At 63.1% G+C, this 115343-nt stretch carries 106 protein-coding genes, 1 tRNA gene and 1 other RNA gene (1 of these 108 running past the window's edge); 68 read left to right on the top strand and 40 right to left on the bottom strand.

The window, feature by feature from the left end:
- The 4 genes in view from LRQ04_RS09820 to LRQ04_RS09805 are tightly spaced (at most 43 nt apart) and all read left to right on the top strand, a layout consistent with a single transcriptional unit that may run on beyond the window.
- Positions 1 to 234, top strand: partial view of a response regulator transcription factor gene (locus LRQ04_RS09820; protein ID WP_235520110.1) — the 3' end only. Its footprint begins 429 nt before the window's first position; the window shows 234 of its 663 coding nt (coding positions 430–663); its start codon lies off the left edge, out of view; its stop codon occupies positions 232 to 234.
- On the top strand, positions 231 to 1646 hold the full coding sequence (locus LRQ04_RS09815) for a HAMP domain-containing sensor histidine kinase (RefSeq protein ID WP_235519898.1): 1416 nt from the start codon (positions 231 to 233) through the stop codon (positions 1644 to 1646). The genes LRQ04_RS09820 and LRQ04_RS09815 overlap by 4 nt, the downstream gene beginning before the upstream one ends.
- The gene (locus LRQ04_RS09810; protein ID WP_235519897.1) at positions 1639 to 2631 is read left to right on the top strand and encodes a TAXI family TRAP transporter solute-binding subunit; all 993 of its coding nucleotides are present in this window, start codon (positions 1639 to 1641) and stop codon (positions 2629 to 2631) included. Before LRQ04_RS09815 ends, LRQ04_RS09810 begins: the two co-directional genes overlap by 8 nt.
- 43 nt (positions 2632 to 2674) lie before the next feature.
- Complete coding sequence (locus LRQ04_RS09805; protein ID WP_235519895.1) at positions 2675 to 3511, top strand: hydroxymethylpyrimidine/phosphomethylpyrimidine kinase; 837 nt, start codon at positions 2675 to 2677, stop codon at positions 3509 to 3511.
- A gap of 62 nt (positions 3512 to 3573) precedes the next feature.
- Here LRQ04_RS09805 and LRQ04_RS09800 read toward each other — a convergent pair whose 3' ends face one another.
- Entirely contained in the window at positions 3574 to 4503 is a 930-nt protein-coding gene (locus tag LRQ04_RS09800) for a cytochrome b/b6 domain-containing protein (RefSeq protein ID WP_235519894.1), read from the bottom strand.
- Positions 4504 to 4803: 300 nt separating this feature from the next.
- Here LRQ04_RS09800 and LRQ04_RS09795 point away from each other — a divergent pair, with 300 nt between their 5' ends.
- The 3 genes from LRQ04_RS09795 (at position 4804) to LRQ04_RS09785 (ending at position 6823) form a co-directional block, all read left to right on the top strand.
- Positions 4804 to 5418: a TetR/AcrR family transcriptional regulator gene (locus tag LRQ04_RS09795; protein ID WP_235519892.1), complete on the top strand. Its 615-nt coding sequence runs from the start codon at positions 4804 to 4806 to the stop codon at positions 5416 to 5418.
- A gap of 117 nt (positions 5419 to 5535) precedes the next feature.
- Positions 5536 to 6300, top strand: a complete 765-nt coding sequence (locus tag LRQ04_RS09790; protein ID WP_235519890.1) for an amidohydrolase family protein — start codon at positions 5536 to 5538, stop codon at positions 6298 to 6300.
- Positions 6251 to 6823: an amidohydrolase family protein gene (locus LRQ04_RS09785; protein ID WP_235519889.1), complete on the top strand. Its 573-nt coding sequence runs from the start codon at positions 6251 to 6253 to the stop codon at positions 6821 to 6823. The genes LRQ04_RS09790 and LRQ04_RS09785 overlap by 50 nt, the downstream gene beginning before the upstream one ends.
- Before the next feature lie 40 nt (positions 6824 to 6863).
- Here the strand turns inward: LRQ04_RS09785 and LRQ04_RS09780 are convergent, their stop codons facing one another.
- Positions 6864 to 7694, bottom strand: coding sequence for an SAM-dependent methyltransferase (locus LRQ04_RS09780; protein WP_235519887.1), 831 nt, complete (start codon positions 7692 to 7694; stop codon positions 6864 to 6866).
- 124 nt (positions 7695 to 7818) lie between these two features.
- Between LRQ04_RS09780 and LRQ04_RS09775 the strand changes: the two genes are divergently transcribed.
- Complete coding sequence (locus LRQ04_RS09775; protein WP_235519886.1) at positions 7819 to 8307, top strand: MepB family protein; 489 nt, start codon at positions 7819 to 7821, stop codon at positions 8305 to 8307.
- Between the two features lie 118 nt (positions 8308 to 8425).
- Here the strand turns inward: LRQ04_RS09775 and LRQ04_RS09770 are convergent, their stop codons facing one another.
- The gene (locus LRQ04_RS09770; protein ID WP_235519883.1) at positions 8426 to 9940 is read right to left on the bottom strand and encodes an XRE family transcriptional regulator; all 1515 of its coding nucleotides are present in this window, start codon (positions 9938 to 9940) and stop codon (positions 8426 to 8428) included.
- Between the two features lie 145 nt (positions 9941 to 10085).
- On the opposite strand from LRQ04_RS09770, the gene aceA reads away from it, so the two are divergent.
- Complete coding sequence (aceA, locus tag LRQ04_RS09765) at positions 10086 to 11402, top strand: isocitrate lyase (protein ID WP_235519882.1); 1317 nt, start codon at positions 10086 to 10088, stop codon at positions 11400 to 11402.
- Positions 11403 to 11610: 208 nt separating this feature from the next.
- Positions 11611 to 13263 carry a malate synthase A gene (gene aceB / locus LRQ04_RS09760; protein WP_235519881.1) on the top strand — a complete coding sequence of 551 codons (1653 nt, stop codon included), beginning with the start codon at positions 11611 to 11613 and terminating at the stop codon, positions 13261 to 13263.
- Positions 13264 to 13480: 217 nt separating this feature from the next.
- On the opposite strand, the gene LRQ04_RS09755 is transcribed toward aceB, so the two are convergent.
- On the bottom strand, positions 13481 to 14674 hold the full coding sequence (locus LRQ04_RS09755) for a CynX/NimT family MFS transporter (protein WP_235519879.1): 1194 nt from the start codon (positions 14672 to 14674) through the stop codon (positions 13481 to 13483).
- Between the two features lie 82 nt (positions 14675 to 14756).
- Positions 14757 to 15974: an ROK family transcriptional regulator gene (locus LRQ04_RS09750; RefSeq protein WP_235519878.1), complete on the bottom strand. Its 1218-nt coding sequence runs from the start codon at positions 15972 to 15974 to the stop codon at positions 14757 to 14759.
- A 189-nt stretch (positions 15975 to 16163) separates the two neighbouring features.
- Between LRQ04_RS09750 and LRQ04_RS09745 the strand changes: the two genes are divergently transcribed.
- From LRQ04_RS09745 to LRQ04_RS09690, 12 genes are all read left to right on the top strand, one after another.
- Entirely contained in the window at positions 16164 to 17243 is a 1080-nt protein-coding gene (locus LRQ04_RS09745) for a Gfo/Idh/MocA family protein (RefSeq protein ID WP_235519877.1), read from the top strand.
- Entirely contained in the window at positions 17240 to 18037 is a 798-nt protein-coding gene (locus LRQ04_RS09740) for a hypothetical protein (RefSeq protein ID WP_235519876.1), read from the top strand. The genes LRQ04_RS09745 and LRQ04_RS09740 overlap by 4 nt, the downstream gene beginning before the upstream one ends.
- 115 nt (positions 18038 to 18152) lie before the next feature.
- Positions 18153 to 19484 (top strand): ABC transporter substrate-binding protein, encoded by a 1332-nt coding sequence (locus tag LRQ04_RS09735; RefSeq protein WP_235519874.1) that lies wholly within the window; start codon positions 18153 to 18155, stop codon positions 19482 to 19484.
- 13 nt (positions 19485 to 19497) lie between these two features.
- Positions 19498 to 20460: a carbohydrate ABC transporter permease gene (locus tag LRQ04_RS09730; RefSeq protein WP_211713774.1), complete on the top strand. Its 963-nt coding sequence runs from the start codon at positions 19498 to 19500 to the stop codon at positions 20458 to 20460.
- Complete coding sequence (locus LRQ04_RS09725; RefSeq protein WP_235519869.1) at positions 20460 to 21353, top strand: carbohydrate ABC transporter permease; 894 nt, start codon at positions 20460 to 20462, stop codon at positions 21351 to 21353. Before LRQ04_RS09730 ends, LRQ04_RS09725 begins: the two co-directional genes overlap by 1 nt.
- Before the next feature lie 57 nt (positions 21354 to 21410).
- Positions 21411 to 22157, top strand: coding sequence for a sugar phosphate isomerase/epimerase (locus LRQ04_RS09720; protein ID WP_235519868.1), 747 nt, complete (start codon positions 21411 to 21413; stop codon positions 22155 to 22157).
- The gene (locus tag LRQ04_RS09715; RefSeq protein ID WP_235519867.1) at positions 22154 to 23275 is read left to right on the top strand and encodes a Gfo/Idh/MocA family protein; all 1122 of its coding nucleotides are present in this window, start codon (positions 22154 to 22156) and stop codon (positions 23273 to 23275) included. Before LRQ04_RS09720 ends, LRQ04_RS09715 begins: the two co-directional genes overlap by 4 nt.
- A 42-nt stretch (positions 23276 to 23317) precedes the next feature.
- Complete coding sequence (locus LRQ04_RS09710; RefSeq protein WP_235519865.1) at positions 23318 to 24499, top strand: Gfo/Idh/MocA family protein; 1182 nt, start codon at positions 23318 to 23320, stop codon at positions 24497 to 24499.
- A gap of 1 nt (position 24500) precedes the next feature.
- The gene (locus LRQ04_RS09705; RefSeq protein WP_235519863.1) at positions 24501 to 25502 is read left to right on the top strand and encodes a sugar phosphate isomerase/epimerase; all 1002 of its coding nucleotides are present in this window, start codon (positions 24501 to 24503) and stop codon (positions 25500 to 25502) included.
- A 3-nt stretch (positions 25503 to 25505) separates the two neighbouring features.
- The gene (locus LRQ04_RS09700) at positions 25506 to 26399 is read left to right on the top strand and encodes a biopolymer transporter Tol (protein ID WP_235519862.1); all 894 of its coding nucleotides are present in this window, start codon (positions 25506 to 25508) and stop codon (positions 26397 to 26399) included.
- A gap of 4 nt (positions 26400 to 26403) precedes the next feature.
- Entirely contained in the window at positions 26404 to 27414 is a 1011-nt protein-coding gene (locus LRQ04_RS09695) for a Gfo/Idh/MocA family protein (protein WP_235519861.1), read from the top strand.
- A complete protein-coding gene (locus tag LRQ04_RS09690; protein ID WP_235519860.1) occupies positions 27411 to 27878 on the top strand; it encodes a heme-degrading domain-containing protein in 468 nt (155 codons plus the stop codon). Before LRQ04_RS09695 ends, LRQ04_RS09690 begins: the two co-directional genes overlap by 4 nt.
- 20 nt (positions 27879 to 27898) lie before the next feature.
- Here the strand turns inward: LRQ04_RS09690 and LRQ04_RS09685 are convergent, their stop codons facing one another.
- Positions 27899 to 29299: a DNA-binding protein gene (locus tag LRQ04_RS09685; RefSeq protein ID WP_235519859.1), complete on the bottom strand. Its 1401-nt coding sequence runs from the start codon at positions 29297 to 29299 to the stop codon at positions 27899 to 27901.
- A gap of 361 nt (positions 29300 to 29660) precedes the next feature.
- Here LRQ04_RS09685 and LRQ04_RS09680 point away from each other — a divergent pair, with 361 nt between their 5' ends.
- The 8 genes from LRQ04_RS09680 to LRQ04_RS09645 all read left to right on the top strand — a co-directional run bounded on the left by LRQ04_RS09680 (position 29661) and on the right by LRQ04_RS09645 (position 35660).
- Positions 29661 to 30137: an MSMEG_3727 family PQQ-associated protein gene (locus LRQ04_RS09680; RefSeq protein ID WP_235519858.1), complete on the top strand. Its 477-nt coding sequence runs from the start codon at positions 29661 to 29663 to the stop codon at positions 30135 to 30137.
- 14 nt (positions 30138 to 30151) lie between these two features.
- Positions 30152 to 31837, top strand: coding sequence for a PQQ-dependent dehydrogenase, methanol/ethanol family (locus LRQ04_RS09675; protein ID WP_235519857.1), 1686 nt, complete (start codon positions 30152 to 30154; stop codon positions 31835 to 31837).
- Between the two features lie 43 nt (positions 31838 to 31880).
- The gene (pqqA, locus tag LRQ04_RS09670) at positions 31881 to 31976 is read left to right on the top strand and encodes a pyrroloquinoline quinone precursor peptide PqqA (protein WP_235519855.1); all 96 of its coding nucleotides are present in this window, start codon (positions 31881 to 31883) and stop codon (positions 31974 to 31976) included.
- A 68-nt stretch (positions 31977 to 32044) separates the two neighbouring features.
- Positions 32045 to 32938 (top strand): pyrroloquinoline quinone biosynthesis protein PqqB, encoded by an 894-nt coding sequence (pqqB, locus tag LRQ04_RS09665; protein WP_235519854.1) that lies wholly within the window; start codon positions 32045 to 32047, stop codon positions 32936 to 32938.
- Positions 32939 to 32947: 9 nt separating this feature from the next.
- The gene (pqqC, locus tag LRQ04_RS09660) at positions 32948 to 33640 is read left to right on the top strand and encodes a pyrroloquinoline-quinone synthase PqqC (protein WP_235519853.1); all 693 of its coding nucleotides are present in this window, start codon (positions 32948 to 32950) and stop codon (positions 33638 to 33640) included.
- Positions 33627 to 33905 (top strand): pyrroloquinoline quinone biosynthesis peptide chaperone PqqD, encoded by a 279-nt coding sequence (pqqD, locus tag LRQ04_RS09655; RefSeq protein WP_235519851.1) that lies wholly within the window; start codon positions 33627 to 33629, stop codon positions 33903 to 33905. The genes pqqC and pqqD overlap by 14 nt, the downstream gene beginning before the upstream one ends.
- Complete coding sequence (gene pqqE, locus LRQ04_RS09650; protein WP_235519846.1) at positions 33898 to 35079, top strand: pyrroloquinoline quinone biosynthesis protein PqqE; 1182 nt, start codon at positions 33898 to 33900, stop codon at positions 35077 to 35079. Before pqqD ends, pqqE begins: the two co-directional genes overlap by 8 nt.
- Entirely contained in the window at positions 35076 to 35660 is a 585-nt protein-coding gene (locus LRQ04_RS09645; RefSeq protein ID WP_235519844.1) for a manganese efflux pump, read from the top strand. The genes pqqE and LRQ04_RS09645 overlap by 4 nt, the downstream gene beginning before the upstream one ends.
- 477 nt (positions 35661 to 36137) lie before the next feature.
- Here LRQ04_RS09645 and hxlA (LRQ04_RS09640) read toward each other — a convergent pair whose 3' ends face one another.
- The 9 genes from hxlA (LRQ04_RS09640) to tkt form a co-directional block, all read right to left on the bottom strand.
- Complete coding sequence (gene hxlA / locus LRQ04_RS09640; protein ID WP_235519842.1) at positions 36138 to 36782, bottom strand: 3-hexulose-6-phosphate synthase; 645 nt, start codon at positions 36780 to 36782, stop codon at positions 36138 to 36140.
- A 15-nt stretch (positions 36783 to 36797) separates the two neighbouring features.
- A complete protein-coding gene (locus LRQ04_RS09635; protein ID WP_235519840.1) occupies positions 36798 to 37538 on the bottom strand; it encodes an MIP/aquaporin family protein in 741 nt (246 codons plus the stop codon).
- Between the two features lie 60 nt (positions 37539 to 37598).
- Complete coding sequence (gene katG, locus LRQ04_RS09630) at positions 37599 to 39833, bottom strand: catalase/peroxidase HPI (protein ID WP_235519839.1); 2235 nt, start codon at positions 39831 to 39833, stop codon at positions 37599 to 37601.
- A gap of 264 nt (positions 39834 to 40097) precedes the next feature.
- A complete protein-coding gene (locus LRQ04_RS09625) occupies positions 40098 to 41165 on the bottom strand; it encodes a dipeptidase (protein WP_235519838.1) in 1068 nt (355 codons plus the stop codon).
- A 2-nt stretch (positions 41166 to 41167) separates the two neighbouring features.
- Positions 41168 to 42187, bottom strand: coding sequence for a class II fructose-bisphosphate aldolase (gene fbaA, locus LRQ04_RS09620; protein WP_235519837.1), 1020 nt, complete (start codon positions 42185 to 42187; stop codon positions 41168 to 41170).
- A 2-nt stretch (positions 42188 to 42189) separates the two neighbouring features.
- Entirely contained in the window at positions 42190 to 42663 is a 474-nt protein-coding gene (locus tag LRQ04_RS09615) for a ribose-5-phosphate isomerase (protein WP_235519836.1), read from the bottom strand.
- Positions 42664 to 42671: 8 nt separating this feature from the next.
- A complete protein-coding gene (gene rpe / locus LRQ04_RS09610) occupies positions 42672 to 43370 on the bottom strand; it encodes a ribulose-phosphate 3-epimerase (RefSeq protein WP_235519834.1) in 699 nt (232 codons plus the stop codon).
- 45 nt (positions 43371 to 43415) lie between these two features.
- Positions 43416 to 44534, bottom strand: coding sequence for a transaldolase (gene tal / locus LRQ04_RS09605; RefSeq protein ID WP_235519829.1), 1119 nt, complete (start codon positions 44532 to 44534; stop codon positions 43416 to 43418).
- A 23-nt stretch (positions 44535 to 44557) separates the two neighbouring features.
- Positions 44558 to 46735: a transketolase gene (gene tkt / locus LRQ04_RS09600; protein ID WP_374198928.1), complete on the bottom strand. Its 2178-nt coding sequence runs from the start codon at positions 46733 to 46735 to the stop codon at positions 44558 to 44560.
- Positions 46736 to 46940: 205 nt separating this feature from the next.
- Between tkt and LRQ04_RS09595 the strand changes: the two genes are divergently transcribed.
- Entirely contained in the window at positions 46941 to 48218 is a 1278-nt protein-coding gene (locus LRQ04_RS09595; protein WP_235519828.1) for a response regulator transcription factor family protein, read from the top strand.
- A 95-nt stretch (positions 48219 to 48313) separates the two neighbouring features.
- On the opposite strand, the gene hxlA (LRQ04_RS09590) is transcribed toward LRQ04_RS09595, so the two are convergent.
- Both hxlA (LRQ04_RS09590) and hxlB read right to left on the bottom strand, forming a co-directional pair.
- A complete protein-coding gene (hxlA, locus tag LRQ04_RS09590; protein WP_235519826.1) occupies positions 48314 to 48937 on the bottom strand; it encodes a 3-hexulose-6-phosphate synthase in 624 nt (207 codons plus the stop codon).
- Between the two features lie 55 nt (positions 48938 to 48992).
- A complete protein-coding gene (gene hxlB, locus LRQ04_RS09585; protein WP_284985324.1) occupies positions 48993 to 49595 on the bottom strand; it encodes a 6-phospho-3-hexuloisomerase in 603 nt (200 codons plus the stop codon).
- A gap of 218 nt (positions 49596 to 49813) precedes the next feature.
- On the opposite strand from hxlB, the gene LRQ04_RS09580 reads away from it, so the two are divergent.
- From LRQ04_RS09580 to LRQ04_RS09570, 3 genes are all read left to right on the top strand, one after another.
- Positions 49814 to 50572, top strand: coding sequence for a FadR/GntR family transcriptional regulator (locus LRQ04_RS09580; RefSeq protein WP_235519825.1), 759 nt, complete (start codon positions 49814 to 49816; stop codon positions 50570 to 50572).
- A 149-nt stretch (positions 50573 to 50721) separates the two neighbouring features.
- Positions 50722 to 52209 (top strand): glyceraldehyde-3-phosphate dehydrogenase, encoded by a 1488-nt coding sequence (locus LRQ04_RS09575; RefSeq protein WP_255774087.1) that lies wholly within the window; start codon positions 50722 to 50724, stop codon positions 52207 to 52209.
- A gap of 40 nt (positions 52210 to 52249) precedes the next feature.
- Positions 52250 to 53275, top strand: coding sequence for an ATP-dependent 6-phosphofructokinase (locus LRQ04_RS09570; protein ID WP_235519824.1), 1026 nt, complete (start codon positions 52250 to 52252; stop codon positions 53273 to 53275).
- 13 nt (positions 53276 to 53288) lie between these two features.
- On the opposite strand, the gene LRQ04_RS09565 is transcribed toward LRQ04_RS09570, so the two are convergent.
- Positions 53289 to 53957: a response regulator gene (locus tag LRQ04_RS09565; protein ID WP_235519823.1), complete on the bottom strand. Its 669-nt coding sequence runs from the start codon at positions 53955 to 53957 to the stop codon at positions 53289 to 53291.
- Positions 53954 to 55552 carry a sensor histidine kinase gene (locus tag LRQ04_RS09560; RefSeq protein ID WP_235520106.1) on the bottom strand — a complete coding sequence of 533 codons (1599 nt, stop codon included), beginning with the start codon at positions 55550 to 55552 and terminating at the stop codon, positions 53954 to 53956. The genes LRQ04_RS09565 and LRQ04_RS09560 overlap by 4 nt, the downstream gene beginning before the upstream one ends.
- Positions 55553 to 55801: 249 nt before the next feature.
- Here LRQ04_RS09560 and LRQ04_RS09555 point away from each other — a divergent pair, with 249 nt between their 5' ends.
- Genes LRQ04_RS09555 through LRQ04_RS09540 form a run of 4 tightly spaced genes read left to right on the top strand, consistent with a single transcriptional unit; the run spans position 55802 to position 59311 of the window.
- Complete coding sequence (locus LRQ04_RS09555; RefSeq protein ID WP_235519821.1) at positions 55802 to 56812, top strand: tripartite tricarboxylate transporter substrate binding protein; 1011 nt, start codon at positions 55802 to 55804, stop codon at positions 56810 to 56812.
- Positions 56809 to 57312 (top strand): tripartite tricarboxylate transporter TctB family protein, encoded by a 504-nt coding sequence (locus tag LRQ04_RS09550; RefSeq protein ID WP_211713922.1) that lies wholly within the window; start codon positions 56809 to 56811, stop codon positions 57310 to 57312. Before LRQ04_RS09555 ends, LRQ04_RS09550 begins: the two co-directional genes overlap by 4 nt.
- Complete coding sequence (locus LRQ04_RS09545) at positions 57312 to 58922, top strand: tripartite tricarboxylate transporter permease (protein ID WP_235519820.1); 1611 nt, start codon at positions 57312 to 57314, stop codon at positions 58920 to 58922. Before LRQ04_RS09550 ends, LRQ04_RS09545 begins: the two co-directional genes overlap by 1 nt.
- Positions 58919 to 59311: a universal stress protein gene (locus LRQ04_RS09540; protein ID WP_235519818.1), complete on the top strand. Its 393-nt coding sequence runs from the start codon at positions 58919 to 58921 to the stop codon at positions 59309 to 59311. The genes LRQ04_RS09545 and LRQ04_RS09540 overlap by 4 nt, the downstream gene beginning before the upstream one ends.
- A 69-nt stretch (positions 59312 to 59380) precedes the next feature.
- On the opposite strand, the gene LRQ04_RS09535 is transcribed toward LRQ04_RS09540, so the two are convergent.
- Positions 59381 to 60709, bottom strand: a complete 1329-nt coding sequence (locus tag LRQ04_RS09535) for a NosD domain-containing protein (RefSeq protein ID WP_235519816.1) — start codon at positions 60707 to 60709, stop codon at positions 59381 to 59383.
- Between the two features lie 333 nt (positions 60710 to 61042).
- On the opposite strand from LRQ04_RS09535, the gene LRQ04_RS09530 reads away from it, so the two are divergent.
- The 8 genes from LRQ04_RS09530 to LRQ04_RS09495 all read left to right on the top strand — a co-directional run bounded on the left by LRQ04_RS09530 (position 61043) and on the right by LRQ04_RS09495 (position 69877).
- Positions 61043 to 62329, top strand: coding sequence for an ABC transporter substrate-binding protein (locus LRQ04_RS09530; protein ID WP_235519813.1), 1287 nt, complete (start codon positions 61043 to 61045; stop codon positions 62327 to 62329).
- 74 nt (positions 62330 to 62403) lie between these two features.
- A complete protein-coding gene (locus tag LRQ04_RS09525) occupies positions 62404 to 63291 on the top strand; it encodes a carbohydrate ABC transporter permease (RefSeq protein ID WP_235519812.1) in 888 nt (295 codons plus the stop codon).
- The gene (locus tag LRQ04_RS09520) at positions 63291 to 64220 is read left to right on the top strand and encodes a carbohydrate ABC transporter permease (RefSeq protein WP_235519811.1); all 930 of its coding nucleotides are present in this window, start codon (positions 63291 to 63293) and stop codon (positions 64218 to 64220) included. Before LRQ04_RS09525 ends, LRQ04_RS09520 begins: the two co-directional genes overlap by 1 nt.
- A 71-nt stretch (positions 64221 to 64291) precedes the next feature.
- The gene (locus tag LRQ04_RS09515) at positions 64292 to 65332 is read left to right on the top strand and encodes a LacI family DNA-binding transcriptional regulator (protein ID WP_235519810.1); all 1041 of its coding nucleotides are present in this window, start codon (positions 64292 to 64294) and stop codon (positions 65330 to 65332) included.
- A gap of 42 nt (positions 65333 to 65374) precedes the next feature.
- Positions 65375 to 66943, top strand: a complete 1569-nt coding sequence (locus LRQ04_RS09510; RefSeq protein WP_235519809.1) for a glycoside hydrolase family 32 protein — start codon at positions 65375 to 65377, stop codon at positions 66941 to 66943.
- Positions 66944 to 66956: 13 nt separating this feature from the next.
- Positions 66957 to 67898 (top strand): carbohydrate kinase, encoded by a 942-nt coding sequence (locus LRQ04_RS09505; RefSeq protein WP_235519808.1) that lies wholly within the window; start codon positions 66957 to 66959, stop codon positions 67896 to 67898.
- A 31-nt stretch (positions 67899 to 67929) separates the two neighbouring features.
- Complete coding sequence (locus tag LRQ04_RS09500; protein ID WP_235519806.1) at positions 67930 to 69264, top strand: right-handed parallel beta-helix repeat-containing protein; 1335 nt, start codon at positions 67930 to 67932, stop codon at positions 69262 to 69264.
- Positions 69265 to 69346: 82 nt separating this feature from the next.
- Complete coding sequence (locus tag LRQ04_RS09495; protein ID WP_235519805.1) at positions 69347 to 69877, top strand: GNAT family N-acetyltransferase; 531 nt, start codon at positions 69347 to 69349, stop codon at positions 69875 to 69877.
- Here LRQ04_RS09495 and LRQ04_RS09490 read toward each other — a convergent pair.
- Both LRQ04_RS09490 and LRQ04_RS09485 read right to left on the bottom strand, forming a co-directional pair.
- Entirely contained in the window at positions 69874 to 72009 is a 2136-nt protein-coding gene (locus tag LRQ04_RS09490; protein WP_235519803.1) for a glycogen debranching N-terminal domain-containing protein, read from the bottom strand. The genes LRQ04_RS09495 and LRQ04_RS09490 overlap by 4 nt on opposite strands.
- 23 nt (positions 72010 to 72032) lie before the next feature.
- Positions 72033 to 73115, bottom strand: coding sequence for a glycosyltransferase family 4 protein (locus LRQ04_RS09485; RefSeq protein ID WP_235519802.1), 1083 nt, complete (start codon positions 73113 to 73115; stop codon positions 72033 to 72035).
- Positions 73116 to 73273: 158 nt separating this feature from the next.
- On the opposite strand from LRQ04_RS09485, the gene LRQ04_RS09480 reads away from it, so the two are divergent.
- The gene (locus LRQ04_RS09480; protein WP_235519797.1) at positions 73274 to 73972 is read left to right on the top strand and encodes a DsbA family protein; all 699 of its coding nucleotides are present in this window, start codon (positions 73274 to 73276) and stop codon (positions 73970 to 73972) included.
- 84 nt (positions 73973 to 74056) lie between these two features.
- Here the strand turns inward: LRQ04_RS09480 and LRQ04_RS09475 are convergent, their stop codons facing one another.
- From LRQ04_RS09475 to LRQ04_RS09455, 5 genes are all read right to left on the bottom strand, one after another.
- Complete coding sequence (locus LRQ04_RS09475; protein ID WP_235519796.1) at positions 74057 to 75595, bottom strand: alpha-N-arabinofuranosidase; 1539 nt, start codon at positions 75593 to 75595, stop codon at positions 74057 to 74059.
- Between the two features lie 51 nt (positions 75596 to 75646).
- A complete protein-coding gene (locus LRQ04_RS09470) occupies positions 75647 to 76549 on the bottom strand; it encodes a carbohydrate ABC transporter permease (RefSeq protein ID WP_235519795.1) in 903 nt (300 codons plus the stop codon).
- 2 nt (positions 76550 to 76551) lie between these two features.
- Entirely contained in the window at positions 76552 to 77472 is a 921-nt protein-coding gene (locus tag LRQ04_RS09465; RefSeq protein WP_235519794.1) for a carbohydrate ABC transporter permease, read from the bottom strand.
- Between the two features lie 36 nt (positions 77473 to 77508).
- The gene (locus LRQ04_RS09460) at positions 77509 to 78843 is read right to left on the bottom strand and encodes an extracellular solute-binding protein (protein WP_235519793.1); all 1335 of its coding nucleotides are present in this window, start codon (positions 78841 to 78843) and stop codon (positions 77509 to 77511) included.
- Positions 78844 to 79027: 184 nt separating this feature from the next.
- Complete coding sequence (locus LRQ04_RS09455; protein ID WP_235519792.1) at positions 79028 to 80029, bottom strand: LacI family DNA-binding transcriptional regulator; 1002 nt, start codon at positions 80027 to 80029, stop codon at positions 79028 to 79030.
- 130 nt (positions 80030 to 80159) lie between these two features.
- On the opposite strand from LRQ04_RS09455, the gene LRQ04_RS09450 reads away from it, so the two are divergent.
- Positions 80160 to 80891, top strand: coding sequence for a TetR/AcrR family transcriptional regulator (locus tag LRQ04_RS09450; RefSeq protein WP_235519788.1), 732 nt, complete (start codon positions 80160 to 80162; stop codon positions 80889 to 80891).
- Here LRQ04_RS09450 and LRQ04_RS09445 read toward each other — a convergent pair.
- Positions 80869 to 81516, bottom strand: coding sequence for a LytR C-terminal domain-containing protein (locus tag LRQ04_RS09445; RefSeq protein ID WP_235519786.1), 648 nt, complete (start codon positions 81514 to 81516; stop codon positions 80869 to 80871). The genes LRQ04_RS09450 and LRQ04_RS09445 overlap by 23 nt on opposite strands.
- A gap of 58 nt (positions 81517 to 81574) precedes the next feature.
- A complete protein-coding gene (locus tag LRQ04_RS09440) occupies positions 81575 to 81874 on the bottom strand; it encodes a type II toxin-antitoxin system VapB family antitoxin (protein ID WP_018778077.1) in 300 nt (99 codons plus the stop codon).
- A 136-nt stretch (positions 81875 to 82010) separates the two neighbouring features.
- Here LRQ04_RS09440 and LRQ04_RS09435 point away from each other — a divergent pair, with 136 nt between their 5' ends.
- Positions 82011 to 82931 carry a hypothetical protein gene (locus tag LRQ04_RS09435; RefSeq protein ID WP_235519785.1) on the top strand — a complete coding sequence of 307 codons (921 nt, stop codon included), beginning with the start codon at positions 82011 to 82013 and terminating at the stop codon, positions 82929 to 82931.
- Between the two features lie 203 nt (positions 82932 to 83134).
- Positions 83135 to 84550, top strand: a complete 1416-nt coding sequence (locus tag LRQ04_RS09430; protein WP_374198927.1) for a stealth family protein — start codon at positions 83135 to 83137, stop codon at positions 84548 to 84550.
- Here LRQ04_RS09430 and LRQ04_RS09425 read toward each other — a convergent pair.
- From LRQ04_RS09425 to LRQ04_RS09415, 3 genes are all read right to left on the bottom strand, one after another.
- On the bottom strand, positions 84528 to 85493 hold the full coding sequence (locus tag LRQ04_RS09425) for a phosphodiesterase (RefSeq protein WP_235519783.1): 966 nt from the start codon (positions 85491 to 85493) through the stop codon (positions 84528 to 84530). The genes LRQ04_RS09430 and LRQ04_RS09425 overlap by 23 nt on opposite strands.
- Positions 85494 to 85634: 141 nt before the next feature.
- Positions 85635 to 86117, bottom strand: a complete 483-nt coding sequence (locus LRQ04_RS09420; RefSeq protein WP_235519782.1) for a glutathione peroxidase — start codon at positions 86115 to 86117, stop codon at positions 85635 to 85637.
- Between the two features lie 76 nt (positions 86118 to 86193).
- Positions 86194 to 87684, bottom strand: a complete 1491-nt coding sequence (locus tag LRQ04_RS09415) for a M23 family metallopeptidase (protein WP_235519779.1) — start codon at positions 87682 to 87684, stop codon at positions 86194 to 86196.
- A 263-nt stretch (positions 87685 to 87947) separates the two neighbouring features.
- Here LRQ04_RS09415 and LRQ04_RS09410 point away from each other — a divergent pair, with 263 nt between their 5' ends.
- Positions 87948 to 88154, top strand: a complete 207-nt coding sequence (locus LRQ04_RS09410; protein WP_235519778.1) for a hypothetical protein — start codon at positions 87948 to 87950, stop codon at positions 88152 to 88154.
- A gap of 18 nt (positions 88155 to 88172) precedes the next feature.
- Here the strand turns inward: LRQ04_RS09410 and LRQ04_RS09405 are convergent, their stop codons facing one another.
- On the bottom strand, positions 88173 to 88388 hold the full coding sequence (locus tag LRQ04_RS09405; protein ID WP_235519777.1) for a hypothetical protein: 216 nt from the start codon (positions 88386 to 88388) through the stop codon (positions 88173 to 88175).
- Between LRQ04_RS09405 and LRQ04_RS09400 the strand changes: the two genes are divergently transcribed.
- Complete coding sequence (locus LRQ04_RS09400) at positions 88379 to 88786, top strand: hypothetical protein (protein ID WP_235519776.1); 408 nt, start codon at positions 88379 to 88381, stop codon at positions 88784 to 88786. The genes LRQ04_RS09405 and LRQ04_RS09400 overlap by 10 nt on opposite strands.
- Here the strand turns inward: LRQ04_RS09400 and LRQ04_RS09395 are convergent.
- Together LRQ04_RS09395 and LRQ04_RS09390 are read right to left on the bottom strand one after the other, a co-directional pair.
- On the bottom strand, positions 88769 to 90421 hold the full coding sequence (locus tag LRQ04_RS09395; RefSeq protein ID WP_235519775.1) for an ABC-F family ATP-binding cassette domain-containing protein: 1653 nt from the start codon (positions 90419 to 90421) through the stop codon (positions 88769 to 88771). The genes LRQ04_RS09400 and LRQ04_RS09395 overlap by 18 nt on opposite strands.
- Before the next feature lie 289 nt (positions 90422 to 90710).
- Entirely contained in the window at positions 90711 to 91088 is a 378-nt protein-coding gene (locus LRQ04_RS09390; protein WP_235519774.1) for a MarR family winged helix-turn-helix transcriptional regulator, read from the bottom strand.
- Positions 91089 to 91173: 85 nt separating this feature from the next.
- On the opposite strand from LRQ04_RS09390, the gene LRQ04_RS09385 reads away from it, so the two are divergent.
- Positions 91174 to 92613: an MFS transporter gene (locus LRQ04_RS09385; RefSeq protein ID WP_235519772.1), complete on the top strand. Its 1440-nt coding sequence runs from the start codon at positions 91174 to 91176 to the stop codon at positions 92611 to 92613.
- A gap of 63 nt (positions 92614 to 92676) precedes the next feature.
- Positions 92677 to 93591 carry an oxygenase MpaB family protein gene (locus LRQ04_RS09380; protein ID WP_235519771.1) on the top strand — a complete coding sequence of 305 codons (915 nt, stop codon included), beginning with the start codon at positions 92677 to 92679 and terminating at the stop codon, positions 93589 to 93591.
- 165 nt (positions 93592 to 93756) lie between these two features.
- On the opposite strand, the gene LRQ04_RS09375 is transcribed toward LRQ04_RS09380, so the two are convergent.
- Positions 93757 to 97230: a bifunctional proline dehydrogenase/L-glutamate gamma-semialdehyde dehydrogenase gene (locus LRQ04_RS09375; RefSeq protein ID WP_235519770.1), complete on the bottom strand. Its 3474-nt coding sequence runs from the start codon at positions 97228 to 97230 to the stop codon at positions 93757 to 93759.
- A gap of 123 nt (positions 97231 to 97353) precedes the next feature.
- On the opposite strand from LRQ04_RS09375, the gene LRQ04_RS09370 reads away from it, so the two are divergent.
- On the top strand, positions 97354 to 98283 hold the full coding sequence (locus tag LRQ04_RS09370) for a LysR substrate-binding domain-containing protein (RefSeq protein WP_235520105.1): 930 nt from the start codon (positions 97354 to 97356) through the stop codon (positions 98281 to 98283).
- A 46-nt stretch (positions 98284 to 98329) separates the two neighbouring features.
- Here LRQ04_RS09370 and LRQ04_RS09365 read toward each other — a convergent pair.
- Positions 98330 to 98414: transfer RNA gene (locus LRQ04_RS09365), tRNA-Ser, on the bottom strand.
- A 302-nt stretch (positions 98415 to 98716) separates the two neighbouring features.
- On the opposite strand from LRQ04_RS09365, the gene LRQ04_RS09360 reads away from it, so the two are divergent.
- The 4 genes from LRQ04_RS09360 (at position 98717) to recR (ending at position 102998) form a co-directional block, all read left to right on the top strand.
- Positions 98717 to 99040, top strand: a complete 324-nt coding sequence (locus tag LRQ04_RS09360; protein ID WP_235519769.1) for a hypothetical protein — start codon at positions 98717 to 98719, stop codon at positions 99038 to 99040.
- A 90-nt stretch (positions 99041 to 99130) separates the two neighbouring features.
- Positions 99131 to 99227, top strand: an RNA gene (gene ffs / locus LRQ04_RS09355) — signal recognition particle sRNA small type.
- Positions 99228 to 99260: 33 nt separating this feature from the next.
- Positions 99261 to 102365 carry a DNA polymerase III subunit gamma and tau gene (locus LRQ04_RS09350; RefSeq protein ID WP_235519768.1) on the top strand — a complete coding sequence of 1035 codons (3105 nt, stop codon included), beginning with the start codon at positions 99261 to 99263 and terminating at the stop codon, positions 102363 to 102365.
- 33 nt (positions 102366 to 102398) lie between these two features.
- Positions 102399 to 102998, top strand: coding sequence for a recombination mediator RecR (gene recR / locus LRQ04_RS09345; RefSeq protein ID WP_144661436.1), 600 nt, complete (start codon positions 102399 to 102401; stop codon positions 102996 to 102998).
- A gap of 130 nt (positions 102999 to 103128) precedes the next feature.
- Here the strand turns inward: recR and LRQ04_RS09340 are convergent, their stop codons facing one another.
- A complete protein-coding gene (locus LRQ04_RS09340; protein ID WP_235519766.1) occupies positions 103129 to 104202 on the bottom strand; it encodes a hypothetical protein in 1074 nt (357 codons plus the stop codon).
- 86 nt (positions 104203 to 104288) lie between these two features.
- On the opposite strand from LRQ04_RS09340, the gene LRQ04_RS09335 reads away from it, so the two are divergent.
- The 6 genes from LRQ04_RS09335 to LRQ04_RS09310 all read left to right on the top strand — a co-directional run bounded on the left by LRQ04_RS09335 (position 104289) and on the right by LRQ04_RS09310 (position 110078).
- Complete coding sequence (locus tag LRQ04_RS09335) at positions 104289 to 104807, top strand: DUF427 domain-containing protein (RefSeq protein ID WP_235519764.1); 519 nt, start codon at positions 104289 to 104291, stop codon at positions 104805 to 104807.
- Between the two features lie 95 nt (positions 104808 to 104902).
- Entirely contained in the window at positions 104903 to 106903 is a 2001-nt protein-coding gene (locus LRQ04_RS09330) for an alpha/beta hydrolase (protein WP_235519763.1), read from the top strand.
- A gap of 23 nt (positions 106904 to 106926) precedes the next feature.
- Entirely contained in the window at positions 106927 to 107532 is a 606-nt protein-coding gene (locus LRQ04_RS09325; RefSeq protein ID WP_235519762.1) for a hypothetical protein, read from the top strand.
- 111 nt (positions 107533 to 107643) lie between these two features.
- Positions 107644 to 107943, top strand: coding sequence for a hypothetical protein (locus LRQ04_RS09320; RefSeq protein ID WP_235519761.1), 300 nt, complete (start codon positions 107644 to 107646; stop codon positions 107941 to 107943).
- A 39-nt stretch (positions 107944 to 107982) separates the two neighbouring features.
- Positions 107983 to 108552: a hypothetical protein gene (locus LRQ04_RS09315; protein WP_235519760.1), complete on the top strand. Its 570-nt coding sequence runs from the start codon at positions 107983 to 107985 to the stop codon at positions 108550 to 108552.
- A gap of 179 nt (positions 108553 to 108731) precedes the next feature.
- Positions 108732 to 110078, top strand: coding sequence for an aspartate kinase (locus tag LRQ04_RS09310; protein WP_235519758.1), 1347 nt, complete (start codon positions 108732 to 108734; stop codon positions 110076 to 110078).
- Positions 110079 to 110149: 71 nt separating this feature from the next.
- On the opposite strand, the gene LRQ04_RS09305 is transcribed toward LRQ04_RS09310, so the two are convergent.
- Positions 110150 to 110746, bottom strand: coding sequence for a TetR/AcrR family transcriptional regulator (locus LRQ04_RS09305; protein WP_235519757.1), 597 nt, complete (start codon positions 110744 to 110746; stop codon positions 110150 to 110152).
- Positions 110747 to 110857: 111 nt separating this feature from the next.
- Here LRQ04_RS09305 and LRQ04_RS09300 point away from each other — a divergent pair, with 111 nt between their 5' ends.
- The 3 genes from LRQ04_RS09300 to LRQ04_RS09290 all read left to right on the top strand — a co-directional run bounded on the left by LRQ04_RS09300 (position 110858) and on the right by LRQ04_RS09290 (position 115096).
- Complete coding sequence (locus tag LRQ04_RS09300; RefSeq protein ID WP_235519756.1) at positions 110858 to 112147, top strand: MFS transporter; 1290 nt, start codon at positions 110858 to 110860, stop codon at positions 112145 to 112147.
- Complete coding sequence (locus tag LRQ04_RS09295; protein ID WP_235519755.1) at positions 112148 to 114643, top strand: glycoside hydrolase family 3 protein; 2496 nt, start codon at positions 112148 to 112150, stop codon at positions 114641 to 114643.
- A gap of 153 nt (positions 114644 to 114796) precedes the next feature.
- Positions 114797 to 115096 carry a DUF4193 domain-containing protein gene (locus tag LRQ04_RS09290; protein WP_211713967.1) on the top strand — a complete coding sequence of 100 codons (300 nt, stop codon included), beginning with the start codon at positions 114797 to 114799 and terminating at the stop codon, positions 115094 to 115096.
- 119 nt (positions 115097 to 115215) lie between these two features.
- On the opposite strand, the gene LRQ04_RS09285 is transcribed toward LRQ04_RS09290, so the two are convergent.
- Positions 115216 to 115343: IS3 family transposase (locus LRQ04_RS09285; RefSeq protein WP_235520104.1), on the bottom strand; the 128-nt coding region annotated here is incomplete at its 5' end.

Here is a 115343-nt window from a genome sequence, read left to right as displayed (position 1 = left end):
GGCGAACGGAAGCTCGCCCTGACAGCAACCGAGTTCGACCTCCTCGGCCTCCTCGTCAGGAACGCGGGTTCGGTGGTGACGCGCGAGCAGATCCTGGACGCACTGTGGGGCGACGCGTTCGTCACGCATTCCAGGTCCTTGGACGTTCACCTCACCGGCCTCAGGTCCAAGCTCCAGTTGCCCGGATTCATCATCAATGTCCGGGGCGTCGGCTACCGGGTAGAGCAACCGTGAAAGTCCGAGTTCTCAGCATCCTGAGCCTGCTGGTGGTGATCATCGTGGTGACGGTCTCCAGCGTGATCCTGACCTCGGCCAGCCGGGAGCTCACCCAGGAACTTCAGATCAACCGCGTCGCCGCGCTCAACCGTTTCGCGCAATTGGCCAACGACGCCGCCCAAGACAAAGACACCACCCAGCTGCAGCGTGAAATGGACCGCTACTCAGAGCTCTACGGCGAAGGTATCCTGATCCGACTCCAGGAAAGAACCGTCCGTTCCGGCGGACTCAGCGAAGAGCGGCCCGACGTCCAGGATGCACTGAACCGGGCGAGCCTCAACCTCAGCGACACAACCCTTAACCCCATCAGTGCTTTCGGGACCGGCAACGACATCATTTCCAGGTCGTTCGGCACGGCCAGCCAAGTGCTCGGCGAGGCCGTCCTGGAAGTCAATCTCGATGCCGCCCGGCAAAAGCTGCGGGAGCGGTGGCTGATAGTCGGATTCGCGGCAATTGCCTTTGGAGCTTTGCTCCTGCTCGCCGCAGCGCGGATCACCGGGTGGGTCCTGCGTCCAGTCAGTCGGCTCAGCAAGGCAGTCCACGAGCTCGAAACCACGGGCAAAACAAGCCAGCTCCCCGACGCCGGACCGCCCGAACTGCGCGAACTCAGCCGCTCCTTCACCGCCATGGCGGACACCGTCACGGAGAGTATGGAGTCCCAGCGCCGGCTGATCGCAGACACGTCCCATCAACTCCGAAACCCTGTCGGGGCGCTTCGGCTGCGGATCGATTTGCTGCAGCTGGAACTCAAAGGACAGTCCGAAAAGGCTGCGGCAGTCGGCGTCGTGGCGGAACTTGAGCGGGTGGAGGAAATGCTCGACGGCGTGCTGAAGCTGGCTACCGCTGAGCATCGCGCCTTCGAGGGGACCACCCGCCAGGGTAAGCCCGCAGAGCACCAGCGCCAAGCCATCATCGATCCCTTCCCCATCCTGCAGGGAGAAGTGGAACGCGCCGGGCCAGCCGCTCAACGGGCCGGATCCCGGCTGACGTTGGAGGGCCCCGCACATGGAAACCAGATCAGCTGCGACCCCGACGAACTTGCGCACATGGTGGGAGAACTCATTGCCAACGCCATCAAGTACGCCCCCGGGGCCACCATCACGGTGGGTACGCAGCAGACGGCAGGAGGGACCGCCGTCGTAATTTCCGACGACGGCCCCGGCCTCCCGGCCGAGCAGCGTGCCGCTTCCACCACCAGGTTCTGGCGGGCGCCGCAGCACAGCACGATTCCCGGCAACGGGTTGGGCATGACCATCGTGGATCGGCTGGCCCAAGCAAACGGCGGCCGGCTCGTCATCGAAGCTCGCGATCCCCAGGGGCTGACGGCCCGGCTCGAGTTCGCGACACCGGAGGACAGCCCGAATGCCTGAATCGAAGGTGATGCCCCGGCGGTCTGTGCTCAAAGCCGGACTGTCCGTTGGCGTGGCAGGCCTTTTCCTCCCCGCAACAGCGGCCTGCACCCCGGACGAACGCCCCCGGAAACTGACAGTGGCCGGCGGTGAAGCGGGCGGCTTCTACCTGGAGTTCGCCACTTTGCTCGCATCCTTGCTGCAAAAAGAAGGCGTGGCCGAAACCGCGGAACCTGTAGTTACCGGCGGGAGCCTGGAGAACATCAGGCGGGTGGTGGCCGGGGAGGCGACATTCGCCGTCGCGCTCGCGGACGCGGCCGCCCAGCAGTCGAGCCGCGGCGATCGGCCGCCCGAGCCTGCAGATCTCGTGGCTCTCGGCAAGGTCTACCAGAACTACGTCCACTGCATCGTGCGGAAGGACAGCGGCATCCGGAATTTCGCCGACCTCGCGGGCAAAACCGTGGGCGTGGGCGAGGTGGGGTCGGGGACATCCCTTACGGCTCCCAGAATCATCGCGGCGTCGAACCTGTCGTCCGCGAAAGCCGGTTCCCCGCTCACGCAAGTGAACCTGGGGCTGAACCAGGGGCTCGCGGCGCTCCAGGCCCGGACCATCGATGCACTGTTCTGGTCCGGAGGCGTTCCCACCGCCGCGATCACCGCCACCGCCAAAAACGTGGGCCTGCACCTGGTGGACCTGTCCGAGCTCATCAACGCGACGCGCTCGCAATTCGGACCGTTCTACGACCGCGTCCTTATACCCACCAACAGTTATGGTGACGCGCCCGCTGTGTGGACGGTCGGCGTCGCCAACCTCCTCCTCTGCCGGAGGGACCTCGCCGACAACATTGTTCGCCAGACCGTGGAACTGCTGGTGGAACAAGCCCAGGAGTTGGTTCCGAAGTCGAGCACCGGAGTGCAATTCCTCAGCCCGGAAACACTGGTTAACACCGCCGGCGTGCCCTTGCATCCCGCCGCGGAGGCCGCCTACCGGGCCCTGCACGGCTAGGCCCGTTTAGGAGCGGGACCGGAGCAACTGCCAAAATGGACACATGACATCTGCCGCTGCTCCCGCTATTGCACTGACCATCGCCGGTTCCGAAGCGACCGGTGGCGCCGGCGCCCAAGCGGACCTCAAGACCTTCCAGGAGCTCGGAGTGTTCGGGATCGCGAACCTCACGTGCATCGTTTCCTTCAACCCGCAGGACAACTGGAACCACCGCTTTGTGCCGGTGGACCAGCAGGTCATCGCGGACCAACTTGAAGCCACGACGGCGGCCTATGGTGCCGCTTCCGGCGCGCCTTCCGTTTTGGACACCGTGAAGATCGGCATGCTCGGCAGCCCGGCGACCATCAGCACGGTGGAAAAGGCGTTGACGGACGGCGCTTTCGCGAATGTGGTTTTGGATCCTGTTTTGATCTGCAAAGGCCAGGAGCCGGGCCACGCCCTGGACACCGACCAGGCGCTGAAGGCCCAGATCCTGCCGCTGGCTACTTTCGTCACGCCGAACCACTTCGAAGCCGAGTCCTTGTCCGGGCTCACGATTACCGACGAAGAATCCCTTAAGGCTGCTGCCATCCGCATTCACAAGATCAGCGGCGCGGCAGTCCTCGCCAAGGGCGGGGTGCGGCTGGAAGGCCCGGACGCCGTCGACGTCTATTACGACGGCGAGACGCTGGAAGTCCTGCGCGCTCCGAAGGTGGGCGATGTTGCTGTCTCAGGTGCGGGCTGCTCGCTGGCCGCGGCCGTAACCGCAGAGCTGGCGAAGGGTGCCACACCGCTGGAAGCCGCACGCACTGCCAAGGCCTTCGTCACCGAAGGTATCAAGAATCGAGTAACCTCGGGCGCTCCTTTTGACGCTCTGTGGCAGGGTGGGGCGCTGTCCTAACACCTATACGAAAGCAGCCGCCTCGGAGTGTTCCGAGGCGGCTGCTGCTTTTTGCGTGAGCTTTAGCGTGAGACCTTGCCCATGAGTGAGGCGATGGGACGCAGGAACAGTGGGTGAGCCAGGAACCAGGCCGCCGCCGTAAAGACGATAGAAGCCGCGAAGATCCCGAAGCCCCACCAGCTGTAATCGTTGTTGGACGCGTACATGTGGTTCAGGTTGTTCAGCGCGCCAGTGGCCAGAACCAGGGTTACGTGGACGATCACGAAGGCAACGAAGTAGATCATCACCGGGAAGTGGATCTTGCGGGCCAGCTCGATCGGGTAGAACTTGTTGATAGCAGCCTTCTTGGGCCATGCGCCGGACATCCGGATGCCGGTGATGATGGCGAGCGGGGCCGCAATGAACACCGTGACGAAGTAGGTCAGGAGCTGGAGGCTGTTGTAGTTGTTCCAGCCGTTTTCAACGGGCCAGTTCAGCGAGGCGTACTGCAGGCCGGCGGAGACGGCGTTGGGGAAGACGTCCCAACTGGTGGGGACGATCCTCAACCACTGGCCGGTGGCGAAGAGCAGCACGATGAAGATGATGCCGTTCAAGACCCACAGCGCGTCCAGCGTGAGGTGGAACCAGAGGTCCAGGCTGATTTTTGTCGGCGGGTTCTTGGTTTTGATGAAGCCCTTGTTGTTCCTGGTCCAGTAGCCCGCGGGCCGCGTGGTGGTGCGAACCTGCCAGCCCGACCGGATGATCAGGACGAGGAAGAACATGTTGAGGAAGTGCGTCCAGTTAAGCCAGGCAGGGAATCCGGTAGGAGTACCTTCAGGGATCGCTGAATGCCCGGGGTAGTCCGTAAGGAATTGCTGGACCGGCTGAAGGGTCCGGAGCCACTGTGCTACCAGGACCAGGATCAGTGCCACCACCAAAGCTCCTGCGGTGACGGCGACGGGTTTGAACCACCTGTTCGACGTGATCCCGGACGACTTGCTTGAAACGGACATCAGGCCGCGTTCCTCTCTGGCTTGTTTGGCTGCGACCAGTTGGCGCTATATAGCGATTCAACCAGTTGCAGCCCGACGGTGAAAACGGCACCCGGGTTTCGGGACGTCCGACGTCAAAAATCGCAGCATTCGGATACATGCCGCAATGTGCATTTCTAGAACAGACTTCCAGAATTATTTCCCGCGTTTTAGTGGCCAGTCAAGGCTGGCTGCTGGCTATGTGGATTCTTTCGGCGATAGGATTCCAAAAAATAGCTGCTCGACACTCCGGTGTCCGTCCTGCCCGGGAAGGAGCCCTGCATGGTTCGCAAGACGTCCGACGTTGCCAGTAACGCGGGCTCGTGGCAATGGACCCGCACGGCGGCCACCCAGCGAAACTTGTTGGATGCGGCGGCCGGGGTCTTCATCGAACACGGCTTCACTGATGCTGGCATCACGGACATCGTGGCCCGGGCCGGATCAAGTGTGGGCAGCCTTTACCACCACTTCGGCGGAAAGACCGAGCTCTTCCTCGCCCTCTGGAACGACTACCAGAACGAACACGAAAGACTCGTCGCAGCCGCCGTAGCGAAAGCAAGGAAGGCCGGCGAGGACGATCCCCTGACACTGTTCAACGTGGGCAGCCGCAGCTACTTCGACTACACGTGGAAGCACCGGGAACTGGAACGTGTGTTCATCGAGGGCGACACTCCCCCGGGCTTCGAAGTGCTCCGGCGGGAACGTGGACGGGAATGGGTCCGGCAGAACTCGGTGCTCCTCGGCACCAGCGATGACACGCTCGGCAGGCTGACCGTTGCGGTGATCACGGACATAATCACGGTGTCCGGACAGGAAGTTGCCCTGAGCGCCACCAAGCGTGAGGCCGACGCCGTGGTTGAAGCTGCGGCGGTGCTGGTGCAGCGACTGGTCGGCTAGCTCGCTCCAGCCGTTGATCTTCGTCGGTTTCTGTCGCCTGGATGACTAAACTGAGCCGAACTCCAGTGAGGGAGTGGTCGTTCCGAACTACGGGCGGCAAGTAGGCGGGAGGATGCCGTGTCCAGGGGTACTGCAATCGTCAACGCCAAGGTGTTCGACGGAACGACGCTTCGGGAATGGACGTCTATCCGGTTTGTTGATGGCCTGATCACTGAATGCTCGGCAGCGCCTGCGATCCGAGAGGGCGACGACGTGATCGACGCAGCAGGCGGAACTGTGCTGCCTGGACTGATTGACTCTCACGTTCACATCGCTCCCGGGGCATTGGCTCAATCATTGACTTTCGGCGTCACCACCGTTCTGGACATGTTCAGCAAACCCGAGCTGATAGCAGCATCCAAGCATGAGGCCGGTTCACGGCCAAACGTTGCCGATCTGCGTTCCTCGGGAATCGGCGCCACGGCACCAGGCGGACACCCCTCGCTGATGTACGCTCCCTTCCCAACGCTTAGTTCCGCTGATGAGGCAGAAAGTTTCGTTGCGGAACGTATGGCTGAGGGCGCGGACTACCTGAAGATATTTTCGGGGATCGGGGGCCTGTGGCCGTCGTTGAATGCGCAAACCATCACGGCATTGGTTGCTGCGGCGCGCAGCCGGGAACTGCTCGTCGTCGCTCATGCGAACTCGCTTGCCGGTGTTGAGGAGGTCGTCTCGGCTGGCATCGACGTGCTGGCACACGTTCCCGTCGACGGCGACCTGGACGGTGCGCTCATCGAACGAATAGCCAGGCGGAATCGCTGTCACTCCGACGCTGGCCACCATCGAGAACACCTTGGGCGAACCTGGGGGTCTGGCTGTAGCCGGAGATCCACGCCTGGCTGATGCGCTCGGTGATGAATGGCTGCGTCGGCTCAAAGCCGGACACGAGGTCACCACCGGCCGAATATTGCCGCCGTATTCGCGTGCCGTGGGGAACGTGAGGCGTCTCGCCGAGGCAGGAGTGGTTTTGCTGGCAGGAACGGACGCTCCGAATCCGGGCACCGTCTTCGGCGCAAGCCTGCATCGGGAGTTGGAACTGCTGGTTCAGTGCGGCCTGAGCCCCGCGCAAGCTCTGACTGCGGCGACCGCTGAACCGGCGCGCGTGTTCGGCCTTGGCGATCGGGGGCGGGTCGACGTCGGGCTGCGCGCGGACTTGATCCTCGTCTCCGACAACCCGCTGGCAGACATCACCGCAACCCGTTCCATTGAGCGAATCTGGCGCGGTGGAACACCCTGCGAGCGCAGAGCGTTCACCGCCAGTACTGTCGAAAGGGAACAACTCGCAGCCTTCGATGCCCAAGTCGCCAAGGCTGTTGCCGCAGTACGCGATAAAAGAACCCCGTACGCGGCGAAGCCGCGAACCTGAACTCAGGTTTGCTGCACATTCATGGCTATCCGGGCAGGACTCACAGGGCCGCGGTCACCAAATACGTGCGGAGATTGTTCGGCTGTCCGTCAGCACCCACGGCACCTGGCTTCGCGCTGAGGAGTCCGAAGTTTGCTTGTGGCTCACCCGGTTGAACCACAGAGGTGTTCTTCCAACCTCCACCTGAAAACAGCGTTTCCGGGGTATCTGTGCAGAAAGGCAGCGGCCGGCCAACGTTCTTGCGATGGGCTACGAGCGGCGCCATGCTTTCCGAGTCCAGCAGGCCGGTTCCAAAGGTATCCGCCACAAAGGTGGACCCCTGACAGGACAAGGCCGCGGTGTCTCGGACCAGAGACTCAACGTCCGGAAGAGTCAGATAAAAGAAGAGACCTTCGGCAACCCAGATCGTAGGGATGGACTGCTCGAAGCCCGCGTCCAATAAGGCCTGGATCCAAGGTCCGGAAAAGTCCGCGAAGACGCAACGTCGAGCACATCCGGGCGACACGGACTGTAGGACACTTTCCTTCTCCGCGAAAGCCTCGGCAAAGTCGACCTCAAACACGAAGCAGGAAGCAGGGAGGGGAAGACGGAAAGCCCTGGTGTCCAAGCCCGCGCCCAACAGGACAATTTGGGTTTCCTCCCTCACTGCGCCCAGAATGCGGTCGTCAAAATACCTTGTCCGGACTGGCAGGAACGGGTTGTAGGGTGAGGCGTTCAAAGCCGCTTTGCCGCTTTCGCCCGCCAGAAGCCCGGCCCAGGGGTCGTTGAAAAGCCGGTCCGGGCGGGCAGTTTCCAGCGCCCTCGCCGCTGCAATCCACGCCCCGGTTCTTACAGTGGACGCCCGCACCTGCGGGTCATGGGATGAGGCCATCCATCCACCCTACTGAAACTCCATTAACGGGCGGCGGCTTGGTCTTGAACCTCAGGATCATCAGATGAAGGAGCCGCCGTTTCAAGGCGGAGAGGTCCTCTTCTGGAGCGAGTAGGATTCGGGAGTGAGTTTCCAGGCACTCAAACACTTCACCGCATGCTCGTTGGCTTCGGATGATCCGCAGCCCATCATCCAGGCAGAAGAGCAGAACAGCGACTATGAATCTGGAGTCGTACTGTTTGGGAAGGAGTGGTGGCGGATCCGCACGGCTCGGATCACGCCGACGAAGCAGGGCGCCTTTGTCGCGGTCTGGAAGCGCGACGGAGGCGGATCGACCAGGCCATTTACAGCTGGCGAGTCATTGTCGGGACTGATGGTCTTCGTAGAAGAGCGGGACCGGTTCGGGGTCTTCCGATTCTCACCCTCGTACCTGATCTCGCTTGGATACGTCACTTCCGAATTCCATCCAGGCAAGCGCGGCTTCCGCGTCTATCCCGCATGGTGCTCCGACCTGAATCCTCAAGCGTCCCGAACCCAGCGCGCGCAAGCCTCCGCGTTCGTAGAGCTTCCTCCACGCAGCGTGCCGTGGACCGAAACCGGGCGCACAGACTAGCTGGTCCCCGCCCCTCGAATCAAACGTGTGCGTAAGACCCCGCCGTTCCGTGGATCGCCAGCCGGGACGTGAGAGAGCGTCCACCCCAAGCGGGCGGAACGTGAGAGAGCGTTGGGGGTTAGCGTTCGGAGTGCGCCGCCAGGAAGGAGTAGACCTCGGTTTCGTCAACGCCGGGGAACGCGCCGGGAGGCATGGCGGCCAACAGGTGGGAGTGTGCCCGGGCGGAAGGCCAGGCGTTTCCGGCCCACTCGTTCGCCAGTGACTCCGGGGGTCGTTTACAGCAATTCGGGTCCGGGCAATTGGAGGTTGCCCGTGCGGTGGTCTCCCGCCCACGGAACCACTTCACGTGCTGGTACGGGACGCCGATACTCAGCGAAAACTCGCCGGTCGCGGACCGTTCAGTGCGTGCAGTGCACCAGTAGGTGCCCGATGGCGTGTCCGTGTACTGGCTGTAGGCGCTGAACTTGTCGGGCACATCGAACACTGCCCGGGAGGTCCACGCCTTGCACGACGGCTGCCCTTCGATGGCCCCCGTGTGGTCCTGTGGAAAGTTCACGCCGTCGTTTTCGTAGGCCTTGTAGATGATGCCGGACTGGTGGGTCTTCTGGAAATGCGTGGTGAGGCCCAGGTGCTGGGTAGCCAAATTAGTGAAGCGGTGGGCGGCCGTCTCATACGACACCGCAAACGCGTCGCGAATGTCCTCCACAGCGATTTCCTTTGCGGCTTTGGCTTTTTGCAGGAACTCCACGGTGGCATGCTCCGGCAGCAGGAGCGCAGCGGCGAAATAGTTGGTAGCCACCCGCTGAGCCAGGAAATCGCCGTAGTTCCGCGGAGTCTCGTGCCCCAAAACGTAATGCCCCAGGGCCTGCAGCAAAACAGACCTGGGATCGTGGTCCTGCCGCTGGTTCTGCGTGAGATAAATTCTGTGGTTCTTCAAATCCGTCACGGAGCGCGTGGAATGGGGCAAATCGCCCACGTGGTGGAGGGTGAAACCGAGATTCTCGGCGATGTCGGCAATGACGTGCTGGCTCAGCGGACCGGTGGTGTAGCCGACCCCTTTGAGGACCTTCTGCGCTTCGGCCTCATACTCGGGGAAATAGTTGCCGCGCTCGCGCATCATGGCACGCAACTCGCCGTTCGCGCGGCGGGCTTCCTCCGGCGTCGCGGCTTGCTCGTTAAGCTTGCGTTCGAGCTCCTGAAGCAGCCCCACCTGCGCCTCGAGAACTTCCAGCGGAAGCCGCGAACTGATGCGGATTTTCGGGAGATTCAGGGACTCGTACAGGGGTCCGCGCTGGTACCGTTCCAACTCGATTTCCAGCGCCGCGCGGCGGCTGGGCGGCTCGGCCCCGAGCAGCTGGTCGATGCTTACGTTGAGTGCGACGGCCAGCTGCTGCAGCAGCCCCAGTTTGGGCTCGCGCTTGCCGTTTTCGATCAGGCTCAGCTGGCTTGGAGCAGTCCCGACGGCGGCACTCAAGTCGTCCAGCGTCAGCCCGGCCTGCTTGCGCAGGTGCCGCACGCGGCGGCCAAGGCTGATGACGTCCAGTTCCGGGGACGCAGGGGACGACGACGGCGACACTACTTCGCGATTCCAGCTCACAGGCGACATTTCTTGAGAATACGCGAAGAAGTGCATTTCTTTCCATAGTTTTCCTCTAGAAAGCCTCTTGAAAGTGCAGAAAAGTAGGTCCTACGAAAAAGAAATACAGACCCCGGGCTACCCGGCCGATGCCGCAACGAAGCAGCAGAGGCCGGGCCGGGCACCACCTAGGAGACAGATAATGACCGCTTCATTTGAACCAGCAGAGCAGAGTGCAGAGCAGCAGGCCGCAGCGCTGGAACTTGAATGGTCCGCCAACCCGCGTTGGGAATGCGTCACCCGTGATTACTCGGCATCAGACGTCGTCCGCCTCCGCGGCCGCGTCTCCGAAGAGCACACCCTGGCCCGCCGCGGTTCGGAGAAGCTCTGGAAGCAGCTCACCGAGGAAGCTCCCACCGGCGGTTACACCAACGCTTTGGGTGCACTGACCGGCAACCAGGCTGTCCAGCAGGTCAAGGCCGGTCTCCGGGCCATCTACCTCTCCGGTTGGCAGGTGGCAGCGGATGCCAACCTCTCCGGCCAGACCTACCCGGACCAGTCGCTCTACCCGGCAAACTCGGTCCCGCAGGTTGTCCGCCGCATCAACAATGCCCTGCTGCGCGCCGACCAGATCGAATACTCTGAAGGCGTCCAGACCGTCGAGGACTGGCTGGTCCCGATTGTCGCCGACGCCGAAGCCGGCTTTGGGGGCCCGCTCAACGCCTACGAACTCATGAAATCCATGATCACCGCAGGTGCCTCGGGCGTTCACTGGGAAGACCAGCTGGCATCGGAGAAGAAGTGTGGCCACCTCGGCGGCAAGGTCCTGATCCCCACCCAGCAGCACATCCGGACACTGAACGCAGCCCGCCTGGCAGCCGACGTCGCCGGTACGCCGACGGTGGTCATCGCCCGCACCGACGCCGAGGCAGCGACCCTGATTACCTCCGACGTTGATGAGCGCGACCAGGAATTCATCACCGGCGAACGCACTGCCGAGGGCTTCTACAAGGTCCGCAACGGCATCGAACCCTGCATCGCCCGTGCCAAGGTCTACGCCCCGTACTCCGACCTCATCTGGATGGAGACGGGCACCCCGGACCTGGAACTGGCCCGCAAGTTCGCCGAATCGGTCAAGGCCGAGTTCCCGGACCAGATGCTCTCTTACAACTGCTCCCCGTCCTTTAACTGGCGCAAGCACCTGGACGACACCACCATCGCCAAGTTCCAGCGCGAACTCGGTGCCATGGGCTTCACGTTCCAGTTCATCACCCTGGCCGGCTTCCACGCCCTGAACTACTCGATGTTCGACCTCGCCCACGGCTACGCCCGTGAAGGCATGAGCGCCTACGTCGAGCTCCAGGAAAAGGAATTTGCCTCCGAGTCCCGCGGCTACACCGCCACCAAGCACCAGCGCGAAGTCGGCACCGGCTACTTCGACGACATCGCCACAGCGCTCAACCCGAACGCATCCACTTTGGCCTTGGTGGGATCCACCGAAGAGGGCCAGTTCCACTAACCACACCCCCGACGGCGGTTGTCACCTCCGGCCTCCGCTGCGGTAATGCTCGGCCTGCTATTCCCCACGTCCCGGTTTCGACCTCGCTGAGCGAGGACGGACCGGGACGCAGGGCCCCTTTTACGCAGGCTGCCGCATCACCGCACCTCCGGCCTCGTGCGCACCTCACGGAAGCGCCGCCGTCGAACATTTTCTTAGGAGTCTTGAAATGAACAGCTTCACCGACAACTTCACTATTAATGGCATTACGTTGACCGCGCAGCCCATTTCGCGGCAGAACGAGGTTTTGACGCCGGATGCGCTTGAGTTCGTCGGCAAGCTGCACCGGGCCACGGCTGATCGTCGCCAGGAGCTGATGCAGGCTCGGCACGCACGTCGTAACCAGATCTCGAGTGGCCAGGATCCGCGTTTCCTGCCGGAGACCGAGGGCATCCGCAATGACCCGTCGTGGCGGGTAGCTCCCCCGGCTCCGGGTCTGGAGGATCGCCGCGTGGAGATTACCGGTCCGGTGGACAAGAAGATGACCATCAATGCCCTGAACTCGGGGGCAAAGGTGTGGCTGGCGGACATGGAAGACTCGTCGACGCCGACGTGGCGCAACGTCATCCAGGGCCAGCTGAACCTGACCGACGCGCTGGAGCGCCGGATCGATTTCACGTCCCCCGAGGGCAAGGAATACAAGCTCAAGTCTGCCGAGGACCTGCCCACCATTGTTGTCCGTCCCCGCGGCTGGCACCTGCCGGAGAAGCACATGCTGATCGATGGCAAGCCGATCGCCGGCGGGATCGTTGACTTCGGCCTGTACTTCTTCCACAACGCCCGGCGCCTCCTGGCCCAGGGCAAGGGACCGTACTTCTACCTGCCGAAGATCGAGAACCACCTGGAAGCCCGACTCTGGAACGACATCTTTGTGTTGGCACAGGACCTGCTCGGCATCCCGCAGGGCACCATCCGCGCCACTGTGCTGATCGAGACCATCACGGCCGCGTTCGAGATGGAGGAGATCCTTTACGAACTGCGCGACCACGCGAGCGGTTTGAACGCCGGCCGGTGGGACTACATTTTCTCGCTGATCAAGAATTTCCGTACCCGCGGGCCGCGCTTCGTGCTCCCGGACCGCGGCCAGGTCACCATGACCCAGCCGTTCATGCGGGCCTACACCGAGCAACTGGTCCGCGCTTGCCACCGGCGAGGTGCCATGGCAATTGGGGGCATGGCAGCCGCTGTCCCTAACCGCAAGGACGAGGCAGCCAACCAGGCATCGTTTGAAAAGGTTCGTGCCGACAAGACCCGCGAAGCCAACGACGGCTTTGACGGATCCTGGGTGGCCCACCCGGACCTGGTTCCGGTCTGCCGTGAAGTCTTCGACGAGGTGCTCGGGGACAAGCCAAACCAGCTGGGCAAGTCCCGCGAGGACGTCACCCCCGATGACCGTGCACTGATCGACATTGCCAGCACGGAAGGCACCATCACCGAGGGCGGCGTGCGCCTGAACATCGAGGTAGGTATCCGCTACATCGAGTCCTGGCTGCGCGGTAACGGGGCCGTGGCTATCCACAACCTCATGGAGGACGCCGCCACCGCGGAGATCTCGCGATCCCAGCTGTGGCAGTGGATCCACTCCCACGCGATCACCGACCACGGCGACATCATCACCCGCGAATGGGTGGAGGACATGCTGGACGAGGAATTCGCCCGGCTGGAACGCTTCGACGGTGACCGCTTCGCTGATGCCCGCGCCATCTTCGAGGAAGTAACCCTGGCAGAGGAGTTCCCCACCTTTCTGACCATCCCGGCGTACGCCCGTTTCCTCACCGAGGCCCGTGAAGAGGCCACGGCAGAGGAACTCGTCGCCGCCTAGGGAGGCACCACAAGCCCCGCGACACACGCCGCGGACACCACGCCCCGACGCTGGGCTGCCTGCACTCTTCGCAACAAGTGACCCCGATGGTCGGGGAGGCAGCCCAGCAACGGGGCTTCCCCATGTCCGAAACGCACCCCACTTCGACGACTCGCTGCACGCAAGACGCTTCCTACCGTCTAATCCGCAGCAACCCATCGAAACGGGCACGCCAGAGCTAGCGTTGCCGGGCCACCCAGCGCACGGACAAGGTGGTGCATATGCAGAACGCGAGCACGGAGCCGAGGATCACGAAAAGCGGGACGGTCCAGCCGCCGGAAACACTGTGCACGAAACCAACGATGGTGGGCGCCAGCGCCGCGAAGCAGTAGCCAACGCCCTGCACGACGGCGGACATCTTCCCGGCCGCTGCCTGGGAGTGTGCGAACTTGATGATGGCAATGAAGATCACCGTGATGCCACCGCCTTGCGCAATGCCTCCCATGGAGGACCACAGCCACCAGAACCCGGGAGCCAGCAACAGGCCCACGGGAACGGCCAGCCACAACCCACTCAAGGTGACCGCCACCGTCGTCGTACTGGCCAAGCGGGCCAGGAGCGGTACGCCCAGGCCGCCAACAATCGCGAAGATCTGGAAGAGCGAGGAACCGGCACCGGCTTCTGCGGCGCCCATGGCGAGCTCATCCGCGAGGAAGCTGGGCAGCCAGGCAGTGACGCCGTAGTAGGAGAAGGCCTGGCCTGCGAACCCGAGCGTCAGCCCAGCTGTCAGCCAGCCGACACCGGATACCTGGCCAGCCCTGGTTGCAGCAGGGACGGGAACAGCGGCAGGAACCAAAGCCCGCCGTGCACCAACTGTCGGCACCCAGAACACAATCGCGGCCAACGCCAGCAGTGCGCTGGCGGCAAGGGCCAGCCGCCAACCCACCAACTCCGCCAGAGGTGCTGTGGCTACGGATGTCAGGAACGAGCCGATGTTGAGCGCAGCCGTGTAGACCCCCATGGCGGTGTCCTGGCGGCGCGGTGCGAAGTCGCGCCTGATGATGAGCGGCACCGCGATATTGCCGATGGTGATGGCCAAACCAATGATGACCGTTCCGGCCATGACCAGGGCACCGCCGCCGCTGGAGCGGATTACCACACCGGCCAACACCCCAACCAGGGTGAGCATCACGGCGAATTCAGCTCCGAGGCGGCGTCCGGCCAACGAGGCCAAAGGGGACGCCAGGGAGAAGCAGAGCACGGGAATTCCGGTCAGCAGCCCGAGTTCCACCGGCGAGAATCCGAGGTCCCGCCGCAGGGAATCCACCACTGGCGCCACGGCACCGAAAGGCCCGCGCATGTTCAGGGCAATGAGCCCAATGCACGCAAGGATCAGCCAGCCACGTGGGACTTTGGCGAGGAACTGACTCATTGGACGGACCGGGAGGGGGAGAAAATAGGCATCACTTTCATTGCTATCACGCCGCCGCAGGGCAGCCGGTCACAAACAAGACTTAGCCGGCAGCTTGCAGCGTGGCTTCGATCACGGCCGGCGAAAGAACATGTTGCGTGACCATTTGGCTCGCGCCCAGGATGGCCGCACGGTCCCCGGCCATGGTGATACCGATGCGCAGGTGGGTGGTGGCCAGTGGCAGGGAACGCCTGTAGACCACTTCGCGGATTCCGGCTACGAGGTGTTCGCCGGCTTCCCCCACGCTGCCGCCAATGATGATCATGGACGGATTGAGCAGGTTGACCACCGTGGCCAGTACATCGCCGACGTCGCGGCCGGCCTGCCGCAGTGCCTGGATAGCTTGCAGGTTTCCCTCGCCCACCAGGCGCAGCACGTCCGCGCCGGTGGCAGCTTCGAGCCCTTGGGCCTTGAGTTGGCGGGCGACGGCGGGACCTGAGGCCATCGCTTCAAGGCAGCCGTGGTTGCCGCACCGGCAGAGGACGTCATCGCCTCGGGGAACGCGGACGTGGCCGAGGTCGCCGGCAGTGCCGTTGGCGCCGCGTTGCAGTTCACCGCTGCTGATGATCCCGGCGCCGATGCCGGTGGCAACCTTGATGAACAGGAAGTTGTCGTGGTCGGGCCAGAATGCGGTCCGTTCACCGAGGGCCATGATGTTGACGTCGTTGTCCACCAGAACCGGAACGGGCAGCAATCGCTGAACGTAAGTGACGACGTCGAATCCGTCCCAGCCGGGCATGATGGGCGGCTTAACGGGCCGCCCGGTGGCGTGCTCGACCGGTCCTGGCAACCCGATGCCAATCCCGGCGAGGTCCCCGGGCTCCCGCCCCGCCTCGGCGAGGAGCTCACGTCCCGCGGCAACCAAGCGGCCCAACACCACTTCGGGGCCGTCGGCGACTTCCTGGACGAGCCGGCGCTCAGCCAGGATGCTGCCGCTGAGGTCGGTGACGGCAACGATCACGTGGGTGGCTCCGACGTCGACCGCCAGGACCACGCGGGCAGCGGGGTTGAAAGCGAAGCGCGACGGCGGCCTGCCGCCGCTGGAGCTGGCTTCCCCTGCCGGACCGACCAGACCCGAACTAATCAGGGCATCGATGCGGGAAGCGACCGTTGAACGGGCGAGCCCAGTGGTGACGGCAAGTTCGGCACGGGTGCGGGCCTGGCCGTCGCGGAGAAGCTGGAAAAGATCGCCAGCGCGAGAAAGATTGCCGGCCTCAACTGCGGAGGCATTTCCGGCATCGTGTGCGCTGACTGAAGGCATGCCTTTAGTGAAGCACGATTGCTTATGCGTGTCATGCATCAGAAGTATGTCGGCCTTATTTCAACTTTTGCTTGACGCTCGACAAAAGTCCCCTTAGGTTGTGATGAGCAGCACATCAAGGCGATCGATATGCACCATCTCCCCCGTCGATTCACCTCAAGAAGTCCGCTTACGAAGAGGTAACTGAACTTGTCCAGCCACACAGACGCCACACGCCCCTTGGGCGTTGGCATCCTCGGCGCCGGCCCGGTCACCCAGGCCATCCACTTGCCGTCCCTCGCCCGGCTCGGCGATCTCCTCACCGTCCGCCACATCATGGACGTCGACCCCTCGGTCGCCGGGTCAGTCGCCGCCCGCGTCGGCGCCACGCACAGCACCAGCGTCGAAGCCCTCCTCAGCGATCCCGCCGTTGAGATTGTCGCGATCTGCAGCCCCCACCAGTTCCACGCCGAACAAGTCATCGCCGCCTGCCGTGCCGGCAAGAAGGCGGTCCTCTGCGAGAAGCCTTTTGCCATGAACGCCGGAGAAGCCGCACGAATCTCGGCAGTCAGTGCCGAGACGGGCGTGCCGATCATCGTCGGTGCCATGCACACGTTCGATCCGGGCTGGCTCGCCGCCCAGGACAACTGGGGCGACCTCCCGGAGACCACGCACACCATCCGCTCCTCGATCGTCCTCCCACCCAACGCCCGGTTCGAGGACTTCGCGACCGAGATCATCACACGCCCCGCTGGCGGCACTCCTGATTACTCCGACCCTGAGGTCATCAAGGGCGCACTCCGGGGCGGCATCATGGGCCTGGCCATCCACGACCTCCCCCTGATCCGCCGGTTCACCCCGGATTTCAAGGACATCGAGGTGCTCGAGGCACGCCACGTCCGCCCCTTCGGTTACGTCATCTCACTGCGCACTCCCACCCGGGCCATCGAACTCCGCGCGGCAATGAACAACACGTGGAAGCCGGAATGGAGCTTCGAAGCCGTCTCCGATGCCGCTGCCCTGCGCATCGACTTCACACCGTCATACGTGCAGGCCGGTTCAGCCACCGCCACCCTGACGGAGGGCACCAAGACCACGGTGCTCGGTCCCTTCGACCATAACGGTTACGAAGGTGAGTGGCGCGAACTCGCGGCCCTGGCCACGGGAGCGAAGCAGCCGCCCACCGCGCAAACCCTCATTGACGACCTGACCTTCGCGTTGGACATCGCCGACGCCACGGTAGCCAGCCTCGAGACGCAGCACGCCGTTGCCGAAGGAATCCGCGCATGAGCCACACGTACACAGTCAAGGCTGCGCCTGAGGCGCAGGCGGCCGGTGCCGTGGCCTTGGTGGTCGCATCCCTTCCCGAATCGTTCGGTCCGGCCGCCGAAGCAAAAGCCGACGTAGTTGTCGTTTCCGGCCAGCCCGGATGGACCATCGAGGCAGCCACCGCCATTGACGAAGGGGCTCGCGGCATTGTGGTGGTCAACCCCGCACCGGAAAACACCGACTCCCTCGCGGCAGTCGCCGAACGCAGCAACACCGCAGTGGTCCTCGACCAGCGCTGGGCATCCAACCCAGCAATGCCGGCAGCCGAGGACGCAGTCCGCACCCTCGCCGGACGTGCCGCGATGCTCGACTCCGTCGCAACCGCTCCGGCCGGCACCAGCGCCGGTGAGGTACTAGCGGACCATCTTGCCGCCGTCGTACGCGTCACCGGTCCGCTGGACCGCCTCCGCGTCCTCCACCGCGGACCGCAGGGCTACACGGCGACGGCGGTACTCGCCAACGGCGCGCCGGTGGCACTGCAAGGCATCCTGTCTGACGCCCGGCCCGCGGCCCTGCAGCTCAGCATGCTGGTTGACGACGGCGGCGTCAGCCTCACACTGCCCGAACCGTCTGCAGCGTGGCCGGCCAGGGTCAAGGTCACCGGTCCGCACGGCGAACTGCTTCTGCCCACCCTGTACGAGTCCGCCCACCGCGCCACGTGGCGCCGGCTGAAGGAACACCTCGACGCAGGCACTGTCCCCTCAGATCTGCGTCGGTTCGCGGAACTGACCGAATCCGTTTCCACCCTCACCTGAATCACCGCACCACAAAGCAGTACCAGCCATTCAGTATCCGTTTGCCCTACTCAAAGTTGAGCTGGACCGGCGTACCGACGCGGACTCCGCGTTGCCGGTCCCGAAAGGAATCACTATGAATGTTCAGTCCACAGCCAACAAAGCATTCTCCCGCCGCGGCTTCCTCGGCCTCACCGCCGCAGCGGCCTCAGTGCCGCTGCTCGCCGCCTGCGGAGGCGGCTCAGCCAGCCAGGGCGGCGGTGGCGGCGGCGCCGGTGGCACCATCAAGTTCTGGGATATGCCGTGGGCAACCCCGGCCTACAACGATTCCGCCAAGAAGATCGCTGAAGGCTTCTCCGGCGCCAACAGCGCCAAGGCCAACTACCAGATCATCCAGTGGAACAACTTCTACCAGACGTTCTCCTCGGCGATCGCTTCCAAGACCGGTCCGGCTGTTTCCACCGGTGGTGGCTTCCAGGCGTTCCAGTTTGATCAGCAGGGCCAGATCGCCTACGCAGACAAAGTCATCGAGAAGATGAAGGCCAACGGCCAGTTCGACGACTTCCTGCCGGGAGTGCTGGATCCGTTCAAGTCGGACAAGGGCTATGTCGCAGTTCCGTGGCAGCTGGACATGCGCGTGTTCTGGTACCGCAAGTCGCTGTTCGAGAAGGCCGGCGTGTCACTGCCCACCGACTGGCCTTCACTGCTCGAAGCCGGCAAGGCACTGAAGAAGGTTGGCGCGTTCGGTTTCGCCACCGGCGCTGGATCAGGCAACAACTACGGCAACCACTCCATGATCATGATGATGGTCAACAACGGCGGCGGCGTCTGGAACAAGAACGGCGAACTGGACCTCCTCAACGACCGCAACGTCGAAGCCATGGAATTCGTCCTGGAACTCGTCTCCAACGGCATAATCGATCCTGCCGCGGTCAGCTACACCACGGACAACATGTCGGCACAGTGGAAGGACGGCAAGGCAGGATTCGGCCTCTTCCAGGTCAACGTTCCCCAGCGCGTGGGCGACACCTCCGGCGACCTGCTGGTGGCCGATCCCATCACCGGCCCGCACGGCGACAAAGCCACCATCGTGTTCCCGAACAACATCATGATGTACAAGAACACCCCCTCCCAGGAGGCCTCCGAAGAGTTCCTTGTCTACTACATGGGCCAGCTCAAGGAACTGTGGAAGCAGAAGCTCATGTCCGCGCTTCCGGTCTTCAAATCGATCACCGAAACGCCCGAGTTCGCCAATGACCCCAACAACGTCAAGATCGTCAAGGACTGGCAGCCCATCGCCAAGACGTTCGCTTCCCAGGGCAGCACCCTCAACGCCAACCTCGCAGCCCTCGACGGCGGCCAGGCCCTCAACCAGTTCAGCCAGTCCATCCTGACTGGCCAGGCAAAGGACGCCAAGAGCGCCCTGCAGACCTTCCAGTCCGGCCTTGAATCCGTCCTGAAGAAGTAGGACGGATCCAACCATGACATCCACCACCGCACCTTCGGGCTTGTCCCGGGCCCGCCGGGGGCTCGCCCCCGGCGGGCCGGGGGCCTCCCCTGGTAAACGCAAGAGCAAACTGAGCGCGCAAACCACCAAGACCTTCTTCTGGCTCCTGTTGCCGTCCGTGGTCCTGCTGGTCCTGATCCACGGTTATCCGCTGATCCACGCCGCGGTGCAGGCCACCCACGACGGCGACCTGCTCCAGACGGGGAACTTCGTTGGTGGGGAAAACTTCGCCAACGTCCTGTCCTCACCGGCGTTCTGGAAGGCTGCACAGTTCACCCTGTGGTTCACGATTGTGGGCGTGTTCGGCTCCTGGCTTGTTGGCCTGGGACTGGCCCTGCTGCTGCGGACCAAAATCCCCGCAGGCAATACCTTCAAGGTCCTGTTGCTCCTGCCGTGGGTGGTGCCGATCGTTGTCTCCTCCACCGCGTGGAACTGGCTGGTTGCCACACCTGACAGCCTGATCCCCTCGATCTTCCGGGGCCTCGGCCTGGGAACCCCACTGTTCCTGGCCGACCCGACCCTCGCGTCCATCACTGTCATGGTGTTCAAGGTCTGGGTTTCCTTCCCCTTCATGATGATGATGATCTCCGCGGCCCTGGCCTCGGTGGACACCACCGTCTACGAAGCCGCGAGCATGGATGGTGCCAGCCGTTGGCAGCAGTTCACCCAGATCACCCTGCCGCTGATCGCCCGCTCCACGTACATCTCGTGGATCCTCATGACGATCTTCTGCGTCAACGACTTCCCCACCATCTACCTCCTCACCGGCGGCGGCCCGGTCAGTGCCACCACGTCGCTGGTGGTCCTGGCTTACCGGACGGTTTTCCAGGACTTCGCTACCGGCCCCGGCGTTGCCATCGCCTTCCTCATGACCATGACCCTGGTTGTCATCTCCGTCATCCTGTACCGCCAGATCCGAAAGTCGAGCGTCGAATAATGAGCGCTGTACTCCACGCCCACCCCGAATCCGGCCCGGCCCTCGGCATCAGCGAATCAGGCAAAACACGCCGGGTCCTTTCCGAAGCCGGCATGCGCGGACGCTGGTGGCGGTTTGTCCTGATCCTGGCCATCACGGTGATCGTCCTGGTTCCGATCATGGTCACCGTGGTCCTCGCCTTCACGCCAGGGCCCAACAGCACCGCTACCGGCTTCACCTTCGAAAACCTTGCCAACGTCTTCAACGGAACGTTGGCCGCGACATGGCTGCAGAACAGCCTGGTCACCACGCTCTCCACCGTTGTGGTCTCCGTTGCCGTGGCAGCACCGGCGGGCTACGTCCTGTCCCGCGGCCGGTCCAAGGCAGTCTCCGGTTACTCCCTGCTCCTGTTCGTGATGCAGTCCCTGCCGATCATCACCTCGGTGGTTCCGCTGTTCATCCTCTTCGCAGGGATGGGACTGGTGGACAACCTGCTGGGCATCACCATCATCTACGTCGGTTCCACCATGACCGTCGCCACCTGGATGATGGCCGCCTACTTCGATTCGATTCCCATCAGCCTCGAAGAAGCATCCTGGATCGATGGCTGCTCGGTGTTTGGTTCCTTCACCAAGGTGGTGCTGCGCAACTCCTTGCCGGGCATCCTTTCCACGGCGATCTTCGCTTTCCTGCTCGCTTGGAACGACTACCTCGTGGCCATCGTCTTCCTCCGCTCCAATGAGATCTTCACCCTCCCCATGGGTGTCCAATCCTTCTTCCAACAGAACGCCACCGACTGGACCTCCGTGATGGCGCTGGCCGTCGTCATGATGCTTCCCCCGATCATCGTTTTCGCCACGTTGAACAAGTACTTCAGCGTTGGCGGAATCGGTGGCTCCCTCGCCGGGCGCTAACTAGACTGGCGCCAACGCCTGAATTCCCTGCATAACCCACTCCCGCAAAGGAAAACAATGTCGTACTCACTCCAGCTGTATACCCTCCGCAATGCCATCCAGGAGGACCTGCCTGGAACCATCAAGAAGGTCGCAGAGATCGGTTTCACGCAGGTTGAACCGTACAACTTCGTGGCCACCGCAGCCGAGCTCGGGGCTGCGCTGAAGGAAAACGGCCTGACCGCTCCTTCGGGACACGCACCGCTTCTGTCGGCCGACCAGGACGAAATCTTTGCCGCCGCCAAGGAACTGGGCATCACTACCGTGATCGACCCGTTCCTCCCGGCTGAACACTGGCAGGACGCGGAAACCATCCAGGGTACGGCGGCCAAGCTCAACGCCGCGGCCAAGAAGGGTGCGGAGTACGGCATCCGCGTGGGCTACCACAACCACGCATGGGAACTGGAGTCCACCATCGAGGGCAAGACCGCGTTGGAGTACTTCGAGGGCCTGTTGGATCCGGAACTCGTCCTCGAGGTAGACACCTACTGGGTTGCTGTGGGCGGCCAGGACCCCGTGGAACTCCTGGCCCGGCTCGGTGACCGCGTGAAGCTGATCCACATCAAGGACGGCCCGGGCAACACTGACACCAAGGCCCAACAGCCCGCAGGCCAGGGCACCATCCCCGTCCTGGACGTCATCGCCGCAGCGAAGTCCCTGGAGGTTGGCGTCGTTGAATTTGACGACTACTCAGGCGACATCTTCGAAGGGATCACGGAAAGCCTCGCATTCCTCAATGCAGAATCGGCAGGTGCCAAGGCATGAGCTTTACACCTTCCACCCGTAAGGGCACTGTAGGCGTAGCCGTCATTGGTGCGGGCAACATCAGCAAGCAGTACCTGGACAACCTCACCACCTTCCCGGACGTCAAGGTCCTGGTCATCGCCGACCTCTTCGAAGAGGCAGCGAAGGCACGCGCCGAGGAATACGGGATCCCCGAGTGGGGTGCCCCGGAGCTGGCACTGAACCATCCCGACGTCGAAATCATCGTGAACCTGACCATCCCGGCAGCGCACGTGGAGGTAGCGACAGCTGCGGTCAACGCCGGCAAGCATGTCTGGACCGAAAAGCCCTTCTCCCTGGACCGCGAATCCGGGCTGGGCCTGCTCAAGGCCGCCGACGCCGCGGGCATCCGCCTTGGCACCGCACCGGACACATTCCTGGGCGCCGGCCTGCAGACCGCACGACGGATCATCGAGCGCGGCGACATCGGTACCCCGTTGACCGGCATGACCACGTTCCAGACTCCCGGACCGGAATCCTGGCACCCGAACCCTGCGTTCCTGTTCCAGCACGGCGCCGGACCCCTGTTCGACATGGGTCCGTACTACCTGACGGCACTGATCCAGACCTTCGGATCGATCCGCAAGGTGGCCGCCGTCGGATCCTCCGCGAAGGCGACCCGCGTGATCGGTTCCGGTCCCAAGGCCGGCGAGGAGTTCGCCGTCGAGGTCCCCACGCATGTTTCGGCCATGGCGCAGTTCGAAGGCGGCCAGTCCTCGCACAGCGTTTTCTCGTTCGAGTCGCCGCGCCAACGCATGGGCTTCGTGGAAATCACCGGCTCGGAGGCGACGCTCTCGCTGCCGGACCCGAACTATTTCGACGGCGACCTGAAGCTGTGGCGTCCGGGCGCGGAAGAACCCGAGATCAACGCCGCGACAGGTCCCGCCAACGGCCGTGGGCTGGGCGTGCTGGACATGGCCCGGGCCCTGCGTGCCGGCACCCCGCACCGCGCCACCGGCGACCTCGCGTACCACGTGCTGGACAGCATGGTATCCATCGCGGAGTCCGTGGAATCCGGCACGTTTGTGGACGTCACCAGCAACGCCCCCACCTCGGCCGCCCTCCCGGAGGACTGGGCACCGGAAACCGCGACACTCTAGAAAACCCCAGCGAAACCAGCGAACCCAGCGAGGAAACGAACCATGAGCACGCCCACACACTCGTCCCTGCCTTCCGACCGCCCACTGGGCGTGGCCGCCATCGGCTACGCCTTTATGGGGAAGGCCCACTCGAATGCGTGGCGGAACGTGGCTAGTTTCTTCGACGTCCCGGCCTTCGAGCAGAAGGTCCTCGTGGGCCGGGACGCCGCCCAGGTGGCCGAAGCCGCCGCCAAGTATGGTTGGGCGGAATCCGCCACTGATTGGCGCTCAGTCATTGACCGGGACGACATCGACATCATCGATATCTGCGCACCGGGCTGGATGCACGCCGAGATCGCCATCGCAGCCCTCGAAGCCGGCAAGCATGTCCTCGTGGAAAAGCCGCTCGCCAACACCCTGGGCGAGGCTGAACTCATGACCGCCGCCGCTGAGAAGGCCCGCAAACGCGGCGTCCAGTCCATGATCGGCTTCAACTACCGCCGCGTCCCCGCCCTTGCCTTGGCCCGCGAACTCATCGCCGAAGGCCGCCTCGGCACCGTCCGCCACATCCGCGCAGCATACCTCCAGGACTGGCTCTCCGATTCTGAGTCGCCCATGACCTGGCGGCTCCGCAAGGAAACCGCCGGATCCGGCGCCCTGGGCGACATCGCCTCCCACGCCATCGACCAGGTCCTCTACCTCCTGGGCGACGCCGTCACCGAAGTCTCTGGCCGCCTGCACACTTTTGTCGACCAGCGTCCCGGCCCCAACGGCCCGGAACAAGTAACGGTCGACGACGCCGCCTGGGCAACCTTGGGCCTCGCCTCCGGAGCAATCGCCTCGGTGGAAGTCAGCCGGGTGGCTACGGGCAGGAAGAACTCCCTCACACTCGAAATCTACGGCGACAAGGGCACTCTCCTGTTCGATCTGGAAGCCCTCAATGAACTGGGTTTCCTGGATGCCACCCTGCCTGTCCGGGAGCAGGGATTCCGCCGGATCCTGGTCAACGAACCCGAACACCCCTACCTTGAAGCCTGGTGGCCGCAGGGACACATCATCGGCTGGGAACACACGTTCACGCACCAAATCCGGGACTTCCTTCTCGCCATTCGCGACGGAAGCCAGCCGTCGCCGTCGTTCGAAGAAGGACTCAACGTCCAACACATTCTGGCCGCGATCGAAGAGTCAGCGGCCGCCAAAAGTTCACTGATCCAGCTCAACGCAACCCCTATTGAAGGAGCCTGACATGCCCCGCCCGTACACCCTGTTCACCGGCCAGTGGGCCGACCTCCCCTTCGAGGAAGTCGCGCGCCTTGCCTCGGGCTGGGGCTACGACGGCCTGGAAATCGCCGTCTCCGGAGACCACCTGGACGCCTGGCGCTGGGACGAACCCGGCTACGTCGAGTCCAAGCTGGCTGTGCTGGAGAAGTACAACCTGAAGGTCTGGGCCATCTCCAACCACCTCAAGGGCCAGGCAGTCTGCGATGACCCGATCGACTTCCGCCACGAAGCCATCGTCGGCTCCAAGGTGTGGGGCGACGGCGATCCCGAAGGCGTCCGCCAACGAGCCGCAGAAGAAATGAAGCACACCGCCCGCCTGGCCAAGGCGCTCGGCGTGGACACCGTGGTTGGGTTCACCGGCTCCTCCATCTGGCAGTACGTGGCCATGTTCCCACCCGTCCCCGAGAAGGTCATCGACGCCGGCTACCAGGACTTCGCCGACCGTTGGAACCCCATCCTGGATGTCTTTGACGAATGTGGTGTCCGCTTCGCCCACGAAGTCCACCCGTCCGAGATCGCCTACGACTACTGGACCACTGTCCGCACACTCGAAGCGATCGGACACCGCGAAGCGTTCGGCCTGAACTGGGACCCCTCCCACTTCATGTGGCAGGGCATCGATCCCGTGTCCTTCATTTGGGATTTCAAGGACCGGATCTACCACGTGGACTGCAAGGACACCAAGCTCCGCCCCACCGGCCGGAACACCGTCATGGGCTCGCACCTGCCCTGGGGCGACCCCCGCCGTGGCTGGGACTTCGTCTCCGCAGGACGCGGCGACGTGCCGTGGGAATCGTCCTTCCGTGCCCTCACCGCCATCGGCTACGACGGCCCCATCAGCATCGAGTGGGAAGACGCCGGCATGGACCGACTCCACGGCGCCCCCGAAGCCCTCGCCGCGCTCAAGAAGTTCGACTTCCCCGCGTCGCAGACCAGCTTCGACGCCGCCTTCAGCAGCAAGGACTAGCCCGTGGCCGACGCGACCCGAACCCTCCAACCCGACCAGCGTTGCGAGGTGTGGGTCGCGTCGGTATCCGGCGCATCCCAACTGCTGTACAGCACCGATCGCATCCTGCTGGAGGCGCCCAACTGGACTTTGGATGGTACGGCGCTGGTCCTCAACGGGGACGGCAAGTTGTGGACCCTGGACGTTTCAGGTGGCGAACCCGTAGAAGTTCCGCTGACCGGTGGGCCGGACCTGAACAACGATCATGTTCTCGCGCCCGACGGTTCCGGCATCTACCTTTCAGCCAACGACGGCCACATTTACCAGGCCGCGCTGGCCGGCGGCCCGGTCGACAGGATCACCGAAGACGACGGCGCTTTCCATTTCCTCCACGGCGTCAGCCCAGACGGCAGGGAGTTGGCCTACGTGGGTATCGAGGCGGGCGACTTTACGCAGCCCGGTCGCCTTATGACCATAGCGTCCGACGGCGGCGCTGCCGCCCGGGTGGATGTTGGGCCCGGCCACTGCGACGGGCCGGAATACTCGCCGGATGGCCAGTGGATTTACCTCAATACTGAGTCCTTCACTTCTGCTCCCGGCCACGCCCAGCTGGCCCGGATCCGACGGGATGGGAGCGGTTTCGAGCGGCTCCTCACGTCAGACTCCGTCGACTGGTTCCCGCATCTCTCCCCCGACGGCCGCTTCGCGACGTACATCCGGTTCCCCAGCGGAACCGAAGGCCATCCCGCCGACTTGCCGGTCGCCGTCGTCCTTGTATCCACCGAAGACTGGACCACGTCCCTCCAAACGTGGCCACTTTTCGGCGGCCAAGGTACCCTCAACGTCAACAGCTGGTCGCCGGATTCCACGCGTTTTGCGTTTGTGGCGTATCCGCTCACCGACCCATCAAAGGACTAAGCCCGTGACCCTCAGCAATGGCACTTCAGACGGCACCATCCGCTGGGGAATTCTCGGCACCGGCTTCATCGCCGGACTGCAAACCAAGGATCTGAAGGAAAACGGCTTCACGGTTCAGGCTGTCGGATCGCGGTCGCTGGAATCGTCCAAGGCTTTCGTCGCAGAGTACGGCGTCACCACCGCGCACGGCAGCTATGAAGACCTGGTGGCCGATCCCTTGGTCGATGTGGTTTACATAGCCACCCCACACCCCATGCACCACGCGAATGCTTTGTTGGCCCTGAACGCGGGCAAGCACGTGTTGGTGGAGAAGTCCTTCACCATGAACGCGCGCGAGGCTCAGGACATTGTTGAGTTGGCCGGCTTGAAAAGACTCGTGGCACTCGAGGCCATGTGGACGAGGTTCCTCCCCCACATGATCCGCATTCGCGACGTCATCGCGTCCGGCACCATCGGTGAGGTCCGGAAGGTGGTGGCCAGCCACAACCAAAGCCTGCCCAAGGATCCCGCGCACCGGCTGAATGATCCCGCACTGGGCGGCGGGGCCCTGCTGGACCTCGGCATCTACCCCATCTCTTTCGCTTTCGACATCCTGGGTACGCCCGCCGCGATCCGGGCGAGCGCTTCGATGACGCCCACCAGCGTGGACCGGCAGACGGCAGCAATTTTTGATTACGACGGCGGTGCGCAGGCTTTAGTGGACTGCGAACTGGACGCTGCGAGCGCCAACCGGGCCATGGTGCTCGGCACCGAGGGTTGGATCGACATCGAGCACACCTGGTACAGCCCTGTTCCCTTCACCGTCCATGCGGCCGACGGTTCCGTGGGTGAGCGCTACGAGCAGCCCGTCACCAGCCGGGGCATGCAGTACCAGGCAGCGGAACTGGAACGCCTGGTCCGCGCCGGTGACACTGCCGGAACCATCCTTCCGCCGGAAGAAACGGTTGCCATCATGGCGGCCATGGACGAGATCCGCAGCCAGATCGGCCTGAGCTACGACGCTGACGCCGCATGAGCGACTCACCCCGCCTCGTGGAACTCCGCCAGCAGGAGGAAGAACTGGTCTTCGCAGCCTTCGACAACCATGATGCCTGGCGGCTGGGCTCGCTGATCGCCAACCACGCGATCTCCGCCGGGTTTGGTGTGGCAATCGATATTCGCCGCCACAACATCGTGCTCTTCCGCTGCGTCCTTCCAGGGGCAACCTCGGACCAGGAAGAGTGGATCCGCCGGAAGGCTGCATCCGTGCTGCGGTTTGAGCACAGCACGGCCTTGCTGGGTGAACAGTTCGCTGAGCGCAACCCGCTTGGCGGTGGGTGGCTCGCTCCGGAGGACTACACCTTGGCAGGTGGCTCCTTCCCGATCAGGGTCCGCGGCGCGGGTGTCATCGGGGCGATCACCGTGTCCGGGTTGTCCTCCGATGAGGACCACCAGCTGGTGGTGGACGGGATCCGGAGCTACTTGAAGACGGTGGGCTGACGTCAGGCGGGTGAGAGGGCCTAAATATTCAGTGCCCGACGCACAACCCGGGTGTTCCTTCGTGAAACGGGCACCATTGTGCGCTCTGCATTGTCCATGATGAGGACCCACTCCCCCTTTTCCCGTCGCTCCACCTCGCGGATGCGGCTGAGATTGACAAGGTACTGACGGTGCACCCGCAGGAAACTCCCTGTGTCCGACAGATCGGTTTCGAGCTTGTCCAAGCCGGACAAAGCGGCACGGAGCCTGCCTTCATCGGTCAGCAGCCATACCTCGTTCCCTTCCGCTTCTGCCACCGCTACCTCCGACGTTGCCAACAGCACCATCCGGTTCTCCTCGCGCAGGGCTACGACCCGCCGCGATCCTCCCAACAGCACGCCGCCTGTTTCGGCCTGTGGAAAGTGCTCGCCCGCCACGGCACCGAAAGACATCAGATGCCCGATCAGATTCTTGTGGAGGAACACTGGTCGAATTCCGATCGACGTCGGCTCGTCGGTAAAACGGGTGAAGATCTGGGTCGACCCGGTCCACCCTGAGTCCACGGCGGCCCGCTTGGTGGCATAGCGTGCGGCATGAATGAACGGGGGAAGTTGCGGAGTCCAACGCAACACCGGATCTACCGCGGGCGCATTTCCAGGGATGCCCAGGATCATGCTCGCCCTGTCGTCGGCAATCACCACGCCCCCTTCAGTGTCCACGGCGACCAGAGGATCGGTGGTACGTCCCCTGGCTTGGGCAAACACTGCGAGCAACTCGTTGCCGCTGTCGTGGGCCCTTCCCCTCAGGACATTCTGGGTGCGGGCTGCCGACGTCTCCAGCCATTTCCTTGCAGAACCGGGCAGTTCGCCGCCCCAGCACGAGATGTTCAGGACCGCAATGGGCTCTCCACCCACCAACTCCCGCACCGCGATGGCACCACAGGACCACTCATGAAAAGCCTGCAGCCAGTGCTCTGATTGCCTGATCATCACTGCGCGCCGGGTTTCCAGGGCGGTCCCCATGCTGTTCGTTCCAACGGAGCTCTCCGACCAGCTGAAAAAGGGCGCAAGCCCACCCTCTGAAGCGATCGTGCGCGTGTTCCTGTCGCCCCAGGCGGCAACTATCCGGCCATTGGCATCGGCGATCGTCGCAACACCACCGACCTTTGCCAACTCGTGCGCCATCGCAGCAGCGCAAAATCCCAGCTCCGCGAAGACTGTGTCCTGGTCGAGGGAGTGGGTAGCATCCGATACCGCGTTGGGCGCCTCTGTCAGAAAGGGGTCTATCCGGTAGACATCCCGGGAGCGTTGCCACGAGATCGCTACCTCGGGCCTCACTCGTTGGACATCATCGCCACCGCCCACAAAGCGTTCCCACGCATGAAATACGGCGGTTCGGTTGGACTGTGTGGAAATCTGCTGTGGTTGATGCTCACCTGGCATGAAAACCTCCTCGGCGCCCGTTAAGGAACGCGTTCTGAACCGAAGGCCAACCATGGCCCGCGTCTATGCCATTAGTGGAAGCTTCGCAGGTTTCGTGACGTAGTTCACAAAGATCCACCGTTGGGCGCCTTGTCCTCCCTACCCCCAAAGCATCCCCGAAGTGGGTGGTCTGCGTGCCATGGATGTGGGCGTGAACGGCACCTTCGAGCGCCTGAACGGCAGCCTCCGAGGGTCCGGCGGTAGTACCTTTTCGGCCGGTTTGGGCGGGCATACGGTTAGCTCTCAGCTGCTCGGATGAGCTGGCTGTTACGCATGAATGCTCGCGTAATTCGTATGTGATTTCACGAGGAGGTGATGTCTGGTGACGATTGCTGAAGAAAACATTACTGAGGAACGGTCAGAGTTGCTGGCCAGGCTCGGTTTGGACGGACAGAACAAAGCATCCATGGGCCGGGTGTTGGCCACTGGTTCCATCGCGGAGGCGACGGAACGTGCCGACGGCACTATGGAGGCGACCATCCGGATCAAGGAAGACGAGGTTTGCTGGGATCCGGCCATTCTCGTTCTGCCGCATGGCGGTGATCTGGAACTGACCGTCATCAACGATGACAAGAACACCCATGCCTGCCTGTTGCCAAGCAACGGCGACCAAAAGTTCCTGTGGCTGGTGAACCATTCGCGGGGAAAGGCGAAAATCCGTCTGGATGGCCCGGGCTACTACTGGTACAGCTCGCCGGGAGGCAACGACGAAGGACGGGGCCTCACTGCCGCGATCGTCGTGCAGGGCGAAGTGCCCCCCGAAGCCCGCCTGGATCGTCCCACCCAACCCCGCGCATAGAAAGGACCAGATCGATGACTGTTGAGTATGTTGACGCCGGCGAGGCTATAGACCATAGCGCGCTGAGCAGCATGGCGGGGGTCGCCCCCGCCGTGACAAACGATATTGATTACGAGCGCCTGTTGAACGCGCGTTCGGAATCACAGAACTGGCTGACGTACTACGGCGCCTATGACGGACAGCGCTACAGCCTGTTGGACCAGATCAACACGGGGAACGTGAGCAAGCTCAGCCCTGCGTGGATCTTCCAGGCCGGCCATTCCGGTCAGATGGCAGCTACCTCCACCTATGCCTTCGAAGCCTGCCCCCTGGTTGTCGATGGCGTCATGTACGTCACCGGCTGGGACGGCTGGTTCTGGGCGCTGGACGCGGTGACCGGCAAGGAGCTGTGGCGCTACAAGCATGCGATTCCTTTTGACGTTTCGCTGTGCTGCAGCAACGTCAACCGGGGATGTGCAGTAGCCAAGGGGAAAGTCTTCTTCGTGACCCCGAACGCCCAGCTGTTGGCACTGGATGCAACAAACGGCGACGTGGTGTGGCAAAAAACCATTGGCGATGTGCGTGCAGGTGAAAGTGCCTCGATTGCCCCAACCGTCATCAAGGACACTCTGATCACCGGCAGCGCCGGCGGAGAGTTCGGGGTACGTGGCCATATCGATTGCTGGGACCTGGAAACGGGTGAGCAGCGTTGGCGTACTTACACTGTGCCCAAGCCGGGCGAACCCGGCTCGGAAACCTGGCCCGCTGACGGTGAGGCCTGGCAGCGCGGTGGTGGTAACCACTGGGTTACCGGTACGTACGATCCTGAGCTGAACCTGTACTACGCAGGTACCGGCAACCCTGCTCCGGACTTCGACGGCGGGGTCCGTGAAGGGGACAACCTCTACACCGACAGTGTCGTGGCGATGGATGTCGACACCGGGGAAATCAAATGGCATTACCAGTTCACCCCGCACGATCTGTGGGACTACGACTCCACCATGGAGATGACCCTGTTTGAGCGTGATGGCAAGAAGCTCCTCGGCCACTTCGACAAGAACGGTTACTTCTTCGTCCTGGACCGGACCAACGGCGAGCTGCAGCACGTAACTCCCTTTGTGGACCGCATCGACTGGGGCGTCATCACCCGTGATGGGAAAGTAACTCCTCGGAAGTACCCCGACAAGGAAGGCGAACCGGTCCACTTCTACCCCGGCCCGGCCGGCGCGAAGGAATGGACGCACGCCGCATACAGCCGCAAGACGGAGCTGTTCTATGTGCCAGTGGCCGACGTCGGTGCTACCGCCACGCGCCGGCGGCGCGAGTTCAAGGAAGGCATTCCGTACTGGGGTGCCGGTGTCCAGGTGGACATCGACAACATGGCCGGATCCGTCAGCGCTTTCGACACCTACGGTGAAGAGAAATGGCGCTGGCGCATCGACTACCCCATGGCCGCGTCCGTGCTGGCCACGGCCGGCGACCTGGTATTCGCCGGCACCCCGACGGGGGAATTCGTAGCGCTGGATGCCCGCACCGGTGAAAAGCTCTGGGAATTCCAGTGCGGCAGCGGCCACCACAGCAGCTGCTCGACCTACAGCGTGGACGGCAAGCAGTTCGTCGTCGTCCCCGTTGGTTGGGGCGGTTGGCTCGAAGGCATCGTGCCCGGACTACTTGGCCAAGGCCACGGCAGCGCGGTCATCGCCTTCGCTCTGCCCGACTGAGCTGTGTCCTGCAAACCCACCCATCAATGAAAGGAGAAGGAACATGACTGATCAAAGCACCAAGAAGAGCTGGGAAGCTCCCACGCTCGCGGAAATCCGCGTCTCGGCAGAAGTAACTGCCTACGTGGCAACCAAGTAGTGGCCCGGAGGTATGCCGGTACTTCGCCGGCATACCTCCACCAACACGGACGAAAGGCATCATCGGAGATGTGGGTACGCGTTCTGGGTTCAGCAGCCGGAGGAGGGTTTCCGCAGTGGAACTGTGCCTGTCCTTCGTGCAGCGCGGCGAGGGACGGATCCCGTCCCTGTGTTCCGCGCCTCCAATCGTCCATCGCGGTCAGCGCTGACCGCCACCAGTGGTTCCTGCTCAATTGTTCACCGGACATCCAGTCCCAAATAGAATCCTTTGAAGCCCTGCACCCCGTGCCTGGGCAAGGTCCACGGGTGCAAGCCGTCCTGCTCACGGATGCTGAGCTTGACCATTCGCTGGGCCTGCTGTTGATGCGTGAGGGCCGTGGCGTCGAAGTGCATGCCACGGAATCCGCCCATGGAACACTCACTTCCGGTACAGGGATTCTGCAAACGCTCCAACAGTATTGCCCTGTGGTGTGGACACCCGTGATCCCGGGTGTGGAGGCGCAACTTGGGGCGGGTTTGTCCTATCGTGCCTTCAATGTTCCCACTGCCAAGCCGAAGCGCTTCGCGGAAACAACCTCTTACGGCCGGGTAGTGGGGTACCGCGTCACGGACATCAGCACAGACCGCTCCTTTGTCTACCTCCCCGGCGTGCAGAAACTCACCCCCGGCGTCCTCGGGGAGTTCCAGGATTGCTCGGCGATCTTGCTCGACGGAAGCTTCTGGCGCGACGACGAAATGGCCAGCCTTGACCTGGCCGACAAAACCTCTCGGGACATGGGACACGTTCCCATCAGTGGTCCCGGCGGCAGCCTCGAAGCGTTGTCCGCACTCAAGATCCCGCGCAAGATCTACGTCCACATCAACAACACCAACCCGATCCTGCTCGACGACTCGCCAGAACGCCTTCACCTCGACCGGCATGGCGTGGAGGTCGCTGTAGACGGGCTTGAGTTTGAAATCTAAGGAGCAGCCATGACAGCAGTACTCACGCCGGACGAGCTCGAAGAGTCCCTCCGCGCGCATGCCAAGCAATATCACAGCGAGCATCCCTTTCACCGGCGCATGAACGCGGGCCAGTCCACCCCGGAAGAACTCCGGGGGTGGGTGGCAAACCGCTTCTACTATCAAATGAACATCCCCCGGAAAGACGGGGCGATCCTCAGCCACTGCCCGGACAGCGACGTCCGGCGACGCTGGGTACAACGGATCATCGACCACGACGGCGTCACCGAAGGGACCGGCGGAATTGAGTCCTGGCTGCGGTTGAGCGAAGCCGTCGGCTTGACCCGTGAGGAAGTCGAGGACTCCAGGCACCTGCTCCCTGGCGTGAAATTCGCCGTCGATGCGTACGTCACCTTTACCCGCACCAAGCCCTGGGTGGAGTCCGTCGCGTCTTCCCTGACCGAGCTGTTCGCCCCGGACCTTATGGCAGAACGGCTCTCGGCGTTTGAGCGCTACTACACCTGGATTGCTCCGGAAGGCCTTGCCTATTTCCGGGCACGTATCTCCCAAGCCCCCCGCGACTCCGAACATGGCCTGGAGATCGTTAGAAAGTACTGCGTCACCCCCGAAACGCAGGCCGCCGCCGTCGCCGCTTTGTCCTTCAAATGCGATGTGCTGTGGAGCATGCTCGATGCGATTGACCAGGGCTATGGAAATCGTTGACGCTACCGCCCGGCCGAGGTTGTCTCCCCACGTTCGGCTGGTCTTCAACGCCGCGCGTGGGGAGTACGCATTGCTCTCGCCCGAGACCATTTGGACCATCAATGCCACCGGTGCCGCCATCGTGGAGCTGTGCGACGCCACCAGGACCCTCGCAGAGATCGAGGCCGAACTGCGCGGCCAGTATGACCAGGTCGCATACGGCGACATCCAACGCTTCGTGGCGGGGCTCGTCACCAAGCACGGCATGGAGGTAAAACATGGATAGGCCCTACGGACTGCTCGCTGAGCTCACCTATGCCTGCCCGCTCAAGTGCGGTTACTGCTCTAATCCACTTCAGCTCGACGACTACCGGGACGAATTGAGCACCGAGGAGTGGAAACGGGTCTTCGCCGAAGCCGCCGAACTGGGGGTACTCCAGCTGCACCTCTCCGGGGGTGAGCCCCTCCAACGCCACGACATTGTCGAGTTGGTGCGCTCCGCCAACCAGTTGGGCCTTTACACCAACCTGATCACCAGCGGCCTTGGCTTATCCCGGCGCCGTGCGGCCGAGCTTCGCGAGGCGGGCCTGGACCATGTGCAGCTCAGCATTCAATCGGATGAGCGATCACTGTCCGATGACATTGCGGGCACCCCCTCATTTGCCCGCAAGCAGATAGTCGCCCAGCAGGTTAAGGATCTGGGCTGGCCACTCACCCTGAACGTAGTGCTGCACCGGCTCAATATCGATCGGATCGGCGGCATCATCGCCATGGCAGAAGCGATGCACGCGGACCGCATCGAGCTGGCGAACACGCAATATGCCGGCTGGGCAGGGCTTAACCTGCCCGAACTCCTTCCAAGCCGGGAGCAGCTCAACCATGCCGAGGTGGTTGTTCGCGAGGCACGGGAACGGCTCGCGGAATCCATGGAGATCATCTACGTCGTCCCGGACTACTACAGCAAGTACCCAAAACCCTGCATGGACGGATGGGCCAGCCGACAGTTCACCGTGGTGCCCAATGGCGATGCACTGCCGTGTCCGGCCGCCCACGAGCTGGCATTGGGCCACGGGCTTCCAGCTGCCAACGTGCGTGAGCACTCCCTGGGATGGATTTGGGAACAGGCACCGCTGTTCCAGCAATTCCGGGGCGACTCATGGATGCCCGACCCCTGCCGCAGCTGCGATCGCAAGGAGATCGACTTCGGTGGTTGTCGGTGCCAGGCCTTTGCGCTGACCGGCGACGCCGCGCGAACAGATCCGGTCTGCCACCTTTCCCCCGACCACGGCCTCATCGAGGCGGCTGTGGCGACGGCTAACGATCCCTCCCGGCCCGCCGGCGGGACACTGATCCCCCGTATGGCGATGGGTCGTCCCAACCGGGCTACGAATGTCACACCGCGAAGGACCACAGGCATACCTGTCCAGCTGTCCCCGACCATACTCAGGGAGAAGGCATGATCGCCCTGCTCGGGTTGGGATTTGCCCTCGGCCTGGACAACTTCCGGACGTCCATTGTGCTTGGTGGCCTCAAACCTAATTGGCGCACGTCCGTGCGGACATCGCTGGTTTTCGCCATGTGGGACGGCGTGGCACCGGTCGCCGGGATCCTGCTCGGCGCCTATCTGAGCACAAAGATCGAGGGTTTGGCGGGAGTCATCGGTGCGATCGGCTTGGCCGCCTACAGCCTGTGGCTCATCATCAAGTCCTTGCGCTCTCCCGAACACGCGGATCTCGATATGAAAACGGCACGGCGCTGGCTTCCCCTGCCCCTGAGCCTCGACAATGTTGCCGCCGGGGCCACCCTGGGGCTGGCCGGCCACTCGCCCTGGCTGGCGCCGGCCCTGTTCGCCTTGACCACGTTTGTGATGTCAGTCGCCGGACACCAAATTGGCCGAACGATCGCCAGCTTCCTTCCCCGTTTCCTGCCCCGCCTCCGCATGGACCTGCTGACCGGGATTGTCCTCCTGGTCGTGGCATGCCTCATGCTCCTGGGCGTCGACATCATTGATGAGGGCATCGCCCCTACGGATGGTGACTAATGGAGAACCTTGAAATTCATGGCCTTGAGGATGACCCAACGCGTCCCCCCTGCTATCACTGCGGTGAACCTTATACGTCAGCAGGATCGGGTCGGCACGTTGACCCGGTGGACTGCCAGGTCTGCCAACGGTGCACAATGATGCCCGCCTGCTACACGTGCCGGAACATGTACTGCCCCTGCGAAGTTCACCAACTCGGAAAAGCATCAACGCCGTGAGCAAACGTAACCGTCCGTAAGCCGTTCATCGATCTTGATATAGGGAAGCCACATCAGGGATTTCGGCGCAGTTTATGCAGCTCGGTAAGAACCCGGAGGCGACGACGAACCAGTCCAGCTGGTCGGCGTCGTCTCCGGGTTCCCTGTGTCCGCACACCACGCAACTGACGGGTTCCTGACCGGGAGGAAGAGGATGCACGTAAGACATTGCCTGCAGCAATTGGTGCCAGGCTTTGCTGATTGAGCTTCGCATCCGTCGTCACGTCCTCGGAACAGGAAGCCACATGACAGCACCCCGGAGCTTCCGCGCCGCCTGGGCGGGGTCCGCAGCGCCATAAATGGAACTTCCGACGACGGCCACGTCAGCCCCAGCCTGCTGAATGTCGGTGATCGTGGTCAGCTTTACACCGCCTGCAACAGAGAAAGGGACACCGGATTCTTTGCCCATACGGAGCAGCCGCGCCAAGTCGAAGCCCGGTTGGGCTTGCTCGTCCAATCCAGCATGCATCCCCGCGTATTTGGCGCCCAAGGCCCGGACCTCATTGGCCCGGCCCACCTTGTCCGCCACGCCAATGAGATCGACGATCACGCCCTTGTCGCATTCCGCGGCCGCTGTGATCGCACCGGCAATGGTTGAGTCGTCAGCGACACCGAGCACCGTCACCAGGTCCGCACCTGCCGCGAAGGCAAGGTTTGCTTCAAGCTCTCCAGCATCCATGGTCTGCAGGTCCGCCAGGACAAGTTTGTCGGGGTGTGCCTTCTTGACGGCGCTGACAACCGGGAGACCTTCAGACTTGATCAACGGAGCCCCGAGCCCCAGGATGTCCACGTAGTCGGCCACTTTGCCTGCGAGCTCGAGGGCCGCGTGGGCAGTTAGGAGGTCGATGGCGACTTGTAGTTTCATGATGCTCTGCTTTCTTCAGGGCGCGACTATTGGCACAACCGCGGCGACCACTCCGGCCAGCGCTCCTCCGACGAGTGGCCCCACAACTGGAATCCAGCTGTAGCCCCAATCGCTGGAGCCCTTGCCCTTAATGGGAAGGAGCGCATGGGCAATTCGGGGGCCCAGGTCCCTGGCAGGATTGATGGCATAACCGGTGGGACCGCCAAGGGACACACCAATGCCAACCACCAGAAGGGCGACGGCAAGGGGACCCAGTCCAGAAGGCGTGCCGCCGAACGTGAGGATCCCGAAGACCAGGACGAACGTGCCGATGATCTCGGTGACAAGGTTCCAGGGCGTGGACCTGATGGCCGGCCCCGTGGCGAAAACGCCCAGCTTGTTGGCCGGCTCGGGTTCGACATCAAAATGCTGCTTGTGTGCGGCCCACATGAAGACGGCCCCGAGGATTGCGCCCAACAATTGCGCTCCGAAATATGTGACCGTGGAGGCGAAGTCCACTGCCACACCTGGCGCATATTCCGCCTTGCCATTGATTAGCAGGCCCAAAGTAACTGCTGGGTTGAGGTGTGCGCCGGACTTCACGGCGACAAAGACGCCGGCAAAAACGGCGATACCCCAACCCCACGTCACCATAAGGAATCCGCCGTTGTTTCCTTTAGTGCCCTTGAGCGCAACGTTCGCCACTACGCCGCAGCCCAAGAGGGTCAGTATTGCTGTTCCGAAGAGTTCGGAAAGAAAGACTGTTCCGAGAGACATCCATTTGCTCCTTAGTTTTGGTGTTGCCAGTCCTTGGCAAGGTGCTCGTGCATCGCCTCGCTAGTGATCGAACCTGTCGAGGTCCATGACCTTCTGCCACGCGAAGACAAAATCGTTGATGAACTTTGATTCGACATGCTTGCCCGCATAGAGCTCCGACAGGGCACGCAACTCGGCATTGGCCGAAAAGACGAGGTCAGTGCGGCTTGCGATCCACTTGCGTTGCCCGCTCTTCCGGTCCTTGCCTTCGAAGGCCTCCTCACCCGTACTGCCGTCCGCCGTTTGCGTCCAGACGGTGTCGATGTCCAGCAGGTTGACGAAGTAATCGTTGGTAAGAATCCCCGGAGTTAAGGTCAGCACGCCCAGTGGCGAACCTTTGTGGTTCGCACCCATCACCCGCAGACCACCGAGCAGAACGGTCATCTCGGGGGCAGTCAGTGTCAGCTGATGGGCGCGCTCCACCAATAGGAATTCTGACGGGAGTCGGGTACCCGGTCCAAGGTAGCTACGGAATGCATCCGCTGTAGGTTCAAGCACGGAGAACCGCTCGGGATCAGTCCACTCCTGAGTGGCATCTGTCCGTCCGGGCCGGAAAGGGATCTCGACGTCGTGGCCTCCCCTGGCTGCGGCGTGTTCCACCGCTGCGCATCCGCCAAGCACGATCAGGTCGGCCAGGGATATCGTTTTCGAACCAGACTGGAAGGTGTTGAACTGATCCCGGATCAATTCAAGAGTGTCGAGCACTTTGGCCAATGACTCAGGATCGTTCGCGTCCCAGCCCCGTTGGGGATCAAGGCGAATGCGCGCTCCGTTGGCGCCCCCGCGCTTGTCACTGTTACGGAACGTGGAGGCCGAAGCCCACGCGGTAGAAACGAGTTGTCCCACGGACAGGCCCGATGCGAGCACGTGGCTCTTCAGCGTGCGGATGTCGTCCGCGCCCACCAGCTCGTGGTTCGGTTCCGGCACCGGGTCCTGCCAGATCAGGCGTTCGCGCGGGACCAACGGGCCCAGATATCGGCTGACGGGGCCCATATCCGAGTGCGTGAGTTTGAACCAGGCACGGGCAAAGGCATCCGCCAGTTGTTCTGGATTCTCCAGGAATTGCCGGGCAATCACCTCGTATTTTCGGTCTTCCTTCAGGGCAAGGTCCGTGGTGAGTACCGTGGGGACGTGGCTTTTGGACGGGTCGTGGGCATCGGGAACCGTACCGGCCCCTTCGCCATTGCTGGGAACCCATTGCCACAGACCTGCCGGGCTAAGAACCACGTCCCACTCGTACGCAAACAGTATTTCCAGGAAGCTGTTGTCCCATGTGGTCGGGGTGGGCGTCCAAATTCCTTCCAGCCCACTGGTGATGGTGTCGGCACCCTTACCTGTTCCGAACGAATTGGGCCAGCCCAGACCTTGCAGTTCGAAGCCTCCTAATCCCGGTTCAGGTCCCAGGTGGGTGCCGGGCTGGGCGACTCCGTGGGTCTTGCCGAACGTATGGCCTCCCGCCACCAAGGCGACTGTTTCGACGTCGTCCATCCCCATGCGCAGGAACGTTTGACGAATTTCCCGGGCTGCAGCAATCGGGTCAGGGACCGTGGCTGGCCCTTGCGGGTCCACGTAGATCAGGCCCATTTCACTGGCGGCGAGGGGCTCATGCAAATCCCGGATGCCGCTGTGGCGTTCGTCGGCGAACCACGTATCCTCTGGTCCCCAATACGTCTCGTCAGCTTCCCAGGCGTCCTCGCGTCCACCCCCAAACCCGAAGGTTTTGAAGCCCATGGACTCCAAGGCCCTGTTCCCTGCGAAGATCATCAGGTCGGCCCAGGAGACTTTGTAACCGTACTTCTGTTTCACAGGCCACAGAAGCCTTCGCGCCTTGTCTAGGTTTCGGTTGTCAGGCCAACCATTCAGGGGTGCAAAGCGCTGCATTCCAGCGGCGGCGCCACCCCTACCGTCACCCACACGATATGTGCCGGCGCTGTGCCATGCCATGCGCAAGACCAGCGGGCCGTAATGTCCGAAGTCAGCGGGCCACCAGTCCTGGGAGGTGGTCAGCACCTGGTCGACATCCCGGGCCAGCTCGTCCAGGTCCACAGACAAGAACTCTTTGGCGTAGTCAAAATCATCGCCCAATGGATTGGCGTCGCGGCTGGGCCTGGCGAGGCACCTCAAATCGAGCCGGGCGGGCCCTTCGGCCCGTGGCGGGCCGCCAGCCACCGGGCAATTCCGTTTGCCAGGTGGTCGACGCGTTGCCAGGGTCCGGTCGTAGGTGAGGTCCACGTGGGCGTCGGGGCTTCCAGACATGGTTACTCCTTCAGCAGGAGTCTCGAGGGCTCCGTTAGTTGACGAATTATGCAAACTGAGAGACAACCTATGCCTGCCCAAACCTCCCGAACAGCCGCTACCGCCGGACTCCCGGAGCACGCCGTTCAAGCGTCCGAACCCGCCGTTCGCTGCAGCGTCCCAGCCACGCCAGGACGGGGTCCAGAGGCCACCAAGGGGCCGGTGGGCCTGGGTCACCCATGGTGAGGGAAGCTAAACGCGACGCCGTGTGGTGAGGTTTTCCGCCTACGCTTCGGTGTCCCGCAGCACGCGGATCAGATTGCCATGGGTCAGCGCGGCGATGTCAGAGCTGGACCACCCGCGGCGTTCCAACTCCTCCAGCAGAGCTGGGTAGCGGTCCACCGATGCCATGTCGTCGGGCGGGGTCATCCCGTCGAAGTCACTGCCTATTCCGACGTGCTCCACACCGGCGACGTCACGAATGTGCTCGATGTGGTTACAGATCTCCCGAATGCCGCAGGGAGGCTTTGGGTTCTCCGCGAGCCAGGCATTTTCCTGTGGGGCGGCCAGCGGGCCCGTCCAGTCTCCTTGCGCGGATTGACGCGCAGCAGACCATCGACGGTATTCCTCGGAAAGGAACTCCGGGAGGAACACCACCATGACGATCCCCCGGCTGGACCTGACGGCACCCAACATGCTGTCTGTGACGTTACGGGGATGGTCGGAGAGGGCCCGGGCGCCGGAGTGCGAGAAGAACAACGGGGCTTTGCTGAGGCGTGTGACCTGCTCGATGGTCGAATCTGCGCAATGCGACAGGTCGATCAACATGCCGAGTTGGTTCATCGTTTCCACCACGGATTCGCCAAAGGCGTTGAGGCCTCCCACGTTTGGGACATCCGTTGCACTGTCCGCCCACGCAGTGTTTCTGTTGTGTGTGAGGGTCATGTACCTGACGCCGTTGCGGTACATGAACCGCAGCACATCGAGGGAATCGTGGATCTGGTGCCCGCCTTCCATGCCCATCAGGGAGGCGATCCTCCCCTCGGAGAAACAGCGCTCAACGTCATCCGCGGACCGCGCGAGGGCAGTGAGGTGCGGGTAGGTCTCGCATAGACGGTGGACGGCCTCGATCTGGGCCAGCGTGAGGGCGGGCGCCTCAGCCGGGTCTGAGTTGGTGGGCACCCAGATGGACCAAAACTGTGCCCCCACTCCCCCACGCTTCAGGCGGATCAGGTCCGTCTGAAGCAGCGGCTGCTCACGCGAAGGATCGAGGCGTTCGAAGTCCAAGCCAGCCAATTCATGATGCTTCCACAACATGTCGTTGTGGCCATCGATAATCAGGTGATGTTCCACGGCTAGAAGGTCTTGCCGACGGATCCGAGCTGCTGGGCGGCTTCGACGATGCGTGCGGCCATGCCTGCTTCGGCCGAAGCACCCCACACGCGGGGGTCGTAGGTCTTCTTGTTGCCCATTTCGCCGTCGACTTTCAGGACGCCGTCGTAGTTGGAGAACATGTGCCCGGCCACCGGGCGGGTGAACGCGTACTGGGTATCGGTGTCGATGTTCATCTTGATCACACCGTACGAAACAGCGTCAGCGATTTCCTGCTCCGTGGAACCCGAACCGCCGTGGAAGACGAGGTCGAACGGGTTTTCCTTGCCGATCTTCGCACCCACCTCGGCCTGGATCTGCTTGAGCAGTTCCGGGCGAAGCTTCACATTGCCCGGCTTGTACACACCGTGCACGTTACCGAACGTCAACGCGGTCAGGTAACGGCCGTTCTCACCGGCACCCAGGGCCTCGATCGTGGCCAGAGCGTCCTCGGTGGTGGTGTAAAGCTTCTCATTGATCTCGTTCTCCACGCCGTCTTCCTCGCCACCGACGGTGCCGATTTCAACCTCGAGGATGATCTTCGCAGCAGCAGCGCGCTGCAAAAGTTCCCGGCCGATGCGCAGGTTATCTTCCAAGGTCTCGTGCGAGCCGTCCCACATGTGCGAGTTGAAGATCGGGTCCTTGCCGGCCTTCACGGCTTCCTCGGACGCGGCCAGCAACGGCAGGACAAAGTCCGCCAGCTTATCCTGCGGGCAGTGGTCCGTGTGCAGGGCAATGTTGACGTTGTAGTTCTTGGCAACTTCACGGGCGAACGCGGCGAAACCCAGCGAACCGGCCACCATGTCCTTGACCGAAGCACCGGACCAGTACGCTGCGCCACCGGTGGAAACCTGGATGATGCCGTCCGACTCGGCCTCGGCGAAACCGCGGATCGCAGCGTTCAGAGTCTGCGACGACGTCACATTCACCGCGGGGAAAGCGAAACCGCCAGCCTTCGCACGGTCGATCATCTCGGAGTAAATCTCTGGGGTTGCAATGGGCATGGCTACTCGGAAACCTCCCCGTCGGTCTCGTATGCGGTAATTTGGCCGATTCGACGCTCGTGGCGTTCGGCGTTGCTGAACGGTTCGGCAAGGAATGCTCTGATCAATTGCGTGGCTTCCTCCACACTGTGTTGGCGTCCACCCACAGCGATCACGTTTGCGTTGTTGTGTTGCCGGGCCAACACAGCGGTGTCCACGTTCCACACCAACGCTGCTCGCACACCCTTGACTTTGTTCGCCGATATCTGTTCGCCGTTGCCGGACCCACCCAGCACGATCCCCAGCGTCTCCACGCCCGCTTCCTGGTCATTGACGACGGCGGTCGCCGCCTTAATGCAGAACGCAGGGTAGTCGTCGTCCGGGTCGAAGGACGCGGGTCCGTGGTCCACCATGTCGTAGCCGCTGGCCGTCAACGCAGTGATGAGGTGCGAGCTGAGTTTCAGCCCGGCATGGTCCGTCGCTATGTGAACACGCATGCGTGGCCTCAGGCTTTCCGTGGATTGTTGGAGGCCAATGCAAGCTGTCCGTTGGTCCGCAGCGCCTCAATCGCCTCGGACGGTGAAGGCTTACCGTAAACGGCCGAACCCGCCACGAAGACATTGGCGCCGGCCTCCGCTGCGCGGAGGATGGTTTCCTCTGTAATGCCACCGTCAACCTGGATGGCCACGCTCACTCCGGAACCATCCACGGCCTCACGGGCACGTCGGATCTTGGGCAGCACCACGTCCAAGAACGCCTGGCCACCAAAGCCCGGCTCCACCGTCATGAGCAGCAGCATGTCAAGCTCCGAAAGCATGTCAAGGTAAGACTCCACTGGAGTGGCGGGCCGCAGAGCCATGCCCGCTTTGGCCCCCCGGGCCCTGAGTTCGCGTGCGAGCTTGATGGGAGCCATCGCGGCCTCCACGTGGAAGGTGACCGACGACAGACCGGCGTCGGCGTACAGCGGTGCCCAACGGTCGGCGTCGGAAATCATCAGGTGTGCATCCAATGGCACCGGGCTGACCTTTTGCAGCCGCTCCACGACAGGCAGACCGATGGTCAGGTTGGGCACGAAGCTGTTATCCATGACGTCGACGTGTACTGCGTCTGCGTTGCTGATGCGGGCCAGCTCGGATTCGAGGTTGGCGAAGTCAGCCGAGAGGATGCTGGGATTGATACAGCAAGTCAGGGGCGAGGGGGACATGGTGCCTGCCTTTCGGTAAGGGTCAGAGCTGGCATTGCCAGGTGGTCACGCTGCATTGCGGGCGGCGGTGAGGGCACTTTCGACGTCGGAAAGCAGGTCGTTCCAGCTCGCGACGAACTTGTTAAGACCTTCGGATTCCAACTGGTCAACCACCTCGTTGTAGGTGATGCCGAGGTTTCGGAGGGAGCTGAGAATGACAGTCGCTTCGTCATAGGTACCGGCGATGGTGTCTCCCGTGACGATGCCATGGTCAAAGGTGGCATCCAGTGTCTTTTCCGGCATGGTGTTCACTACGCCGGCCGCAACGAGTTCCGTGACGTAGAGGGTGTCAGGGTATGCCGGGTCTTTGACACCGGTTGAAGCCCAGAGAGGACGCTGTGGACGCGCCCCCGCTGCAGCCAGGACAGCCCAGCGCTCCGTGGAGAAAAGTTCTTCGTACACGTGATAGGCGATCCGGGCATTGGCCAACCCTGCCTTGCCTTTGAGTGCCTTGGCTTCTTCGGTGCCGATGGCGTCAAGGCGCTGATCGATTTCCGTGTCGACGCGGGAGACGAAGAACGATGCCACAGAGTGGATTTTCGAAAGATCATGACCGTTTTCCATGGCCCGCTTGATGCCCGACTGGAAGGCGTCAATCACAGCCCGGTAGCGGGCGAGGGAGAAGATCAGGGTCACGTTGACGCTGATTCCCTCCGCGAGAACCGCGCTGATGGCTGGGAGTCCTTCCCGGGTGGCCGGGATCTTGATCAGGACATTCTCCTTGTTGACCTTGGCGAAGAGCTTCTTGGCCTCGGCGATGGTGCCGGACGTGTCCCAGGCGAGGCGGGGATCCACCTCGATGGAGACCCGGCCATCGACGCCGTCAGTGGCAGCGGCGATCGGAGCAAAGAGATCGCAGGCATCTGCAACGTCGGTAGTGGTGAGCTCGAAGATCGTTTCCTCGACACTGGCCCCTGCTGCGGCCTGCGCAATGATGGCGTCTTCGTAATCTGTGCCGGACGTGATGGCCGCCTGGAAGATGGAGGGGTTGGTGGTCACGCCCACCACGTTCTTCTGGTCGATGAGATTCTGCAGGCTGCCGCTTGAGAGCCTCTGGCGGGAGAGATCGTCCAGCCAGATGGAGAGGCCGGCGTCGGAGAGTTGCTGCGTGGGAGTAGTGGACATGGTGATTTTCCTGTATTCGATGATTAGGCAGTCAAGCCAGCGAGGGAGTCTTTGGCTGCGGCGGCAACGGCTTCGGCGGTGATGCCGAACTCGTTGAAGAGCCGCTTGTAGTCGGCGGAGGCGCCGAAGTGCTCCAGGGAGATGGAGCGGCCGGCGTCGCCAACGAATTCCTTCCAGCCCAACGCCAGGCCGGCCTCAACGGACACACGGGCCTTCACCGCGGCGGGGAGCACGGACTCGCGGTATGCCTCGTCCTGCTTGTTGAACCACTCAACGCAGGGCATGGAAACCACGCGGGCAGCGATGCCTTCGGCCTGCAGGGCTTCGCGGGCAGCGACCGCGAGCTGAACCTCTGAACCGGTGCCGATCAGGATCACCTGCGGGTCGACCGTCTCGCCGTCCTTGGAGGCTTCCGCCAGGACGTAGCCACCCTTGGCAACACCAGCAACGGAAGCAAATGTATCTCCGTTGGCTTCACCCGCACCACGGTCAAATACCGGCACGTTCTGACGTGTAAGCACAATGCCTGCGGGATTCTGGTGGTTCTCCAAGATGGTTTGCCAAGCGATACCGACCTCGTTGGCGTCGCCGGGGCGGACAACGTCCAGGCCCGGGATGGCCCGGAGTGAGGCGAGCTGCTCGACGGGCTGATGGGTGGGTCCGTCTTCGCCCAGGCCGATCGAATCGTGCGACCACACATAGATGGAGGGGACACCCATCAACGCGGACAACCGAATGGCGGGCTTTTGGTAGTCGCTGAAGATCAGGAATGTACCGGAGAAGGCGCGGGTGCGGCCGTGCAGGGAGATACCGTTCACGATCGACGCGGCAGCGTGCTCACGGATACCGAAGTGCAGGACACGTCCGTACGGGTTGCCCTTCCAAGCCTCCGTGGAACGCGATGTCGGGATGAACGACGGCGAACCCTCGATGGTGGTGTTGTTCGACTCGGCAAGGTCAGCGGAACCGCCCCAGAGTTCAGGCAGGACAGGGCCGATGGCGTTCAAGACCTTGCCCGAGGCCGCGCGGGTGGAAACGTCCTTGCCGGCCTCGAACACCGGCAGAACCTCGCCAAGATTGGCCGGAAGCTGCTTAGCCTCGATGCGCTCCAGAAGGGCGGCGCCCTCCGGATGTGAATTTTGCCAGGAAGAGAACGTCGCATCCCAGTGATCACGGGCAGCTGCACCCCGCTGAACAACCTTGCGGGCGTGGTCCAGAATGGCTTGGTCGATCTCGAAGGACTTCCCGGGGTCAAAGCCAAGGACCTCTTTGAGCGCTGCGACTTCCTCGGCACCGAGTGCGGAGCCGTGGATCTTGCCGGTGTTCTGCTTCTTCGGGGCCGGGTAGCCGATGATGGTGCGCAGGGAAATGATGGACGGCTTGTTCGTCTCAGCCTTCGCAGCCTGCAGTGCCGAGTACAGTTCCTGGACGTCTTCGACGTAGTCGCCGGTCGGATTGTTGTCGCTTGGGCGGGTCCAGTCCACGCGCTGGGTGTGCCAGCCGTAGGCTTCGTAGCGCTTGAGGACGTCCTCGGTGAAGGCGATGTCGGTGTCGTCTTCGATGGAGATGTGGTTCTCGTCGTAGATCACTACGAGGTTGCCCAGTTCCTGGTGCCCGGCCAGCGAGGACGCCTCGGACGTGACGCCTTCCTGGATGTCGCCGTCGGATGCGATCACCCAGATGGTGTGGTCGAACGGCGATTCGCCGGCGGGAGCATCGGCGTCGAACAGGCCGCGCTGGCGGCGCTGCGAGTAAGCGAAACCAACGGAAGATGCGAGGCCCTGGCCGAGCGGGCCGGTGGTGATCTCCACACCGACGGTGTGCTTGTACTCGGGGTGGCCCGGGGTCAGCGAACCCCAAGTGCGCAACGCCTCAAGGTCCTTCAGTTCCAGGCCGTAGCCGGAAAGGAAAAGCTGGATGTAGAGGGTCAGGGAAGAGTGACCCGGTGACAGGATGAAACGGTCGCGGCCGATCCACTCCGGATCGCGGGGATCGTGCCTCATCAGCTTCTGGAACAGCAGGTACGCTGCCGGAGCCAAGCTCATTGCCGTACCGGGGTGGCCATTGCCGACCTTCTCCACGGCGTCGGCGGCCAACACGCGGGCCGTGTCAACAGCCCGCTGGTCCTCGACGGTCCACTCCAGTGTGGCTGCAAGACCTGAGTCGCTGAATGTGACCGCCGTGCTTTCTGTTTGGTTCACGATATGTCCCCTTCGATCAGTTGGCCTCCATAAAAAGGCTGGCCAGCACGTCATCTTTTGCTTGCTCCTCATACTTCCTAAACAAGGAGTGGGTGATAACACTGTTTTCTGACAGTTTTTGACTACACTTTCGGACGGGGTTCGATTCTGCCCCTACAGGGTGCGCGCTGCGGCGCCGCCCTGCTGAGCGCACAAGGATGCAGCCATGACTCTCTCTGACCTTCCCTGGCCGTTGTTGAACGCCGTGGCCGCCCTGGCCGATGCCCCGCTGTCCCACATAGCCCAGCGGCTCCGTAAAGCTGCCCTTCCTTCCGTCGGGAGCAGCGCCTTGGTCATTTTCACGGAGGACTGCACTGGGCGCCCGCAGAAAAAGGCCGGTGCGGAGGACATCATTTCCAAGGTCTCGATTGCCGAGCTCGACCTGCTTCGCGCGCAGTTGTCCGATGAGGATCCGTGGTTCGGTGAGGCCGAACTCGCCGGCAAACAAAGGCATGCGCTGGCCCTCAAGCACGCGCCCAGCAACGCACTACTGGTCCTCACCGATCCCAACCCGATCGAACCCGACACCAGTGCCTGGCTGGATCTGCTGCGGTTCCTCTGGAACCTGACCGCCCGGCGGATACAGGAAAAGGTCGCGGACGCACCGCCGTCGTACTTGGTGGAGTCGCGGGCGGCTTCGGCGGAGCGGCTCCGGGTCACAGCCGAGCTGACCGACCTGCATTCCACCACGTTGGAAACGCTTCTGGCCGCGCTGCGGTCATCGGCACTGGACCACGCCACAGCCCGCACCACCGTCACGGACCTCGCCGCGAAAGCGTTGATTGCGCTGCGCACACACAGCGACCGCACCACTGACTTGGTCGAAGAACCTGTGGCCAAGGCTTTTGAACGCCTGCGTGAGGACCTCCGCCCCCTCACCGGATTCAGCGGCATCGAGGTTCAGTTCATCGAACCACCCCTCAACGGCCGGGCGCTCCCCGGGGAGGTCGCGCACGCTGCACGCGCGATCGTCCGTGGGCTCGTCCTGGTCATGATGGAGCAGCCGGAGGTCACCCGGATACGCACGCATTGGGATTGCGACGGCGAGAACCTGCTGATCAACGTGCGCGACGACGGCGGCGGGGCGTTGACCACCAAGGATCCCAATATCGGCCGCCTGGACCGCAGGGTCCAGGCCCTCACCGGTCAGCTGCGGATGGACGTCATGTCCGGCTGGGGTGCGGACGTCTTCGTTTCACTGCCGCTGGATCTTCCGGCACGTCCGGCTGGCGATGTCGCCGGCTGGAACCTGGCCGCACGCGAGTTGGAGGTCCTCCAGCATTTGGCTTCCGGGCACCGCAACCGCACCATCGCCGCGGCCATGGGCATCAGCGAAAATACGGTGAAGTTCCACGTGCGGAACCTTTTCAAAAAGCTCGACGTCGGTTCACGAACTGAGGCGATCGCGCTGGCCCACAGCCACGGCATGCGGCAGCAGGGGTGAAACTACTCGAAAGAGTAGTAGAAGTGATTGACGCGGACATCAAAAAGGTGGTGCCCCAAGACTCATCGTCCGCGGGACACCACCTTATACGTTTGCTACACGATAGCTGCGCGAAGAGCCTTGGCGGCCACCGCCGGATCGTCGGCACCGTAGATGGCGCCGCCGGCCACCGCGACGTCGGCACCAGCCTTTTGGACGTCTCCGATGGTGGCAACCTTGACGCCGCCAGCCACTGAGAACGGAACACGGGCTTCCGAGCCGGCGCGGAGGAGACCGTTCAGGTCGAAGCCGGGTTTGGCCTGCTCATCCAGGCCAGCGTGCATTTCCACGAACTTGGCGCCCAGGGCGCGGACCTCCTTGGCGCGGGTGACTTTGTCCGCGATGCCGATAAGGTCAACAACAACGCCCTTGTTATGCGCTTTGGCTGCCTTGACCGCCCCTGCAATGGTGGAGTCGTCAGCGGCTCCGAGCACGGTTACCAGGTCAGCCCCGGCTTTGAACGCGATGTCGGCCTCGAGCTCACCGGCGTCCATAGTCTTGAGGTCCGCGAAGACGATCTTGTCCGGGTGCGCGTCCTTGACCGCCGTGATCACGGACAGGCCCTCCGCTTTGATCAACGGAGTGCCGAGCTCAATGATGTCAACGTATTCGGCGACCTGGCCAGCCAGCTCCAGGGCGGCTTCGGTGGTCAGGAGGTCGATGGCAACTTGGAGTTTCATGACGTTACTGCTTTCTGTTGAGAACTGATCTGAGTGTGAGAAATCGATGGGTGGGTTACTCGAGGTTCGCGTGCCGCAGCCACAGCTCTTCGGCAGGCTGCGGATCGTTGTCCCAGAGGGACTGGAAGATGGCTTCCGTGGCCACGAACAGGGCCTGCTCAAACAGCGAGCCGGAGTACTGACGGGTCTTCGACGATCCGTGGTCGGTCTTCTGGGCTGCCGGAATGATCACCAATGCATCAGCAAGCCCAGCGAGCGGCGAGTCCGGGTTGGTGGTGAAAGCTGCGATGCGGGCCCCTGCCTTAGCGGCCGTTTCCGCGGACTTGACCACCCCGGAGGTGGTGCCAGATCCGGAGGCCACCAGAAGGAGGTCTCCGGAGGAGATGGCCGGAGTTGTTACATCACCGGCGATATGGACAGCGAGGCCCAAATGCATCAATCGCATGCCGGCCATCCGAAGGACCAGCCCGCTGCGACCGGCTCCCGCCACGAAGATTCGTCCAGGGTGTGCGAGGTGGCTTGCAATGCGGGCCATCTGCTGTTCATCAATCTTGACGACCGTCCCCGACATCTCGTCAAGGACGAGGGAAATGTTGCGGGCAATGTCGGACGGGGTCGTGGTCGGAGCCGCATTCGTTGCGTTTGCTGCCGGATTCACAATCTATGGTCCCTTCGATTCGGTCCTCTGCCCGTAGGGGCCTTCGGAGTGATGTTCGGTTGTTGACTATGCTTCCGAAACACAAGGGATGGGGTAACACTGTTTTCTGACGGTTCTTCCTACCCTTAAGGATGGGGTGGCAGTCCTCAGCCCAGCCTGCGTAACCGTGCTCTGTAGTATTGGAGCCACCTCGTAGCCGTTCTTGGGAGCTGAGACACTTGGCACCGCCTTCTCCGTTCGAGTCGCAGATCTACCGGCCACTACCGGAGATCGAGCGGGCCGAGGCGATCGTCGACAGGATCTCCACGGCCGTTGCTTTGGGTTTGCTCAACGTCGGTGAACGCCTGCCGGCGGAGACCGCCCTCTCGGAAAAGTTCGGTGTTGGGGGCACGACTCTTCGCGAAGCCCTGACTGAACTGCGCATCCGGGGAACCGTAGAGACCCGCAGAGGGCGAAGTGGCGGGTCGTTCGTCGCCGGATACCCCCTGTACCCTGCCGACGAGATGCAGGCGTGGTTCCTCTCAACATCGATTCCGGAAATACGGGACATCGGTGAGGAGCACATTGCCATCTCCACGGCAGTTGTCCGTCTTGCCTGCGAGCGCGCCGAACCCCAGGACTTCAAGCGCCTGCATATGTTGGCCGGTGTACTGGACGGTGCTGCGTCTCCCGAAGTCCGAGCAGCCGCGGATAGCCGGTTCCACATCCAACTTGCTGTCGCCGCCCGGTCACCGAGGCTTGCCAGCGCCGAGATCCGGCTCCAACAAGAGACCGTCCAACAGCTATGGACTCCTCTCGGGGTGCAGGTAGACACCGCAACCGCTGCCGCCGAGCACCTTGGACTGGCCCGGGCAATAGCCCGGGACCAACCGGGCACAGCGGAAGCCTTGGTGCAGGAACACATCAGGCGGAACGTCTTCCATCTGATCGACACGAAACTCACCCTCGAGTACGCCCAGTCCCAGCAACGGGACTGAAAGGACCACGCCCACTCAAAGGAGTGGGAAGAACCATCCCGAATTAGCGTTTCGGGTTTATCGCGCCCGAAGGACGATGGAAGTCAGCCGCTGCAGCATTCGTTGCCGCAGGCGAACCTGTCCCACAGCTCCTCCGGAAAGGCAGACCGATGCTCACTTCAGATACTTGCCTTGCCGAATGGATGGGGCGGGAGGCCCTCGCCGAGGCCATGATTCCCGTCATAGGCCGGCTCTACCGGGAAAACAACGTGGTCACCACCATCCACGGACGCAGCCTGGTCAATCAGTCCGCCATGAGCATCCTCAAAGCCCATCGTTTCGCCCGCCGGATCAGCAAGGAGGAACTCCTCCTGGAAGAGACCGCTCCCTTGGTCAACGCATTGGTCCAACTCCAGCTCGGACCGGCCACCGTCGATATCGCCCGCCTGAACCAGAAGTTCAAGGACAAGCGCACGGGCACCAGCGTTGAGGAATTCCTCAGCGCAGAACTCGCGGGAGTAGCGGGCAGGCGCGGCGGCGGGGCCGGCGGCAGCACCGACGTCGTGCTTTATGGTTTTGGCCGTATTGGACGCCTGCTGACGCGGCTTCTGGTGGAGCAGGCGGGCGGCGGCCATGGCCTGCGGCTACGGGCGGTTGTTGTTCGCAAAGGCGCGGAGAACGACCTCACCAAGCGCGCCAGCCTGCTGCGTCGGGACTCGGTCCATGGACCCTTCGAAGGGTCCATCAAGGTAGACCACGAGGCCAACACCATTACGGCCAACGGCGTCCGCATCCAGGTCATCTACTCGGACAACCCCGCCACGGTCGATTACACGGCGTACGGGATCAGGGACGCCTTGATTGTTGACAACACCGGACGGTGGCGGGACGCAGAAGGCCTCTCGCAGCACCTCCTGAGTCAAGGTGCCGCCCGTGTTTTGCTGACCGCACCGGGCAAGGGTGGGCTGAAGAACATCGTGCACGGCATCAACCACCGGGACGTCAACGACGACGACACGATCGTCACCGCGGCGTCCTGCACCACCAACGCCATCACACCGATCCTGCAAGCCATCAATGACAAGTACGGAATAGTCCATGGCCATGTGGAAACGGTCCACTCGTTCACGAACGATCAGAACCTCATAGACAACTTTCACCAGGGAAACCGCCGGGGCCGCTCCGCAGCGCTCAACATGGTCATCACCGAAACCGGGGCTGCCAGGGCCGTGGCGAAGGCGCTGCCCGAGTTGCAAGGCAAGCTCACCGGAAGCGCCATCCGGGTGCCCACCCCTGACGTGTCCATGGCCATACTGAACCTGAACCTTGAGCGCGGCACCACCAAGGACAATGTCAACACTTACCTGCGCGGAATGGCGCTGCATTCGGACCTACGGCATCAGATCGACTACATCGAATCCCCGGACGTTGTTTCCACGGACTTCGTGGGGTCCCGGCACACAGGGATAGTAGATGGGCTGGCCACCATCTCGAACGGCAAGAACCTGGTTCTCTACGTCTGGTACGACAACGAGTTCGGCTACAGCTGCCAGGTTGTCCGGGTGATGGAGGAAATGGCAGGCGTGCACCGGCCGTCTTACCCCGTGGCGAACATGGTGGAGGAAGCCCTGTCCGTACTGGCAGCCGCGGGCTCCTGATGGCCGTCCAAAAGCCAGCCCCAACAAAGTGAGCTGAAGCATGAAGATTGGAATCCTGACCAGCGGCGGCGACTGCCCCGGATTGAATGCGGTGATCCGCGGGGCGGTCCTGAAGGGCATCGCCATCCACGGACTCGAGTTCGTGGGTTTCCGGGACGGATGGCGTGGAGTGGTGGAAGGTGACGTCGTCGATATCCCCCGCTCCATGGTCCGCGGCATTGCCAAGCAAGGCGGCACCATCTTGGGGACATCGCGCACCAACCCTTTCGGCGATGGTGGTGGCCCGGACGTCATCAAAGGGCACTTGGACCGCCTGGGCATTGACGCAATCATCGCGATCGGTGGTGAGGGCACCCTGGCCGCCGCCCAAAGGCTCACCGATGCCGGGCTCAATATCGTGGGCGTTCCCAAGACCGTGGACAACGATCTCGACGCCACGGATTACAGCTTCGGTTTCGATACCGCGGTGCATATCGCCACCGAAGCGATGGACCGGCTCCGGACCACAGGGGAATCCCACCACCGCTGCATGATCGCTGAAGTCATGGGACGGCACGTGGGCTGGATCGCCCTCCACGCAGGGATGGCGTCCGGCGCGCATGCCATCCTGATTCCTGAGCAAAAGGTCAGCGTGGAGCGGATCGGCCAATGGATGCTGGAAGCACATGCCCGCGGCAGGGCACCCTTGCTGGTAGTAGCTGAGGGCTTCGTTCCTAACCACATGGAGACCCCTCACTCCGAACGGGGCCTGGACACCTTCGGCCGTCCACGTATGGGTGGCATCGCCGATCAGTTAGCCCCGCAACTGGAAGTGATGACGGGTATCGAAACCCGGACTGCGATCCTCGGCCATATCCAGCGCGGTGGAGTGCCTACCGCCTTTGACCGCGTGTTGGCCACGCGTTTGGGCATGGCCGCAGTCCACTCCGTCGTCGAGGGTCGCTGGGGCACCATGGTGGCGCTCAAAGGAACGGAAATACGGAGTGTGAGCTTTGATGAGGCTCTCGGAAAGCTCAAGACCGTTCCCCAGGACCGTTATGACGAAGCTGCCGTCCTGTTCGGCTAAGCAGGGATACCCGTCACCGCCCCTTCAGCATGTACCGCCTCTCCGGACGTCCGACGCCGTACTTGAGGCGGACGTCCAAGGCACCTTCGTCGTGGAGGTACTCAAGGTAGCGGCGGGCGCTCACACGGGAAGTTCCCAGCTGTTCGGCAACCTCGGCGGCGGACAGGTCTCCGAGCGCGGACTTGAGCGCGGATTCGACCAATTCGAGGGTCTCCACGCTGCAGCCCTTGGGCAGTGACCGCTCCGAGACGCTGACACCGAATACCCGGTTGACGTCGGCTTGTTCAGCCTGGTCCTTGGAAGAATCCAGTCCTTGGTAGGCGCTGAGATAGTGCTCCAGCCTTTCCTGCAGGTCCGCTTGGGAGAACGGCTTGATCAGGTAATGCACTATCCCGCCACGCAGGGCTTTGCGCACTGTCTCCACTTCCCGGGCGGCACTGATCACCAGTACGTCCAGGTCCGGGGCCACGTCCCGGAGCTGGTGCATCAGGTCCAGGCCACTGATGTCCGGAAGGTGGATGTCCAATAGCACCAGGTCGGGTTGAAGGCGTTCGGTTTCGATCACGGCACGGGCTCCGGTGTGGGCCACTCCCACCACTTCAAAGTGGGGTGTTCTCTGGATGAACCCGGCGTGCACTTTGGCCACCATGAAGTCGTCGTCGACGATCAGGACCTTGATCACGGCTGCGCTGCCTCTTTCTTTGCGTGTGAATCCTGCTTTGTGAACCGGGCGGTGAACACGGCACCAGTGTCGTTGGCCACGGTCAGGTCCCCTCCGCTGCGCCGGCAAATCACCCGCGAGAGCGCCAGCCCAAAGCCCCGGGCGTCTCCTGGCCCCGGATCCTTGGTGGAGAAGCCTTGCCGGAAAATCTCTTCTGCGGAATCCAAGGGTACGCCGGGGCCGTTGTCCCGCACGGTGACGGCGACGCCGTCCACCGAGTCGGCCACCAGGATGGTGACCGCTGCCCCCGCACGCCCGGTGACGGCGTCGAACGCGTTATCCACCAGGTTCCCCACCACGGTGGTGACGTCCCGGGAGAGTTCCTCGGGCACCGGCGAAAGAGTGGATTCAGGATCCAAGTGCACGTCCACGCCGCGTTCGGTAGCGAGGCTGGTCTTGGCGATCAGCAGGGCCGCGAGCGCGGGGTCCTGGATGCGGCTGGTGACGTCGTCATTGAGCCGGGTGCGTTCCACGGTGGCGCCGTTGACGAACTGCACTACGGAGTCGTATTCGCCGATCTGGATCAAGCCTGAAATGACGTGGAGTTGGTTCGCGAATTCATGCGCTTGCGCCCGCAACGTGTTGGTGACCGTACGGGTGGCGCCCAGTTCGCTCTCCAAGGAGGACAGTTCTGTCCGGTCCCTCAGGGTTGTCACGGAACCGATGTCTCGACCGTGCGAATGCAGGGCCACCCGGTTCATCACCACCAGCCGTTCACCTACCAGCACCAGCTGGTCCGGGTCTGCTTGGTCGCGCGTCAGGACGGTCTTCAGCGCAGGGTCCACATGAAGGGACCGGAGTTTCTTGCCGACGCAGTCCGCTGGAAGACCCAGGAGCTGCCGGGCGCTTTGGTTGGCCACGGTGATCCGTTCGTGGGGATCCAGCGCGACAACGCCTTCTTTCAACCCCTGCAACATGGCTTCGCGGTTCTCCACCAGACCTGTGATTTCCCGGGGTTCCATGCCCAGTGTCTGGCGTTTTACGCGGCGGGACAACAGGAGCGAACCGGCAACCCCCAGGACGCTTGCGACGCCCAGGTAGGTGAGCAGGTTGGGCACGGCGTCGCCCAGGCGTTCCAGCATGGAGGGATAGTTGCGGCTGATAGAGGCGATGCCGATCATGGTTCCGGAATCGTCTATGACCGGCACATGGGCGGAGAGGACTTCGCTGTTGTTGGCGTTGAGTACACCGGTCCAGGCACGGCCCTCCATGACCCTGCTTTCACCCAAGGGAAGTTTGCGGCCTATCAGTCCGGGGTCGGAGGCAGTGATGACGGTGCCGTCCAATTTGGCCAAGGCAACGTGCGCCGATCCGGATACGGTGCGGACGGACTCGGCAACTGCCGGGAGCGCTGAACCGCCACGTGGTTCGGCCGTGGGCAGGAGTGCCCGTACGGTGGGATTGTTGCCCAGGGCTTCGGCGGCGGACAACGCCCTGCGCCCCTCAGTCCGTTCGAAGGCTTCGGCGGATTGGGCCAGGGAAATCGCCACAACAGCTACCAGGACAGCCAACACAATGAGCAACTGCAGTACCAGGTATTGCCCTGCAAGGGACATGCCTCTGCGTCGAGTCACGGTGCGGTTCCTTAGGTGGTGCCGGTGATCGGAGCTGGCTGGGGGTGCTCCGCGTGGCGTACGGGAACTATACCCCAGACCCTTCCGGGACCTTGCGGTCCGTGAACGCAATGAACTTAAAGATCACTGCGAACACAAGAGTGATTGCCGTCACGCCCCCGCCTAGCATCAGTTCCCGGGGCTCAACGATGACCGCCCTGGACAGAATTCATAACTGAGAAGAGGAACACCATGCGCCAGATCCGCGCATTGCGAGTCGCCGCCGTCGCCGCCGGCCTCGCCCTGATGGCCACAGGTTGCGGTGCCACAGGCAAGAGCTCCACCGGTTCGGAAACCTCCGGAGCAGCAGCCGGACCCATCACCGGGCTCCAGATCATGGTGCCGAACACTCCCGGCGGCGGCTATGACACCACGGCCCGCGCAGCGGCAAAGGTCCTTGATGACGAGAAGATCGCCAACAACACCGAGGTCTTCAACCTCGCCGGTGCCGGCGGCACTGTCGGCCTGGCCCGTGTAGTCAATGAGAAGGGCAATGGCGATCTCGCCATGTTGATGGGCCTGGGCGTCGTGGGAGCCAGCTACACCAACAAGTCGCAGTCAAAGCTGACGGACACCACGCCCCTGGCAAAGCTGATTGAAGAGCCGGGCGCCATCATGGTCAGCAAGGACTCCCCCTATAAGACCATCGACGACCTTGTGAAGGCCTGGAAGGCTGATCCGGGATCCATCTCCGTAGGTGGCGGCTCCTCCCCCGGCGGACCTGACCACCTGCTGCCGATGCAGTTGGCCGGTGCCGTTGGCATCGACGCCACCAAGGTCAACTTCGTTTCCTACGACGGCGGTGGCGACCTCCTGCCCGCCATCCTGGGCAACAAGCTCGGCTTTGCCGCTTCCGGCGCCGGTGAGTACCTCGAGCAGATCAAGTCCGGCGAAGTCCGTGTGCTCGCCACCAGCGGTGAAAAGCGGCTCGACGGCGTGGACGCACCCACGCTGAAGGAATCCAACATTGACCTGGTGTTCAGCAACTGGCGTGGCGTGGTGGCCCCTCCAGGCATCAGCGACGCCGACAAGCAGTCCCTGATCGCCGCACTGGAGAAAATGCACGCTTCCGAGGGCTGGAAGCAAGCGCTGAAGACCCACAGCTGGACGGACGCTTTTGTCACCGGCGATCAGTTCAAGACCTTCCTGACCGACCAGGACAAGCGGGTGGCGGACGTCCTCACCAAGCTTGGTCTGGCGTGAGCTCTGCAGTAACAGGCTTGAAAGGCCGCGCCGAGCTGGGGGTAGCCCTCCTGCTCGGCGTGGTTGGCGTCCTTGTTTTCCTCGACGCCAACGGCCTGGTAACCCCGTACTCCAAGTCAGACCCCGTTGGCCCCAAAACGGTCCCGTTCATCGTTGCCGGAATTCTCCTGATTTGCGCCGTGATGCTGGCCATCAACGTTCTCCGTGGCGGTAAAGGTGAAGCCGAAGAAGGCGAGGATGTGGACCTGACCCATCCTGCGGACTGGAAGACCATCCTTCCGTTGGCGGGTGCATTCCTCCTGAACATCCTGCTGATCGACTGGGCCGGCTGGGTCATCTCCGGCACCGTCCTGTTCTGGGGCAGCGTCCTTGCCCTGGGCAGCCGCCGGTACATCCGCGACGGAATCATCTCCGTGGCGCTCTCCCTGCTCACCTTCTACGGCTTCTACCTCGGCCTGGGCATTGCTTTGCCGGCCGGGCTCCTGGAAGGAATCCTCTGATGGACGTCTGGTCCTCTTTGATGGACGGTTTCTCCACCGCCCTGACTCCCATGAACCTGATGTACGCCATGATCGGCGTCATCCTGGGCACCGCTGTTGGTGTCCTCCCCGGGCTGGGCCCGGCCATGACCGTGGCACTGCTCCTCCCCGTTACTTATGCCCTTGAACCCACCAGCGCGTTCATCATGTTCGCCGGTATCTACTACGGCGGCATGTACGGCGGCTCCACCACCTCCATCCTGTTGAACACACCGGGTGAATCCTCATCCGTGGTCACAGCCATTGAAGGCAACAAGATGGCAAAAGCGGGACGCGCCGCCCAAGCGCTTGCGACGGCGGCCATCGGCTCGTTCGTTGCCGGAACCATTGGCACCACCCTCCTTGCCGTCTGCGCGCCGATCGTTGTGAAGTTCGCCGTCAGCCTGGGCTCGCCCAGCTACTTCGCGATCATGATGCTGGCGCTCCTGGCCGTCACCGCAGTCCTGGGCAAGTCACGTCTCCGCGGCTTTGCCTCGCTGGGCCTGGGCCTGGCCATCGGCCTGGTTGGTTTGGACTCCGTCACCGGTCAGAGCCGCCTCACGTTCGGCATTCCGCTATTGTCCGACGGACTGGACATTGTGGTGGTGGCCGTGGCCATCTTCGCCGTGGGCGAGGCACTGTGGGTAGCCGCCCATTTGCGCCGCACTCCGCTGCACATCATTCCGGTTGGCCGTCCGTGGATGGGCAAGAAGGACTGGCAGCGTTCCTGGAAGCCGTGGCTTCGCGGCACAGTGTTTGGCTTCCCGTTCGGCGCACTGCCTGCAGGTGGAGCCGAAATCCCCACGTTCCTCTCCTACGTCACGGAAAAGCGCCTCAGCAAGCACCCCGAAGAATTCGGACACGGTGCAATTGAGGGCGTGGCCGGGCCGGAAGCTGCCAACAACGCAGCGGCGGCGGGCACGCTCACTCCCATGCTGGCCCTCGGTTTGCCCACCAACGCAACGGCCGCCGTGATGCTCGCAGCATTTACGTCCTACGGCATCCAGCCTGGTCCGCAGCTCTTCTCCAGCCAGGGACCGTTGGTCTGGGCGTTGATTGCCAGCCTCTTCATTGGCAACCTCCTGCTCCTGCTGATCAACCTTCCGCTGGCACCCCTGTGGGCCAAGCTCCTGCAGCTCCCCCGCCCGTACCTGTACGCAGGCATCCTGTTCTTCGCCACTTTGGGCGCCTACTCGGTGAACCTGCAGGCGTTCGACCTGGTGATCCTGCTGGTCCTCGGCGCACTCGGCTTCATGATGCGGCGGTTCGGGCTCCCCGTCCTGCCGCTCATCCTGGGCGTCATCCTCGGCCCTCGCCTGGAAGGCCAGCTCCGCAAGACCCTGCAGCTCAGTGCCGGCGACCCGGCCGGGCTCTTCAGTGAGCCGATCGCCGTCGGAATTTATGTGATCATCGGCATCATCCTGGCGTGGCCACTGGTGCTCAAGCTCATCCGGCGCAGCCGTCCGGCAAAGGCCATGCCCATTGGCTACGACGACGCTGAACCCGGCGCGGACCACACCGTTGCGTCCGTGCCGCCGTCAACCACCACGGAAGCCACCATCCCAACCCATCGGAAACAGGAGAAACCATGACCATCGTGGTGGGATACGTCCCTACACCGGAAGGCGAAGCGGCCCTGACCCAGGCCATCGCCGAGGCCAAGAAGAGTAATGACACTCTCTTGGTCATCAACTCCTCCAAGGGCGACGCCCTGGTGGACAACCGTTACGCCCAGGAGCCGGACATCCAGAGCATCGAGGAACGTCTTGCTTCGCAGGGCGTGCAGCACGTCATCAAGCAGCCCATCCGCGGCCACGACGCAGCAGCCGAAGTACTGGACGCAGCTGATGAGCATGACGCCGGGCTGATCGTGATCGGCCTCCGCCGCCGCAGCCCGGTGGGCAAGCTCATCATGGGCAGCGTCTCCCAGCGGATCCTGCTGGAGGCTGACTGCCCCGTGCTGGCGGTCAAGGCGGACTAAGGTTCGGGAAGCACGACGGCGGCTGGTCACCAAGGTGGCCGGCCGCCGTCGTGCTTTATGCGTTAACCGTCAGGGTGTGGGCCGGATGGCCGTGTCCTGGCTGTATGACGTGATGGTGGCGGCGGCTCCGCTGTCGAGCACCTTCGAATGGGTGGTCGATCCGTCAAGAACCACGTGCTGGGTGGCAACATTGCTGACCACGTGGTTGGTGGCTATGACGTTGCCGTCCCCTCCTGCGATCAGGATGATGGTCGGCTGGGCACCGGCAGGGACAACCTTGTTCGGCGGGACGTCGTAAGCGAAAAGGTTGTTTGAGATGAGGTTGTTGTCTCCCAGCGTATGGATGACACCGTAGAGGTCATCGAGTCCGTTGGTGCGGTCGATGAACGGCGGAAACCCTTCCGCGCCCCGGCGGAAGTGGTTGGAGGTGATGAGGTTTTCTTTGCATCCATTCAGAAGGCGCATTATGCCCGGATAGAAGCCCTGGAACCTGTTTGAAGACACACTGCAGCGGTTGCAGCCTGTGAACTCAAGGAGACTACGTCCTCTGGGGAAGAAGTTGTTTCCTGTGACCAGGAGACCTTCGTGGTTTTCGGCCAGAAGAGTCACGCCTTCGGGGCCGGCACCCATCAGGTTGTCGCTGACAATCGTTGCCTGACCGGCACCGGTCAGTTCCACGCAGTTCCCGCATTCGGCGATCATGTTGTCGTGGATCCGCAGGGCGTCGGCGCCCCGGACTACCAGAGCGTGCTCGAGATAGACGAACCCCATCCCCGTGATGTGGATGGAGTCGTTGTCGGATGCGACGTCAATGCCGGTCTTCCCATTTTTGTAGCTGTTCGCGTCCGGAGTGAAAGAAACCCCATCGAGGCAGAAATCCCTGAACACGATCCCGGACAGGCGGGGGCTTCCGTTCCTGCGCACGAGAAATGCCTGGGGCGCGGAAGGTGGCGTCAGAACGCGGATGTGACTGCCGCCCGGCTGCAGGTTCACCCAGCCCGTGGTGTCGACGTTGTCCTTGATGCTTCGGGAGAAGAAGCCATGACCAAAACCTGCGATGGTGAGGTAGTCCACGTCCACCACCACTTGGGTGAGAAGGTCATAGTCCCCCGGAGGAATGATGACAACGGCTCCCGGCCTGGTCTCCGGTGTCGCCTGGCGCTTTTTTATGTCAGCGATGATGTCATTGATGACGGCACCGATATCCGACTCCGCCGTGATCTTGGGCTTTCCTTTGATCTTCCAAGCCGTCACGTCATAGGCGTTCGGCGAGTTGAAGGGACCCCCTTTAGTCTCCTCCGCGGCCTCTGCGTTTGGGGATGTTCCAAGGCTCAAGGCCGCAGCCAGCGCGCCCACAGCCCCTGCCCCCACGAGCATTCGGCGTCCCGGGTCGGTCATTTCATGCTTACTGCCAGTTCCCACTGGATCTCCTGTCAGTCCTCGTCCATAGCCCGGCACCTCGGCGTGGCAATCAGGCACGAGCGTGCCAAATCGTTTATCCAAGGGGGGTTGGGAGAAACACTAAGAGCAGCAGTGAGGGCTGTCAACGCCAAAGTCCTGGCCAGTATTTTGGCAAGATCCGCTCCGGATCTGCCGCCAACGTGACCCTTGACACCAGAAATATTGGAGGCCTACACTTTTGCCAAGTCGTTTTGGCAAAACGATTTGTCACCCAAATGAACCTCATCACCGTTTTTGCCACTCCGTTCAAGAGAAAGTGAGTCGACAGCGATGTCCACTCGAAACACCATCTCCAAGCTCGTCACCCTCGGCGGGCTGTGCACCGCCGTCGCACTCGTTGCCACCGGTTGTGGCGCCGGAGGTCCCGCACCCTCGTCCGGCGGATCCGGAGGATCCAACTCCATCAACGTTTTGGTCGAAGCGGGTGGTCACGCTGAACTCACAGGCGTCGCAGAACAGTGCAAGAAGGACGCCGGCGTCGACGTAAACTTCGTCGAACTCCCCTACGACGGCATGTTCAACCGCCTTTCCAGCGAGTTTTCCTCGGGCAACGTGTCCTTCGATGTAGCAGCCCTGGACTCGGTCTGGTTGCCCAGCTTCAAGGACGCCGTCCAACCCATCGACGAACTGTTCACCGACGACGTCAAGAAGGACATCTTCCCCGCGCTCGTCAAGGAAGCCAACGTGGACGGCCACTTCATCGGCCTGCCTGCCTGGACCAACGCCGAGATCATCCTGTACCGCAAGGACCTGTTTGAGGACGCCAAGAACAAGGCCGATTTCCAAGCCAAGTACGGTTACGAGCTCGCAGCGCCCAAGACGTGGAAGCAGTACCAGGACATTTCCGAGTTCTTCACCAAGGACGGCATGTACGGCACGGACGTCAAGGGCGCCGTGGAAACCGAATGGCTGGCCCACGTCCTCCAGGCCGGCTCCCCCATGGTCCTGGATAAGGACAACAACGTGGTCATCGACAACGCCGCCCACAAGGAAGCCCTGGACTTCTACGTGAGCTTGGCCAAGGACGCCCCGAGCGGTGCAGCACAGGTTGACTGGGCGGCAGCTCAGAACCTGTTCAACCAAGGCAAGACGGCCATGACCCGCTTCTGGGCCCACGCCTACCGCCAGATTCCCGCCGACGCTCCCGTGGCAGGAAAGGTGGGAGCCGCAGCAATGATCGGCGGCAGCGCCGGCGTCGCAGGCGTACCGGGACCGTGGTACCTCTCCGTTCCCAAGGCAACCAAGAACACTGACGCTGCCAAGAAGTTCGTCAAGTGCGCCTACGACTACAACGACAAGGGAATCGAATCCAAGCTCGGTTTGGCATCGCGGATCAGCGCCTTCCAGAAGTACCAGGACCAGCCCGGTTACGAGAGCTTCAAGCCACTCATCGAGACCCTCAACGGCCAGGCAACGGCCACCCGCCCCGCTACCGCCAAGTGGCAGCAGATCGTTGATACCGTCCTGATCCCGTTGCTGCAGAAGGCCGTGGCCGGTGGCGACACCTCCGCCCTCCTGGCCGATGCCAAGAATCAGATCCAGGACCTCCTGAAGTAAAGACTCCGCGGCCGGCACCATCAGCACTCAAATGACAGTGCCGGCCGCGGTCCCAACCAGCAGAAAAGAAAACCGTGCGTATCTCCGATCGCCGCTTCGCCCTCTATCTGATGACGCCCGCGGCACTGTTCCTGGCCGTATTCGTGGCCTACCCGCTCTTCCGCCTGGTGGCGGACAGCTTCTTCAAGATCTCCCCCATCGCCGGCGGCCCCCGCGATTTTGTGGGGTTCCAAAACTACGTCACCGCATTCACCTCCGAGGCCTTCACCAGCGCCGGATGGCGGACCCTGGGCTACACCGTGGTGGTGGTAGCACTGGAGTTCACCCTCGGTCTCGGCATGGCGTTGCTCTTCACTGCCCTGGGCAAGAAGTCCCAGATCTGGCGGACCGTGTTCCTCTACCCCCTGATGATCGCCCCGATCGTTGCAGGCCTCCTGTGGAAGTTCCTGATGATCGATAACTTCGGCCTCATCGGAACGCTCCTCCACCAAGCCGGAATCCTGTCGGACCCCAACCAGATCGGGTGGTTGTCCGACCCCAACATTGTGTTGTTCTCGGTGGCCATTCCAGATATCTGGCTCACGACCTCGTTTATGTGCCTGGTGCTTTTCGCCGGCCTCCAAAACATCCCCGGCGACCTGCTCGAGGCCGCCCGCCTGGATGGCGCCCGGGCTCCGGCGCTCCTGTTCCGGATCATCCTTCCGCTGCTGCGCCCCGTGATCGCTGTTGCCTTGGTGGTCCGCGGAATCGACGCTGCGAGGGCTTTTGACACCATCCTGATCCAAACCAACGGCGGACCGCAGTCGGCATCGGAAACGATGAGCCTGCTGATCTACCGCACCATGATCCGCTTCGGTGACCCGGGCCTGGCCAGCGCCATGGGCACCATTTATCTCATCGCCATGCTGGCTATTGCCTTCGTTGCGGTGGCCACCATCTGGCGGCCAGGAAAGGACAACTGATGAGCACCGCAAGCATCACCACCAAAGCCGGGCCACCGCCGTCGAGCGCTTCACCCAGCCAGCCCGTACTGCGGCGTCGCGGGGTCAACCGTGAAGGGCTCGAAGCCGGCCGGCGCAGCACGCGGACCATCCTGTGGATCCTGCTGGCGGTAGCAATGGTGCTGTACGGTTTCCCGTTCCTGTACCTGCTGTTCACGTCGTTCAAGACGCCGATCGACACCATCGCCGTCCCGCCCACCATCCTGCCCCGCGAGTGGACGTTGGAGAACTACACCAGCGCACTGGGCCGCAGCGGCGTGGTGGCGTCCTTCATCAACAGCATCCAAACAGCGGTCATCAGCACGCTGTTGTCACTGGTCCTGGCAGTGCCGGCCGCCTACGGCATCACCCGGTACAAGACCCCCAGCGGCCGCGTGTTCATCATGGCCGCACTGGTGACCCGCATGGTCCCGCCGGTGGCCATCGGCATTCCGCTGGCGTCCATGATGTCCTCCGCAGGCCTGGCCGACACCCCCATAGCCCTGTCCATTGCGCACACCACCATCTCGCTGCCCCTCTCGATCTGGCTGATGTCCAGCTTCTTCGAATCCGTCCCCCGGGACCTTGAAGAAGCCGCAACCGTGGACGGATGCAGCAGGCTTGGTGCCCTGTGGCGGGTGGTCATCCCCGTGGTGTCCGGCGGTATCGCCGTCACAGCGATCTTCGCCTTCCTGGCTTCCTGGAACGAATTCCTGTTCGCACTCCTGATGACGGCGATCCGCTCCCAGACAACGCCAGTGGTGATCGCGAACTTCCAAACGCAGTTCGGCCTGGACTGGGGTTCCATGACGGCCCTCGCCGCGGTGTACTCGATCCCGGTCATCCTGCTGACGCTCCTGCTGCAGCGCAAGATCGTGGCGGGCATGACGCTGGGTGCGGTCAAGGGCTAGCGCCACCATCAACGAGTAGCCTACTGATAGCCCCTTCGGGGGCGTCACCAACCATAAGGACGTGGGAGTCAATGAGCAGCAAGAACATCGGTATCAAGGACGTAGCCGTCGCCGCCGGCGTGTCCGTCACCACCGTGTCCCACGTCCTCAACGAGGTTTCCTATGCCCGGATCAGCCCCGAAACGCGGGACAAAGTCAGGATGGCCGCCGAAGAACTCGGTTACGGCCCCAACCGCCTGGCCCAGGCCCTCCGTACGCAAAGGACCGGCATGCTGGGGCTGGTCAGCGAGGAAATCGCCACAACGCCCCACGCGGGCAGGATCATCCTTGGCGCTGATGAGGCCGCCAAAGCCCGGGGGTACAACCTCATGATCATCAACACCCCGGGTTCAGCCAGCCTCGAATCAAGGCAAGCCGACGTGCAGGCCCTCCTGGAGCGGCGTGTGGACGGGATCCTTTACGCCACCATGTACCACCGCAACGTGGAACTCCCGGAGAACCTGGCCAGCGTCCCGTCGGTCCTGGTGGACTCCGTTGCCATTGGCGGGAACATCACCGCAGTGGTACCGGACGAGGATGGCGGCGCCCGCGCCGCTGTAGGCGCCCTCCTCGACGCCGGCCACACCCGGGTGGGTTTCATCAACAACACCGATGATGTGCCAGCAACCCGCCAGCGGCTCCAGGCCTTCCGGGCCATGCTCAACGAAGCAGGGCTCGACGGCGATGCGGCACCTGTCGAGTCCGAGGCCTCCGAAGTGCAGGGCGGCTATGAGGCGGCGAAACGCATTCTCTCGCGGACGGAGAGGCCTACGGCACTGTTCTGCTACAACGACCGCATGGCCATGGGTGCCTACCGGGCGGCCGCCGAACTGGGACTCAACATTCCCCGCGACCTTTCCGTAGTGGGCTTTGACGACCAGGAACTGATCGCCGCCAACCTCCACCCCGGCCTCACCACCGTCGCCCTCCCCCACTACGAGATGGGGGCCTGGGCTACGGAACACCTTATTGACGCCATTGAGGGCAAGGAAGACCTGTCCTTGATGGCACTCCACCCCACCATCCTGGGCTGTCCGTTGGTGACCCGCGATTCCGTCGCAGCTCCCCGCTAACGCCCAGTCAGCCACTTCAACGTCCCAAAAGGAACGCACCACATGTCCAGTAGCCTTGATGCCGCACGCCCGGAAACAGCCCCGGACGTAACCCCCCGGTTCCGCCCTGCCATCCATTTCACGGCAAGCGACACGTGGCTGAATGACCCCAACGGCCTGGTGTTCCACGACGGTTTCTACCACCTCTTCTTCCAGAACAACCCTTACGGAAACGTCTGGGGCAACATGTCCTGGGGCCATGCCACGTCCCCCGACCTCATCCACTGGACTGAGCACCCGGTCGCCATTGCCGGCGACGAGGTTGAGGACATTTTCTCCGGAAGTGTCGTTGTGGACCACGGCAACACGTCCGGGTTTGGAACGGTCGACTCCCCGGCCTTGGTGGCTGTCTACACCAGCGCCTTCAAGGCCGGCTCCCCTTACGGCGGCACGCAGGCCCAGTCCCTCGCCTACAGCACCGATGGCGGAATGACGTGGCTCAAATACGATGAAAACCCTGTCCTCACCAGAAACTCAGCGCACTTCCGGGATCCCAAAGTGTTCCGCTACGAGGGCGCAGGAGGGTCCTTCTGGGTGATGGTCGCAGTTGAAGCGCAGCACCAGAAAGTGGTCCTGTACCGTTCCCAGGACCTCAAATCGTGGGATTTCCTCAGCGACTTTGGGCCGGCCAACGCCGACGCCGGTGAATGGGAATGCCCCGATCTGTTCCCGTTGGAGGTGGACGGCGATCCGGACAACACCAAATGGGTGCTGATCGTCAACGTCAACCCGGGTGCTGTGGCTGGCGGTTCGGGCGGCCAGTACTTCGTGGGGGACTTCGACGGCGTCCGTTTCGTCCCGGACGCGGGCTCGCTCGCCGCTCCCGCCGGGTTGTCGTCCTTCCCCGACAAGGATGCGGCTCAGGCGGCGTTGCAGCAATGCCTCTGGCTGGACTGGGGCCGCGACTGCTACGCCTCCGTGTCCTTCAGCAACGTCCCTGCCAACCGGCGCATCACCATCGGCTGGATGAACAACTGGGACTACGCCAACCAATTGCCCACGGCGCCCTGGCGGTCCTCGATGACCCTGGCACGGGAACTGCGGCTCAGCTCAGTAAACGGCTCCCTCCAACTGATCCAGCACCCGGTCCTTCCCGACCAGCGGGTGGAGGTAAGCCCAGCGGTAAGTCCGGCGCCGTTCAATGTAGGCGGAACTGCCCTTAGGCTGGCCGACGCCGTTCCCGGCACCGCGCAGGTCATCGAAGCCGAGATTGTTCCGGGAAGCGCCGAACGCGTTGAGTTCAGCCTGCTTGGCAGCACCGACGGGAGCCAGCGCACGGTGCTGGGCTACAACACGGGCAGCGGGCGGCTCACCCTGGACCGCAGGCAGTCGGGAGATACCCAGTTCCACGGGAAGTTCGCATCAGTGGAATCGGCCCCGACCGCTTTGGAGGACGGCATCCTTAAACTGCTGATCGTCCTGGACCAATGCTCCGTGGAAGTCTTCGCGCAGGACGGCAAAGTGGTCCTGACAGATCTCGTTTTTCCCGAAGCCAACAGCCTCCAAAACTGGTTGTCAGCCGAGGGTGGCATTGCAACCGTCCGCAAGCTCGCAGTCTCATCAATCGCCTAAGGAAAAGCCCGGAATGCACGAAGCAAAACCTGCCCTCCCTGGAACAGACCCCGACGTTGTAGTTGTTGGCGAAGCCCTGGTGGATATTGTCGTCGCCCCCGGCGGTACTGAGGAGCACCCCGGAGGATCCCCGGCAAACGTCGCCTACGGACTTGGCCGGCTGGGCGTCCGCACCGCCTTGATGACGTCGATCGGAGACGACCACCACGGTGCCGCCATCCAGCGGCACCTGGCCAGTGCCGGCGTCGAACTCCTGGTTGGTCCCGGAAAACGGGACCGAACCGCCACTGCAACCGCCACCCTGGCATCCGACGGTTCAGCCCATTACGACTTCGATATCACCTGGGACCTGCCCGCCACCGCACCGATGACCCTTCCCAAGGTTCTGCACACCGGATCGATCGCCACCTTCCTTGCACCCGGAGCGGCGGCAGTCCGGACACTCCTGGAGCAGTCGCACCAGCGCTGCGTGGTGACCTATGACCCCAACATCCGGCCCGCGCTGCTGGGTAGCCAGGCCGAAGCGAAGGGAATCTTTGAGGACCTCATCCCCTTCACCGAGGTGGTCAAACTCAGCGACGAGGACGCCCGGTGGCTCTATCCGGGGTTGGCGCTGGAAGACATTGCGCAACGCATCCTGCACCTGGGGGCCGGCCTGGCCGTTGTCACCAAGGGTTCAGATGGGTCGCTGCTCTCAACCCCGGGAGGGCAGGTTCTGGTTCCGTCCGTGAAGTCTGTAGTGGTGGACACCATTGGCGCCGGCGACTCCTACATGGCCGCCCTGATCTACGGGCTCCTGGCTAGGAAAGCCGAAGGGCTGGGGCCCGAAGCCCTGGACTCGTTGGGGCGTTTGGCCACCAAGGCCGCAGCCATCACGGTGCGGCGCGCGGGCGCCAACCCGCCGACGTCGGACGAGCTGTTGGCCGACCTGCCCGCACACCAACCCGCCATCTGACCACCCCCACCACTTCATGAGGATCCACACCATGTCCAGCAGCAACTACTACGACGTGACCAGCTGGCACGTCGGTAATCCCTCCGAAGATGTCGGCGAGGTCATCAACAGCATCATCGCCGACATCAAGGACCGCCAGAACGCCTCAAACGTGAACGACGGCGGCAAGCCGGGAGCCGTGATTTACCTCCCGCCCGGCGACTATCGCCTGCGGACACAGGTTTTGATTGACATCAGCTTCCTCAGGATCCAGGGCTCGGGACACGGTTTTACGTCCTCAAGCATCCGGTTCAACGTTCCCGAAGACGAATGGCCGGATCTCCACGAGCTGTGGCCCGGGGGAAGCCGCGTCCTGGTTGACCTCCCCGTCGGTGACAGCGCCGACCCGGCGGGTGGAGCCGCGTTCCTTGTCGAGCGGGCGGGCAGCCCCCGGATCAGCTCAGTGGAGTTCGCCAACTTCTGCATCGACGGACTGCACTTCACTCCGGACGGCTCGGACCTGCCCGCGGAAAACACCTACGTGAACGGCAAGACCGGCATCCATGTGGCCAGCGCCAACGATTCCTTCCGGGTCAACGAAATGGGCTTCATCTACCTTGAACACGCGCTGACCATCCACAACGCGGACGCCCTCTCTATCCACAACAACTTCATTGCCGAGTGTGGAAGCTGCATCGAACTCCGCGGCTGGGGTCAGGCCTCCAAGATCACGGATAACCTGATCGGGGCCGGCTTCAAAGGCCACTCGATCTACGCCGAGAACCATGGTGGCCTGCTGGTCACTGCCAATAACGTCTTCCCCCGCGGGGCGAGCAGCGTCCGGTTCAGCGGCGTCACCCGCTCGAGCGTCACCAATAACCGCCTGCACTCCTTCTACCCGGGCATGGTGGTCCTTGAAGGCAACAGCTCGGAGAACCTCGTCGCCACCAACCACTTCCTGCGCGACCATGAGCCGTGGACACCGTTCCTGGGAATCGGCAACGGGCTGGACGACCTGCACGGGATCCTCACCGTCAGCGGCAGCAACAACTCCGTGATCGGGAACCATTTCTCGCAGATCATCGACTCGGCGAGCATCCGTCCGGAAGGCGCGACGCCGGTCATCGTGCGGCTGCGTGAGGGCGCCGGAAACTTCGTGTCCAACAACCACGTCGTGGCCATGAACGTCCACTCCTCAACAAGCGATGATTGCTTCGAAGCCCAAGTGGATGCCCTGCTTGCCACAGATGATGTGGAGGACCTGGCCGTGACCGCCGTCTTGGTGGATCCCGGCTCGGCGCGCAACACCATCCTCGATTCCGGCAGTGATGCGCAGGTAGTCGCGGACAGGGGCACCAACGCCGTCAGGGCCACCCCTACTTTGTGATCCGGAGTTTTCGCCCAGCTGATGCCCTTAAGATTCGTTCTTAGGGGCATCAGCTGCCCAAGGAACTCCGAGGGGGAAACACATGACCGAGACCATCCGCACGGCAACCGCACACGACGCCGGGAAACTGGCTGAGCTGGCAGCCGTCACCTTTCCGCTGGCCTGCCCGCCCGGCGCTTCACCGGCGGACATTCAGGCCCACCTTGAGAAGACGCTGAGCGAGTCCAACTTCCAGGACTACTTGGCCGATCCGAAGATCACCATCCTGGTGCTCGACGACGACGGCCTGCTCAACGGTTACACCCTCCTGGTTGCCAAGCCGGCCAGCGATCCCGACGTCGCCTCCGTGCTCTCGTTCCTGCCGTCCACGGAGCTGAGCAAGTGCTACGTCCACCCGGACCACCACGGCCACGGAGCGGCATCAAGGCTGATGCAGGCTTCCATGGCCCACGCCGCGGACAAGGGCGCGGCGGGTGTCTGGCTCGGCGTGAACAGCGAGAACGCCAAAGCCATCCGCTTCTACGAAAAGAGCGGTTTCCAGAAAGTGGGCACCAAGTCCTTCAAACTGGGTAACACCGTAGAGCACGACTTCGTCATGGAGCACGAACTCTAGCCGAACAGCTCTCCGGTAAGGGGCGGCCGCGGATCGGACCGCAGTTCCAGTCCCGCGGGGAGACCGGCAACTCTGCCGGAAGAACCGTTCGCTTCCACCCTGATCCGTGATCGCCCCAGCAGCACGTTGTCGGCCTCAAAGGTGCCCAGGGAAGCAGGCAAGATCGGCGCCAGGTGGAGCACACTGCGGGTGAAGTCGGGATCGAACCGCAGCAGGATCCGGGCGAGTTGGACCGGTGCCGCAGCCGCCCATGCTTGGGGGGAACACGCCGTCGGATAGGGAACCGGGTTGGTGAAGTCGCCGCGGTCAAAGCCACAAAAAAGTTCGGGGAGCTGGCCGCCGAAGTGTTCGGCGGCGTCGAACAATCCACCCGCCACCTTGCTGGCCTCCTCCACGAAGCCGTACCGCATGAGCCCGGTGGCGGCGAGCGCTGTATCGTGCGGCCAGACGGAGCCGTTGTGGTAGCTGACCGGGTTGTAGGCACCCATGTCGGAGCCCAGGGTGCGGATGCCCCAGCCGGTGAACATCTCCGGTGACATGAGCCGTTCGGCAACCTGCGGCGCTTTGTCTTCATCCACGATGCCCACCCACAGGCAGTGGCCCATGTTGGAGGTGCAGGAGTCCACGGGCTTTTTGTCCTTGTCCAGGGCGAGCGCAAAATACCCGCGGTCCGGGAGCCAGAACCGTTCGTTGAAGGCGGCTTTCAAGGCTTCGGCCCGGTCGGCGCAACGACGCTCGACGGCGGTGTCGCCCGCCGCGCGCGCCAACAGGGACCGGCCCACGTAGGCCGCGTAGGCGTAAGCCTGCACCTCGCAGAGCGCGATCGGGGTCTCAGCCAACGTGCCGTCGGCGAAGTTGATGCCGTCCCAGGAGTCCTTCCACCCTTGGTTCACCAGCCCATGCTTGTTGGGCCGCTGGTACTCGATGAACCCGTCCCCGTCTTTGTCCCCGTACTGTTCCATCCAGTCGATGGCCCGGTCGGCATGGGGAAGGAGGGATTCGATGATGTCCTCGCCCAGGCCCCAGCGGCTGAGTTCGCCAAGCGTGGATACGAAAAGGGGTGTGGCGTCCGCCGTCCCGTAGTACGCCGTGCCGCCCAAGGACAAGCCGGCGCTGGCTCCCAAACGGACTTCGTGGGGCATCCGCCCCGGTTCTTCCTCTGAATCGTTGTCCACTTTGCTGCCCTGCAGGCCGGCCAGGGTTTGGAGGGTTCCCGCGGCCAGGCTGGGGTCGATCATGAGGGACATGTACGAGGCCAGGAGGGAGTCGCGTCCGAACAACGCCATGAACCAGGGTGCCCCGGCGGCGATTGCGGCACGCCCGGGGTGGTTGTCGTCGAAAATGCGGAGGGAGCCGAGGTCGCGTTGGCTCTGGTCCAGCACGTCCGTCACGTTCTGGTCCGTCAGCCGGATACGCGGTACGTGCTCTTCCCATTGGACGTAGCGTTGGGCGGCCACGCTGTGGCTTAGGGGCGTCCCGGCGATGAACGGGTTGTCGGGTGCTTTGCCGTTGATCAGTGGCAGGGCGATCACGGTGGTGGACCAGTGGCTGCGGGGCGGGATGGTGACCTGGAAGGTGAGCCCGTCCTCGGTAGCAGTAGCTTCCTGGGCTTGGAAGGATACGCCGCGGCGCTGCCCGTCGGCGTGCAGTGACTCGATATGCAGATCGTTCCCGCGGACAGACCTGACGGTCTCCCCGGTTGTACTTGCCCGGCCGCCTTTCACGTCGAAAAGGTCGGCCAGGTCCGCGTCGATCAGCAGTTCCATGGCGCACGTGGTGGGCTGCGCGGAGTAGTTCCGGATGGTGAGGTCGTCCCGGAGGCCAGAGCCGACGGTGCGCTGGTGTTGCACCAGCAGCGGGCTCTCGAACCGGCCGTCTTCCGTGCACGCGCGTCCCACGTATTCAGCTTGGAAGGCCGTGGGATTGCGGGCCACCAGGGGTTCGCGGGGCTCGCCGTTGATGCGCAGCACCCACCGCGAAACCACGCGGGTGTCCTGGTAGTACGCGCCTTGGGAGCCGCCTCCGTGAACATCACCTGAGTGCGAGGAGATACAGAAGGATGAACCTTCGACGACGGTCACGGCTCCGAGCTCGGACGCTCCGGCCTCGGTGTCTTCGTTCCAAGCGGTCACACGTCCTTCTTCCTGGGTGTCGATCACAGGTTGATGGGAGCTTGCCTCTGATTCTCTTGCAAGTTCCGGCCGACGGGAAGCCCTGTACCCCCGAATTGTTCGATCACCTTGGCGTAGAGCTCCAGATGGTCCGCCGCCATTCTTGCGGCGCTGAAGGATTCCTCGACTTCGTGGCGGCAGGCTGCGCGGCTCAAGGATCCAATCGACCCCATGAAGCCCGCCAGCTCATTTGCCGGCGCCACGTAGCCGGTGACACCGTGGCTCACGATTTCCGGCGCGGCACCCATGGGCGTGGTCAGTACGGGAGTGCCGGTGGCCAACGATTCAATCATGACCAGGCCGAAGGGTTCTGCCCATTGGATGGGGTTCAGGAGGACAGTCGCATCGCCCATGAGTTGGTATTTTTCCGGGTCGGACAATTCGCCAAGGAATTCTTCGTCAGTGCCCAGTGCGGGCTGCACCACGTCACGGAAGTATTCCTGCTCGTCGGGAGCCTGCATCTTCGCCGCTATGCGGAGCGGCACGCCGACTTCCCGGGCGATCCCCACCGCTTCCATGAGTCCTTTGTCCGGGCACATCCGTCCAACAAAGCAGGCATAACCGCCGGTTCCCTTACCAACAGCCACTGCGGAGAGGTCGATGCCGTGGTGGATTACGGCGGATACCGGGAGGTCCTGGACGCGGCTGCATTGGTCGCGGGAAATCGCGATGATGCCGGTGTCGTGGGCCATATCCCGGTAGAGGCCCTCGGATCGTGGGGTCAGTTGGCCATGGATGGTGGTCACCACGGGGATGTTCGGGGGCCGATGCGCGTAGAGCGGGCCGGCAAGGGTGTGGTCATGGATGATATCCACGCCCCGAAGCCCCTTGTAAGCCTTGATGACATGGGCCAGTTCGCTCAAGCTGAGGCCAACATCCTCGGGCTCGCTGGGGCCGAATCCCGGAAGCTGGGGCACAGGGCAGGTGCTGTCCGATGATGTTGCCAGGAGGACGTCATGGCCGGCATCCGAGAGTGCACAGGCCAAGGCGTCAACGACGCGTTCAGTTCCGCCATACTTCTCGGGCGGGACGGTAAACCAGGGTCCAACAATGAGTCCGATTCGCACGAGGTCTTCTCCGCGTATGCCCCCGGTGAAAAGGCTGGCTGCTCAACCTCCTCTAAACATATTCCTGGGCGGGACCTCCGGCAACACTCTGGGCCTGAGTGAGGAAACTAACAGCACGCTCCCGGAATGCCGTCTCCCGCTAGGGCGTTTCAGCCATCATGAAGATTGAGATCTGGTCAGACGTCGCGTGTCCTTGGTGCTACATCGGCAAGCGCCGTTTCGAGACGGCGCTGGCGCAGTTCCCGCACCGTGATTCGGTGGATGTTGAGTGGAAGAGCTACCAGCTGGATCCGTCCGTTCCCGAGCACTACGACGGCACCGAACTGGACTACCTGAGCAAGCGCAAGGGAATGGCACCGGAGCAGGTCAAGCAGATGTTCGGCCACGTCACGGAGACTGCCAAGGGCGAAGGCCTGGATTACCAGTTCGACAAAGTTGTGGTGGCCAACAGTTTCACGGCGCACCGGCTGATCCACCTCGCTTCCCGGCATGGCAAGCAGGACGCCGCCAAGGAGCAACTGCTGAGCGCCCACTTCGAGCACGGCAAGGACATCGGCAACAAGGAATACCTCACCGGGCTTGGCGCCGCACTTGAACTGCCGGCCGAAGAGGTGGCCGAACTGTTCACGTCCGACAAGTACACGGACGAGGTCAACCAGGACATCAACGAAGCCCGCGCCATCGGAGTCACCGGCGTCCCGTTCTTCGTCATCGACCGCAAGTACGGCATCTCGGGCGCCCAGCCCGCCGAACTTTTCAGCCAGGCACTGAACCAGGCGTGGCAGGAAGCCAACCCCCTTATCCCGGTGGGCGCTTCGGACGCCGAGGCCTGCGGCCCTGACGGCTGCGCCGTCTAGGCCAAACGCGGGGTCACTTACGGCCCACAAATCCCTTCCGGATGGGCCGTAAGTAACCCCGCGTTGCTTCTTTTACGGCGAGCTCTAGGCTTTCACAACCTCAAGCTCGACGACGGCCCAGGACAATGCGGGCAGCGCCAGGCGCAGCTCCGAGCCGCTTGCCTTCACCCCATCGAGTGCCGTGAGGCCCACCCGGCCCGGCTGTTCCTGGCTGTTGATGGTGAAACGATCGCCGCCCTCAGGGATTTCCAGGACCTCGGCGCGGAGTACCTGGCGGGCGTCGAAACCGCGAAGCGATACCTCGACGTCGGCCGCTTCTTCCAAGCCGCGGTTCGCGAAGAACAGTGCCACTCGCCCTGTTTCCTCGTCCCAGGTGGCGCTGACGTCCACCAGGTCCGTGTCACCGAATCGATCATTCGAGTACTTGTCCGAGTTCACGGAGAGCCGAAGGATCTGGCCCTTGGCAAGCTCAGCCATGCGCGAGAACGGGTGGAAGATGGTCTGTTTCCAGGCCGGGCCGTTCTCCTCCGACAGGATCGGCGCAATCACGTTGACCAGCTGCGCCTGGTTGGCGATCTTGACGCGATCGCCGTGCCGCAGCAGCGAGTTCAGCAGGGTCCCAACCACCACGGCGTCGGTCACGTTGTACTTGTCTTCGATCACGCGGGGGTGCTCACGCCAACCGGCCTTGATGACATTGTGGGGCTGGTCCTCGGTATCCAGGCCGCGCTGGTACCAGACGTTCCACTCATCGAAGGACAGGTTGATGTGCTTCTTGTGCTTGCCCTTGGCCCGCACCGCATCCGCGGTGGCGATCACCGACTCAATGAAGTAGTCGGTATCGACGGCGGATGCCAGGAAGCTGCCCACGTCGCCATCGTGCTCCTGGTAGTAGGCGTGGAGGGATACGTAGTCCACCTCCTCGTAGGTGTGGGTGAGGACGGTCTGCTCCCAGGCACCGAACGTGGGCATCGAGGAGCTGGAACTGCCGCAGGCCACAAGCTCCAGCGAGGGGTCCACGAACCGCATGGCCTTCGCTGCTTCCTGCGCCAGCCGGCCGTATTCGTCGGCGGTCTTGTGGCCGATCTGCCACGGCCCGTCCAGCTCGTTGCCCAGGCACCACAGCTTGATGTTGAACGGGTCCTTGTGTCCATTCTTGGCCCTGAGGTCCGAGAGGTAGGTGCCGCCGGGGTGGTTGGCGTATTCCACGATTTCCCGGGCTGCGTCCACTCCCCTGGTGCCCAGGTTGATGGCTTCCATGATTTCGGTGCCTGCCTGCTTTGACCAGTCCACGAACTCGTGCAGGCCAAAGGCGTTGGTCTCTACGGTGTGCCAGGCGCCGTCCAGGCGGCGCGGCCGGTTTTCGACGGGGCCCACGCCGTCTTCCCAGTTGTACCCGGAAACGAAGTTGCCGCCCGGGTAGCGGATCACGGTGGCGCCGAGTTCCTTGACGAGCTTCAGGACATCCTGGCGGAAGCCGTTCTGGTCGGCTTCGGGGTGGCCGGGTTCGTAAATCCCGGTGTAGACACAGCGGCCCATGTGCTCCACGAAGGAGCCGAAGAGTCGTCGGGGGACCTCGCCAATGGTGAAGTCGCGGTCGAGGGTGATGCGTGCGCGGGACATGGATCTCCTTGGTTGGTTTCAGGTCTGGGTGTGGGGTCTGAAAGGTGCCGGTCAGGTTCCGGCGAGTCCCGTCGTCGCAACGCCTTTGATGATCTGGCGCTGGAAGAACAGGAAGACGAGGATCAGCGGCAGAGCGGCGAGCAACGCGGACGCCATGTTCTGCGCGTACTGGATTCCGTAGGCGCTCTTGATGGTCTGCAGGCCGACCGGAAGCGTCAGCAGTCCGCCGTCGTTGGTGGCGATGAACGGCCACAGGAAGTTGTTCCACGCACCGATGAACACGAAGATTGCGACGGCGGCCAGGATGGGCCGGGACAGCGGCAGGATGATTTGGGTGAAGATCCGCAAGCGGCTGGCGCCGTCCATCACGGCCGCTTCCTCGAGTTCCCGCGGGATCTGGTCGAAGAACTTTTTCAGCACGAACACCATGGCCGGGTGGATGACCTGCGGGAGGATGATGGCCCAGGACGTATCGACCAGGTTCAATGCCAGCATTTGGTAGAACAACGGGATGATCAGCACGGGTGGCGGGATGATGATCGAGGCGATGATCACCGTCATCAGCACTTTCTTGCCCTTGAAGTCGATCCTCGACAGGGCGTAGGCAACCAGGGCCGAGATCACCAGGGTGATGGCCGTGATGGCCGCCGAGGTGTACAGCGAGTTCCACGTCCAGAGCGGGATGTTGCCATCCTGGAACACCTTGACGAACGCGTCCGGAGTAAAGCCCGACGGCGGTACCCACGTGACGTCCGGAGCCGCGGCATCCGTTTCGCTCTTGAAAGCGGTGACCGTGGCCCAGGCGAAGGGAATCAGCCACAGCACCGCGATGAACCCGGCGACGACGATTGCCGCGATCCTGCCGATCGTCAGTTTCCTGCGGGGCTGGCGGAACCCGGATTTCCTGGCTTGGGTGGTTTGTGGTGCGGGACGGGTGATTGTAGCTGTGGCCATGGTTATGCACTCCTGCGGCGGGTGATGACGAACTGCATGACCGAAACAACCACGATCAGTCCGAAGAAGATGTAGGAGATGGCTGCGGAATAGCCCAGCCGGTAGCCGGTGAACCCGGTTTCGAAGATGTACTGCACCACGGGCCTGGTGGATCCTGCCGGGCCGCCGGCGGTCATTTGGTACACCTGGTCAAAGATTTTCAGGGATGCCAGGATCTGGAGCAGCACGATCATCACAGTGGTGGGAGTGAGCTGCGGAAGCGTGATGGAGAAGAACTGGCGCCAGGCTCCGGCTCCATCCAGGGACGCTGCCTCGTAATGCTGGGCCGGAATGTTCTGCATCGCGGCCAGATAGAGCAGGAAGTTGAAACCCACCGTCCACCACAGCGTAGCGATGACGATCGCCCACATGGCAACGTTGGGATCATTGAGCCAGGCAACCCTGGGCAGTCCGATGCCCGTGAGGAACTCGTTGATCAGGCCCAGCTGCGGGTTGTACATCCAGGTGAAGAAAAGGCTCACCACCGTTGATGCCAGCAGGTACGGGGCAAAATAGCTCAGGCGCCACAGCCACTGGGCCGGCAGTCCGACGTTGAGCAGCGCGGCCATCACCAGGGCGACCAGGACCAACGGAACAGTGCTGATCACCGTGAAGTACAGGGTGTTGCCCAGGGAATGCCACATGTCCGCGTCGGCCAGGGCCTCTGCATAGTTGGCGAATCCGATCAGGCTGTCGTTGGCGCCGGTGAGGGACTTGCCCGTGAGGCTCATGTAGAAGCCATAGAGGATGGGCCAAACAAGGAAGACGAGGAAGAACACCAGGAATGGCGTAGCAAAGGCCCAACCACTTAGGTTGTTGTTGCTGCGGTTCAGTGATGTGCGCAGATTCTCCGGCCTGGGCCGGGACAGGGTAGAGGTACTCATGAAGGACTCCTTTGTCGCGCGGTGCGTAGGGCCGGGCTAAACCGGGTTGGGGCGGGAGAGCAGGGTGTTGGTGCGTTGTTCAAAGGCATCCCAACCTGCAGCTGCCTTGTCCCTTCCCAGGAGTACGTTCTGCACGTTCTCCGCGAAGTAGGTCTGCCAATCCGAGCCGGAGCCGCTGAACCAGGCCTCAGGGTCGTAGGCAATGATGTCCGCCGCGTTGGCGTAGTGGATCTGCGGAGTGAGGTCGCGGTAGGCCTGTGACTGGACCACCGGCTGGTATCCGGGGATGTGCCCCGCTTCCGCCCAGGACAAAGATCCCTTGAGGACGTCGGTGACGAATTTGTAGACGTCCCTCCGTTTGTCCTCGTTGTGGTTCAACTGCCGCGGGAGGACGAACGAGTGCGAGTCCGCATAGGAGGCAGGGGTCCCGTAGAGGGTGGGAATGGTGGCCGCATCCACGGGAATGCCGGCTTTCTTCATGGTGGGGAGTTCCCAGACACCGCTGAACAGCATCCCCGAGCTGCCGCGGGCGAATTCCGCGATGCCCGTGCTGATGTCGCCCGCCTGCGCCGCGATGGTGTCGTCAAAGAGGGAGGCCATGAACTCCAGGGACTCGACTGCAGCATCCCGGTCAACCTTCATCGGCTGCCCGGGAGTCAGTTCCATGTCGGCGCCATGCTGCTTGTAGAGGGTGTAGAAGAGGCGCCACATCTGCGAACCACTGCCCAGGTAGCCAAAGGACAAGCCGTGGGCCTTGGTGACCTTCTGCATTTCCAATGCCATGGCCTTGAACTCCTGCGGGGAGCTGACTTCCCCCAGCTGTCCGTTGCTTCCCAGGACGCCGGCTTTGGCTGCAACATCCGTGTTGTAGAACATGATGAACGGGTGGGAATCCAGCGCAATGGAGAACACCTTGCCGTCTTGTTGGCTCTTCTCCCAGATCCTCGGCGCAAAATCCGCGGCAGTGACTCCATTTTCCGCCAGCAGATCCAGGTCCCACGGCTCAATCAGTCCACCGGGCGCGTACCCGGGCACCCGGCTGGCGTGCATGATCGCCACCTCCGGCGGCCTGCCACCCGCTGAGGCCATGGCCAATTTGGTGTAATACGGCGGGCCCCAGGCGAGCACCGTGGGGTGCACCGTGAAACCGGGGTTGGCTTGGTTGGCGGCGTTGATCATGGCCTGCATCTTGATTCCATCACCACCTGAGAGCAGGTGCCAGAAGTCGATGTCCTGCACCGGAGCAGCCTGCGCCGCTCCCCCGCAGCCTGTGAGCGTAGCGGCCATGAGCCCGCCGCCAACAAGGGCTGATCCTGCCAATAGCTGTCTCCGGGATAACTGTTTCCCGGTCAAAGATTCAAAGTGCTTCACCCGTCACTCCTTTGGATGGGTCCGCTGAAAGGTCACATGCTGCGCTGCATCATTCCGGCTCCGGTGCGCCCCACACTCGGGTAAAAGGTGGCCCTGGGGTGACGCAGCTCTCACATTACAACGATGTAATCGATCGGGCAAGAGAAAATTGTTAGCGCACACAATTTAGGGGAGAGCTATCATTTCAGGACTTGCTGCTGTCCCGCTCCTCAATGGTGTAGCCGATCTCAACCAGCTTCTGCCCGTGGTTCCTGTCGGACATACGCTCCGTCAGCAAGCGGAGCGCCTGCGTGGCTATGGCCCGCTTGTCAAAGGACACGGTGGTCAGGGACGGCACGGCATAACGCCCATCATTCACGTCATCGAAGCCGGCCACGGCAATGTCATCGGGGACCCGCACGCCCCGCTTCCACAGCGTGTTCAAAGCGCCAAGTGCCATGGAGTCGGTGAAGCAGAAGAGGGCGTCGGGCAGGGGGTTGGCGTCCAGGTATTCCGCGAGGGACGCAGCGGCGGAGGCGGGCGTCCAACTGTCGCAGGAAATCATCAGCGACTCATCCTTGGGTATGCCCAGGATCTGCAGCGCAGCCTCGTAGCCGCCGGCCCGCTGGATGGCGGTCGCAGAATGCCGGCCCCGATTGACACCCAGGACAGCGATCCGCCGGCGTCCGGGCTTGGCCAGCGCCAATGTCATGTCCCGGGCAGCAGCAAAACTGTCTACGAACACCCGGTCCGCCAACTGCTGCGTCACCTCACCAAGCAGGACAACCGGCGGCAGTGCGACACCCATTTGCACGGCACTTTCCTTGAGCACCACGGGGTTGAGGATCAAGCCATCGATGAGGTTGGCCCGGGCGCGGGTCATCAATTCATGTTCCCGGTGGGGATCGGAACCGGTCTCTTCGATTTGCACGCTGAAGCCTTGTGCGTGGGCAACCTCCACGATGCTTTGGGTAAGCTCTGCCGAGAACGGGGTGGCAAGGTCAGGCAAGGCCAAGCCGATCACTCCGGAGCGCCCATTACGGAGGCCCCGCGCCGAAAGATTGGGAACATAGTCCAGCTCGGCCATGGCCTGCTCCACCCTGAGGCGCGTGGGGGCAGCTACGGGTACAACGCCGTTCATGACGTTGGAGACAGTTTTGGGTGAAACCCCGGCGCGGCGCGCCACGTCTTTGACCGTTGCGCGCACGATCCACCCCTTACTTGTTGCCTGTTTTCACGATGCTACGCGAATTTTTACCCCACCTTACGCAGCCCTGCAGGGATGTGGATGTCCCCTCTCAAGCCGACTTGCTGACAGATCGCGGTAAAGTGTCTATATGCCCAGGATCACGGCCCCCACCAACGCTGCCCAACGCGCCGAGACCCAGCGCCGGATTCTCACCGCCTTTGGGGAACTCCTCTTCACCCACGGCCTCCCTGGACTGACCATGACGGACGTGGCCCGGCACGCCGGGGTGGGGCGGACGGCCGTCTACAACTACTACGCGGACATGGAACAGCTCCTGATCGCCTACGCGCTGGATGAGACCGAGCGCTTCATTGTCGACCTGCGGGACTCGCTGGCCGCGCTGGAAAACCCTGTGGACCGGCTCGCCCTGTACGTCCGGGCGCAGGTTGAGGACCTCAGCCGCCGGCATCTGCCGCCGGGTCCTGCCATGGCCGCTGTCCTCTCGCCCGGTTCCTTCGCCAAGCTCGCAGATCACGTGGGTGACCTCAACGTCCTTCTCCAGGACATCCTCCGGGACGGCGTCCAACAGGGCTACCTCCCGGACATTGATGTCGCCCAGCTGGCGCGTCTGATCCACGGAACGCTTTCGGCCAGCGCCGCACGACGCAACCGAACGCCCGACGGCGACACTTCCGCACCGGCCCCGGCCCCCGACGTCGAGCTGCTCGCCGCGCTGGAAGCACACACCGAACAGACGGTTCGCTTCATCCAGCTGGGAGCCGGAGCGCGCTTTGACGAGGCCGGCAACCCGGTGCGGCTCGACCGGCCGATCCTCAACGTCCTTGCCGGACAGGCAGCTACTGCCCTGCCGGCAGGGTAGGCACCACAGGCCACTTGGATTTGTCAGCAATCCGCAGGTCCTCACGCGGGCACAGGAGCTTGCCGGGAGTCTGGTCCACCAGCTGCGGTTCCACCAGTCCCTCATAGCCGGGTGTGAGGATCACGTCCACGGAGCCGTCTTCACGATTGTCCTGGAAGTAGTCCGTTCCGGCCAGGTTCCGCTGGACGTTGAAGGCCGCCGCTTGTCCCTTGACTCCGGAGACAACCACGCCCACACCCGAGTACGCGGTGTCGCTGTTGGCCACGGAGCCCACCTTGAAGCCGCGGGCGGTGAATTCGGCGGCAACCGTGCCCGCCAGTCCACCCCGGGAGGTGGCGTTGAAGACGTTCAGGTTCACGGTTTCGTTCGGCACGTAGTCGAACGTGGTGGTCGGGCACAGGCTGCTGGGGGCTGTGCTGGCGACAGCCGTGGGTACCTTGATGACGCCGTTCATGATCGCCCAGGCCCCCACCGCGCCGGCCGCAATGATTCCGACCAGCAGGACCAACACAATGCCGTGGAACAGCCGGCGGCCGAAGCTGCCCCGGCGAACCGTGGGATCATCTGCGAACGTTGCCCGCAGTTCCGATCCGGTCACCACGTGGTGGCCGTGCAGTTGCGTCACATCCTTGGGACGCTTAGGTTTTTTTGGCCGCTGGGTGTCCTGCTCCGTGGCGGCCGGCCTAGCCATCGATCACCAATACACGGGCGTGGATGGCCGTCCTTTGGTGGAGCGCGGTACGGACTGCCCTATGCAGGCCATCCTCGAGGTACATGACCCCCTGGTATTGGACGACGTGCGGGAACAGATCGCCAAAGAACGTGGAATCCTCTGCCAACAACGCCTCCAGGTCCAGGGTCCGCTTGGTGGTCACCAGGTCATCCAGACGCACCGGGCGCGGAGGCAGGGCAGCCCAATCGCGCGGCGCGGAATATCCATGGTCAGGGTACGGGCGTCCCTCGCCCACAGCTTTGAAGATCACCCTGCAAGCCTATGGAAGTTACCGCGCTAACGGAACTTGTGACCCCCGGCACAGGCAGGTTGTGGCCAAAAGGTGACTATCCTTCGTGCGACGTCACAGCTGTGAGGGTTCCGGCAGGGACTGACAGAATAGGGGCATGACTCAACCGCTCCAAGGGACTGACCGGACCGCTGCCCAAGCCACGCCTCGCCTGGCGCTGCTCCTGGACGTTGACGGCCCCATTGCCAGCCCCGTGACGCGCGACGTCAAGCCTGACATCATCGCCGACCTGGTGGCCCTTGCCTCGGCAGGAATCCCCGTCATCTTCAACACGGGCCGCTCGGACGCGTTCATCAGTGAACAGGTCATGAAACCCATGATTGCCGCCGGGATGCCGGCACACACCGTGATCCACGCCATTTGCGAGAAGGGCGCCGTGTGGTTCAGCTACACGGCGGACGGCCCCGGCACCATCCACGTGGACCACGAGCTCACCGTGCCCAAAGCCTACGGTGACGATATCCGCAGGCTCGTTGCCGAGGACTATTCCGCCCACATGTTCTTCGACGAAACCAAGCGGGCCATGGTTTCCGTTGAACAGCACCTGGAAGTATCCAACGAGGACTACCTGGCGGAACAGAAACTTTTCGACGCCGATGCCCTGGACATCATGGGACGCCATGGCCTGAGCGCCGCGATTTTGGACCACCACGCCCCGGAATCCGACGACGCTGTGGACTACCGCCTGGACCCCACCATCATCTCCACTGACATTGAATCGGTGCGGCTGGGCAAGGACCTGGGAGCGAGCCGCGCCGTCGAACTTCTGGCAGCCCAAGGCATCACTCCCCTGTCATGGCGCACCGTGGGCGATTCCCGCACGGACTATGCCATGGCAGACTGGCTTCACCACAACGATCACGACGTAAAACACGTGGATGTCCGCCCCGCAGACGGCGTACCGGTGAAGCCCTACACCATCCTGACGGCCGCTGACCTTGAATTGGCGGACGACGTGATCCACGACGACGCCGGCGGCGCTTTCCTCCGCAGCTGGCGCGAAGCACTTTCCATCTAGCTCCACCCCGACGATTCCGGAGAACAGCCATCACACAAGCACAGGTCGATCCGATCTACCACGGCAGCCCTTCCATTGAAGAAGACACGATCGCCGAGGCGGTCTCGCCTGCCGTCGTCGCGCACCTGAAGCACAGGTCCGACGTCGTCCGTCACCGCGGGCGGTACGCCCTGGTCAACAGCGACCTCACCCCGTAACAGGCCATGGTGTCCGACCTCCTGGCCGTACGGGCTGCCCTGGACGCAGCAGGCATCGACTTCATCCTGGTGCGCGGCAACGACGAACGGCCTGTCATCGCCGTCGATTGGGAGTCCCGCAAGGTGGTCCGGGAGGCGCTGGTTGCGGCGTTCCGCAATGAGCCGTTCTATTCCATGACCGTGGACGCCAAGAAAAAGACCTCGGTGCTGGTGGCCGATGGCGAGTTGACCACCAACAGGAAATCCCGCATCTTCCGGTTGTACCGGCCCCGGGTCGAGACCGGCGGCGGCCTCTGGTACGGTCCCGCATTGGGTGTGCAGCTTGAGCTGTGGAGGTTCGAAGGCGATCATCTGGAGCTTCCGGTGGAGAACTCCCTGACCCGCCGGACCATGCTGCGGCAGGACGCCGTGCGGGGTACCGTCCAACGGCATGGCCTGACCTGGCCCACCATCGAAAACATGTTCGCGGACCACGCCAGCGACATCGCCTTCGACATCGACATTGTTTTTTCCTGGGTTGACGGCAGCGACCCTGAGTACATTGCCCGGCGTCGCGCCCTGCAGGCAGACGCCGTGCTCGGGGAGGGCGATGACAGCGAAGCCCGCTTCCGCCAGATCAACGAACTGAAGTACGCGCTGCGCTCTGTGCACATGTTCGCGCCGTGGATCAGACGGATCTTCATCGCCACCGATTCGCCCACCCCTTCCTGGCTGGCAGATCACCCGGCGGTGACGGTGGTGCGCAGCGAGGAGTTCTTCGCCGACCCCTCAGTCCTTCCTACCCACAATTCGCAGGCCGTGGAGTGCCAGCTCCACCACATCGAGGGTTTGTCCGAGCACTTCCTGTACTCCAACGACGACATGTTCTTTGGCCGTCCGGTGGGTCCGGACATGTTCTTCACTCCCGGCGGCATCACCAAGTTCATCGAAGCCGACACCCGCATTGGCCTGGGCGAGAACGATGCCGAGCGGAGCGGTTTCGAGAACGCAGCCCGCGTTAACCGCAAACTGCTCTGGGAGCGCTTCGGCCGGATCACCACCCGGCACCTGGAGCACACAGCCGCCCCGCTGCGCCGCAGCGTCGTGGCCCGGATGGAAAAAGAGTTCCCTGCGGAATTCGCCAAGACCGCCGGCAGCCGCTTCCGTGCCGCGGACAACATCTCCGTGACCAACTCGTTCTACCACTACTACGCCCTGCTCACGGGCCGCGCTGTGACGCAAACCAATGCCAAGGTCAGGTACGTGGACACCACCATGTGGGCGGGACTTCACTACCTGCCCAAGCTGTTGGCGAAGCGCCACATGGACTTCTTCTGCCTGAACGACGGCAGCTTCCCGGAGGTCGCGGCAGAGGAACGTGCGGAACTCGTGACCGATTTCCTGGAAAAGTACTTCCCGGTCAAGGCACCCTGGGAGAAATAAGCGGCAGCGACGAGGTCAGCGTCCCAGGGGAAGTGTGCGCCCCTACCCGGGACTCGTGCGGGATGCGGATGCCGGCTTCGGCCAGCCTCCGCTGAACCTCTGCAGCATCCACGGGTTCGCCAACGGTCACTCCCCCGGACATCGGAACCACCGAGTGGACAATCGTGTGCTCGTAGACATGGATCATGTTGTACGACTGCGCCCCGTCGCGGCCACGCTGTCCGCCAGCACGCACCGCCAGGTCCTGGGTGTAGCAGGTGGCCGAGGCGACTGAGACCGGGATGCCGGCGAAGCCCGCCGTCGTGGAGTAGTGCAGGTGGCCACCCAGGATGGTGCGGACATCTGTATTGCGGACGACGGCGGCCAGTGCGGCTTGGCCGCGCAGCTCCACCAACACCGCAAGGTCCTGGACGCAGGGAACCGGCGGGTGGTGCAGGGCCAGGATGGTGCCGTCCGGTGCCGGAGTGGCCAGTTCAGCAGCCAGCCACTCAAGCTGGGCCTCGGAAAGCTCGCCGTAGTGATGGCCGGGCACTGTGGTGTCCAAGGTGATGATGCGGAGACCGTTCACGAAGTAGCTGCGGTCAACCGGGTCCTGGGGTTTGCTGGTCTCGGACGCGTCCTCAAAGGCAGCACGGAAGTTCGCCCGGTTATCGTGGTTGCCCATGGCCCAGATGGCCTTGGCCCCGAGCGCGTCGCAGACGGGTTCAATCATTTCGCGGAGCCGCTCGTAAGCGTGGAGCTCGCCCTTGTCCGCCAGGTCTCCGGTGAAAATGATGGCCTCAGGCCGGATCCTGGACGCGATGATCTGATCGCAGATTTCCTGGAGCCTGGCTGCACTGTCCACGGAACCGTGGAGCGTGTTTGGACCACCCACCAGGTGAAGATCACTCAGGTGCAAAAGCACATGACCTGGTTTGGGATATTCAGCCTCGATGAGCTCCATAGCTTGCCTTAGCGTTCAGTGGGAGGCGGCGCCTCCCGTGTCAATCCAGTAGGGCCAATCCAACCAGACAACAAGCCAACATCTGGCTAATTTCCGGCGGAATGTTGGAAAATTACTTTCCCTCCCTTCCGAATTGATGGCTTACGCCAACGCTTCTTCCACTGCTTTCAGCAGGTCTTCGGAGTCGGGCTCCACTGCGGATGGGAATCGCGCCACGAGTTTTCCGTCGCGGTTGATGACGAACTTCTCGAAGTTCCACTTCACTTTGACGGGCTCGCCGTCGGCGCCGCGGGTCAGTTCGGTGTAGAGGGGGTGCTGTTCCTTGCCCAGCACGTTTGCCTTGCTGGTCAAGGGGAAGGAGACGCCAAAGTTACGCTCGCAGAACTCCGCGATTTCGTGGTCCGCGCCCGGTTCCTGGCCGCCGAACTGGTTGCACGGCACGCCCAGGATCTCCAGGCCTTGATCCCGGTACTTGCCGTACAACTCCTCCAGGCCCGCGTACTGCCGTGTGAAGCCGCATTCGGAAGCGACGTTGACCACCAAGACCGCCTTCCCCTCGAAGCGGCCGAAGTCAGCGTCGGAGCCGTCGTTGAAGGTGAGGGGAATGCTGTACAGGCTGGTCATGGGATTCGCTTCCTGACGTCGTCGGCCGGCTGGATCGCCGCCATCGAGCTTACGGGAGCTTGCCGGGCGGCGAAACCTAGGGCGTAGGGATGACCAGCGTGGACAACGGCACGATCACACCGTCCGGACGCTGGACCTTGTCCGTACCGATCAGGATGTATCCGGGCGGAAGGACCACCGCCGGGAGCGTCGTCGGAAGTACGGCTGCCGGCGACGGCACCGGCGCGACGGGAGCAGCTGGTGCCGGTGCAGGCGCCACTGGAGCAGCAGCGGGCGGCGTGGCCGCTGGTGCGTGCACCGCCGGAGGTACGACGACGGCCGGTGCCGGTGCGACGGGGACCGTCACCGTCGGCGCCACAGGAGTCGTGGACGGCGCAGTTGTTGTCGACGTCGGTATGGGCGCGGGCGTGATGGTCGGCGTCGGCGTCGGCGTCGGCGTGACCGTGGGCGTCGGCGTGACGGTCGGCGTCGGCGTGACGGTCGGCGTCGGCGTGACGGTCGGCGTCGGTGTCGGTGTGGGCGTCGGTGTCGGTGTGGGCGTCGGCGTCGCGGTTACGGACGGTGCCGGGGTCTGCGTGGCTGGCGGGTTGCTGGTGCCTGGGGCGCTGGGCGCTGCCGGCGTTGAGGAAACCGGTGGAACCACGACTGGCAATGCCACAGGCTCTTCGTGTTCGCCGCCAACGACTGCACGGTTGGTGCCATCGGCCACGGGTACGGCCCACTGCGGGGTGGCCGTGGTGCCCGTTCCAACGCCTGGCTCGTAGCTCACCATGGTGATGGGCTGCAACGGATCAACCTGCTTGATGGGCAAGTAGATCCAGCCGTTCGGATTGGTGTGCAGTCCGTTGACGATCGTCTCGAAGTGGAGGTGGCAGCCTGTGGACCAACCCGTGGTGCCCACCTGGGCTATGACTTCGCCCACCCGCACAGATTGGCCCTTGGTGACGCCGATCGCCTGCAGGTGGTTGTAGGTGGTCACCAGGCCGTTGCCGTGCTCGATTTCCACACGGTTGCCGCCGCCCCAAATGTGCCACCCAACCGCCCGGACGATACCGGCGTCGGCGGCGTAGACCCGGGTGCCGCATGCTGCAGCGTAGTCCTGGCCCCAGTGGAACTCACCGGGGAGGCCGGTCAAGGGGCTGTAGCGGTAGCCGTAGGGCGAGCTCGGATTGAGGACCTCCAGAGGCGCGTACAAGCTCCCAGCGGGCGGGCGTGGCATACCCGCTGAGGCGACTGTCAGGCCAGTGGATCCATCCTTGCTGACGGTCCTGACCACAGCCCGGTCGAAGTGGACCATAGGCGTTCCGGCTTGTTGTGCCGGGGGCTCGGGGGTGGGATCAATGACCGTGGTCTCGGCCTCCGGGGCCACCAAGGTGCCCAACGCGGTCGGTTCAACAACGCCTTGCGCCAGGGAACCACCGATGCTGCCGGCGGGCACTGAGGTGAGTGGCTGGAAGCCAAATGCGATGAACGCCAGAATGGCGAGGCTTCCAGCGATCAGGACGCGGTGGAAACCTATGGCACGGATCAGTTTTACTGCCCGGTTTGAATCATGATGCTTGCCCACAAAACACTCCCCAAAGCCAGCGTCACCAAACCCCAGCCTGGCGTGCAAGCACCATTGTTGCGGGAATCACAGCAGAAATAAAGGCTTCGCGGGCCCTTGCCAAGGAAAGGTTCCATCAGTTTTGGCTCAAGATGTCTTGAGCTTTACCTCAGGCAGTGGTAGCCCGTGCAATCGGGGGCTCCGAGCCCTGTACGGTGGACGCTAATCAGGCGGATTATTTCATGCCGCGCAAGAGAGCGCCTCGATAGCACCGGGATGTCACCATGGGTGATCCACAGCGGACCGCACGCATCCTTCTAGAGACGAACGCCGTGACCCTCTACCGATTGTGGGCCGGATACTGGGGTCGGGGCGGAAACGCCACCGTTTTCGAGTTCGACGCCTACGTGCACGAAGCACTGCTGGCGTCCCCTGTCGATCTCCGGCTGATGGCCTCGGCCGTAGATGGCCTTTACGAAGGAAAGCCCTGATTCGGACCGGGTATCGGACTAGCTGACGAGTCTGCGTACGTTCTCCATGATGGTTTCGCGGCGCCGTTTGAGGCTCGGAAGCTTGGACCGTGCCATCTCGGGAGTGAGCGTGTGCCAGGTCATGGCCAAGGCCCGCACGCTTGCCAGCAGCTCGATGGGTGTGAGATCAGAGCGAAGGTTGCCGGCTTTCTGGGCGCTTTCGATCCGGGAAAGCTTTTCCTGGTGTGAGGCCACCAAGGTTTCAAGGCCCGCCGGCAAGTCGCTCCATAGGCCCGGACACCGCGTATTTCCCGGACGTCCTGCTTCCGCTGATCGTGCTCGGAATCGGCCAAGGAACAGCAATCATCCTGCTGACCGAGTTTGGCATGTCAGGCGTCGCGCCAGCGGATAACGGTGCCGCCTCCGGACTGGTCAACACGGCACATCAACTGGGCGGGTCCATCGGCTTGGCACTATTGACGGTGGTGTTCGCAGGCTCCGGCGGAACAGCCCAAGGGATGGCAGGAGCCGAGGCCTACGGAGCAGTCTTCGCCTCGGCCACGTGGTTTTACGCCCTGGCCGTCCCCTGCGCTGCACTGATCTACCTCGCCCAACGCAGGGCGGCGGGAAACGCGTCAGCTTCCCGACCCTGACCCAACGGGCAGAGACGGCAGCTCGGTGAGTGACCCGTCATGGTCCAGGCTCAGCACCAGGTCCAGGTCGAGACGGGCCAGGAACCCGTCGTCGTGGCTGACCAGGATGACGGCACCGCGGTAGGCATTCAACGCTTCCACGAGTTGGTCCACACTCTGTATGTCGAGGTTGTTTGTTGGCTCATCGAGAATCAGTACATGTGGCGGCGGATCGGCAAAGAGAAGCTTGGCCAAGGAAACCCTGAACCGTTCCCCACCGGAGAGAGTCCCAACGGGACGGTAGACGCTATCGCCCCGCAACAAGAACCGGGCCAACTGGTTGCGGATTTCCCCGACAGGGACACTTGGCGCGGCCGCCTGAACATTTTCCAAAGTTGTCGCGGCCTCGTCCAGGCCATCGAGCCGCTGCCGCAGATACCCGGACCGCCCGGTCAGGAGCTGACCACCAGCGGTGCCGGATTCGACGTCGTCATCATCGTCTGTCAACGGTTCCCCGCTGACCAGGCGTTCGAGCAAGGTGGTTTTTCCCACCCCGTTGGCGCCGATGATGGCCACCCGTTCCGGCCCTTCCACCACAAAGGCACGATTGGTTCCCCGCAGCTCGGCGATCCGCCGGCTGCGGGGAACGTCCGGATCCGGAAGGTTCACGCTGATCCGTTCGTCTTCCCTGATTTTGGAGGAAGCCACATCCAGCGCAGCCTGGGCAGCGTCCACCTTGTCATCCGATCCTGATCGCAGCTTGCCCGCTGACACCTGCGCATCGGAGGCCCGCTGATTCATAAGGATCTTGGAGCCCTTCTTGTTGTCATAGCTGGTTTGACCGGTGCGGACACGCTGCGCCAGCTTCATTTCAGCTTCCTGGCGCTGGCGCTTCTCAGTCTTCACTGCCTGCTTGGCAGCTTGGGCAGCCTGAACCGCTGCGGCCTGCCGCTCATCCATATACGACCGCCAAGCACTGTACGGACCTCCAAACACTTCGAGTTCGCCACCATGCAGGTCCGCTGTGTTGTCCATTAGCTCCAGCAGTGCCAGGTCGTGGCTGACCACCACCAGCGTCCCCGGCCACGTGGAGAGGAGGGCGGACAGTTTGATTCGCGCCTGCCTGTCCAGGTTGTTCGTTGGCTCGTCCATGAGAGTGATTGCTGTCCCCTGAAGCCGGAGCCCTGTGATGGCAACAAGCATCGCTTCGCCTCCCGAAATTTCGCCTACGTTCCGCTCCAGGTCCGCCCCCGTAAAGCCGATGTGGCGCAAGGATTTGTCCGCCCTGGCTTCGATATCCCAGTCATCGCCCACCGCATCGAAGTTCTCCACCGAAACGTCGCCGGCTTCGATGGCCCGCAGTGCTTTCAACTTCTGGCCGATACCCAGCAGGTCTGCCACCGTTGAGTCGGTCGCGAGGGTGAGTGTCTGCGGAAGGTACCCGACATCACCGTTGGTCGTAATACTGCCGCTCGTAGGGGCAAGGCTCCCGGCTATGAGGCGCAGCAAGGTTGATTTTCCGGCACCGTTGGATCCCACAAGGCCTGTGCGGCCCGCTCCGAATGTTCCGGAGATCCCGGCAAGGGCGACGGTACCGTCGGGCCACTGAAGGCGCACGTCGGTCAGGGTGATGGACGGGTTTTTTGTTGTAGACATGATGCTCCGAAGGCTCCAGTGGTTTCAGCGAATGCGCTGCAACCACTGGCCGGCATGGGCATCAGGGCAAGGTCAGCGCACGGTTGGCGTCGTGAAACCTGTAATGCCCGTCAAAACATCGGCCTAACACTGGAGAATAGAGGGTTACAGTCTCGCAAAAGCCCCCAATGAAGGCAACTTGCCGCCAATGGCCTTCTGGCGGTGGAGGGACCAGGGGCTGACGCCGTCCCACACCGCCCTGCATTGCCCCCCCCGCCATCGGACATGCGAAGAAGTCCTCCAGCCAGCTTCAGCCGAGGTTTTCCTTCAGCAGCGCCCGGTGTTCCACCGCGGCGGAGGTGTGCAGGGTACGTCCGGCTTCAGTGAGCTCCAGGAACAACGAGCGGCGGTCGTCGGCGCAGGTCTGGCGCGTAACGAGGCCGGCTTTTTCCAACCGGTCCACCACCTTGGAGACCGCACTTTGGGTCATGGGCGTCCGCTCCCCCAGCGACTTCATCCGGCACGAAGACTCTTCGCTGTCGGCTACGAGATCGAGGATTTCGAACTCATTCAGGCCGATATCGAATTTGGCTTCCAGGGCACGGTCGATCGCCGCTGCGGTACGGAAGTAGGAGTCCTGGATGCTTCGCCACTGCTCAACAAGTTGGCGGTCACGCGTCGTTGCCATGTCCTGATTCTAGTTCATGACGCAGTTAGAATCCACGTCATAATATTCCTTGTCATTGAATGACGCGTCATATAGATTGTTGCTCATGACATCACCCACCACCCTCAAAAAGCCTGCCGAGCCCCTGGCTGCAGCCGTCCGCTGGACGCGGGCACAGTGGCTGCTCCTGATGGTCGTTTGCACCGTCCTGGCCCTGGACGGGCTGGACGTCTCCATGGTCGGCGTTGCTTTGCCCTCCATCGGACATGAACTCAACCTCGGGACCGACTCCCTGCAATGGATCGTTTCCGCATACGTCCTTGGCTACGGGAGCCTTCTGCTCCTCGGCGGCCGACTCGCGGACCTGTTGGGCCGCCGTCGAATCTTCCTCATTGCCTTGACCGTGTTCGCGGCAGCGTCGCTCCTTGGCGGATTGGTTGACGACCCCGCCATCCTGATCGCCACCCGGTTCGTCAAGGGCCTCGCTGCCGCCTTCACCGCACCCACGGGCTTCTCCATCATCACCACCAACTTTGCGGAGGGACGCGAGCGCAACAAGGCGCTGTCCATCTTCACCACCTTCGGTGCCAGTGGCTTCTCGCTGGGCCTGGTGGTTGGCGGTCTGATGACCAGCCTGAGCTGGCGCTGGACGTTCCTGGTCTCGGTGCCGATCGCCGTGATCGTGGTCCTGCTGGGCATGAAGTTCATTCCCAAGGACAAGCCGTCGGTGGAAGACAGCGGGCACGATATCTGGGGTGCCGTGACGCTCGCTCTGGGCATGCTCGGCCTCGTCTACACCTTGGTTTCAGCACCTGAACAGGGCTGGGGATCTGTGGCAACAATCGCCGGGTTCGCAGTTTCTGCCGCCGTGCTGGTGGCCTTCGCCATCATCGAGCGCAAGGTCAAGCACCCGCTGATCCGCTTCGGTATCCTCAAGGAAGGTTGGGTGGCCCGGGCAAACCTGAGCGCAGTGGGCCTCTTCGGTTCCTACCTAAGCTTCCAGTTCATCGTCACCATGTTCCTGCAGTCCGTGCTGGGTTGGACGCCGCTGGGGATGGCTCTCGCATTGCTGCCTGCGGGTTTGCTGGTGGCCACCAGCGCACCGTTCGCGGACCGTCTGATCGAAAAGTTCGGGGCCACGCAGCTCATCCTCACCGGCCTCACGGCCCTCGGCTTGGGCTATGTCCTGTTCCTGCGGGTGGGAACCACGCCCAACTACGCGCTGGACATCCTGCCGCCGGTGGTCCTGCTGGGGATCGGCTTTGCGTTGGCCTTCCCATCCATCAATGTCCAGGCCACTGCCGGCATCCGCGACTCCGAGCAGGGGCTTGCAGCCGGTCTGATCCAGACCAGCACCCAGGTCGGCGCCGCGTTGGTACTGGCCGTCACCACGGCCTTGGTGAGCGGCCACGGACACTCTGCGGGTACCGTCAGCGCCCAGGCCATGCTGGAACAGTACCGTCCGGGACTGTTCCTAAGTGCCGCCGTCGCCATTGCCGCTTTGCTGGTGGCAGCAGCGCCTTCCCGACGCCGGGTCGCCTCCTGACCGCTGCGCTTTCGTACGGATAATGCCCCTATACACGGGGGTCATTCCGAGGTCGAATGGACCATGAGGAATTACCTCACCGAGTACAGGCACGAACTCCAGCGCACGTTCACAGGGACGTCGGGGACGCCGCCTGAGTGGGTGCCGCGTCTGGCGGAAGGGCACGACGCCGGATATCACCTGCCGGGGTCGGCCGTCTGGTCGGTTCACGGTCACGTGGCAACGATCGTCGCCGGGATCAGGGTCCTGCTGATGCAGGCCCTGCATCCCGGCGCGCTGGCTGGCGTGTACGAGCACTCCGGGTTCCAGAAGGATCCGCTCGGCCGCCTGGCGAACACCATCAGGTGGATCTTCACGGTGACCTACGGATCAACTGAGGACGCCCAGGCCGCCACCACGCGGGTCCGGAAAATCCATGAGCGCGTCCGCGGGACGTACGTTGACGGCAAAGGAATCCAGCGCGACTACGCGGCCAACGATCCCGAACTCCTCCGCTGGGTACACATCACCTACGCTGACTCCTTCATAACCGCCAACCGCATCTGGGGCCGACCCATCCCCGGCGGAGCCGACGCTTACGTCCGCGAGTGGGCTACAGCCGGCAGGCTCATGGGAGTGGAGGATCCGCCACTGACCGAAGCCGAGGTCCGTGAAGAACTGGAGCAGTGGTACGCCTCAGGAATCCTGCGGGCCGACGAACGCCTGGCCGAGACAGTGTGGTTCATTCGCCATCCGCCGCTAAGCCCCATGCTCCGTCCTGGCTACCGCATCCTGTTCGCCGCCGCCGTCGCAAGCCTCGAACCCCGCTATCAGGACATGCTGGGGCTCCGGCCGCCCAGGTTTGGCCCCATCCCCTTGCCCGTCATCACCTCGGCCAGGGCTGTGCTGGGCATGGTTCGCCTGGCCCTCGGATCCCACGGGCCCAGCGAACAAGCCGCCCTGAGACGGTTGCAGAGGCTTGGTTACGCGGACGCTTGAGGCGCCTTTCGCCGAGGGGTGAGCTCTCGCCCCTTTGAGGGCGCCCATAACGCCGAAAGCCACCCCCTCGACGCAACCTCACTTGTGATGAGGTGCGCCCAGGGGTTGGCTTTCGGGACTTACGGGCTTGCTTTCCGCCGAGAACTCACTCCTCGGTGGAGGTCCTTAGATCAACGCATCCGACAGGTGGTTCGGGGTGCCGAAGCGGTGCGCCGTGATGGACACAGCCTGCTCGCGAAGGAACGGCAGCATCTCGATCCGGCCAGCCTGGGTTACGGCCCCGTGGTAGACCGCGACGTCCGGACGGCCACCCATTGCCGCGCTCAGCGCGGCGAAGTCGCCACCGATCAAGCGGATGCGGCCGGCGTCGAACTTTGCCGCACGGGCCAGCCACGCGGCGTCGTCCTCAACCCGGACGCTGACGCCCAGGTTCGCGAACACGGTCACCACGGCGTCGGGAAGTACGACGGCGGAGCTCACCGTGAGCTTCGAGCCCGCCACTGCACCGGCTGCTACGACGCGGAGCAGCTCCGCGAGTCGCTCACCTTCGGAGAGGCGGATCGTCACAGGGAGGGAGCGGTAGCGGAAGACGTTGCGCTCAGCGGTCAGCGCGGAAACATCCTTGCGTGTGCCGAACTCAGATTCCCAGGCGGCGGCGTCGCTGAAGAGTGCCTGCTGGAGGGTCTGGAGTTCCTCGGCAGTAACGTCAGCGGACTTGGCAGCGGCAAGGATCTGCGAGGCTGCGCCCTGAAGAACGGTGCCGCGCTTGGCCTTTGCTTCGGCAGGGAGCCAACTGCCCAGACCGATCAGGTAGTTCGGTCCCCCGGCCTTGGTTCCGGCGCCAACGGCCGACTTCTTCCAGCCACCGAACGGCTGGCGCTGGACGATCGCACCGGTGATGCCGCGGTTGACGTACAGGTTGCCGGCCTGGATGGTGTCCAGCCAGACGCCCATCTCGGCGGAGTCCAGGGAGTGCAGGCCGGCGGTGAGGCCGTACTCGATCTCGTTCTGGATGGCGATTGCTTCCTCAAGGGTTTCAGCGGTCATGACACCCAGCACCGGGCCGAAGAACTCGGTCAGGTGGAAGTAGGAGCCGCGCTTGACGCCGGAACGGATGCCCGGGGACCACAAACGGCCGGTCTCGTCGAGGCGCTCGGGCTTGATGGCCCAGGTTTCACCGTCGCCCAGGGTGGTGAGGGCGTTCAGGAGCTTGCCGTTGGCCGGCTCGATGATCGGCCCCATCTGTGTGGTGGCTTTGTCCGGGTATCCCACGGTCAGCGAGCGGGCTGCGTCGATCAGCTGGTTGTGGAAGCGGGCGCTCTTCGCCACCGAGCCCACCAGGATCACCAGTGAAGCGGCAGAGCATTTCTGTCCGGCGTGGCCGAACGCCGAGTACACGACGTCCTTGGCTGCCAGGTCCAGGTCCGCACTCGGGGTGACAATGATGGCGTTCTTGCCGGACGTCTCCGCCAGCAACGGCAGGTCCTGGCGGAAGGAACGGAACAATTCAGCCGTTTCGTAGCCACCGGTAAGGATCACGCGGTCAACGCTGGGGTGCGAGACAAGCTGGGTGCCAAGGTCACGCTCTTCGAGCTGAACCAGCGCCAGCACTTCACGCGGCACGCCTGCTTCCCACAGGGCATCCACCATGACGGAACCGGAGCGGCGGGCCTGCTTTGCAGGCTTAATCACGACGGCGGAGCCTGAGGCGAGCGCTGCGAGCGTCGAGCCTGCGGGGATCGCCACCGGGAAGTTCCACGGCGGGGTCACCACGGTGAGGTTCGCTGGGACGAACGTGGCGCCGTCGACCGTTTCCAGGTCCTTGGCGCGCTCGGCGTAGTAGTGCGCGAAGTCGATTGCTTCGCTGACCTCGGGGTCGCCCTGGTCAATGGTCTTGCCAGTCTCGGAGGCCATGACTTCCAGGAGTTCGGCACGGCGGGCCTCCAGGACCTCACCGGCACGGTGCAGGATCGCTGCGCGCTCGGCGGCCGGACGTGCACCCCAGGCCTTGCCGTGGTCCACAGCGGTGGCGATGATGCGGTCCAGTTCGGCTGCGTCGGAAACCTTGGTGGACTCCACGATCTTGTTGCCGGCGGTGGAACCGGGGATGCGCTTGAGGATGTCACGGCCCCAGGCGCGGTTGGCCGGAAGGGCAGGGTCCGTGTCAGGGGTGTTGCTGAAGCCCTCAAGCGGTGCCGGTTCGGCCGGGAGACGGCGGTCCTGCTTGCGGTTGGGGCCCGGGACCTCGTCCTTCATGTTGGCCAAGGAGTTCAGGAAGCGCTGCTGCTCGCGCTTGAACAAGGCTTCGTTCTCGCTGAGTTCGAAGACTGCGGACATGAAGTTTTCCTGGCTGGCGCCCTCTTCCAGGCGGCGGATCAGGTAAGCGATGGCGACGTCGAACTCGCCCGGGTGGACCACCGGTGTGTACAGCAGGAGGCTGCCGACATCCTTACGGACCGCAGTGGCCTGGCCGGTTGCCATGCCCAGGAGCATTTCGAATTCGATGGCTTTTGGTCCCTGCTCAGCGATGCCGCGCTGCTTGGCGAGCAGCCAGGCAAAGGCGACGTCGAACAGGTTGTGTCCAGCGATGCCAATGCGGACGGCGTCGATGTGCTCCGGGGTGAGGGCGTAGTTGATGACGTTCTTGTAGCTGGTGTCCGAGTCCTGCTTGGTGCCCCAGGTGGCCAGCGGCCAATCGTGCAGGGAAGCTTCAACCTGCTCCATGGGGAGGTTCGCACCCTTGACCACGCGGACCTTGATGGGAGCACCGCCCTGGGCACGGCGTTCGGTGGCCCACTCCTGCAGTTCCTGCATGGCGCCGAGGGCGTCGGGGAGGTAGGCCTGGAGGACGATGCCGGCTTCCAGGTTCTTGAACTCGGGCATGTCCAGGATGCGCTTGAACACCGCGATGGTCATGCTGAGGTCCTTGTACTCCTCCATGTCCAGGTTGATGAACTTGGGCTTCGGGAAGGACGCGGCCAGGCGGTACAGCGGGGTGAGCTTCTCCACTACGTGATCGACGGCTTCGTCGAAGGCCCACGGCGAGTGCGGGGCCACGGTGGAGGATTCCTTGATGGAAACGTAGTCCACGTCCTCGCGGGCCAGGAGCTTCAGCGTGCCCTCCAGGCGACGCTGGGCCTCGTGCTCGCCCAGGACGGCTTCGCCCAGGAGGTTCACGTTCAGGTGCACGCCGTCCTGGCGGATCTTGGCAATAGCCGGGCCGAGCTTTGCGTCGGTGGCATCGACGATGAGGTGGCCCACCATTTCGCGGAGCACGCGGCGGGCAATGGGAATAACTACCTGCGGGAGGATCGGAGCCATGACGCCACCCACGCGGACAGCGCTGCGCATGTACCAGGGGAGGAACTTGGGGACCTTCGGGGCCAGCTCGGCGAGTTTACGGCCGGCGACGGACAGATCCTCAGGGCGGATGACGCCATCGACGAATCCGACAGTGAACTCCAAGCCGTTCGGGTCCTTCAGGACGCCGGCGAGGCGCTGGGCGGAGACGTCCACGGGGATCTTGCTGGCTTCGGTCAACCAGTGGCGGACCAAGGCGATGGCTTCGTGGGCCAACGCGTCGAACGGCCCTGAATCCTGGGTGCGGGGGGAAGTGGCATCCGGGAGGGTGCTGGTCATGGGAGCTCCTTCTGGGGCGGAGAAGTTTGTTTGTTTCCATCAGTATGGATCTACAATCACATTAGGAAAAGCGATCTTTTCCGACGAATATTGGTTATCCAACCCGATCATTTGGAGGCAGAGTTGCTGGATGTCCGCAGGCTCCGTTTGCTGCACGAATTGAAGATCCGCGGGACGCTCGCCGAGGTGGCCGATGCGATGCAATACAGCCCTTCATCGGTGTCGCAGCAACTGACCCTCCTGGAGAAGGAGGCCGGGGTTGAACTGCTCCGTAAAGCCGGGCGCCGGGTCCAGTTGACCCCGCAAGCGGAGATCCTCGTAGCCCACACCGCGGCACTCCTGGAGACCTTGGAAAAGGCCGAAACGGATCTGGCAGCTTCACTGTCAATGGTGACGGGAACCGTCCGCCTGGCAGTCTTCCAATCCGCGGCCCTGGCCCTGCTTCCCGATTTCCTCACCATCATGCGGCAGGAGTACCCGGAGGTGCGCGTTGAAATGACCCAACGCGAACCCGAAACGGCCCTGTACGAAACCTGGGCGCGGGACTTCGACCTGGTGGTTGCCGAGCAGTACCCTGGCCATGCCGCTCCGCACCACAGCGGCCTGGACCGCGTCATCCTCACCAGCGATGCCATTCGGCTTGCCACTCCCCCGGTGGGACTGGGCGGCGAAGCCGTCTCCACCCTGGCCGACACTGCCTCCATGCCCTGGGTCATGGAACCCCGCGGCGCAGCTTCCCGGCATTGGGCGGAGCAGGCCTGCCGTTCCGCGGGCTTCGAACCCGACGTCCGGTATGAAACAGCCGACCTCCAAGCACAGATCCGGCTCATTGAATCCGGAAACGCCGTAGCGCTCATGCCCGACCTCGTCTGGACCGGACGCACCCGGACCGTTCAATTGCTGGACCTCCCGGGGCTGCCGAAGCGAACCGTGTTCACCTCCACCAGGACGGCCGGGCGCATTCACCCGGCGACGGCGGCCTGCCGGGAAGTTCTGGAGCGCGTGGCAGCGGCGCAACAACTGGACGCAGAGCAGCAGGCCGACGCCGGGTAACTCCCGGATACGCAAAAAGCCCCAGTCCAAGGACTGGGGCCAAACGCGGAGAATGGGGGATTTGAACCCCCGAGGGCGTTAACCCAACACGCGTTCCAGGCGTGCGCCATAGGCCGCTAGGCGAATTCTCCTTGCTTCCGATTCGAAAGCAGATACTACTGTACCTGAGAATTTCGGCATCGCGTAATCGGCCCAAACGCGGGCTTTCTAAGGGGGTGGCAAAGTGGCGCTTAACGGAAAAATGGACGCCCCCAACGCGCCCATTCTTGCGGTACATCGTTGAGCCACCGGGTCCGGCCCCTCGCCCCCAGGCCCCGCAGCTCACAACCTTGAGATTGCCCCAATCGGTGTACATACCCATGGTCCGCCGCGAACCTCGGATTTGCAATGGTTGAGACCTGTTTGTAGCCGAAGTTGCTGACAAGATGTCTGCATGACCCAGCTTCATGCACTGGTGGTTTACGTACCTGAGACGCATATTGAGGAAGTTCTCCTGGCCATCGGTGATGCCGGCGCGGGACGGATCGGCGACTATTCACACTGTGCCTTCACCTCCCCAGGCACAGGCCGCTTCACACCGTTGCCGGGGGCGCGCCCATTCATTGGCGAGGTGTCGATTGAGCAGCAAGTGCCGGAAATTCGGGTCGAGTGCGTGGTGGAGGAGGAAATTCTCGACGGCGTTGTGCTGGCTTTGCGGGCGTCGCACCCTTACGAGGAACCGGCCTTTATGACCTGGCCGGTGAACGGCTGGCGGTAGATCCGCGCAGCCCAGCCACCCGCCGTCGAGCCGTATCCACAGCCGTCGATGGCCGATTCGAACCCCGCCCCGAGTTCGGGTAAGCTTGTCGACGGCCCCTCATGTGGCGTCATCCTGTTGAACTCCCCCAGGACCGGAAGGTAGCAAGGGTAGATGGGCTCTGGCGGGTGCATGAGGGGTCTTTTATTTAAATGTCAGTCCCTATAGGTAGGTTTCACTTGTGACTGTTACAACTGCCCTTTATCGACGGTACCGGCCCGACTCTTTCGCGGACGTTATCGGGCAGGAACACGTCACAGAGCCGCTGATGACGGCGCTCCGCAAGAACCGCGTGAACCACGCCTACCTCTTCTCCGGCCCCCGCGGCTGTGGCAAGACCACCTCAGCGCGCATCCTTGCCCGCTGCCTGAACTGCGCCGAGGGCCCCACTGACACGCCCTGCGGCAAATGCCCCAGCTGCATCGAACTGGCCCGTGGTGGATCCGGGTCGCTGGACGTCATTGAGATTGACGCCGCCAGCCACGGTGGCGTGGACGACGCCCGCGACCTCCGCGAGCGGGCAACCTTCGCCCCGGTCCGTGACCGCTACAAGATCTTCATCATTGACGAGGCCCACATGGTCACGTCCGCCGGCTTTAACGCCCTCCTGAAGATCGTCGAAGAGCCGCCGGAACACATCAAGTTCATCTTCGCCACCACCGAGCCGGACAAGGTCATCGGCACCATCCGCTCCCGCACGCACCACTACCCCTTCCGGCTGGTGCCTCCGGAGCCGCTCATGCAGTACCTTGAGCTGCTCTGCCAGCAGGAAAACGTTCCGGTTGCTCCCGGGGTGCTTTCCCTGGTGATCCGCGCTGGTGGCGGTTCGGTCCGTGACACCCTTTCCGTGCTGGACCAGCTCATGGCCGGCGCCGGGCCGAACGGCCTGGACTACGAGCTCGCTGTTGCCCTCCTCGGCTACACCCATGCGTCCCTGCTGGACGACATCGTGGATGCCATTGCAGCTTCGGATGCCGCAGTGGTCTTCAAAGCAGTGGACCGCGTCATCCAGACGGGCCACGACCCCCGGCGTTTTGTCGAAGACCTTTTGGAACGCTTCCGCGACCTGATCATTGTTCAGGCGATGCCCGAGAGCGCCCAAGCCATCCTCCGCGGCATGCCCGCCGACCAGATCGCCCGTATGCGCAACCAGGCCACCAACCTTGGCGCAGCGGAACTTTCCCGCGCGGCAGACGTCACCAACACCGCACTGACGGAAATGACCGGCGCTACTTCGCCGCGCCTTCACCTTGAACTCCTGTGCGCTCGAATTCTCCTCCCCAGCTCGGAGCAGACCGAACGGGGTATCGCTGCGCGCATCGACCGCGTGGAACGTCGCTTGAACTACGCGGGCGACGCCGGAACGCCGGCTGTTGCTGCTGCCCCTCCTGCCGCCGTGGCTTCAGTGGAAGCAGCACCGAACGTTCCCGCACCAGTGGTTGCGGCTCCGGAGCCCACCCGGCCGGAACCGACCCCTGTGCAGGAACCTGCAGCGCCGTTGGCCTCCCAGCCATCGGCTCCTGCAACTTCTGAGCCGGCCATGGCCGCAGTCAACCGCGACCCCATCACGGCGCCACGGGTTTCCACCAACGATTGGCCTGTGGAGGAACGGTCGACTGCCGGTCGCACACCGCAGGCTGTCGCACCTCAACCATCGACACAGGCGCAGTCTGCCGCCCCTGCACAGGCTGCGCCGGCTCCAGCTCAAGCCGCTCCTCCTGCCCAGGCTGCGCCAGCTCCCGCCCAAGCCCCGGCGCCACAATCGGCACCGGCTCCGTCGGGGGCTGGGGACGTAGAAGCTCTTCGCCGCGCCTGGCCGGACGTCCTCCAGACGTTGACCAAGATCAAGCGCAGCACCTGGGCGCTGGTGGAGCCCAACGCCCAGGTGGCCCAGTTCGACGGCCAACTGCTCACTTTGGCGTTCACTACCGGCGGTTTGGCCGGCGCCTTCGGACGCGCAGACCACTCCGAAAACCTTCGCCAGGCAATCCACAAGACCCTGGGCATTGATTGCCAGATCGTCGCGGTGGCCGGCGGCAACAGTTCAGCGAGCTCTGAGCCAAACCCAAAAGCGCCTACTAGCCGGGAGACCCCGGCGCCGGCAGGCGGTGCAGCAGCAAGTGTTGCGCCGGCGCCCGACGCAACAGCACCAGCGGGAGCCTCTCCAGCCGGGGTCTCAGCGGTCGACTCTGCCTGGGGTCTTGCGCCGGCCGATACTCCCGCGTCGGAGGCCTCCCCAAGTGCCCCGTCGCCGGAACCCGTACGCACGCCAACGAGCCCGGCTGCGCCTGCTTCGCCCCCAAGGGCGCTTGCTGATGCCGCGGTGAAAACCGAAGCTAAGGCGCAGGTTACATCCGTGTCTCAGGTTGCCTCCGTGTCGCCACCCGAACCCGCACCGCAGCCCTCAACGCCGGGAGCGGCTCAGACCAGCTCCACCTCGGCCGGCGACTACTCCTACCCGGATGACGATTGGGGCCCGCCCCTCGACGAGGATGCGCCTCCGCTGGATGAGGAGCCCCCTGCGGACTGGGAGCCGCCGTCCGGATACGGCCGTCCTGGCACAGGCACAGCACCGTCCCCGGTTGCAGCAGCAACTTCGGATGGAAAACCGTCCCCGCCCAAGCCTTCACCAGCCACGGTACCCAGCACTCCGGGGGCGCCCTCCGGCACCTCCGAGGACCCGTGGTCCAGGGCAGTAGAGAAGGCGCCGGGAACATGGGTAGTAGGCACGGAGTCGAACGTGGGCAGGCAGCCGCAAGCCCCGGAAGAGACCGCTGCCGCCGCAGCGGACACCCCTGACTACGAGCCCGCCGCGGCCCAGGTTCCCGAAGCCGCAGCTGGAACGTACGGCCACCCAACCGGCCCGGACGCTCCCGCAGGGTCGAGCTGGGACGTCGCTCCGGCGTCGAGCTGGCCCGCACCCCAGGCCACGGCAACGCAGGCCACCGGCAGCGCCCCCGCGACATGGCCTTCCTTGGCTGCGCAGCCGGTTGAAGCGCACGGTTCCGTTGCCACGCTCGAGGAGGGTCCGGCGTCGGGCAGTCCCAACGGTCGTCAAAGCCTGTACCAGCGACTGACCAACAGTCCTGAGGCACAGGCTGGTCGCGTCCAGGCGCCGGCCAGGACCCAGGCAGCCCCCACGGCGACTGCGGAGGACATCCCCAGCCCTGAGGACGAAACCATCGAGGAATCGAGGGTCTTTGGGCGGGCTGCGGTGGAGCGTATTCTGGGCGGAAAGCTGATCGAAGAGCGCGCCTTGGACGGTTCTCCCCTGCACAACCGCTGATTGCAGCATTGATTTCAACCAAATGAGGACATTGTGTACGAAGGTGCAGTTCAGGAGCTGATTGACGAGCTCGGCCGGCTTCCCGGTGTGGGCCCCAAATCAGCGCAGCGCCTGGCGTTCCACATCCTGGAGGCTGATCCAGAGGACATGAAGCGTCTGGTGACGGCCATCACCACGGTTAAGGAACGGGTGAAGTTCTGCTCGGTCTGCTTCAACGTGACCGAGCAGGAGACCTGCAACATTTGCCGGGATCCGCGCAGGGACCCGTCGGTCATCTGCGTGGTTGAGGAGTCCAAGGACGTCCTGGCCGTTGAGCGGACCCGGTCCTTCCGTGGCCGGTACCACGTGCTGGGTGGCGCCATCAATCCGATCGCTGGCATCGGTCCGGAGCAGTTGCGGATCCGCGAGCTCCTGACCCGATTGAATGATGGCGCCATCCAGGAGATCATTATCGCCACCGACCCCAACCTCGAGGGTGAGGCCACAGCTACCTACCTGGCGCGTATGTTGAAGTCCATTGGGGTCGCTGTGACGCGGCTGGCTTCCGGGCTTCCCGTGGGTGGCGACCTCGAGTACGCCGACGAAGTCACGCTGGGCCGGGCATTCGAAGGAAGGCGCAACGCGCTGTTGTAGCTTCGGTTCCGGGACCACCACCACGTAGGTGGCATCTGCGGCGGTGACTACTTGTCCGGCTGCGCTCCTCGCCATGTTGAAGTAGTCAACGATCTTTCCGGATACAGAATTCAAGGGGAGCCTTGGGCAGTCAGGAAATGCCCGCCCTCCGCGCCTTCAACCAACGCCCTGAAATGGTGAGCAGCGCAGCAAATGCTGCCTGTACTGCAAAGCCGGCGAAAGCCACGGGCACCGGCGGCGCGAGCCCGGCACTCGATTCTCCGTCCAGGCAAGGGACTTCGCGGGATGGGCCGTCGGCGGCGTACTGGAGCCCGGCCAACATCCATCCGACGACATGGTCAGGGTGCACAAACTGGGCTCCAATACTCCCCAGGAGCAGCGCAGGATTCGATGCCGCAAGCCATGCCACGCGTTCCGTATGCACCACCTCCACCTCGTGCAGGCTGCCAACACACTCGTATGCAGTGATCCTCCCCGCGTCGTCCCTCTCCACGTTCACGGGCACTGAGGCGCCGCCCATCTCACTGGTTCCGGCAAGCAGCAACAGAGTGAGCGCGCCATTCCCGAGGCAAAGGAACATCGTCACCACCCCAGCCAGGACGCCCGCCGGAACGGTAGAGGCAAAGCAAGCCCGCGCACCTCCGCCCATGAGGCCGAACAGTCCCACCTCCAGGACAATCACGACGGCGGCCGCCCCAGCCAGCGCTGGCGGCCCACCCGTGTTGAAACCCACGATCAGCAGGACCACACATGACAGCGCAGCGAAAACGACTCCACGGATGGTCGCTGCGAGGAAGCGGACCAGAATGCTCGACCAGGCATGCCGGAAGCCACAGATGACACCCAGTATCGCGGCGGCCAAGGCCAGGAATCCAGCCATAAAGACGTAGGTGGCACCCAAGACGTCCGAGTCGAACCCTTCGAGCGATTGCACCCAGGCAACCATTGCAGCGGCAACGCCACCTGCAAAGGCGATGGCGCAACAGCAGCCCAGCCAAAACCACCAGGAGGACAACGAATTCCGGGCATCCCGCCAAGCCAGTTTCAGGGCAGTTTTGACGACGGCCGCAGGCGGTGGTTCCGAACCACCGCTGGATGAAGTCACCCGCGGCTGATCGTCAACCAATCCACCGCCGATGACCTCGTACTCCGGCTCGTTTGCACCGGCACCCCGCTTGCCCGAACGGTCAGGAACGCCGGCCAAGGCACCACGCAATCCTCATGACGTGGATGGTACGCCTGGGCGTCACGCATCAACAGAGATGCCGGAAGAAGGTGGGACCATAGTTCATGGCCCAACTCCCCCGTTTCCCCAAGCGTCCGCAGCCCGTCACCCCGCTGAGCTGGCAGGAGTCGGTATGGGACTATCCAAGGCCTCCGGTGGTGCAGCACCGCTCGGAAAGGATTGTGGTCCGGCTCGGCGGCCGGATCATTGCGGACACCGTGGATTCGGTCAGGGTCCTCGAAACCAGCCACCCTCCCGTCTACTACCTGCCCTTCGAGGCGTTCCCTGCCGGAGTATTGATCCCGGTGGAAGGCGGAACTTTCTGCGAATTCAAGGGGATGGCGGCTTACTTCGACGTCGTGGCAAACAGTGTGGTCGCATCCCGCGGCGGGTGGACCTACCCGGAACCCACGCAGGGTTTCGAGGCTCTCAGAACACGGGTTGCCCTGTACCCGGGCCGTATGGAGTCATGCGAAATTGACGGCGAACCAGTAACGGCGCAATCTGGCGGTTTCTACGGGGGTTGGATCACTCGGCGCATTGTGGGGCCTTTCAAGGGTGAACCCGGCTCCGCAGGCTGGTGAGATCCCGAACACTGCCCCCCACGAACGCGTCAATGGAGGCCACTCGAGCTGTTATGCTATTCGATGGATAAACCATTCGTTCGGGGGATTCGGTTATGGGGATTGCTTTCGATGACGGCGCGGCCGATGCTCTAATCAGTGCTGCCGATTCCGCGGATGAGGCTCTACGCTCCGAGGGCGCGTTCCTGTCGGGAGCCATTGATCGTGTCATGGAGGATTTCAAAGGGGGCTACGCCCGCTTGTTCCTCCAGGCCTGTGCCGTCAGGGCTGATGACCGTGTCCGCCTTGCCAGTGTTCTCGCCGCGTTGGTGGAGGATGTCCAGGAAGCAAAGCTGCGGGCCGCGCGGGAGAAGTCGCGGCTGAAGAACCTCGCCGACTGGCAGCAACGCGCCGACATCCGTGAACAACAATTTCAGTCTTTCCTGAGTCCGTTGAGTGACCCCATGCCCGCGGAATGGCCGTTGCCCACACCGACGGTTTCAGCAGAATTCTCCCCAAGGGAGCGGGCAAGGTTCGCCGGTGGATCAGAAGCCGGGACAAGCGCGGCGGACCCGGGAAAGCTGCGCGACTTCGCGTCCCAATCCCGAACTTCCACAAACATCCTCAATAGTGAACTCGGACGTGTGCGGAACGCCTGGGGTAGTTTCACCGCTGCTTGTTCCTGGGTGAACAGCGGCAGCGTCACCTTCGTGCCCGGTTTCGAGCAGCTGCTCAGTGAGAACACTGCTGATGCTGGGTGGGTCGAACGCATCGCCGCAGCATTTGAAGCAGCTGGCAGCGGCTCCATGGCTGACACCATCCTCAACAGCGTTCTCATTCAGTACGCTCCCCCACGGCAAGTGAGTTTGACCGACATCGGGGCCCTTAACGCCGCACAACTAAAGGCGTGGCTGGCCACCCCAGCCAACAAGGAACGGCTTCAGGGGCTGCTCGAGCAACCAGGGCTGGACCCTGTGATGATCGCCAAGTGGTGGGCCGGACTCGGCCAGACGGTCGCCACCGGGACAATCGAACCCGGCGAGGCCCAGCTTTTTCTGATCCAGACCCTTCCCGGAGTCATCGGGAACCTGAACGGTGTCACCGCCACTGCCCGGGACAAGGCCAATCGCATACGCCTCGCCACCGAGGACGAGCGCATCAAAGACGAACTCACCAAAACGCCTCAATTCCTGCCCGCAAGCCAAGGCCTGTCCGTGACCAACCCTGCTTGGACACGGCTGCAAACGCAGCAAAAGGCCCTCAATGGCATCGGTGAGGCCCTGACGAACGCCGGGGCCGCGGATGTTGCTGTTTTGCTCGGATTCGATCTTACCCACGGCTCCCCCAAGGCACAGGTCTCTGCTGGCAACCCGGACACGGCTGACAACGTCACCTACGCCGTCTCCGGTATGAACATCACCCCGCAGAGCGGTTTTAACGACTGGGCGTTCAACGCCGCGAACCTTCAGGCGCAACAAAAGTTGCTCTCTAGGGATAAGTCTTTCGCTGTGGTGGCATGGATCAACTACGAACCGCCCACGGTTCCGAGCGTGAACAGTGGCGATGCCGCCCGCGCCGGCGCCGACCGCTTCGTCACAGACCTTCAGGGCTTCAACGCCGTCAGAGAAAGCTTGGGCAACAGGACCCCGGAGACTCTGAACGTGCTGGCTCATTCCTACGGCACCACGGTGACCTCAGACGCCCTTGCCGCCGCGGAATTGAACGTCGCTTCCTTCACGATGCTCGGCTCCGCCGGCATCGAAAAGGAGATCCGAAACGCCGGTGAACTCCACGTGCGTCCCGGGCAGGTCTATGCCAGCCACGCCAGTGGCGATGGGCTGGCCCAAATGGGCCGCTTCCTGCGCCAGGATCCGCGCCTGGAATCCTTCGATGCGAAAGTGTTCTCCTCGGAATCAGCCACGATTGACGGGACCCGCTACCACGGCACCACCGAACACAACACCCTGGTACACAGAAAAGACGGCGACGGATACGGCTACCTGGACAAAGGAACCACCGCCCTGTACGAAGCTGCCCTCACAACGACCGGCCACGGAGACCGTACCCTTCCAGGCGCGCGGCCTGTCTCGCCGCCGGCCGGATTTGCTGGCCGATGAACAAGTCCGAAAGAGTGAACCTCATGTCCTATGAACCCAAGGCCCGTCTCAGGACCCGCTATGTCCTTACCGGCTTGCTAAGCATGCTCTTGGCGCTGAGCGCCTGCACCCCCACCACCACGGAGAAACCGATGACCGGCCCAAACGACCCCAGCGACCCTGCTACCGTCAAAGCCCAGGTCGAAGAACTCAAACAAGCCCTCGCGGATCTCCACGCCTTCAAAACCGAAACCCAACAAGTCATTGGGACCCAAAAATGGGTCGACGAGGGCCTCCGAAATGGCCCCTGCAGCACGTCCGGCGGGGAAGACGGCGTGAACTACATCGTCCTGAGCCAAACCCCCGACCCAGTCGACCTTGAAGCCTCAGTCAGCGCCGTCAAAACGTTCTGGGAATCCAAAGGCTTCACCACCCGCACTGAAACCAACCCCAAAGACCCAGGCCTCATCCGCCTCTACGCCGATCAGAACGGCGGACAACTCATGTCCTACTACGCAAACATCAAAGGCTCCGGCCTGGAAATGGACAGCGCCTGCATCGCAGGAGACCAAACCGCGATCTACAAAGAGCTCTATCCCGAAAACTTCGGCCTCCCGTCCAATCCCAGCCCCTCCGATACTGGCAAATAGACCTCCCAGGTAGAAGACGTTGCGGAAAGGTGAAGCTCATGCCCTTTGAAGGGCACTCGAAACATGCACTGCACCACACCAGACGGGCAAGAAGGCGTGAATTACAGCATCATGAGCCAAACAATGGAAACCCTCGACTTGGAAGCCTCGGTCAACGTCGTCAAGACATTTTGGGAATCCCAGGGCTTCACCACCCGCGTCGAATCCAACCCACGGGACCCAGGAGTCATCCGCCTCTACGCCGACGAGAACGGCGGACACCTCATATCCTTCACCGCCAACATCAAAGGCTCCGGCCTGGAAATGGACAGCTCCTGCATCGCAGGAGACCAAACCGCGATCTACAAAGAGCTCTATCCCGAAAACTTCGGTCTCCCTTCCCATCCCAGCCCCTCAACTACCGGCAAATAGAACCCCGAGGTAGAAGTCGTTACGGAAAAGCTGAAGCTCATGCCCTTTGAACCCGAGGCCCCGGTAAGGGCAAGCAGCATACTCGCCGGACTGTTCTGCGCGGCCATTGCGCTGAGCGGCTGCACGCCCACCACCAGGGATTACCCCAGTGACCCTGCAACCGTCAAAGCCCAGGTCCAAGAACTCAAACAAGCCCTCGCAGACCTCAACGCTTTCAAAACCGAAACCCAGAAAGTTATCGGGCCTCAAAAATGGGCCGACACGGACAAACCTGCCAACAGTTCCTGCAGCACACCCGACGGGCAAGACGGAGTGAATTACAGCATCCTGACCCAAACCCCCGACCCCGTCGACCTTGAAGCTTCCGTCAACGCCGTCAAAAAGTTCTGGGAATCCAAAGGCTTCACCACCCGCACCGAAACCAACCCCAAAGACCCGGGACTCATCCGCCTCTACGCCAATCAGAACGGCGGACACCTCATCTCCTACTACGCAAACATCAAAGGCTCCGGCCTGGAAATGGACAGCGCCTGCATCGCCGGAGACCAAACTGCGATCTACAAAGAGCTCTATCCCGAAAACTTCGGGGCCTCTCCCACCGCCAAGTAGAACCGCAACCCGACGCCCACCGGATGCTGCTGGTCCAACAAGCCCTGGCCGCCATGTGGTCACAATTCCTGCCAGCACTGCCCGCGGCGATAAACTGGGGAAATAAGCTACGCAGGCGTGTTCCAATGCCACATTGGCAGGCCGCGTTCGAACCCTATTGATGCAGTGAGGGTGCGCGCATGACTATGCCCACTACCGAAGTGAAGATCGACGAGCTCTCCAACGAGGCTGCCATTACCAAGCAGCTGATCGTGCAGAAGTTCGGCGGCTCCTCGGTTGCCGATGCCGATGGCATCAAGCGGGTCGCACAGCGCGTCGTGGATGCGCAGAAGGCCGGCAACGAGGTTGTGGTTGTTGTCTCCGCGATGGGCGACACCACCGATGAACTCCTGGACCTCGCGAGCCAGGTCACGGACTCCGCTCCGGCCCGTGAGATGGACATGCTCCTGTCCGCCGGCGAACGTATTTCCATGGCCCTGCTTGCCATGGCCATCAACAAGTTCGGTGCTTCGGCACAGTCCTTCACAGGCTCTCAGGCCGGCATGATTACGGACGGCATCCACGGCAAGGCGCGGATTATCGACGTCGACCCCCACCGCATTCGCACTGCGCTGGACAAGGGCCACATCGCCATCGTCGCTGGTTTCCAGGGCATGAGCCGCGCTACCCATGAGATCACCACGTTGGGCCGGGGCGGCTCGGACACCACTGCCGTTGCCCTGGCGGCGGCCCTCGAAGCCGATGTTTGCGAAATCTACACGGATGTGGACGGCATCTACACTGCCGATCCCCGCGTAGTGACCAGCGCCCAGAAGATCGACCGTATTTCCAGTGAAGAAATGCTGGAGTTGGCTGCTTCCGGCGCCAAGATCCTGCACCTCCGTTGCGTGGAGTATGCACGTCGTTTCGGTGTGCCGCTGCACGTCCGTTCGTCATTCAGCCAGAACGAAGGCACGTGGGTCATCCCGGGCGCCGAAGAAAAGTTCACGATTCAAGAGGGAGTTGCCTTGGAGCAGCCAATCATCTCCGGCGTTGCGCACGACCGGTCCGAAGCCAAGGTCACCGTTGTGGGCGTTCCGGACATCCCCGGCAAGGCTGCTGCGATCTTCCAGGTGATCGCCGATGCGCACTCGAACATCGACATGATCGTCCAGAACGTCTCGACGCACGGCACAGGCCGTACGGACATCTCGTTCACGCTCCCCATAGTCGAAGGTGCGGACGCCTTGGCCGCCCTGCGTGCCGCCGAGGGCCAGATCGGCTTCGAAAGCATCGAATACAACGAGCACGTCGGCAAGCTTTCGCTGATTGGCGCGGGCATGCGTTCGCACCCCGGCGTGTCGGCCACGTTCTTCAAGGCCCTTTCCGACGCCGGCATCAACATCGATATGATTTCCACCTCGGAGATCCGCATCTCTGTCGTGACCAGCGCTGATGCGCTGGATGACGCCGTCCGCGCCATCCACAACGCTTTCGAGCTCGACGGCGACGCCGAGGCTACCGTTTACGGCGGCACCGGCCGCTAGCATCGCCACGGGCAACGCCCCAAGTAAGTAACAGATAAGGCCGTTCTGAGCTCTCAGAACGGCCTTATCTGTTACTCAGTTCGGTGAGCCGGCGCCAGGAGAACGTCAATGAGCTGCCGGAGTCCGTCAGCCATGTCGACATCCTTGTCGTAGAGCCACTGGAGCTGCAGGCCGTCAAAGGCGGCAACTGTCAGCCTGGCCAACATCACCGAGTCAACGTCGGTACGGACGTCCCCCGAATCCTGGCGCCGCTCAATGTCAGCTGCGATATCCCGCACTACCGCCTCATAGCGCTCCTTGAAGTAGGCATGGGAATCGTGCCCGGGATCATTGGCCGTGGCTGAGGCAACTGCGTAGAGCGTCGTCAGGCCCGGCTCCCGCCGGTTGCGCTCTGCAATGGTGGCCATGAGGCCCAAACCAACGTCTTCCTGTCCGCTGCCGGCCAGGGACCGGCGGTCTCGTTCGGCCAGGACGGCCGTGAGGAGCTCCTGCTTCCCCTTGAAGTAGTGGAACAGGGTGGCTTCCTTCACTCCCACCAGCTCCGCCACGCGCTTGAGGGCCGTACCTTCAAAGCCTTCCGTGGCGAAGACGTCTGTTGCTGTCTGGATGATCTGTTCGCGGCGTTCCGCTCCCTTGGCGTACTGGCCGCGGGCCCTCGAATTAGGCATTGCGTCAGTCTATTTCACCGTCATTTCCATGAAAACCTAGTCACACTAGATTTTTATCGCTACAGTCTTTGCAGAGACCCAACGGTGGGTCGCACATTCACAGGAGGCAATGTGGCCCTCGATATCACCCAGCAGGCTCCGGCCGCCAGCACCAACCCTGCCCCGGAAGCGCCCCGGGCAAACGAAGCGCCCCGAGCAGCTTCGCGCGCCTACGTCATCGGCATGCCGATTGCGAGCGCCGGCCTCTGGATGGCTGTTCTCGCCCCCGCCCTGGTGGTCCTCGCCATCAAGGTTTCAGAAATCACCACGCCGGACACCAGGGCCGGCGCCCTCAGCCTGGTGGCAGGAGTCGGAGCGGCAGTCGCCCTCCTGGCGAACCCGTTCTTCGGGCGCCTCAGCGATCGGACAACTTCCCGCTTCGGCATGCGAAAGCCCTGGATCGTCGGCGGTTCCCTTGTTGGCCTGGCAGCACTGTTCCTGCTGGGTTCGGCCGCAGAAGTCGGCACCGTCCTGGCTGCCTGGGTTGTAGCACAGCTGGGCTTTAACGCCGCGCTGGCAGCCCTTGTAGCCACACTTCCCGACCAGGCCGGCCCCGCCGAGCGCGGGCGCCTCTCCGGGCTCATCGGCATGACACTTCCCATCGGCCTCGTGGCCGCAGCCTTCTTTGCCCAGATGTTCGACAACGCCCTGCAGATGGCCGTCGTCCCGGGAATCGTGGGCACGGCCGTGGCAATAGCTTTCGCTTTCACGTTCAAGGACCGGGTCCTCACTGAGAAGCCGGCTCCGTTGAACTTCAAGGAGATCCTCGGCTCCTTCTACTTCAACCCCAAAACGTCCCCCGGACTGGGCTGGGCCTGGCTGACCAAGTTCATGGTCTACGTCGGTTACTGCGCGGGACTGTTGTATCTGCCGTACTTCTTCACGGACCACCTGCACATCGCGGAAAGCCAAGTCACCAGCCTGGTGTTCCAAGCAACGCTGGTGAGCTCAGCAGGCACAGTCATCACCAGCCTCGCCGGCGGCTGGATCAGCGACCGCATCGGCAAGCGGAAGGCCATGGTGATCATGTCCGCGCTGATCATGATGGGTGGCCTCATTGTTATCGCCACCAGCACCGGAGCCGGCCAGGTATTGGTTGGGCAGGGCATTCTCGGCCTGGGTCTGGGCGTCTTCAGCGCCGTTGACGTAGCCCTCATCACGGACCTCCTGCCCAAAAACCAATCCGAGAACGCCAAGACCTTCGGTGTCTTCAACATCGCCCAAGCCCTCCCACAGTCCCTGGTCCCCGCCGTCGCATTTCCTGTCATTGCGCTGGGTGGCTATCCCGCCCTGTTCCTGGGTGGTGCCGTGGTTGGCATCATCGGAGCACTTCTCGTCACCCGCATCAAAGGAGTCAAGTAAATGAACCCCATCCTGTCGGCAGCCGTCACCGCCCCCGCAGCCGGAAGCCCGGACGCGGAAGCCAAGATCCGGGAAATCGCCCGGAGCCTGTCCCTGGAGCAGCAGGTACAACTGCTCACAGGCGCGGATGTGTGGTCCACACACAACATCCCGGAGATCGGCCTGTCACGGGTCGTGATGTCCGACGGCCCTGCAGGCGTCCGCGGCGAGGACTTCGATGAGCGCCACGACTCCGTCTCCCTCCCGTCGTCGTCCGCTTTGTCCGCCACCTGGAGCGTCGAAACTGCCCGCCGCTACGGGCAGGTCCTGGGCCAGGAGGCCCGACGCAAGGGTGTGCACGCCGTACTGGGCCCCACCATCAACCTGCACCGCTCCCCCCTGGGCGGCCGCCACTTCGAGTGCATGAGCGAGGACCCCCGGCTCACCGCCACCATGGCCGCAGGATACGTGACCGGCGTGCAGTCCATGGGTGTTGGTGCGACGCCCAAGCACTACCTGGCCAACGAGGCCGAAACCGACCGCTTCACTGCGGACTCCGTGGTGGACGAACGCCCGCTCCGCGAGCTCTACCTGGCAGCCTTCGAGGACGCCATCACCGAGGCCCGCGCCTGGCTGGTCATGAGCTCCTACAACTCCATCAACGGAACCACGGCCAGCGAAAACAAACTGCTGGAAACACCGCTGTCCACCGAGTGGGGCTTCGACGGCGTCGTGGTCTCCGACTGGACGGGCGTGCGCTCCGTGGACGCCGCCAACGCCCACCAGGACCTGGAAATGCCGGGGCCGGTAGGCCACTGGGGACCCAAGCTTCTGGCTGCCGTCAATGACGGACACGTTAGCCGGGACGCCATTGTGGAGAAGGTCACCCGCATCCTTCGCCTGGCGGCGCGCGTTGGCTCACTGGAAGGGTTCGCGCCCGCAGTCACCGACCTGCCCGCGCAACTTGACGGTGCCGCCGTCGCCCGTGAAGTCGCTGTCCGCGGCGCGGTACTGGTCCGCAACAAGGGCCTGCTGCCCCTGGACGCCGCATCGCTCAGCAGCGTGGCCGTGATCGGCCACAACGCCGATGAAGCCCGCACCCAAGGCGGCGGCAGCGCCACCGTCATGCCCAAGTACACCGTTTCGCCGCTGGAGGGGCTCCGCAGGGCACTGCCCGACGGCGTGAAGGTCACCTACGCGCGCGGCGCCAAGGTAGCCGAGGGCATCCAGGCATTCCCCCGCACGTCCCTGCACAACCCCGTGTCCGATGTGCCCGGCATCCGGGTGAGTTTCCTCGCGGCGGACGGCACGGAAATTTCCGGGGAAGACCGCCTTGCCTCGCACCTGATCTGGTTCGGCATCGGAATTCCCGACGGCGCGGCCTCCATTCGCATGGAAGCTGACTGGACGGCCGAAACAGCGGGCATCCACCACTTGGGCGTCGGGACTGTGGGCCGGATCCGCTTTGTCCTGGACGGAACGGAGGTCTTCAACGGTGAACTCGAGGACGAGACCGAGGTCCTTGGCGCGGCGCTGTTCGATCCCCCCAAAACCGTCCACGCCATCGAAACCACGCACGGCCAGAGGGTGCGGATTGAGGCCGAATACCAGTTGCCCGAGGAACAGGTCATTCCGTTCACGGCAGTCCTGCTGGGTGAAGAAACCGTGGTCGCGGACCCCCAGGCCGAGATCGACGCGGCTGTGGCGGCTGCCCGGGCTTCCGACGTCGCCGTGGTTGTGGTGGGCACCAACGCGGCCATCGAATCGGAGGGCTTCGACCGGAAGGACCTTGACCTCCCCGGCTACCAGAACCAATTGGTTGAGGCTGTCGCGGCAGCCAATCCGCGGACGGTCGTGGTGGTGAATTCCGGCTCGCCGGTGCTGATGCCATGGCTCGACGCCGTGGACGCGGTCCTGCTGGGCTGGTTTGGCGGCCAGGAGTTCGGCAACGCCATCGCTGACATTCTCCTGGGCCTCGAAGAGCCGGGCGGACGCTTGCCCACCACGTGGCCGGCAGCACTGGAGGATGTCCCCGTGCTCAACACCACTCCCGTGGACGGCAAGGTTACCTACGCCGAAGGAATCCACATCGGTTACAGGGCGTGGTTGAAGCAGGAAGCAGAGGGCGGAGCGGCTCCTGCCCTGCCGTTCGGTTACGGTTTGGGCTACACCACCTTCGAGCTCGGCACCGCCCACGCCCCGCAGGTAGTACAGGCCGGGAACGACGTGGTGGTCCACGTGCCGGTCAAGAACACCGGTACCCGCACCGGGCGGGAAGTGGTGCAGGTTTACCTGGACCGCACCGAATCCGCCGTCGAACGTCCTGTCCGCTGGCTGGCCGGCTACGCCGGAACGCATCTCGCCACGAACGGAACCGACAGCGTGGAAATACGCATCCCCGCCCGGGCGTTTGCACATTACGACGGCGGGTGGCAGTTTGAGCGGGGCACGTTCCGCATCCTGGTTGGTCGCCACGCGTCGGACGATTTCCAGTCCATGGAGATCGAACTCCGGTAATGCGGCGCTGAAAACCACGTGGGTGACGGCTTTTTTGGCCGTCAACCACGTGGTTTTCGCCACAACCTGGAGAACTGGGGTATGGTATGGAATTTTCATGGCATGCTGTACGTTGCATACCCGGTAACCCCCTACACGAAGAGGCAATAAAAAGTGGCAGCCGATTACGACGAACTCCGTACCGATGTAAAAGAGAACCAGGAGCAGTCCCTCCAGGCTCTCCAGTCCGCCAGCGCTCCCACGGCCAAGAGTGTCGTGCTTGAACTGGACGAAACCGATGGCCTCGACGCCAACGGCCCCGGCGGCGAAATCGTCGCCGAAGAGCTGGTTATCCAGGTCATCCCGCAGGCTAGCGATGAGTTCACGTGTAACTCTTGTTTCCTGGTCCGCCACCGTTCGCAGATTGCCCGCGAAAAGGATGGCGTCGCCTACTGCACTGACTGCGAAGGCTAAGACGACCCACCACCCCGGCGGATTGAACGTCGTCAGGGAGTGCCGCCGTCGGGATTAAATTGCGGAAGGACCGGAGCAAATGTGAAGTGGTCCCCGAAAGTTGGACCGCTAAATAGATGCTAGGCCGCGAGGGTCTGAGCACGGTATTCCACCGGGCTCAGGCCCTTTAGCTTTGTTGAGATTCTTTTGGTGTTGTACCAGTGGATGTAGTCGTGGAGCGCTGTTTCCAAGGCCTCGGTGTTGAGGA

The sequence above is a fragment of the Paenarthrobacter sp. AR 02 genome (assembly GCF_021538675.1).
Taxonomy (GTDB): domain Bacteria; phylum Actinomycetota; class Actinomycetes; order Actinomycetales; family Micrococcaceae; genus Arthrobacter.
This window is presented reverse-complemented; position numbering and strand designations above follow the sequence as displayed.

Bases quoted from the DNA above. Each gene is read 5' to 3' on its own strand.
- LRQ04_RS09810 (WP_235519897.1), top strand. From the start codon at position 1,639: ATGCCTGAATCGAAGGTGATGCCCCGGCGGTCTGTGCTCAAAGCCGGA.
- LRQ04_RS09805 (WP_235519895.1), top strand. From the start codon at position 2,675: ATGACATCTGCCGCTGCTCCCGCTATTGCACTGACCATCGCCGGTTCC.
- LRQ04_RS09800 (WP_235519894.1), bottom strand. From the start codon at position 4,503: ATGTCCGTTTCAAGCAAGTCGTCCGGGATCACGTCGAACAGGTGGTTC.
- LRQ04_RS09795 (WP_235519892.1), top strand. From the start codon at position 4,804: ATGGTTCGCAAGACGTCCGACGTTGCCAGTAACGCGGGCTCGTGGCAA.
- LRQ04_RS09780 (WP_235519887.1), bottom strand. From the start codon at position 7,694: ATGGCCTCATCCCATGACCCGCAGGTGCGGGCGTCCACTGTAAGAACC.
- LRQ04_RS09770 (WP_235519883.1), bottom strand. From the start codon at position 9,940: ATGCACTTCTTCGCGTATTCTCAAGAAATGTCGCCTGTGAGCTGGAAT.
- aceA (WP_235519882.1), top strand. From the start codon at position 10,086: ATGACCGCTTCATTTGAACCAGCAGAGCAGAGTGCAGAGCAGCAGGCC.
- aceB (WP_235519881.1), top strand. From the start codon at position 11,611: ATGAACAGCTTCACCGACAACTTCACTATTAATGGCATTACGTTGACC.
- LRQ04_RS09755 (WP_235519879.1), bottom strand. From the start codon at position 14,674: ATGAGTCAGTTCCTCGCCAAAGTCCCACGTGGCTGGCTGATCCTTGCG.
- LRQ04_RS09750 (WP_235519878.1), bottom strand. From the start codon at position 15,974: ATGCCTTCAGTCAGCGCACACGATGCCGGAAATGCCTCCGCAGTTGAG.
- LRQ04_RS09740 (WP_235519876.1), top strand. From the start codon at position 17,240: ATGAGCCACACGTACACAGTCAAGGCTGCGCCTGAGGCGCAGGCGGCC.
- LRQ04_RS09735 (WP_235519874.1), top strand. From the start codon at position 18,153: ATGAATGTTCAGTCCACAGCCAACAAAGCATTCTCCCGCCGCGGCTTC.
- LRQ04_RS09730 (WP_211713774.1), top strand. From the start codon at position 19,498: ATGACATCCACCACCGCACCTTCGGGCTTGTCCCGGGCCCGCCGGGGG.
- LRQ04_RS09725 (WP_235519869.1), top strand. From the start codon at position 20,460: ATGAGCGCTGTACTCCACGCCCACCCCGAATCCGGCCCGGCCCTCGGC.
- LRQ04_RS09720 (WP_235519868.1), top strand. From the start codon at position 21,411: ATGTCGTACTCACTCCAGCTGTATACCCTCCGCAATGCCATCCAGGAG.
- LRQ04_RS09715 (WP_235519867.1), top strand. From the start codon at position 22,154: ATGAGCTTTACACCTTCCACCCGTAAGGGCACTGTAGGCGTAGCCGTC.
- LRQ04_RS09710 (WP_235519865.1), top strand. From the start codon at position 23,318: ATGAGCACGCCCACACACTCGTCCCTGCCTTCCGACCGCCCACTGGGC.
- LRQ04_RS09705 (WP_235519863.1), top strand. From the start codon at position 24,501: ATGCCCCGCCCGTACACCCTGTTCACCGGCCAGTGGGCCGACCTCCCC.
- LRQ04_RS09690 (WP_235519860.1), top strand. From the start codon at position 27,411: ATGAGCGACTCACCCCGCCTCGTGGAACTCCGCCAGCAGGAGGAAGAA.
- LRQ04_RS09685 (WP_235519859.1), bottom strand. From the start codon at position 29,299: ATGCCAGGTGAGCATCAACCACAGCAGATTTCCACACAGTCCAACCGA.
- LRQ04_RS09675 (WP_235519857.1), top strand. From the start codon at position 30,152: ATGACTGTTGAGTATGTTGACGCCGGCGAGGCTATAGACCATAGCGCG.
- pqqA (WP_235519855.1), top strand. From the start codon at position 31,881: ATGACTGATCAAAGCACCAAGAAGAGCTGGGAAGCTCCCACGCTCGCG.
- pqqB (WP_235519854.1), top strand. From the start codon at position 32,045: ATGTGGGTACGCGTTCTGGGTTCAGCAGCCGGAGGAGGGTTTCCGCAG.
- pqqC (WP_235519853.1), top strand. From the start codon at position 32,948: ATGACAGCAGTACTCACGCCGGACGAGCTCGAAGAGTCCCTCCGCGCG.
- pqqD (WP_235519851.1), top strand. From the start codon at position 33,627: ATGGAAATCGTTGACGCTACCGCCCGGCCGAGGTTGTCTCCCCACGTT.
- pqqE (WP_235519846.1), top strand. From the start codon at position 33,898: ATGGATAGGCCCTACGGACTGCTCGCTGAGCTCACCTATGCCTGCCCG.
- LRQ04_RS09645 (WP_235519844.1), top strand. From the start codon at position 35,076: ATGATCGCCCTGCTCGGGTTGGGATTTGCCCTCGGCCTGGACAACTTC.
- hxlA (WP_235519842.1), bottom strand. From the start codon at position 36,782: ATGAAACTACAAGTCGCCATCGACCTCCTAACTGCCCACGCGGCCCTC.
- LRQ04_RS09635 (WP_235519840.1), bottom strand. From the start codon at position 37,538: ATGTCTCTCGGAACAGTCTTTCTTTCCGAACTCTTCGGAACAGCAATA.
- katG (WP_235519839.1), bottom strand. From the start codon at position 39,833: ATGTCTGGAAGCCCCGACGCCCACGTGGACCTCACCTACGACCGGACC.
- fbaA (WP_235519837.1), bottom strand. From the start codon at position 42,187: ATGCCCATTGCAACCCCAGAGATTTACTCCGAGATGATCGACCGTGCG.
- LRQ04_RS09615 (WP_235519836.1), bottom strand. From the start codon at position 42,663: ATGCGTGTTCACATAGCGACGGACCATGCCGGGCTGAAACTCAGCTCG.
- rpe (WP_235519834.1), bottom strand. From the start codon at position 43,370: ATGTCCCCCTCGCCCCTGACTTGCTGTATCAATCCCAGCATCCTCTCG.
- tal (WP_235519829.1), bottom strand. From the start codon at position 44,534: ATGTCCACTACTCCCACGCAGCAACTCTCCGACGCCGGCCTCTCCATC.
- LRQ04_RS09595 (WP_235519828.1), top strand. From the start codon at position 46,941: ATGACTCTCTCTGACCTTCCCTGGCCGTTGTTGAACGCCGTGGCCGCC.
- hxlA (WP_235519826.1), bottom strand. From the start codon at position 48,937: ATGAAACTCCAAGTTGCCATCGACCTCCTGACCACCGAAGCCGCCCTG.
- LRQ04_RS09575 (WP_255774087.1), top strand. From the start codon at position 50,722: ATGCTCACTTCAGATACTTGCCTTGCCGAATGGATGGGGCGGGAGGCC.
- LRQ04_RS09570 (WP_235519824.1), top strand. From the start codon at position 52,250: ATGAAGATTGGAATCCTGACCAGCGGCGGCGACTGCCCCGGATTGAAT.
- LRQ04_RS09560 (WP_235520106.1), bottom strand. From the start codon at position 55,552: ATGTCCCTTGCAGGGCAATACCTGGTACTGCAGTTGCTCATTGTGTTG.
- LRQ04_RS09555 (WP_235519821.1), top strand. From the start codon at position 55,802: ATGCGCCAGATCCGCGCATTGCGAGTCGCCGCCGTCGCCGCCGGCCTC.
- LRQ04_RS09545 (WP_235519820.1), top strand. From the start codon at position 57,312: ATGGACGTCTGGTCCTCTTTGATGGACGGTTTCTCCACCGCCCTGACT.
- LRQ04_RS09540 (WP_235519818.1), top strand. From the start codon at position 58,919: ATGACCATCGTGGTGGGATACGTCCCTACACCGGAAGGCGAAGCGGCC.
- LRQ04_RS09535 (WP_235519816.1), bottom strand. From the start codon at position 60,709: ATGACCGACCCGGGACGCCGAATGCTCGTGGGGGCAGGGGCTGTGGGC.
- LRQ04_RS09530 (WP_235519813.1), top strand. From the start codon at position 61,043: ATGTCCACTCGAAACACCATCTCCAAGCTCGTCACCCTCGGCGGGCTG.
- LRQ04_RS09520 (WP_235519811.1), top strand. From the start codon at position 63,291: ATGAGCACCGCAAGCATCACCACCAAAGCCGGGCCACCGCCGTCGAGC.
- LRQ04_RS09515 (WP_235519810.1), top strand. From the start codon at position 64,292: ATGAGCAGCAAGAACATCGGTATCAAGGACGTAGCCGTCGCCGCCGGC.
- LRQ04_RS09510 (WP_235519809.1), top strand. From the start codon at position 65,375: ATGTCCAGTAGCCTTGATGCCGCACGCCCGGAAACAGCCCCGGACGTA.
- LRQ04_RS09505 (WP_235519808.1), top strand. From the start codon at position 66,957: ATGCACGAAGCAAAACCTGCCCTCCCTGGAACAGACCCCGACGTTGTA.
- LRQ04_RS09500 (WP_235519806.1), top strand. From the start codon at position 67,930: ATGTCCAGCAGCAACTACTACGACGTGACCAGCTGGCACGTCGGTAAT.
- LRQ04_RS09495 (WP_235519805.1), top strand. From the start codon at position 69,347: ATGACCGAGACCATCCGCACGGCAACCGCACACGACGCCGGGAAACTG.
- LRQ04_RS09480 (WP_235519797.1), top strand. From the start codon at position 73,274: ATGAAGATTGAGATCTGGTCAGACGTCGCGTGTCCTTGGTGCTACATC.
- LRQ04_RS09475 (WP_235519796.1), bottom strand. From the start codon at position 75,595: ATGTCCCGCGCACGCATCACCCTCGACCGCGACTTCACCATTGGCGAG.
- LRQ04_RS09470 (WP_235519795.1), bottom strand. From the start codon at position 76,549: ATGGCCACAGCTACAATCACCCGTCCCGCACCACAAACCACCCAAGCC.
- LRQ04_RS09465 (WP_235519794.1), bottom strand. From the start codon at position 77,472: ATGAGTACCTCTACCCTGTCCCGGCCCAGGCCGGAGAATCTGCGCACA.
- LRQ04_RS09450 (WP_235519788.1), top strand. From the start codon at position 80,160: ATGCCCAGGATCACGGCCCCCACCAACGCTGCCCAACGCGCCGAGACC.
- LRQ04_RS09435 (WP_235519785.1), top strand. From the start codon at position 82,011: ATGACTCAACCGCTCCAAGGGACTGACCGGACCGCTGCCCAAGCCACG.
- LRQ04_RS09430 (WP_374198927.1), top strand. From the start codon at position 83,135: ATGGTGTCCGACCTCCTGGCCGTACGGGCTGCCCTGGACGCAGCAGGC.
- LRQ04_RS09425 (WP_235519783.1), bottom strand. From the start codon at position 85,493: ATGGAGCTCATCGAGGCTGAATATCCCAAACCAGGTCATGTGCTTTTG.
- LRQ04_RS09420 (WP_235519782.1), bottom strand. From the start codon at position 86,117: ATGACCAGCCTGTACAGCATTCCCCTCACCTTCAACGACGGCTCCGAC.
- LRQ04_RS09410 (WP_235519778.1), top strand. From the start codon at position 87,948: ATGGGTGATCCACAGCGGACCGCACGCATCCTTCTAGAGACGAACGCC.
- LRQ04_RS09395 (WP_235519775.1), bottom strand. From the start codon at position 90,421: ATGTCTACAACAAAAAACCCGTCCATCACCCTGACCGACGTGCGCCTT.
- LRQ04_RS09390 (WP_235519774.1), bottom strand. From the start codon at position 91,088: ATGGCAACGACGCGTGACCGCCAACTTGTTGAGCAGTGGCGAAGCATC.
- LRQ04_RS09385 (WP_235519772.1), top strand. From the start codon at position 91,174: ATGACATCACCCACCACCCTCAAAAAGCCTGCCGAGCCCCTGGCTGCA.
- LRQ04_RS09380 (WP_235519771.1), top strand. From the start codon at position 92,677: ATGAGGAATTACCTCACCGAGTACAGGCACGAACTCCAGCGCACGTTC.
- LRQ04_RS09375 (WP_235519770.1), bottom strand. From the start codon at position 97,230: ATGACCAGCACCCTCCCGGATGCCACTTCCCCCCGCACCCAGGATTCA.
- LRQ04_RS09360 (WP_235519769.1), top strand. From the start codon at position 98,717: ATGACCCAGCTTCATGCACTGGTGGTTTACGTACCTGAGACGCATATT.
- LRQ04_RS09335 (WP_235519764.1), top strand. From the start codon at position 104,289: ATGGCCCAACTCCCCCGTTTCCCCAAGCGTCCGCAGCCCGTCACCCCG.
- LRQ04_RS09330 (WP_235519763.1), top strand. From the start codon at position 104,903: ATGGGGATTGCTTTCGATGACGGCGCGGCCGATGCTCTAATCAGTGCT.
- LRQ04_RS09325 (WP_235519762.1), top strand. From the start codon at position 106,927: ATGTCCTATGAACCCAAGGCCCGTCTCAGGACCCGCTATGTCCTTACC.
- LRQ04_RS09320 (WP_235519761.1), top strand. From the start codon at position 107,644: ATGAGCCAAACAATGGAAACCCTCGACTTGGAAGCCTCGGTCAACGTC.
- LRQ04_RS09315 (WP_235519760.1), top strand. From the start codon at position 107,983: ATGCCCTTTGAACCCGAGGCCCCGGTAAGGGCAAGCAGCATACTCGCC.
- LRQ04_RS09310 (WP_235519758.1), top strand. From the start codon at position 108,732: ATGACTATGCCCACTACCGAAGTGAAGATCGACGAGCTCTCCAACGAG.
- LRQ04_RS09305 (WP_235519757.1), bottom strand. From the start codon at position 110,746: ATGCCTAATTCGAGGGCCCGCGGCCAGTACGCCAAGGGAGCGGAACGC.
- LRQ04_RS09295 (WP_235519755.1), top strand. From the start codon at position 112,148: ATGAACCCCATCCTGTCGGCAGCCGTCACCGCCCCCGCAGCCGGAAGC.